The sequence below is a fragment of the Bradyrhizobium algeriense genome (assembly GCF_003062295.1).
Taxonomy (GTDB): Bacteria; Pseudomonadota; Alphaproteobacteria; order Rhizobiales; family Xanthobacteraceae; genus Bradyrhizobium; species Bradyrhizobium algeriense.
The window spans coordinates 228,599-320,002 of sequence record NZ_PYCN01000005.1; the positions used below are offsets into that span (position 1 = coordinate 228,599).

At 57.9% G+C, this 91,404-nt stretch carries 83 protein-coding genes and 4 pseudogenes (1 of these 87 running past the window's edge); 34 read left to right on the forward strand and 53 right to left on the reverse strand.

Annotated features, from left to right (window positions below):
• From C7G61_RS14000 to C7G61_RS14055, 12 genes are all read right to left on the reverse strand, one after another.
• Positions 1 to 690, reverse strand: the 5' portion of a protein-coding gene (locus tag C7G61_RS14000) for an acetyl-CoA C-acetyltransferase (protein WP_108515082.1). The gene continues 543 nt to the left of window position 1, outside the view; 690 of the gene's 1,233 nt are visible here — the first part of the coding sequence; the start codon lies at positions 688 to 690; the stop codon falls past the left edge of the window.
• Positions 691 to 855: 165 nt separating this feature from the next.
• Entirely contained in the window at positions 856 to 1,713 is an 858-nt protein-coding gene (locus C7G61_RS14005) for an HpcH/HpaI aldolase/citrate lyase family protein (protein ID WP_108514869.1), read from the reverse strand.
• A gap of 4 nt (positions 1,714 to 1,717) precedes the next feature.
• Positions 1,718 to 2,173 (reverse strand): MaoC family dehydratase, encoded by a 456-nt coding sequence (locus tag C7G61_RS14010; RefSeq protein WP_108514871.1) that lies wholly within the window; start codon positions 2,171 to 2,173, stop codon positions 1,718 to 1,720.
• The gene (locus C7G61_RS14015; protein WP_108514873.1) at positions 2,173 to 2,949 is read right to left on the reverse strand and encodes an enoyl-CoA hydratase/isomerase family protein; all 777 of its coding nucleotides are present in this window, start codon (positions 2,947 to 2,949) and stop codon (positions 2,173 to 2,175) included. Before C7G61_RS14015 ends, C7G61_RS14010 begins: the two co-directional genes overlap by 1 nt.
• Positions 2,950 to 3,294: 345 nt before the next feature.
• Positions 3,295 to 4,224, reverse strand: a complete 930-nt coding sequence (locus C7G61_RS14020) for a TAXI family TRAP transporter solute-binding subunit (protein WP_108514875.1) — start codon at positions 4,222 to 4,224, stop codon at positions 3,295 to 3,297.
• A gap of 172 nt (positions 4,225 to 4,396) precedes the next feature.
• Positions 4,397 to 4,603, reverse strand: a complete 207-nt coding sequence (locus C7G61_RS14025) for an enoyl-CoA hydratase/isomerase family protein (RefSeq protein WP_244608285.1) — start codon at positions 4,601 to 4,603, stop codon at positions 4,397 to 4,399.
• The gene (locus C7G61_RS14030) at positions 4,600 to 5,481 is read right to left on the reverse strand and encodes a CoA transferase (RefSeq protein WP_108514877.1); all 882 of its coding nucleotides are present in this window, start codon (positions 5,479 to 5,481) and stop codon (positions 4,600 to 4,602) included. The genes C7G61_RS14025 and C7G61_RS14030 overlap by 4 nt, the downstream gene beginning before the upstream one ends.
• A gap of 24 nt (positions 5,482 to 5,505) precedes the next feature.
• Positions 5,506 to 6,222: an ABC transporter ATP-binding protein gene (locus C7G61_RS14035; RefSeq protein ID WP_108514879.1), complete on the reverse strand. Its 717-nt coding sequence runs from the start codon at positions 6,220 to 6,222 to the stop codon at positions 5,506 to 5,508.
• Positions 6,219 to 6,977: an ABC transporter ATP-binding protein gene (locus tag C7G61_RS14040; protein WP_108514881.1), complete on the reverse strand. Its 759-nt coding sequence runs from the start codon at positions 6,975 to 6,977 to the stop codon at positions 6,219 to 6,221. Before C7G61_RS14040 ends, C7G61_RS14035 begins: the two co-directional genes overlap by 4 nt.
• A 2-nt stretch (positions 6,978 to 6,979) precedes the next feature.
• On the reverse strand, positions 6,980 to 7,999 hold the full coding sequence (locus C7G61_RS14045; protein WP_108514883.1) for a branched-chain amino acid ABC transporter permease: 1,020 nt from the start codon (positions 7,997 to 7,999) through the stop codon (positions 6,980 to 6,982).
• The gene (locus C7G61_RS14050; RefSeq protein WP_108515084.1) at positions 7,996 to 8,898 is read right to left on the reverse strand and encodes a branched-chain amino acid ABC transporter permease; all 903 of its coding nucleotides are present in this window, start codon (positions 8,896 to 8,898) and stop codon (positions 7,996 to 7,998) included. The genes C7G61_RS14045 and C7G61_RS14050 overlap by 4 nt, the downstream gene beginning before the upstream one ends.
• A 95-nt stretch (positions 8,899 to 8,993) precedes the next feature.
• Complete coding sequence (locus C7G61_RS14055) at positions 8,994 to 10,253, reverse strand: ABC transporter substrate-binding protein (protein WP_108514886.1); 1,260 nt, start codon at positions 10,251 to 10,253, stop codon at positions 8,994 to 8,996.
• A 169-nt stretch (positions 10,254 to 10,422) separates the two neighbouring features.
• Here C7G61_RS14055 and C7G61_RS14060 point away from each other — a divergent pair, with 169 nt between their 5' ends.
• From C7G61_RS14060 to C7G61_RS14080, 5 genes are all read left to right on the forward strand, one after another.
• A complete protein-coding gene (locus C7G61_RS14060; RefSeq protein ID WP_108514888.1) occupies positions 10,423 to 11,919 on the forward strand; it encodes an AMP-binding protein in 1,497 nt (498 codons plus the stop codon).
• Complete coding sequence (locus C7G61_RS14065; RefSeq protein ID WP_108514890.1) at positions 11,916 to 12,572, forward strand: TetR/AcrR family transcriptional regulator; 657 nt, start codon at positions 11,916 to 11,918, stop codon at positions 12,570 to 12,572. Before C7G61_RS14060 ends, C7G61_RS14065 begins: the two co-directional genes overlap by 4 nt.
• Positions 12,562 to 13,335 (forward strand): SDR family NAD(P)-dependent oxidoreductase, encoded by a 774-nt coding sequence (locus C7G61_RS14070; RefSeq protein WP_190241806.1) that lies wholly within the window; start codon positions 12,562 to 12,564, stop codon positions 13,333 to 13,335. The genes C7G61_RS14065 and C7G61_RS14070 overlap by 11 nt, the downstream gene beginning before the upstream one ends.
• A gap of 13 nt (positions 13,336 to 13,348) precedes the next feature.
• On the forward strand, positions 13,349 to 15,259 hold the full coding sequence (locus tag C7G61_RS14075; RefSeq protein ID WP_108515088.1) for a flavin-containing monooxygenase: 1,911 nt from the start codon (positions 13,349 to 13,351) through the stop codon (positions 15,257 to 15,259).
• 522 nt (positions 15,260 to 15,781) lie between these two features.
• Entirely contained in the window at positions 15,782 to 16,411 is a 630-nt protein-coding gene (locus tag C7G61_RS14080; RefSeq protein ID WP_108514894.1) for a 2-hydroxychromene-2-carboxylate isomerase, read from the forward strand.
• A 23-nt stretch (positions 16,412 to 16,434) separates the two neighbouring features.
• Here C7G61_RS14080 and C7G61_RS14085 read toward each other — a convergent pair whose 3' ends face one another.
• Positions 16,435 to 17,454 (reverse strand): glutathione S-transferase family protein, encoded by a 1,020-nt coding sequence (locus tag C7G61_RS14085; RefSeq protein WP_108514897.1) that lies wholly within the window; start codon positions 17,452 to 17,454, stop codon positions 16,435 to 16,437.
• Positions 17,455 to 17,665: 211 nt separating this feature from the next.
• On the opposite strand from C7G61_RS14085, the gene C7G61_RS14090 reads away from it, so the two are divergent.
• On the forward strand, positions 17,666 to 18,460 hold the full coding sequence (locus C7G61_RS14090) for a class II aldolase/adducin family protein (protein WP_108514899.1): 795 nt from the start codon (positions 17,666 to 17,668) through the stop codon (positions 18,458 to 18,460).
• A 125-nt stretch (positions 18,461 to 18,585) separates the two neighbouring features.
• Positions 18,586 to 19,527, forward strand: a complete 942-nt coding sequence (locus C7G61_RS14095) for a GAF domain-containing protein (RefSeq protein WP_108514901.1) — start codon at positions 18,586 to 18,588, stop codon at positions 19,525 to 19,527.
• A 16-nt stretch (positions 19,528 to 19,543) separates the two neighbouring features.
• Here C7G61_RS14095 and C7G61_RS14100 read toward each other — a convergent pair whose 3' ends face one another.
• From C7G61_RS14100 to C7G61_RS43890, 4 genes are all read right to left on the reverse strand, one after another.
• The gene (locus tag C7G61_RS14100; protein WP_108514903.1) at positions 19,544 to 20,701 is read right to left on the reverse strand and encodes an epoxide hydrolase family protein; all 1,158 of its coding nucleotides are present in this window, start codon (positions 20,699 to 20,701) and stop codon (positions 19,544 to 19,546) included.
• Between the two features lie 100 nt (positions 20,702 to 20,801).
• Positions 20,802 to 21,104 carry a CHAT domain-containing protein gene (locus C7G61_RS47380; RefSeq protein WP_108514906.1) on the reverse strand — a complete coding sequence of 101 codons (303 nt, stop codon included), beginning with the start codon at positions 21,102 to 21,104 and terminating at the stop codon, positions 20,802 to 20,804.
• A gap of 324 nt (positions 21,105 to 21,428) precedes the next feature.
• Positions 21,429 to 21,749 carry a hypothetical protein gene (locus C7G61_RS14110; protein ID WP_145963604.1) on the reverse strand — a complete coding sequence of 107 codons (321 nt, stop codon included), beginning with the start codon at positions 21,747 to 21,749 and terminating at the stop codon, positions 21,429 to 21,431.
• A gap of 1,134 nt (positions 21,750 to 22,883) precedes the next feature.
• The gene (locus C7G61_RS43890; protein ID WP_145963605.1) at positions 22,884 to 23,108 is read right to left on the reverse strand and encodes a hypothetical protein; all 225 of its coding nucleotides are present in this window, start codon (positions 23,106 to 23,108) and stop codon (positions 22,884 to 22,886) included.
• A 504-nt stretch (positions 23,109 to 23,612) separates the two neighbouring features.
• Between C7G61_RS43890 and C7G61_RS14120 the strand changes: the two genes are divergently transcribed.
• A complete protein-coding gene (locus C7G61_RS14120) occupies positions 23,613 to 26,219 on the forward strand; it encodes an NfrA family protein (RefSeq protein WP_108514913.1) in 2,607 nt (868 codons plus the stop codon).
• Positions 26,220 to 26,408: 189 nt separating this feature from the next.
• Here the strand turns inward: C7G61_RS14120 and C7G61_RS14125 are convergent, their stop codons facing one another.
• Positions 26,409 to 27,296: a PEP-CTERM sorting domain-containing protein gene (locus C7G61_RS14125; RefSeq protein WP_108514915.1), complete on the reverse strand. Its 888-nt coding sequence runs from the start codon at positions 27,294 to 27,296 to the stop codon at positions 26,409 to 26,411.
• Between the two features lie 389 nt (positions 27,297 to 27,685).
• The gene (locus C7G61_RS43895; protein ID WP_145963606.1) at positions 27,686 to 27,865 is read right to left on the reverse strand and encodes a hypothetical protein; all 180 of its coding nucleotides are present in this window, start codon (positions 27,863 to 27,865) and stop codon (positions 27,686 to 27,688) included.
• Here C7G61_RS43895 and C7G61_RS43900 point away from each other — a divergent pair.
• Positions 27,864 to 28,145 (forward strand): hypothetical protein, encoded by a 282-nt coding sequence (locus tag C7G61_RS43900; RefSeq protein WP_145963607.1) that lies wholly within the window; start codon positions 27,864 to 27,866, stop codon positions 28,143 to 28,145. The genes C7G61_RS43895 and C7G61_RS43900 overlap by 2 nt on opposite strands.
• Positions 28,146 to 28,724: 579 nt before the next feature.
• On the opposite strand, the gene C7G61_RS44615 is transcribed toward C7G61_RS43900, so the two are convergent.
• Together C7G61_RS44615 and C7G61_RS14140 are read right to left on the reverse strand one after the other, a co-directional pair.
• Positions 28,725 to 28,889 carry a hypothetical protein gene (locus tag C7G61_RS44615; protein ID WP_190241807.1) on the reverse strand — a complete coding sequence of 55 codons (165 nt, stop codon included), beginning with the start codon at positions 28,887 to 28,889 and terminating at the stop codon, positions 28,725 to 28,727.
• A 173-nt stretch (positions 28,890 to 29,062) separates the two neighbouring features.
• Positions 29,063 to 30,250: a glycosyltransferase family 2 protein gene (locus tag C7G61_RS14140; RefSeq protein ID WP_108514921.1), complete on the reverse strand. Its 1,188-nt coding sequence runs from the start codon at positions 30,248 to 30,250 to the stop codon at positions 29,063 to 29,065.
• 181 nt (positions 30,251 to 30,431) lie between these two features.
• Here C7G61_RS14140 and C7G61_RS14145 point away from each other — a divergent pair, with 181 nt between their 5' ends.
• Entirely contained in the window at positions 30,432 to 31,703 is a 1,272-nt protein-coding gene (locus C7G61_RS14145; RefSeq protein ID WP_108514923.1) for a glycosyltransferase, read from the forward strand.
• Positions 31,704 to 31,807: 104 nt separating this feature from the next.
• Positions 31,808 to 31,965, forward strand: a pseudogene (locus tag C7G61_RS46015) (GDP-mannose 4,6-dehydratase); the annotation flags it as partial.
• A 28-nt stretch (positions 31,966 to 31,993) separates the two neighbouring features.
• Here the strand turns inward: C7G61_RS46015 and C7G61_RS14155 are convergent.
• The 5 genes from C7G61_RS14155 to C7G61_RS14175 form a co-directional block, all read right to left on the reverse strand.
• Positions 31,994 to 32,650, reverse strand: a complete 657-nt coding sequence (locus tag C7G61_RS14155) for a PEPxxWA-CTERM sorting domain-containing protein (RefSeq protein WP_202975774.1) — start codon at positions 32,648 to 32,650, stop codon at positions 31,994 to 31,996.
• A gap of 68 nt (positions 32,651 to 32,718) precedes the next feature.
• A complete protein-coding gene (locus C7G61_RS14160; RefSeq protein WP_108514925.1) occupies positions 32,719 to 33,408 on the reverse strand; it encodes a metallophosphoesterase in 690 nt (229 codons plus the stop codon).
• 153 nt (positions 33,409 to 33,561) lie between these two features.
• On the reverse strand, positions 33,562 to 34,476 hold the full coding sequence (xrtV, locus tag C7G61_RS14165; protein WP_108514928.1) for an exosortase V: 915 nt from the start codon (positions 34,474 to 34,476) through the stop codon (positions 33,562 to 33,564).
• A gap of 61 nt (positions 34,477 to 34,537) precedes the next feature.
• Positions 34,538 to 34,762 carry an XrtV sorting system accessory protein gene (locus tag C7G61_RS14170; RefSeq protein WP_108514931.1) on the reverse strand — a complete coding sequence of 75 codons (225 nt, stop codon included), beginning with the start codon at positions 34,760 to 34,762 and terminating at the stop codon, positions 34,538 to 34,540.
• 65 nt (positions 34,763 to 34,827) lie between these two features.
• The gene (locus tag C7G61_RS14175; RefSeq protein ID WP_190241808.1) at positions 34,828 to 35,700 is read right to left on the reverse strand and encodes a SurA N-terminal domain-containing protein; all 873 of its coding nucleotides are present in this window, start codon (positions 35,698 to 35,700) and stop codon (positions 34,828 to 34,830) included.
• 247 nt (positions 35,701 to 35,947) lie between these two features.
• Between C7G61_RS14175 and epsI the strand changes: the two genes are divergently transcribed.
• Positions 35,948 to 36,643, forward strand: a complete 696-nt coding sequence (gene epsI / locus C7G61_RS14180) for an exosortase-associated protein EpsI, V-type (protein WP_108514933.1) — start codon at positions 35,948 to 35,950, stop codon at positions 36,641 to 36,643.
• Positions 36,644 to 36,715: 72 nt separating this feature from the next.
• Complete coding sequence (locus C7G61_RS14185; RefSeq protein ID WP_244608286.1) at positions 36,716 to 37,417, forward strand: S1 family peptidase; 702 nt, start codon at positions 36,716 to 36,718, stop codon at positions 37,415 to 37,417.
• Here the strand turns inward: C7G61_RS14185 and C7G61_RS14190 are convergent.
• Both C7G61_RS14190 and C7G61_RS14195 read right to left on the reverse strand, forming a co-directional pair.
• Positions 37,411 to 38,211 carry a CpsD/CapB family tyrosine-protein kinase gene (locus C7G61_RS14190; protein ID WP_108514935.1) on the reverse strand — a complete coding sequence of 267 codons (801 nt, stop codon included), beginning with the start codon at positions 38,209 to 38,211 and terminating at the stop codon, positions 37,411 to 37,413. The two genes, C7G61_RS14185 and C7G61_RS14190, sit on opposite strands and share 7 nt — an antisense overlap.
• Before the next feature lie 24 nt (positions 38,212 to 38,235).
• The gene (locus tag C7G61_RS14195; RefSeq protein WP_108514937.1) at positions 38,236 to 39,570 is read right to left on the reverse strand and encodes a GumC domain-containing protein; all 1,335 of its coding nucleotides are present in this window, start codon (positions 39,568 to 39,570) and stop codon (positions 38,236 to 38,238) included.
• 248 nt (positions 39,571 to 39,818) lie between these two features.
• On the opposite strand from C7G61_RS14195, the gene C7G61_RS14200 reads away from it, so the two are divergent.
• From C7G61_RS14200 to C7G61_RS43905, 3 genes are all read left to right on the forward strand, one after another.
• Positions 39,819 to 40,655, forward strand: a complete 837-nt coding sequence (locus C7G61_RS14200; RefSeq protein WP_108514940.1) for an ExeA family protein — start codon at positions 39,819 to 39,821, stop codon at positions 40,653 to 40,655.
• A 111-nt stretch (positions 40,656 to 40,766) separates the two neighbouring features.
• A complete protein-coding gene (locus C7G61_RS14205) occupies positions 40,767 to 41,351 on the forward strand; it encodes a polysaccharide biosynthesis/export family protein (RefSeq protein WP_108514942.1) in 585 nt (194 codons plus the stop codon).
• Positions 41,352 to 41,382: 31 nt separating this feature from the next.
• A complete protein-coding gene (locus C7G61_RS43905; protein ID WP_145963608.1) occupies positions 41,383 to 42,624 on the forward strand; it encodes a hypothetical protein in 1,242 nt (413 codons plus the stop codon).
• Positions 42,625 to 42,630: 6 nt separating this feature from the next.
• Here C7G61_RS43905 and C7G61_RS14210 read toward each other — a convergent pair whose 3' ends face one another.
• Both C7G61_RS14210 and C7G61_RS14215 read right to left on the reverse strand, forming a co-directional pair.
• Positions 42,631 to 45,018 carry a tetratricopeptide repeat protein gene (locus C7G61_RS14210; protein WP_108514944.1) on the reverse strand — a complete coding sequence of 796 codons (2,388 nt, stop codon included), beginning with the start codon at positions 45,016 to 45,018 and terminating at the stop codon, positions 42,631 to 42,633.
• A 42-nt stretch (positions 45,019 to 45,060) separates the two neighbouring features.
• Positions 45,061 to 46,227, reverse strand: a complete 1,167-nt coding sequence (locus tag C7G61_RS14215; RefSeq protein WP_145963609.1) for a WecB/TagA/CpsF family glycosyltransferase — start codon at positions 46,225 to 46,227, stop codon at positions 45,061 to 45,063.
• Positions 46,228 to 46,524: 297 nt separating this feature from the next.
• Between C7G61_RS14215 and C7G61_RS14220 the strand changes: the two genes are divergently transcribed.
• The 3 genes from C7G61_RS14220 (at position 46,525) to C7G61_RS14230 (ending at position 48,699) form a co-directional block, all read left to right on the forward strand.
• Positions 46,525 to 47,022, forward strand: coding sequence for a serine acetyltransferase (locus C7G61_RS14220; RefSeq protein ID WP_108514949.1), 498 nt, complete (start codon positions 46,525 to 46,527; stop codon positions 47,020 to 47,022).
• A 163-nt stretch (positions 47,023 to 47,185) separates the two neighbouring features.
• The gene (locus C7G61_RS14225) at positions 47,186 to 47,713 is read left to right on the forward strand and encodes a serine O-acetyltransferase (RefSeq protein WP_108514951.1); all 528 of its coding nucleotides are present in this window, start codon (positions 47,186 to 47,188) and stop codon (positions 47,711 to 47,713) included.
• Positions 47,713 to 48,699 (forward strand): glycosyltransferase family 2 protein, encoded by a 987-nt coding sequence (locus C7G61_RS14230; protein ID WP_108514953.1) that lies wholly within the window; start codon positions 47,713 to 47,715, stop codon positions 48,697 to 48,699. Before C7G61_RS14225 ends, C7G61_RS14230 begins: the two co-directional genes overlap by 1 nt.
• A gap of 311 nt (positions 48,700 to 49,010) precedes the next feature.
• On the opposite strand, the gene C7G61_RS14235 is transcribed toward C7G61_RS14230, so the two are convergent.
• Complete coding sequence (locus C7G61_RS14235) at positions 49,011 to 50,003, reverse strand: glycosyltransferase 61 family protein (RefSeq protein ID WP_190241809.1); 993 nt, start codon at positions 50,001 to 50,003, stop codon at positions 49,011 to 49,013.
• 315 nt (positions 50,004 to 50,318) lie between these two features.
• Here C7G61_RS14235 and C7G61_RS14240 point away from each other — a divergent pair, with 315 nt between their 5' ends.
• The 3 genes from C7G61_RS14240 (at position 50,319) to C7G61_RS14250 (ending at position 54,104) form a co-directional block, all read left to right on the forward strand.
• On the forward strand, positions 50,319 to 51,494 hold the full coding sequence (locus C7G61_RS14240) for a glycosyltransferase family 4 protein (RefSeq protein WP_108514957.1): 1,176 nt from the start codon (positions 50,319 to 50,321) through the stop codon (positions 51,492 to 51,494).
• A gap of 120 nt (positions 51,495 to 51,614) precedes the next feature.
• The gene (locus tag C7G61_RS14245; protein WP_145963611.1) at positions 51,615 to 52,259 is read left to right on the forward strand and encodes a hypothetical protein; all 645 of its coding nucleotides are present in this window, start codon (positions 51,615 to 51,617) and stop codon (positions 52,257 to 52,259) included.
• 342 nt (positions 52,260 to 52,601) lie between these two features.
• A complete protein-coding gene (locus tag C7G61_RS14250; protein WP_190241810.1) occupies positions 52,602 to 54,104 on the forward strand; it encodes a glycosyltransferase family 39 protein in 1,503 nt (500 codons plus the stop codon).
• A 53-nt stretch (positions 54,105 to 54,157) separates the two neighbouring features.
• Here the strand turns inward: C7G61_RS14250 and C7G61_RS14255 are convergent, their stop codons facing one another.
• Positions 54,158 to 55,633 carry a hypothetical protein gene (locus C7G61_RS14255; protein ID WP_108514963.1) on the reverse strand — a complete coding sequence of 492 codons (1,476 nt, stop codon included), beginning with the start codon at positions 55,631 to 55,633 and terminating at the stop codon, positions 54,158 to 54,160.
• A 6-nt stretch (positions 55,634 to 55,639) separates the two neighbouring features.
• Complete coding sequence (locus tag C7G61_RS14260) at positions 55,640 to 56,515, reverse strand: UbiA family prenyltransferase (RefSeq protein WP_108514966.1); 876 nt, start codon at positions 56,513 to 56,515, stop codon at positions 55,640 to 55,642.
• A 545-nt stretch (positions 56,516 to 57,060) separates the two neighbouring features.
• On the opposite strand from C7G61_RS14260, the gene C7G61_RS14265 reads away from it, so the two are divergent.
• A complete protein-coding gene (locus C7G61_RS14265; protein ID WP_190241811.1) occupies positions 57,061 to 58,155 on the forward strand; it encodes an acyltransferase family protein in 1,095 nt (364 codons plus the stop codon).
• A gap of 234 nt (positions 58,156 to 58,389) precedes the next feature.
• Here C7G61_RS14265 and C7G61_RS14270 read toward each other — a convergent pair whose 3' ends face one another.
• From C7G61_RS14270 to C7G61_RS14300, 7 genes are all read right to left on the reverse strand, one after another.
• Positions 58,390 to 59,370: an acyltransferase family protein gene (locus C7G61_RS14270; RefSeq protein ID WP_145963612.1), complete on the reverse strand. Its 981-nt coding sequence runs from the start codon at positions 59,368 to 59,370 to the stop codon at positions 58,390 to 58,392.
• Positions 59,371 to 59,611: 241 nt separating this feature from the next.
• The gene (locus tag C7G61_RS14275; RefSeq protein WP_210205913.1) at positions 59,612 to 61,639 is read right to left on the reverse strand and encodes a hypothetical protein; all 2,028 of its coding nucleotides are present in this window, start codon (positions 61,637 to 61,639) and stop codon (positions 59,612 to 59,614) included.
• Positions 61,640 to 61,886: 247 nt separating this feature from the next.
• Positions 61,887 to 63,299: a hypothetical protein gene (locus C7G61_RS14280; protein ID WP_108514975.1), complete on the reverse strand. Its 1,413-nt coding sequence runs from the start codon at positions 63,297 to 63,299 to the stop codon at positions 61,887 to 61,889.
• 87 nt (positions 63,300 to 63,386) lie between these two features.
• Entirely contained in the window at positions 63,387 to 64,610 is a 1,224-nt protein-coding gene (locus C7G61_RS14285; protein WP_108514978.1) for a glycosyltransferase, read from the reverse strand.
• A complete protein-coding gene (locus C7G61_RS14290; protein WP_108515098.1) occupies positions 64,607 to 65,935 on the reverse strand; it encodes a glycosyltransferase family 4 protein in 1,329 nt (442 codons plus the stop codon). Before C7G61_RS14290 ends, C7G61_RS14285 begins: the two co-directional genes overlap by 4 nt.
• A 61-nt stretch (positions 65,936 to 65,996) precedes the next feature.
• On the reverse strand, positions 65,997 to 67,382 hold the full coding sequence (locus C7G61_RS14295; RefSeq protein ID WP_108514981.1) for an oligosaccharide flippase family protein: 1,386 nt from the start codon (positions 67,380 to 67,382) through the stop codon (positions 65,997 to 65,999).
• 359 nt (positions 67,383 to 67,741) lie between these two features.
• On the reverse strand, positions 67,742 to 68,677 hold the full coding sequence (locus C7G61_RS14300; protein WP_145963613.1) for an O-fucosyltransferase family protein: 936 nt from the start codon (positions 68,675 to 68,677) through the stop codon (positions 67,742 to 67,744).
• 362 nt (positions 68,678 to 69,039) lie between these two features.
• Between C7G61_RS14300 and C7G61_RS14305 the strand changes: the two genes are divergently transcribed.
• Positions 69,040 to 69,732, forward strand: coding sequence for a PEPxxWA-CTERM sorting domain-containing protein (locus C7G61_RS14305; RefSeq protein WP_108514985.1), 693 nt, complete (start codon positions 69,040 to 69,042; stop codon positions 69,730 to 69,732).
• Between the two features lie 150 nt (positions 69,733 to 69,882).
• Here C7G61_RS14305 and gspG read toward each other — a convergent pair whose 3' ends face one another.
• Positions 69,883 to 70,311 (reverse strand): type II secretion system major pseudopilin GspG, encoded by a 429-nt coding sequence (gspG, locus tag C7G61_RS14310; RefSeq protein ID WP_202975775.1) that lies wholly within the window; start codon positions 70,309 to 70,311, stop codon positions 69,883 to 69,885.
• Positions 70,312 to 70,666: 355 nt separating this feature from the next.
• On the opposite strand from gspG, the gene C7G61_RS14315 reads away from it, so the two are divergent.
• From C7G61_RS14315 to C7G61_RS44620, 6 genes are all read left to right on the forward strand, one after another.
• Complete coding sequence (locus C7G61_RS14315) at positions 70,667 to 73,768, forward strand: efflux RND transporter permease subunit (RefSeq protein ID WP_108515103.1); 3,102 nt, start codon at positions 70,667 to 70,669, stop codon at positions 73,766 to 73,768.
• A gap of 299 nt (positions 73,769 to 74,067) precedes the next feature.
• Positions 74,068 to 74,478 carry a hypothetical protein gene (locus C7G61_RS14320; RefSeq protein ID WP_145963614.1) on the forward strand — a complete coding sequence of 137 codons (411 nt, stop codon included), beginning with the start codon at positions 74,068 to 74,070 and terminating at the stop codon, positions 74,476 to 74,478.
• A gap of 268 nt (positions 74,479 to 74,746) precedes the next feature.
• A complete protein-coding gene (locus C7G61_RS14325) occupies positions 74,747 to 75,730 on the forward strand; it encodes a glycosyltransferase family 2 protein (RefSeq protein WP_108514989.1) in 984 nt (327 codons plus the stop codon).
• 26 nt (positions 75,731 to 75,756) lie between these two features.
• Positions 75,757 to 76,251, forward strand: coding sequence for a hypothetical protein (locus C7G61_RS14330; RefSeq protein WP_108514991.1), 495 nt, complete (start codon positions 75,757 to 75,759; stop codon positions 76,249 to 76,251).
• A gap of 49 nt (positions 76,252 to 76,300) precedes the next feature.
• Positions 76,301 to 77,839, forward strand: coding sequence for a hypothetical protein (locus C7G61_RS14335; RefSeq protein WP_108514993.1), 1,539 nt, complete (start codon positions 76,301 to 76,303; stop codon positions 77,837 to 77,839).
• 282 nt (positions 77,840 to 78,121) lie between these two features.
• Positions 78,122 to 78,271 (forward strand): hypothetical protein, encoded by a 150-nt coding sequence (locus tag C7G61_RS44620; RefSeq protein ID WP_190241812.1) that lies wholly within the window; start codon positions 78,122 to 78,124, stop codon positions 78,269 to 78,271.
• 161 nt (positions 78,272 to 78,432) lie between these two features.
• Here the strand turns inward: C7G61_RS44620 and C7G61_RS14340 are convergent, their stop codons facing one another.
• Positions 78,433 to 78,738 (reverse strand): hypothetical protein, encoded by a 306-nt coding sequence (locus tag C7G61_RS14340; RefSeq protein ID WP_108514995.1) that lies wholly within the window; start codon positions 78,736 to 78,738, stop codon positions 78,433 to 78,435.
• Positions 78,739 to 78,799: 61 nt separating this feature from the next.
• A pseudogene (locus C7G61_RS47205) lies at positions 78,800 to 79,042 on the reverse strand (PilZ domain-containing protein); the annotation flags it as partial.
• 233 nt (positions 79,043 to 79,275) lie between these two features.
• Between C7G61_RS47205 and C7G61_RS14350 the strand changes: the two are divergent.
• Entirely contained in the window at positions 79,276 to 79,683 is a 408-nt protein-coding gene (locus C7G61_RS14350; protein WP_108514997.1) for a VanZ family protein, read from the forward strand.
• Positions 79,684 to 80,229: 546 nt separating this feature from the next.
• On the opposite strand, the gene C7G61_RS14355 is transcribed toward C7G61_RS14350, so the two are convergent.
• A complete protein-coding gene (locus C7G61_RS14355; RefSeq protein ID WP_108514999.1) occupies positions 80,230 to 80,556 on the reverse strand; it encodes an H-NS histone family protein in 327 nt (108 codons plus the stop codon).
• 886 nt (positions 80,557 to 81,442) lie between these two features.
• On the opposite strand from C7G61_RS14355, the pseudogene C7G61_RS47385 reads away from it, so the two are divergent.
• Positions 81,443 to 81,544 (forward strand): annotated as a pseudogene (locus C7G61_RS47385) (PEPxxWA-CTERM sorting domain-containing protein); the annotation flags it as partial.
• A gap of 59 nt (positions 81,545 to 81,603) precedes the next feature.
• Here C7G61_RS47385 and C7G61_RS14365 read toward each other — a convergent pair.
• The 9 genes from C7G61_RS14365 to C7G61_RS14405 all read right to left on the reverse strand — a co-directional run bounded on the left by C7G61_RS14365 (position 81,604) and on the right by C7G61_RS14405 (position 89,459).
• Positions 81,604 to 82,224 (reverse strand): prepilin peptidase, encoded by a 621-nt coding sequence (locus tag C7G61_RS14365; protein WP_108515003.1) that lies wholly within the window; start codon positions 82,222 to 82,224, stop codon positions 81,604 to 81,606.
• Positions 82,221 to 82,832 carry a hypothetical protein gene (locus C7G61_RS14370; RefSeq protein WP_108515005.1) on the reverse strand — a complete coding sequence of 204 codons (612 nt, stop codon included), beginning with the start codon at positions 82,830 to 82,832 and terminating at the stop codon, positions 82,221 to 82,223. Before C7G61_RS14370 ends, C7G61_RS14365 begins: the two co-directional genes overlap by 4 nt.
• Positions 82,829 to 83,440 (reverse strand): type II secretion system protein GspM, encoded by a 612-nt coding sequence (gene gspM, locus C7G61_RS14375; protein ID WP_108515007.1) that lies wholly within the window; start codon positions 83,438 to 83,440, stop codon positions 82,829 to 82,831. Before gspM ends, C7G61_RS14370 begins: the two co-directional genes overlap by 4 nt.
• Complete coding sequence (locus tag C7G61_RS14380; RefSeq protein WP_244608295.1) at positions 83,437 to 84,546, reverse strand: PilN domain-containing protein; 1,110 nt, start codon at positions 84,544 to 84,546, stop codon at positions 83,437 to 83,439. The genes gspM and C7G61_RS14380 overlap by 4 nt, the downstream gene beginning before the upstream one ends.
• Before the next feature lie 328 nt (positions 84,547 to 84,874).
• Positions 84,875 to 85,519, reverse strand: coding sequence for a prepilin-type N-terminal cleavage/methylation domain-containing protein (locus tag C7G61_RS14385; protein WP_108515011.1), 645 nt, complete (start codon positions 85,517 to 85,519; stop codon positions 84,875 to 84,877).
• The gene (locus C7G61_RS14390) at positions 85,516 to 85,938 is read right to left on the reverse strand and encodes a type II secretion system protein (RefSeq protein WP_190241814.1); all 423 of its coding nucleotides are present in this window, start codon (positions 85,936 to 85,938) and stop codon (positions 85,516 to 85,518) included. Before C7G61_RS14390 ends, C7G61_RS14385 begins: the two co-directional genes overlap by 4 nt.
• Before the next feature lie 20 nt (positions 85,939 to 85,958).
• On the reverse strand, positions 85,959 to 86,399 hold the full coding sequence (locus C7G61_RS14395; RefSeq protein WP_108515015.1) for a GspH/FimT family pseudopilin: 441 nt from the start codon (positions 86,397 to 86,399) through the stop codon (positions 85,959 to 85,961).
• On the reverse strand, positions 86,396 to 87,661 hold the full coding sequence (locus C7G61_RS14400; RefSeq protein ID WP_108515017.1) for a type II secretion system F family protein: 1,266 nt from the start codon (positions 87,659 to 87,661) through the stop codon (positions 86,396 to 86,398). The genes C7G61_RS14395 and C7G61_RS14400 overlap by 4 nt, the downstream gene beginning before the upstream one ends.
• 16 nt (positions 87,662 to 87,677) lie before the next feature.
• A complete protein-coding gene (locus C7G61_RS14405; protein WP_108515019.1) occupies positions 87,678 to 89,459 on the reverse strand; it encodes a GspE/PulE family protein in 1,782 nt (593 codons plus the stop codon).
• 260 nt (positions 89,460 to 89,719) lie between these two features.
• Here C7G61_RS14405 and C7G61_RS14410 point away from each other — a divergent pair, with 260 nt between their 5' ends.
• Positions 89,720 to 90,523 carry a type II secretion system protein GspK gene (locus C7G61_RS14410; RefSeq protein WP_145963615.1) on the forward strand — a complete coding sequence of 268 codons (804 nt, stop codon included), beginning with the start codon at positions 89,720 to 89,722 and terminating at the stop codon, positions 90,521 to 90,523.
• Between the two features lie 766 nt (positions 90,524 to 91,289).
• Positions 91,290 to 91,404 (forward strand): annotated as a pseudogene (locus C7G61_RS14420) (IS110 family transposase); the annotation flags it as partial.

Genomic DNA, 91,404 nt, shown 5'->3' on the forward strand with positions numbered 1-91,404 from the left:
AATCGCAGGAAACGCCGGCTTCAAGCCGGCCAGCCCTTCGAGCGTGGTCTGCGGCCGTGGGTATTCCTCGCGGTCGAGCGCGAGGCTGCCGTCTTCGCGGTAGACCGGCACGAGGCTCTTGTCGAAATGTCCGCCCTTGATAGCGGCCGCCGCCCGCTTCTGGCTTTCGAGGCCGAGTCCATCGACGTCCTGCCGCGTGATGCCTTCGAGCGTCGCCACCGCGTCGGCGCAGACGCCCTGATGCGATTGCGGGTGCCGGGCGCGCAGGCGAAGATTGCCATTGTCCATCATGAACGGTCCCTCGCCGCGGCGGCCTTCCATCGACATCATCTCGGTGCCCCCGGCGATCACGAGGTCCTCCGAGCCCGACATGATCGAGCTGGCCGCCATGTTGACGCTGGTAATGCCGGATCCGCAGAACCGGTCCAGCGTCACCGCGCTGGCGCGCACGTCGTAGCCGGCATCAAGCGCCGACATCCGGCCGAGATCGCCGCTCTGCTGGCCGCGTTGCGAGCTGGTACCCCAGATGATGTCATCGACATCAGCGGTATTGATGCCGGTGCGACCAGCCAGCGCGCGCAAAACCGTGGCGCCGAGCTGCTGCGGATGAATGCCCGACAGGGCGCCCTTGCCGGCCTTGCCGACGCCCCGCGGCGTCCTGCATGCGTCAATGATCAGCGCGTCAACCATGGTGTTTTCCTTCTTGTTGATTGGCTGCATTTGCTGCCGAGCGTACTACACTGTCAATCCGATCGCGGCCGATTTGTAGCCCGGATGGAGCGCAGCGAAATCCGGGGCCGGATATCGGATGGATCCCGAATTTCGTTGCACTCCACCACGGCTAAATGATTTCGTCTACCGCCCCCGCAGCGCCAGGATCTTCTCCGCAGCGCGCAGATGCGGCTTGTCGATCATCTTGCCGTCGATCTTCACGACGCCTGAAGTCGGATTGTCGTTGAACGCCTTCACGACCTTCTCCGACCAGGCGATTTCCTCGTCCGTCGGCATGAAGGCGGCATTGACGACGTCCACATGCTTGGGATGGATCACCGCCTTGGCAAGGAAACCATCCTGACGCGCAGCGATGGACTCTTCCCGAAGCGCGTCGAGGTCGTTGATGTCGGTCGCAATGGTGTCGATGGCAACTACGCCGGCGGCCGCCGCGCTGATCAGGCAGAGATCGCGCGCCAGCAGAAACGGCCCGTGGAAGCGTCCTGCTGTCTGGTTCCGCGACGCGCCGAGCGAGGCCGCAAGATCCTCGGCGCCCCACATCATGCCCCACAGCCGCGGGCTCATGTTCTCGAAGTCGAGCAGCTTGAGGACGGCCCTCGCCGTTTCCGTCGCCACCGTCACTATTCTCGTAGAGCCATGTTCGATCCCGGCGGCCGCCTCGAAGGCATCGAGATACAGCGACAGGCGGTTGACGTCGGCGGCGCCGGCGCATTTCGGCAGCACGATGCCGTCCGGCCGGCCCGGCATAACGGCCGCGAGGTCGCCAAGCGTCATGCCGGTATCGAGCGCGTTGACACGGATATAGTTTCTCTGGCTCGGGCTCCTTGCATCGAGCATCTCGCGCACCGTGCGCCGCGCACCGACCTTCTCCTCCGGAGCGATCGAATCCTCGAGGTCGAGGATCAGCGCATCGGCCGCGGTCTTCTTGGCGCTCTCGAACTTGCGCAGGCTGTCACCGGGAACAAACAGGAATGATCTCATCGGCTCAGGCCTTCGGCTTGCAGTGCATCAGGCCGGTCCGGCGGCAACTCGCGACCACCTCGCCGCGCTGATTGGTCATGGTATGCTCGAACTCGACGATGCCCTGCGTCGGCCGCGACTTGCTTTCGCGCTTCGAGATGATCTTGGTATGCGCCTTCAGCGTGTCGCCGTGAAATACCGGCTTTGGGAATTTGACGTCGGTCATGCCCAGATTGCCGATCGTCGTGCCTAACGTCGTATCGTAGACGCTCATGCCGATCATGATGCCGAGCGTATAGAGGCTGTTGAACAGCCGCTGGCCGAATTCAGTATTTGCGGAGAAATGCGCATCGATATGCAGTGGCTGCGGGTTCATCGTCAGCAGGCTGAACATCGTATTGTCCATCTCGGTCACGGTCCTGGAGAATTCATGGTGAAATTCCCGGCCGACCTCGAACTCCTCGAAATACAATCCCGCCATCAGCGTCCCCTGTAGTTTGGCGTCCGCTTTTCGACGAACGCATTCAAGCCTTCCTGACAATCTTCCGTCGTTGCGACAAGCGCAAAGCTCTCGGCGGCGTTCTCGACCGAGCGGCGGAAATCGGCGTCGACCGCCCGCATGAAGGCGTCGCGCCCGATCTTCATGACGATTGGAGATTTGGCAGCGAGCTTGCTTGCGACCTCCCGGGCGCGTTCAAGCGCGGTGCCTTTCGGCACCACCTCGCTCAGCAGTCCCATGCGAAAGGCTGTCGCGGCGTCAAAGGGTTCGCCGAGGAACAGCGGACCAAAAGCCTGGTGCTTGCCGACCAACCGCGGTAATTGCACGAAGTGAATGGCGGGGATCAGGCCTACATCGATCTCGGGATAGCCGAAGGTACAGGCGTCGCCGGCGATGATCATGTCGCAGGAGATCGCAATCGTCATGCCGCCGGCGCGCACCGCGCCGTCGACGGCGGCGATGGTCGGCTTGCTCATGCGATACTGGGTATCGTTGAGCGCGAAATACAGCCGTTCGAGGAATTTCTTGGTCTCGATTCCGGGCTTGCCACGGACGGTGTCCAGATCAAGCCCGGCGCAAAACACCTTGTGGGCGCTGCCGATGATGACGGCGCGCACCGCTTCGTCGTCCCTCGCCTTCGAAAGCCCCGCCAGCAGCGCATCGATCAGGTCCATGCTGAGCGCATTGACCGGCCCGCGATCGAGCATGATCTCGGCAATATTGCCCGAGATGGAATAACGAACGAGATCGGTGCTCATGCCGTACCTCCCTTGGCCTGGCGCACCGCGCCGGCCTTGACCAGACCGTCGATGGCGCCACGCTCGAAACCCGCTTCCAGCAGCACCCTCGTAACTGTTCTGGCCTATATCAGGCGCGGGGCACAAGTCATCCTCCGAGAGGCTCGCGATGCCCGGCGTCCGCGGTGAGTACACCGGCCCGACGCCCGGCGTCTGCTGGCAGACCGCTGCCCTGGTCGCCTCGATATGGGCGTTGTGCAGCCATTCGCCGGGATTGAAGATCCGCGCCGCAATGAGAAATGCGATTCAAATTGAGGGCGCTTCAATGGCATACCAGGTCCGCTGACCGAGGCGCAGACCAAAAAACTAGCGCACGATTTTGATATCCGGGCCCTTTGGCTTGGGCAGCGCGCGCTCCTGCATTGCCACCACACATTCATATTGCGGCCATTTCGGCAACTTCTCGTCGAGATTCACTTCGCGCCATTTCGGGTGTCCGTTGACATCCAACCAGGCCTTGTTCTCGCGGATAATTTTGGCCACCTTGGCCACATTCTGGCACTGTTCGCCAGCGTAGTTGAACGTCATCAGCACGGCTTTGACCGCTACCGTTCTCACCTCGGTTTCCTGCCATTTGTATGTGCCGGCCGGGATGACTGCCGTGAGATAGCTGTCGAGGGCTTTGTCGTCCAACCCGATGAGCTGGAATTTATCGTCGACTGTTGTGTTCTCCGAAAACAGCGTCGCCGGTGCGCCGGCCACATAGAACATGGCATCGATTTCGCCCTTGCGCAGCGAATCCAGCGCTTCCTTGCCGCCGAGAAATACCTCTTTCGAGGGCGTGATTCCCGTCTGGAAGAAAATCGTCTTTGCAGTCAGGTATGTGCCGCTTCTTTGAGGACCTATCGCAACACGTTTGCCTTGCAAGTCGTGCAGCGTTTTCAAGGAAAGATCACCGAGAACGTGGACCTCCTCCTTGTAAAGCGGATAAACGGCAGCAAGCTTGGTGGCGATAACTTTCAGTTCCTGGTCGTCAGAAATGTCGCGGATATATTCGAGCACGTCCGACTGCACGATACCGAGTTGCACACCGCGCTTCTTGCGAACGTCGAACACGTTCTGGATAGACCCGGCCGATTCAAGAACCTGCAAGTAGACGCCGCTCGGTTCGACGATCTTCCTGATGTCCTCGCCAATCTTGATGTAGGTGCCAGCCGCACCACCCGTGACGATTCCCATATGCGGCGGCGTCGAGACCGACATGGCAAGCATAATGACCGAAACAAGAATCTTCATTACTCATTACCTCGCGTTATAACTCAAATCCGTCGGCCGGATGCAGGGGCCTGCAGAGCGACGGCTGCGTTAAGGGAGTTACTGCGATTTGAGAGGTTATACTTAAGGTAGTCTGGTAAGACAATTACGGCAAGTCTGCGGCGCAAGAGCCGGAAATCTGACTTCCGGCGATCTAATGTTCGGCCTTGGCGCGGTCGATCTCGGCATCGTGTGCGCTTCCGATGACGACGGCGCGCACCGCTTCGTCGTCCCTCGCCTTCGAAAGCGCCGCCAGCAGCGCATCGATCAGGTCCATGCTGAGCGCATTGACTGGCTCGCGATCGAGCATGATCTCGGCAATATTGCCCGAGACGGAATAACGAACGAGATCGGTGCTCATACCGTGCCTCCCTTGGCCTGGCGCACCGCGCCGACTTTGACCAGATCGTCGATGGCGCCACGCTCGAAGCCCGCTTCCAGCAGCACCTCGTAACTGTCCCGGCCTATATCAGGCGCGGGGCGCAAGTCATCCTCCGAAAAGCTCGCAATGCCCGGCGTCCGCGGCGAGTACACCGGCCCGACGCCCGGCGTCTGCTGGCAGACCGCTGCCCTGATCGCCTCGACATGGGCGTTGCGCAGCCATTCTCCGGGATTGAGGATCCGTTCGGCGATGAGATCGGCAGCATGCAACCGCGACAGCCAGGCATCCGTCGGCTGGGTCAGAAACACCTCGCGCAACTGCGGGATCAGCGCATCCACAGCGTCCGCGCGCCGGGCGAAATCGGCGAAGCGCGGATCGCGGGCGAGGTCGTCACGGCCGATGGCCGCGCACAGTCGCTTGTATTGCGGCTCGTTCACCAGCGTGACCATCATCCAGCCGTCGGCAGTCTGATACGAGCCCGCCGGCACGTTAAGCGCACGTGGCGCGCCGCCCTCCAGAATATGTTCGGCGACCTTGTGACCAAGCAAGGCGGAAGTCGATTGGCAAAGATTGACGTCGATCCAGCGCCCGGTGCCGACGGTTGCGCGCGCGAACAGCGTCGTTGCGCTGCGCTTGCCGCGGTTATAGACCGCCGACAGCGTGGTGTGGCTTCCATAGGTCGTTCCGAGGAAACGCGACCAATCGCCCTCCGGCGGCTCAACCTTGATAACGTCGGCCCCGTAGACGCCGAGCAGCATCGCGCAATAGGGCGAGGCGATGCCCTGCCCAAAATCGAGCACCCGCAGGCCGGCATACGGCGCCTCATGCGTCGGCGATAGCTTGCGTTCGATGGCCATTTCTTCTCCCGGATAGGCCGAAAGCTACAGCGCGAGGTAGCGCTGACGAATGTTATCGTTGGCTTTCAGCTCTTCGATCCCGGATGTGTAGACGATCTGGCCCTTGTCGATAACCGTCGCGTGGCTTGCAAGGCCAAGGCAAAAATGCATGTTCTGCTCGGCGATCAGCACCGTGGCGCCGGTGCCGCGGAGCTGCCGCAGCAATTCGCCGATCCGTTGCACGATAATCGGCGCCAGCCCCTCGCTCGGCTCGTCCAGCAGCAACAGCGCCGGATTACCCATCAGCGTGCGCGCAATCGCCAGCATCTGCTGTTCGCCGCCCGACAGCCTTCCTGCGATCCGCTGCCGCAACGGCTCCAGCAGCGGAAACACGTCGTAAACGCGCCGGATCGGCCACTCGTCCTCGCCATCAGGCCCCTTCTTGGCGCCGATGACCAGATTGTCCTCGACCGTGTGCTCGGGAAAGATTTGGCGATCCTCCGGCACGAAGCCGAGACCGGCGCGCGCGATGTGGTGTGGCTTCAGCCCGGACACCACTTTGCCGCGCAAAGTGACTTTGCCGCGGCGTGCGGGAGCGAGCCCCATGATCGCCTTCATCGTGGTCGACTTGCCGGCGCCGTTGCGGCCGAGCAGCGCCATGGTCTCACCCTGTCGCACCGACAGGCCAACGCCAAACAATATCTGGCTGGTACCGTAATAGACGTCGAGATCCTCGACCTGCACGACCGGTTGCGCGCTCATACCGCTGCTCCGGCGTGATGTTCGGTGCCGAGATAGGCCTCGATCACAGCCTCGTTGCGGCGGATCGCATCCGGCGTGCCGGTCGCGAGAATGCGGCCATAGCAGAGCACGACGATCTCGGGCGCGATCTTGAACACGATATCCATATCGTGCTCGATGAACACCACCGTGATCTTCTGCGTCTCCCAGAGCTCCCTCACCTTGTCGATCATCCGCCAGCGCTCCTCGGTGCCCATGCCGGCGGTCGGCTCGTCGAGCAGCAGCACCTTGGGATCGAGCACCAGAGCGAGGGCGATATCGAGCAGCTTCTGGTCGCCATGCGACAGCGTCGCCGCGGTGCGATTGCGCTTGCCGGCAAGTCCGAGCAATTCCATCGCATGCTCAGCACGGTCGCGGGTTTCAGCCAACGGGAAGCGCCGGTGCAGCACGCTGGCGCGCCGTTGATCGGCGCAGACGGCGGCGAGCATGGTCTCCTGCACCGTCAGCGACGGAAAAATGCTGGCCACCTGAAACGCCCGCCCGATGCCGTGGCGCACGATCTCGGGCGGCGATCGCCCGGCCATGTCGACGCCATTGAGCAGGATCTGTCCGGAGTCGGGCCTCAGCGCGCCGGTGATCAGGTTGAAGAACGTGCTCTTGCCGGCGCCATTAGGGCCGATCACGGCGGTGAGCGAACCGTCGGCAAAATCGAGCGTCACATTGTCGGTCGCCTTGACGCCGCCGAACGATTTCGAAAGGGAGCGTATCTCCAGCATGGCTACTTCCCCGAACCTTCGCGGCGTCGCGCATACCACTCGACAACAAAATCCATCAAGCCTTTCCGCAGGCCGATGGCGAAGAACAGGATCACGATCCCGAGCACGATGCCGTGATAGTCGGTCCAACGAGTAACGGTATCGTTGAGGATCAGGAGCAGCACGGTGCCGACCATCGGCCCCAGAAATGTAGTCACGCCGCCGAGCATGTTGATGAAGATGCCCTCGCCCGAAATGGTCCAATAGGCGAATTCCGGATAGGCTCCGGAGACGAACAGCGCCATGATGACACCGCCGGTGGAGGCAAACATCGCCGCCAGCACGAAGATCGTGAGTTTTGCGCGCCAGACATCGATGCCGACGAAGCTGGCGCGGCTGGCGTTATCGCGGATCATCCGCAAGGTATAGCCGAACGGCGATTGCGCGATCTGACGCATCAGTAGAAGCCCGATCACCAGCAGTGCGCAGCTTGTGATGTACAAATGCACATGATTCGACAAATCGATACCGAAAAAGGCCGGACGCGGAATGCCACCGCGCAATCCCTGATCGCCGCCGGTCAGCGATACCCAAGACAGGATGGTCGAGTGGATCAGCATCTGGAACGCCAGCGTCACGAAGGCGAAATAGATTTCCTTCAGTCGCACGCAGATGGCGCCAATGACAAGGGCGACGACAAACGTGATCACCAACGTTGCGACGAAAGCCACAGGGATGGGAACACCGGTCTTCTGCATCATCAACCCGAAGCCGTAGGCGCCAAGGCCAAAGAACATGCCATGGCCGAACGATGTCAGGCCGGTGTAACCGACCAGAAGGTTGAGCGACGTGGCGAACAGCCCATAGGCCGCGCAGCGGATCACGAAGTCGAGCAGCAATTTACTGCTGAAGACCATCGGCAACAGCGCAAGCACGACAAAGACCGCAAGTGCAATCAGGGCATCCCGATTACGGCGCGGCTTTGCTTCGGTGTGGGGCACATCGAGTGCCGGCGCCCCCTGTTCGGCCTGCAGCTCGGTCATGCGACCTCCTTGCCGAACAGGCCGGTGGGCCGGGACACCAGCACGATCACCATGAACAGGTACATCAGGCCTTCCGTGAACAAGGGAAAGCCGAGCGATCCGAACGAGCGGATCATGCCGATCAGGATCGCGCCGATCAGCGCCCCCAGGATCGAGCCCATGCCGCCGATCACAGTGACGATGAAGGATTCGATCAGGACGGAAAATCCCATGCCCGGCGTCAGCGAACGCACCGGTGCGGCAAGCGCGCCAGCAAGGCCTGCCAGCATGCCGCCCAACGCAAACACCCCGCCATAAATCAGGCCGGTGTTGATGCCGAGCGCAGACACCATGCCCGGATTATGCGCGGCCGCCCGGATCACCTTGCCAATTCGCGTGCGGGCAAGGCCGAGCCCGAGGATCACGGCAGCGACCAGCGCAACGCCGATCAGGAGCAAATAATACGGCGGCACCACGCCGCCGGCGATGAACAGCGGCGCCACCTGGAACGCCGCCGGCATACCCATCGACTTGAATTCCGGCCCCCAGATCATCCGCACCACGTCATCGAAGATCAGCACAAAGGCGTAGCAGACGAGCAACTGCATCAGCACGTCGGAGCCGTAGACCCGGCTCATGAACACGCGCTCGAAGATCAGGCCAAGCAAGGCCGTGCCGGCCGCCCCGCACAGCATCGCCAGCGCAAAGCTGCCGGTGTATTGGTAGGCCGTCATCGCGAAATAGGCGCCGAACATATAGAAGGCACCGTGGCTGAAGTTCACCACCTTGAGCACGCCGAAGATCAGCGTCAGCCCGACGGCGACCAGGAACAGCAACATGCCGATGATGAAGCCGCTGGTGGTTTGCGTCACCAGGCAGGCAGAACTGGCGAGACAGCCGGTAAGCGCGTCGAGATCCAAGGGAAACATCCATTGCAGCGTGCCAACAGGGGCGCGCGAGAAACACTCGGCAGCAAGCAGAGGCGGCTACACCGCCTCCGCTCTTCGCCAGTCGATCAGGTGTAGCCCTTGGTCTTCTTCCACTCGGCTTCGAGTTCGAAGATCGTCTTCCAGTCGCCGGCCTGAACTTGCGGCACGTAAGGCTCCTGCGGGATCGTCGTTCCCCAGCCGATCGCATAGCCGACCAGCGTCTGGTCCTCGGCGCGCATCGTGACGGTGCCGTCGGCGCCGAACGGCGACTTGATCTTCAACCCGCGCAGCGCCTCCGCAATCTTCTTGCCGTCGGCGGAATTCGCCTTCTTCGAAGCCTCCGCTAACAGCATGATTGCAGTTGCATTTTCCCATGACCAGTTGGTGGGATATTCGTTGTACTTCGCCTTGTAAGCGTCACCCCAAGCGGCGTTCTCAGGGGTTGCGGGATAGGTCTTGATGTAGCGGTTGCCGGAGTGAATGCCCTTCGGCAGGTTCTTCACCACCGTCAGCGCGGTGTAGTCGGCCATGTTGACCGCGAACACCTCCATCTGGCTGAACAGCGCATAGATGTTGGCCTGATCGATGTAGGACGTGAGGTCGCCGCCCCAGAGGCAGGAATACAGCGCCTGCGGCTTGGCCTGCAGGATTTTCGTCACCACCTCAGTGTAGTCAGGCTGGAACAACTTGGGCCAGGACTCGCTGATGATCTCGACGTCGGGCGCGAAGCGCTTCAGGTATGTCACGTATTCGCCGGTGGTGTCGCGGCCATAGGCATAGTCGGGCGAACAGGTCGCCCATTTCTTCAGGCCCTTGGCCTTGGCGATCGCCGCTGCGTAGCTGCCGCCGACGATCGAGTCATGCACGCCCTGGCGCGCGGTGCGGAACGCGTTGGGAATGTGCTGCTTGGGATCGGCCGTCAGCGCCGAGGTTTCCGAGTTGGTGTGAAGGCAGAGCACGCCGAGATCGCGCGCCACTTCATGCACCGCGAATGCACCCGATGACGCTTCCGCGTCGATCAGCAATTCACATCCATCGGTATTGACGAGTTCGCGGGCGACGCGGGCGGCTTCCTGCGGCTGTCCCTTGGAATCACGGATCACCATTTCGACCTGACGTCCCGCCAGCCCGCCGGCCGCATTGACCTTTTCGACTTCCAGCATCACCCCGTTACGCGACGAGGTTCCGAGCTGCGCCACGCGTCCGGAGAGAATGGTCGGCATGCCGACCTTGATGGTCTTGGCCTGCGCGCGCGCCACCCAGGGTGTCGCAAATGTTACGGCCCCGGCGCCCATCATCGCCAATGTCGCACGGCGGCTTACGCCCGGTTTGCGGGTTCTCGTCATTGCTTCCTCCCTGTGGGGTTTGCGTTCCCAAATCCCTGCCGGAGATCGCGTCGCCTCCGTACTCACAAGGATTTCAGAGCAAGGGGGGTGACGTCAAGCCAAATATGAATTACGAGTCATAGTTCATCTAGGGAGAGACGGGGCCGGAAACCGGCTTTTTGGGCGGATAATGATCAATCTATCCAGCTTCATCGCGTTTCACGCCCGGCGGACGCCGGATCGCTGTGCGCTGAAATACCGCGGCGAGGATGTCTCCTATGCCGAGTTCGACGCCCGCATACGTCGGGTTGGCGGATGGCTCGCCGCACGCGGCGTCGGCCCCGGCGACGTCGTCGCGATGCTGATGAAGAACAGCACGGCGTTTCTCGAGCTCGTCTTTGCGACCAGCCATATCGGCGCGGTGTTTCTGCCCATCAACTACCGTCTGTCCGCCGACGAAGTCGGCTACATCGTCGGCAATTCCGGTGCGCGCATCCTGATCGCGGATGACGAACTCGCGGACATCGCTGCAGGCGGCGCTCCGGTGGTGCTGCTGGACGAGGCCGCGCAATCCAGCGCCACACGGCTGGCACCCGACATCGCCCCTGCCCCGATGCACGTCCGCCAACCGCGCGATCTGATGCGGCTGATGTACACGTCAGGCACGACGGATCGCCCCAAGGGCGTGATGCTCACTTACGAAAACCTCTACTGGAAGTCGGCCGACCAGACGCTCGTACTCGGGTTGAACGCCGACACGCGATTACTGGTGGTCGGTCCGCTCTATCATGTCGGCGCGCTCGATCTGCCGGGGATCGCGGTGCTCTGGCACGGCGGCATGCTTTCCATCCACCGTAACTTCGAGCCCGAGCAGGCGCTTGCCGCGATCGAGACGGAGAAACTCAACGCCGCCTGGTTCGCACCCGTGATGACGACCGCGATCCTCACCTGCCCGAGCCGCGACCGTTACGATGTATCGAGCCTGCGATGGACGATCGGTGGCGGCGAGAAGACGCCGGAAATGCGCATCCGCGCTTTCTCCGACTACTTCAAGAACGCCCGCTACATCGACGCCTACGGCCTGACCGAGACATGCGGCGGCGACACCTTCATGGAAGCCGGCCGCGAGATCGAGAAGATCGGCTCGACCGGCCGCGCCATCGCCCATGTCGAAATCGAAATCCGCGACGATGCCGGCAATCGACTGCCGGCCGGCGAGAACGGCGAAATCTGCCTGCGCGGACCGAAGATCACGCAGGGCTACTGGAAGGATCCCGAGAAAACCGCGGCGGCCTTCTTCGGCGACTGGTTTCGTACCGGAGACGTCGGCTATCTCGATGAGGACGGCTTTCTCTATTTGACCGACCGCAAGAAGGACATGATCATTTCCGGCGGCGAGAATATCGCCTCCTCCGAGGTGGAGCGTGTCATCTACGAACTACCGCAGGTGCGCGAAGTCGCCGTCATAGGCCTATCCGACGAGCGCTGGGGCGAAAAGCCGGTGGCGGTCGTGGTGCTAAGCGACGGCGCCACGCTGGAATTGCCGGATCTCGCCGATCACTGCCGCGCGCGCCTCGCAGGTTTCAAGGTGCCGAAGCAACTCATCATCCGCGAAAGCCTGCCGCGCAATCCTTCGGGCAAGGTGCTCAAGCGCGTGCTGCGCGCCGAACTGGAAACTCACGCATGACGCAATCATCGCAAGCCGCACCGGGCAAGGTGACAAAACTCAACCGGGCCGAGCGCAACGCCTGGACCAAGCGCAAGATCTTCGACGCCGCCACCAAGGTCGTCGGCAAAGTGGGTTACGCCGAGGCTTCGGTTGCCCGCATTACCGAGGAGGCCGGTGTCGCGCAGGGAACGTTCTACAATCATTTCGAGAACCGTCAGGAACTGCTCGATCAATTGCTGCCGAAGGTCGGCACCGATATGGTTCACTTCATCCGCGAGCGCACCGGAAGCGCACATGCGGCAAGGCAGGAAATCGAACGCTTCAGCGCCTTCTTCGATTTCATCCGCGAGGTGCCGGAGTTCCTGCGCATCCTCAACGAAGCCGAATATTTCGCGCCGATCGGCTATCAGAAGCATCTCGACAATATCGCCACCGCCTATGTCCGCATCCTCCGGCGCGCGCGTCAGGCCGGCGCGATCATCGATTATAGCGACGAGGAGTTCGAAGCCATCGTTCACATCTTGATGGGCGCGCGCGGCTATCTGAGCCGCCGCTACTCCTACGTTGGCGGCAGCGTCACGGCAGCGCCCGGGCATGTCATCTCCGCCTACCGAAAGCTGGTTACGCGCGGCCTGTTCACACCGGAAAAAGGCAACAACCATGACCGCTGAGTGTATCGTCCTCGTCACCGGCGGCAGCCGCGGCATCGGCGCCGCCACTGCGACGCTGCTGGCCGAACAGGGCCGGCACGTGGTGATATCGGACATCGCACCGGAACCATTGACTGGAACGCAAGTCGTCCTGTGGCCGGCGCCTTTCGACGTTGCCAACGAAAGCGCCGTCGTCAGCGGCATCGCCGACATCGAGGCCGCGCACGGACCAATTGCGGGACTGGTCAACGCCGCCGGCGTCTTCGGCAAGATGCACCCGATCGAGCGCGTGCGAATGGATCAATGGGACCGCGAGATCAATATCGATCTGCGCGGCACGTTTCTGGTCGCGCGCAGCGTCGGCGTGAAGATGGCCGCGCGAAGGCTCGGCGCGATCGTCAATGTCGCCTCCGTTGCCGGCATGACGTCAGGACCGATCCATGCCTACACGGCAGCGAAAGCCGGCGTCATTCAGATCACGCAGACGCTGGCCGCCGAATGGGGCCGCAGTGGCGTGCGCGTCAATGCTGTCTCGCCGGGCTTTACGCGCACCGCCATGCTGGAAGCCGGCATCGCCTCTGGGGCGCTGAACAGGAAATGGCTGGAAAGTCCGACCGCGATGAACCGGCTGGTCGAGCCGATCGAGGTCGCACAGGCCATCGCGTGGCTGCTCTCGCCGATGAGTAGCGGCGTCACCGGAATCAATCTGCCCGTAGACGCCGGATATATCGCAGGCAGCACCTGGGCCGCCTATGGCGGCCTGCGCGAAGCGCCGAACGCGTAATGAGGAAATGAGCATGAACATCGAAGTATCGCGCAAGAAGCTCGATCTGTCGTCGGCCATCGCGGAGGGTGACATCCGCGTGCTGCTGATGGTTCTGGTGCATATGACGGGAGATGAGCGCTGGCTGGAACCGCCCTACAAGCCGAAGCGCGACGTGCGGCTGATTCCGGATCCGCAAGCCGGCGTTCCGCCGGAAATCCAGGCCGAAATCCGCGCCGCCGTGCTGACGTTGTTCGAAAACGGCGAGCCGAACCCTGTCATCACCGACCCCGGCGACGAGCTGATGCTGAAGATGATGCGCGCGACACTCGGCGAGAACGTTACGCCGGAATATGCGCCATTGATGCGCGAAGAAATGGGTTTTATCCCCCGAGAGGCACGCTGGACCAAACCTCCTTCCGGCGACAAGCTGGCGCAGCAACATGTCTTGATCGTCGGCGCTGGCGTCTGTGCCATCGCGCTGGGCGTCGCCCTTGGCCGCCTCGGCATCCCCTACACCATCGTCGAGAAGAATGCCGAACTTGGCGGCACCTGGTATGTCAACCGTTACCCCGGTTGCGGCGTCGACACGCCGAACCATTCCTATTCCTTCTCGTTCGGCGCGCGCAACCCGTGGACGCGTTATTTCGCCCAGCGCCAGGAGTTGCTCGACTACCTCAAGAAGGTCGCGCTCGAATACGACATCCGCAAACATCTCCGCCTCAACACCGAGCTGAAATCGTCGCACTGGGACGAGAACAAGCGGCGCTGGATCTCCACGTTAAAGACCGCCGATGGCGAGGAGACCTTTGAGTCGACCACGCTGGTCAGCGCGATCGGCCAGCTCAACGACCCCGCGCCCGCGCACTTCAAGGGCGAGGAGGATTTCAAGGGTGAGATGCTGCATTCAGCCTTGTGGACCGACGACATCAAGCTCGACGGCAAACATATCGCCGTGATCGGCACCGGTGCAACCGCGATGCAACTGGTGCCCTCGATCGCCGACCGCGTCGCGTCGGTCACCGTCTACCAACGCACCGCGCAATGGGCGCGCCCCGTGGCAGGCTATTCCGATCCCATCGCCGAAGGCGCACGGTGGCTGCTCGCGCATTTGCCGTTTTACGTGCAGTGGTATCGCTTCAACATGTTCTGGCGCTACGGCGACGGCCTATTGCCGTTCCTGCGCAAGGACCCGGAATGGCCGCATCCCGACCGCGCCGTGAACAAGGGCAACGACCGGCATCGCGAGGAACTGACGGACTTCATTCTGTCCGAATTGAAGGACCGCCCTGATCTCATCGAGAAATGCGTGCCGACCTATCCGCCCTACGGCAAGCGCATCCTGCTCGACAATAACTGGTTCAAGACGCTGACGAAGCCGAATGTCGAACTGGTCACCGACAAGATCGACCATTTCGCAAAGGACGGCATCGTTGCTTCGAACGGCAAATTGCGGCCGGCCGACGTCATCGTGATTTCGACAGGATTCAAGGTCACGGAGATGGCGGCACGTCTCAACATCAGTGGGCGTGACGGCAGGAATCTCAGGACGGCGTGGGCCAACGACAACCCGACAGCCTATCTCGGTCTCACCGTGCCGGACTTTCCGAACTTCTTCGTGATGCTCGGTCCCAATTCAGGCCCCGCGCATGGCGGCAGTGTGATCTTCCAGTCGGAATGCCAGAGCCGCTACATCTCGACTTGCCTCGTCGAAATGATGGAGCGTGACATCGCCGCCATCGATGTTCGCCCGGAGGCGCACGATCAATACATCCAGAAAGTAGACGCCGAACATGAGCAATTGATCTGGACCCACCCAGGCATGACTACGTATTACCGCAACAGCCAAGGCCGGGTGTTTTCGGCGATGCCGTGGCGGTTTGTGGATTATTGGGCGATGACCCACGACCCCAACCTACAGGACTACCGCCAGACGAACCTCTGACCTTGTTCCCGGGAACCGCACTCGCAATGTGACTTTAGGATGCTTGACACCAGCCGGCATCTGCCGCAGCATTTCGATGCTGCACCTGTTGGAGTCAGGGAGCGGGTGGCTCCCCACTTCACAGGCATTGGCGCCCCGGTGAGATGATCGAGACGACACGCAGCGGAAGCGGACGAAAGTCCGTCGGCCACTCTTGAGGAGGAGCATGACGCCACCGGATCAGTCTGGTGACCTTGCTCATCGCAAGGTCCAGGTGCGGTCGAGGTCATAAGCAGCTGCCAGCCTCATTGCACCTTTCGACAACTCGAACATATCCGCTGGACTGGAGCGCAAAGGCCACGCGCTGCCGGATCCTGAGACAATACTGGTGCCTACCAGAAATCCTTCGCTAAAACGAAGATGCAGGGCCCCGCGATGCTTGAATGCACCGGGGCCCATTCGTTTTGCAGTGGCAACCCGCGTCGCATGGTTCCATGCTCTGTTTGGATCGGGGATACTGACCTGATCGAACAAGGACACGCCATGGATAGGCCGCGCGTACGAATCTACACCGACTACAAGAGCCCCTATGCGTTCGTCGCCAACAAGCGGCTGTTCGAACTCGAGGACGCTCAAGGCGTCGAACTCGAATGGCTGCCCTACACGCTGCGCATTCCAGAATTCATGGGCACGGTGGAAGAGCGCACGCCGCATTTCTGGCGCAAGGTGCGGTACTCCTATATGGACGCGCGCCGCTTTGCCAATGCGCAGGGCCTCACCATGAAGGGGCCGCGGCGCATTTACGACGCCTTCTATTCCAGCGCCGGCATGCTGTTCGCGCAGCGCCATGGCTTGTTCCGACCCTATCACGACACGGTATTCCGTCGCTTCTGGAGTCATGATCTCGAAATCGACGAGCTGTCGGACATTTCGGGCGTGATCGGATCGATCGGCGGCTCGGCCGAGGCGTTCGAGGCCTACGTCCACGGCCCGGCGCGGGCCGAGCACGACCGCATCATCGATGAAGCGGAAGCGCTCGGTGTGTTCGGCGTGCCGACGATGGTCTTCAACAGCGAATTGTTCTGGGGCGGCGATCGCATCGACATGCTGATCGAGCGCATCAGGAATCCGGGATCGATCGCAACGGCGCTGGGCAGCCGGCATCGCAAGTAAAAAATTTCCGAAATGCTGAACACCTAGCCGACGGCCAAATGCGGCCAGCACCCGGTGCGCTCCAGCACCGGCCGCAACGCAGCCCGGCTCTCAGCATCGAGGGCGGCGAACTTGTCACGAAGTTGTTGCAGGCACTTCACCTGATATTTGAATGGCGCCAGCGCATAAGGCATGCCCCAAACATTCATCTCCAGCCGCTCAAGGCCTTTGGTAAACGCTTCGGCGTTGGCGACCAGGAACGGCAGATAGACCTCGCCGGCAATTCGCAATAGCGCCTCGGCCATACCGCCGAACACCTGCTCGCGCGAATGCCAATCGCCCTCGACGCCGGAGGCATCGTCCAGCCGCCGCACCCAGTGATCGGTGAACGGCGCCTTCGTACGCATGATCTGCATCGGCGTCGGGTCGGTCGCCATCTCGCTGAGCTGGCCGAACCAGGCGAAGTCGGCGAGCGACGGCCGGCTTCCGAACAGATAATTGGACATACCAACATGCGGCTCGAATGCCGCCAGCATCCGCAAGTAACTCTCTTCCAGCAGCGGCTTGTTTTCCGCCGTCGCGCCGAGAATGGCCATGCGTGAAATCTGCCGCTGCCGGAATTGCTCGATTTGCTCTGCGCTGCCGGTCTCAGCCTCCGACACCGACCACTCCTCGCCGGCCCAGCGCGCGACATAGGCCTGATCTTCCGGATCCCACCAGCGATAGAGAAACAGCGGCTTCACCGCCCATTCGTCGGCGAGGTCTTCCAGGAGATCGCAGACAAACGCGACCGCCTTGTCATCGGGAATGACGGAGCGTTCCTTGTGACGGCTCTCCAGGTCGTAAGCCAGCGTCGTAGTCTCGCCGCGGTAGGTCCCGTCAGGATACTGTAGCACCGGAATCAGGTTGGGCCGCAAATGCTCGGTCGCCTTGCGCAGCGCCTTGGTCATGATGACCCAATCGAACGGAATTCTCCGGTAGCGCAATAGCGCGCGCAGCTTGATGGCGTAAGGCGACGCGGTCGAGCCGATCAGCCGGTAGCGTCCTTCGGTCATGGCATTCATTGTTCGTCTCGCGGCAAGTCAGGCGGGAATACTCCGCTATCATAGGGAAAGTACCCCATGAGATCGACGTCCCGCCCGCATTCGAATTTCACCCGCCAGACCTGCAATAACGCCTGCAGTGCTCGCCTTGCAGCGCAGCGAAATTTACCGTTATTCTGATCGCCAATGACCCGGCCCGCCCTGCCCAATAATTCAACCGTGGAGAAACGCCATGAACCCTCCCGTCAATTCGCCCGCCATCAAGGTCGTGAAATCGGTTCGCGAACAGGTGAGCGCGGAGGAGTGGCAGGCGCGGGTCGATCTTGCGGCCTGCTACCGTCTCACCGCGATGTACGGGATGACCGAGATGGTCGCCAACCACATCTCCTGCCGGGTGCCGGGGACAACCGACCAGTTCCTGATCAATGCTTACGGCATGCTCTATGAGGAAATCGACGCTTCCAGCCTGATCAAGATCGATGTCGATGGCAACACGCTGCTCAACGCCTCCGACTATGACGTCAACGTCGCCGGCTTCGTGATTCACAGCGCCATCCACATGGCCAAGCACGACATGGATTGCGTGGCGCATACGCACACGCCGGCCGGCATGGCGGTCTCGGCGATGGAATGCGGTTTGCTGCCGCTGGCACAGACCTCGATGCGGTTTCTGCACATCGCCTATCACGATTTTGAAGGCATCGCCGACAATGTCGACGAGCGCGAACGGCTGGTGCGGGACCTCGGCGACAACGAAGCCATGATCCTGCGCAACCACGGCCTGCTGGTCGTCGGCCGCACCGTGCCGGCAGCCTTCAATGTGCTGTTCCGCCTCGAGCGCGCCTGCCAGGTGCAGGTGATGGCGTTGTCCTGCAACACCAAGCTGATCTATCCGCCGCAGAACATCCTCGAGGACACCTATGAGCGGATGCAGCCGAAGCCCGGCCGCAGTACCCGTAACGGTAACCTTGCCTGGCCGGCCCTGCTGCGCAAGCTCGACCGCACCGATCCGTCTTATCGAGACTGACTGAGCCGCTGCTGGGTGCGCCGGAACTCCGCACGAACTTTGGGCGCAGCCTGCCTGTAATTTGATCGCACATATCGTCGCGAAATCGCCGATGCTGAGGTCAGGCGTAGCGACGGGTGCGTCCGATGAAGACATTCATTCGCGTGGTTGAACTATGGGTGCCCGACCGAACGCGCACGCGCCTGGAGTTCGGCGGCTGTCTTTGCAGCGAAGAGTACGCGGAATTCAAGGCCGTCAGCGAAAACGCGCTGTTCGCCTATGACGAAGGGCTTCCGGGCAAAGCCTGGGCCTCCGGCCATCCCGTCATCCTCACCGAATTCGCAAACTCCTACTTCAAGCGCACGGATGAGGCGATCGAAGCCGGATTGACCTGCGGCGTTGCGCTGCCGGTCTTTGCCGGCGAATTCCTGATGGCCGTGATGGTGCTGTTCTGCGGCGACGACGAAAAGCACGTCGGTGCCATCGAACTCTGGCACAACGATCCGGAGAAATCCCACGAGATGGGCCTGGTCGACGGCTATTATGGCACCGCCGACATGTTCGAATTCAATTCGCGGCACACCAAGTTCCCGCGCGGATTCGGCCTGCCCGGCCGCGCCTGGAAAGCCGGCATGCCGCTCATCATCAAGGATCTGCACAACGCCAAGAGTTTTCTGCGCTGGGAGGAAGCGAGCGAAATCGGGATCAATTGCGGCGTCGGCATTCCCTACGTGACGCCGCCGGATCAAACCTGGGTCATGACGTTCCTGTCTGCGCAGGCAACGCCGATCGCCAGACGCTTTGAGATCTGGGCGCCGAACCCGGCGCGAACGGAACTGGTGTTTCAGTCCGGCGATTGCAGCAAGAATGCCGACCTGACCTCGCTTTATGCCTCAAAGACGATCCGCAAGGGCGAAGGCAGCATCGGCGGCGCCTGGGCAACGGGCATGCCCGCCATCAACGAACATCTGAAGGTCGATGAATCGATCGCGGCGCAGCTTGCGCGCGCGGCCGGCATGAACCAGATCGTTGTGCTCCCAGTGATCGAAAACGCGCTGCTCAAGGCCGTGCTCGCCTGGTATCTCTGAACGGCCGTTCAACTGGTCAGGAAACAGGCGGCTCCCGCAGTGTCCTGAAATAGTTCCGCACCTCCTGCACGAACAGATCGGGCTGTTCGAATGCCGCGAAGTGACCGCCCTTCGGCATTTCACTCCAGTGCTGGATATTCGTGTAGCTCGCTTCCATCCACTTTCGCACCGGCGTGACAATCTCCTTGGGGAAGACGGCCACGCCCGTCGGTATCGTCACCTTGAACGGCGCGCGGCGCTTAGGCCCGAAACTCTCCCAGTACAGGCGAGCCGACGAGGCGGCGGTCGCCGTCACCCAATAGAGCATCACATTGTCGAGCAGCTCATCGCGGCCAAGGATGTTCTCCGGGTGGCCGTCGCAATCGGTCCAGGCCCAGAACTTTTCCAGAATCCACGCGGCCTGCCCGCTCGGCGAATCCGTCAAGGCGTAACCGAGTGTCTGTGGCCGGGTCGATTGCTGCTTCGAATATCCGGAATCCCAATCGACGTAATGCTGAATGCCGTTCAGCGCCCGCGCTTCCTCGGACGTCGGCTGCCCTTCCACGTTGGGCCGCGTCGACATCGCCAGCGTGACGTGAATGCCAGCGCAATGTTCGGTGTCCTGCGCGCCGATCGCGGTCGTGATCGCCGATCCCCAGTCGCCGCCCTGCGCGCCATAGCGCTGATATCCAAGGCGATCCATCAACACCGCCCAGCTTGACGCGATGCGACCGACGCCCCAGCCGGTTGTCTTCGGTTTCTCCGAGAAGCCAAAGCCCGGCAGCGACGGGCAAACGACGTGAAACGCGTCGGCGGCGTTGCCGCCATGCGCGGTCGGATCAGTCAAGGGCTCGATCACCTTGTGAAACTCGACCACCGAACCCGGCCAGCCATGCGTGATGACCAGTGGCATCGCTTCCGGGTGCGGCGAACGGACGTGCAGGAAATGAATGTCGAGCCCGTCGATTTCGGTGGTGAACTGCGCAAAGCGATTGAGCCGCGCCTCGCGCCCGCGCCAATCGTACTCTTCCGCCCAATAGCGGCAGATGTCCCTGATCCATTTCAGTGGCGCGCCCTGGCTCCAGTCCTCGACCAGTTCGGCTTCCGGCCAGCGCGTGTTGCGCAGCCGCGATTTGAGATCGTGAAGCACGTCTTCGGCGATCGAAATGCGATAGGGTTTGATTTCAGCGCGCATGAAAGACCCTTTTCAAAGCCCAGCCGGAGTTGCCGGGACGGATTTCACAGGCGGAAATCATCGTCGCACGCGAGGCCGATATCAAGGGAAGTGTGGCACGCTACGGGCTGCCATTTCCCACGAGCACAAATGGCGCCCATGCGCTCGGGTGCGTATAATCGCCACCCCTGGCGATCAAGGCCGAGAGCGAGCGGCGAAGCCCTTCAGCGCGGCCGATATCGGGATGAGACTTCATCGCATCGATTGCGCCGGTCGTGATGGCAACAGCGGCGTCTGAGCGAACAGGCCAGTGTGAGACCAACAGCGCACGTGCGCCTGCATAGAAGAACGCTCCCGCAAGGCCGGAGAATGCCTCCGAGTTCGATGAATCACCGCCGGCCGTGTTGCAGGCTGAAAGCACCATCGGCGTTGAGTTTGAACCCCGAAATCTCCGATGATGAGAGGTAGCCGTCGTCGAGGTGCAGCTTTTTGGAAAATGTCCTGCGGATCAATCGTACCGGTTTCACGCCGGTAGCGACCTCGCCAATATGCGACGAACGCGCTCGGACGAAAGCGCAAGAAAATCAACGAGACTTGGTTTCGAATTGGTCCGGCCCATCGCTGCGGACAGCAAAGCAGCGCGTCGATCTTGGACGCAACTTCACACGAGCGTTGAGTCTGCCAGAAGATGGCGCAAGCTATCAATCGCGCAGGCAATGCTCTCAATCGCGGGATCGAGCAGCCGCCCTCATCGCATCCTGTCTTTCAAATGCAGGAAAAACTTACAGCAGCAAAAAGCGCATATCAGCGCCGGCAGAAACATGACTGCGGCGAGCAGCAAAGGCGACATGCTCGATGAAGGGGCGATCCATCTTTCAAACGACCAGCCCAAAGCGAGATCAATGGAAACAACCAGCAACGCGAGGGCAAGCAGCGGCAAAAAAAGCCCTGTAAGCATTGAACGCCAGCTCGGTGCAGCTGCCGACCAATCGATGCCATCGAATTCCTGATCGGGATCGCTTGGCCCGACCTCGCGAGGACGCAGAGGCCACGGGGCTGCATCATTCATTTTAATAACCATGACAATTGAACAGCGTGATTATCTTTAAAACCAATACTGGCGGACCAATATCGGCAACCTCTCGCAAGTCTATAGCAGCGATTTGATACCGTTTGTAGGGCGAAACAGGCTTAATTTGGGTTCCACACAAATCTGCCTGTGGAGATATAATCGCGGCCTGGCGATTTAAGCCGCTTGCATTAATCGCTTGATGGTGACGCCCGGCTTAGCAGGTTCAACAAACGAAGCTCCGAGGCCGCGCTTCACGTGCCTCGACGATGATGAACGATTTCGAATCTGGTGCGTTGTGCCCGGCCAATCAGCGATCTGCAGCCGGTCGAGTGCGCGAGGATGGTTATTCGTATTCTGTTCGTTTCATGGGCCGTCTTCCTGCTGGCCTCGCAACTCATTTGCGGCTGCGCCACATTCCTGCATTGGCTTTCGGCAGGCTAACGGACCCACGCCGCAGCGATGTCCGGCAGATAAGATCAGTTACCAGGGCCACCAGCTGTAACGATACCGCGGATTACCGTAGTTGCCAGGTCCAGCGTACGGTCCATAGAAATTCTTGTCGCCATAGACCCACCTGGCGACGGGCCGTCGCACATTCGGTCGATAGCAGTTTCCCGCCTCGTCACAGATGACCTTCGCGGCCGTGATCAACGAATCCGGGGCAGGCTGGCTATGGCTCAGAAGCGGCGCCGCATCGGCATGGGTTGCAATCAAAAGGCCGGCCACCAGCACGGACGCAAAGATCGTTCGCATGTTTCTTCCCTCGCGCGAATTTACTAGCTGCTTCGAAAATACAGATACTCGAAAATACAAGACCGAAGGCTAACCGCCGGTGATGACCTCCGCCTCACCGGGTTGCGGCCGGCTCCTTGGGAACGACGTACCCAGCCCATGGATGGCCAAACCGGAGCCTGCCCAATCGAGCCTACCCCGCTTGACCGGACGCTGACTAGGGCCTTCCACGCGTATTTTTCCGCGATTATCTGGGGTTCGCGCGGCAAATTTGCGTTCGCGAGTTCAGCCGCCATGCCGTCAACAGCCGACAATCACATCGGGCTATCAGGCTTCCGGCAAGGCCGATCCCGCCGCTGAAAACAGAGCGCAAGTCAAACCCGTCGCCGGCCATTTCCACTAAACCGGATGCCGAATGCCCGCCTGAATTGACGTGTCGCGCAGCGACTGAAGCGTTCCTCGCGGAGAGCCGCACCGCCCACATTTCAGAATCGAACACGGGTCCGGCTGGGCCTCGATCGGCAACGCAACCGTCAGGCTGCCGCATTGTTCGCAAACCAGCTTGAAGGTTTGCCTGTCCATCAGGGTGACGTGCGCTTCAACACCCATATCGAATCCACCCATCGGAAATGCATCAATCTGAAATAATGCACGGTTAAAAATCAACAGGTCGAGAGCCGGCCCGTGCGCCGCCCAGAGCCCAACAAATCCAGATTCCCGCTGGGTTCTGCAACGGCTGAACGCATTTAACCCTAACAGGGGCGGGTGATGGCATAGCAGCTTGTCGAGCTGTCCGCGCGACTATGTGCCGCTGAAGCCAGGGCACGATCGCAGCTTCAAAATAGCCTGACGATGTCGGGGAATTGTGCGCCTAAAGCCTTATCGGCCTGGCGGCTAGAACGGTACTGTGCTGGCCCTGCCCAACTAGAAAAATGGTTAACCCGAGCAGCGTGATGCGTTGCTCGGACATTGCGCAGCAAAAACGTCACATCCCCTAAAAAAGTGAGAAAAATGAATGACATCAAGGCCTGTTGCACCAATAAAAACCTGAATCTCAGTTCCGCTGAATCACCGCCCGGGCTACAGTTTAGCGTCAAAATTTAACGGGATTGGCGTAGCGCTGGTTGCATGGGCAATTGGGGCGGAAAATACCTGAACCAGACGGCATTTCGGGCGGCGCTGGGGGCGCTTTTGCTCGCCGTGGTTTTGTGCGCGGGCGCCAGTGCCCAGGTCGCTGATAACGGTCCTCCGCTGGAGGGCGACGCCTATACGGCGGCGGAGAGCGCCTACAAGGCGTTCGGCCAGGGCGACTACAAGGCCTCAGCAACAAGCGCCGCAGAGGCTGTGGCGCTCCGTCCTGATCTCCTGCGGCTGCACCTTCTCCTGATCGATTCCCTGGTCGCTGCAGGCGACCTCACCCGGGCCGAGCAGGCAACAAAGACCGCATCGGCGGCGTTTGCGGGCAACCAGGAGCTCGAAGGGCGGCAAGCCAATATTCGCCAACGCCTCGCCCAGCGGCCGGCCGGTGAAGGCTACAAGGCGCTTGAGAAGGGCGATGCCAAGGCGGCGATCCGGGCGGCGCGCAGCGCGGTCGAATATGCCCCGGACTCGATGTCCTATCGCCTGTTGTTGCTGAGCGCCCAGCTCGCGGACAATGATTTGCCCGGCGCACTGACGACTGCCACCGAAGCCATAGCGCTCGATCGGGCAGACTATGTCCCCCTGGCGTGGCGCGGCCACATCAACCAGCGATTGGGAAAGCGCGCCGACGCCGTTTCTGACTTTAGCGCCGCTCTCGCGATCCCGGGCCTGACCGAGGCTCAGCAAAAGAATATCCGCCTGATCGCCGCGGATGCAGCTCTTGCATCGGGGGACTTCAACGCCGCGATAGAGTTGTTAGGCAGCTATTCGCGAACCGATCCCAAGGTCATCACCCGACTGACCGACGCCGAAGGCGCACGCCAACGCATCGGGGTGCTGCAGATCAACGGCAGTCGCGTGCCGGCGCCGATACAGAATTGTTTAGCCAATACCAGTGGCGTTCGCTGCGAGCTCGAGGCACCTCTGGTTTCGAGTATTCTGACTCCCGTTGCATCCGCTGAACAGAAAGCTGCAGCAGAACTCTATGAGGCGAAAGAACGCGCCTATCGGGCCGAACGAGACAAGGACTACAAGTTAGCCGTCGCTGAGGCGCACAAAGCCGTGGAGCTTGAGCCCGATGCCGTTGCGACCCGGCTTCTGCTTGTCAACATCCTGATGGTTGCTGGCCGCCCCGGAGAGGCCGAGACAGAGGCCACCAAGGCAATCAATGCGGGGCATGCGAGCGCTGAAATCTACGCGCAACGCGGATATGCGAGGAGCAAGCTCAAGAATTTCAACGGTGCGATGTCGGACTGGGAAACCGCCCTGAAGCAGGGCCTTCCTTCCGGTCAAGTTCGCAACATCAGGCTTTCGCTCGCCGATGCCGCCTTGACTGCCAAAGCGCCGCTCCGGGCGTTGCGCGCGCTGCAGACATTGGCCGTCAGCTACGATACGGCGATCCGGAAGGCCTATGCGCTACAGGCGCTCGGACGAAAGGAAGAAGCGCTTCCCGAGTTCAGGACAGCCGAACGGCTGGCAACCACCGCGGTCCAGAGAGACGGCGCGTTGCGGGCGCAGATCAACACGTTGGTCGAGCTGGATCGCAGACCAGAAGCACGTGTCCTGTTCGATCACGCGATGGCCCATGGCAAACTGACTTCCATCCGCGACGCTGACGTTGGCTACCTGGCGGTTGCGGTCGGCAATGATGAAGTCGCGCTGGCGCGCTTCGATCGCGCGCATGCCCATGGACAATTGCCGGCTCGGGCCACGATCGATGCGGGATATACCGCTATGCGTCGCTTCGAAAATCCAAAGGCCATCGCCTACCTGATGGAAGGGATCGACGCCAAGGCAGACGGACGGATCAATATTGACGATCAGAAGCTGTTCGAGACGCGACGGACGGTTTCAGACCTCGCCCGCGTATGGGGCATCAACAGTTCGGTTACATACGGCAAAGTTGGTTCGGCGCCCAATCCGTTCCTGACGATAACGGCGCCCAGCAGTTACACGTCGCAACTGGGAACCGAGTTCTATTATCGCCCGGAAGGGTTCGGATACAGGAATGGCGCGATATTCGAGCTGTTCGGTCGCCTTTTCGAAACCCTCTATGACCAGTCCGGTGGGCCGACGGGCGGGCGCACGACACAGGGCATGGTGGGCGCCCGCTGGAAGCCGTTCTCGCAAGCCAACCTGGTCTTTGAAGTCGACAAGCTGATTGCGCTTGGCGATGCGGCGCGCGATGACACGCTGTTGCGCGCGCTCTACTCCTACACGGTCGGCACGGATCTGCGTGTTTTGGATGCGAGCTGGCCGACCTGGTATGTCTACGCGGAGGTGGATCGCTTCCTCGAGAAGCGACAGCTGGTCGCGATCATGGAAGGCCGCTTCGGACGAAGCTTCCGGCTCGATCCCATCAGCAGCAAACTGGTATTCTTCCCGCACGCCGTGCTGGCCGCAAACTACGACGATTCATTCGCAAACCGTTCGGCCTACTCGGCCGGCGCGGGTGTCTCGTTACGCTACTGGTTCGGCGAGACGAAATACATGGCGCCGCCCTCGTACTGGGAGCTGACGCTGCAGTATCGCTGGCGCCTCGCGGGTGATCAGCGGGCTCAGGGTATTTTCGCGCAGACGTCGATCAATTATTGAACGGGCACATCTGCACTAGCTTGATGCTACCGCTTCGACCAATCAAAATGGTGGTGGCTGAGCGTCTCATTCCTCAGTGGATGTGAAACGCTCGGATGAGACCGAACAATTCAGCCAGCTCTGCTATCCAAAACAAAAGCCACCTCTCGGTGGCTTTCATCATTTGAGCATTGTTGCGCAGAGATCAAATCACGCTAGTGCTGGAACACGCTTGGCGTTACGCCGATACATGCCAAAACCAAGCCCCGCAAATCCAAGGATCATCATGACCCAGGTGGACGGCTCTGGTATGGCGGCGGTGAACTGCACTTCGCTCAGCAGTATCCAGGGCTGCAGATTGGGATCGTATGCACTGTTCTTGAAATCGTTGACGTTATCGAGGAAGCAACTGGCGGGGTCGGAGTTGTCGCAACCGTATCCGACGACATGATTGTTGTAGTAGTTGATGCCATCCAGCAGCAAAGGCCCCCTATTCAGGGTCAAGCTGAAAGTGTCACTGGAAAGGATGGGCGTAGAAAAAGCCAAGGTAATAACTTCAGTTCCGCTGTACTTGTCGCCCAGATAATCCGTAAATGTTGTCGTGTAGGTCGGCGTAAAAGTCGTATTGCCAAGTGTGGTGATCGATAACCCCACCGATGCCGGCTGACCAACAAGGCCCCCGAAACCGAGCGACCCCGCATACGAACTGGCGACGTACAACGTAACCGTGCTGACGCTCTTCCCCGCCTCTAGGTTAAAAATGATGGTGGGATCCTGATATTTCCAGCCGACGTAGTTTTGGGGCCCGAACGAATAATTCTGCGCCGGAATGACATTGTCGGTCAGTTTGCCGGTACCGCCTGTCAGTAAGGCTTCCTTGGGAGCCCCATTTGATGGCACGACCAATGAAGAGCCGTTGGTACTGGCTTTGGCTTGAACAGAATAGGTCGAATCGAAATAGTTGTAGTTGCCGTTTTGAATGAGCCCGTTGCCGTTGTTCATCTCGTAACTGGTGACGGTGACCAGGCCGGCCGATGCAGCCGTGGAACCCAGCAGGGTAGTTGATAGAGCAATGAGCAAACGAGACCGCAGCGACATATTAAATTCCTCAAGAGGTGATCAAATAAATCGAACACCATCGTTTATTGTTACCAACTTATTACCACGGGGAATAATTAGTGCAAAGCCGCATCTTCCGCGGCAGCGTTTATCGTTAACGGCCTGATCGCTCAGGTTGTTGCAAAAGACTGCCCGTATGCGCGCATCGGTAGTATTTAAGCCCGTTTAGACAAAATCTGGCTCTATTTGGTTTGGCTGACGCCATCCGGCGTGCCTTCTCGTAATTACGCAAAAAAGCCGCGATAACCATCGGGCAGGATTGATTCGGCCTTTAATCGCCCCCCCTTGAATAATTAATTCCATTTAATTTCCGCCCTTCCCCAGCTCTGTCGCCGGATCGCAAGCGATTGCCCGGCAACGGACTGGTTCTACCGCCGACCGTCCGGGCGGGACTTTGCCCCAGGACCACCGGGCTGGTTTGCCGGCAGGGCCGGATCGGGAACCCTTGTGAACTCGTTGGTCACGCCATCCGGAGCCGGCCCGCGAAAAACGAAGAAGCCGCGGTCGGTGACCACGATGTCCCCCTTCTGAAGCAGACTGTCGTTCATGGCCATTTCCGAGGCGATCCGCTCGGCCTCAGCCGCAGACGGTGGCGGCCGCCTGACGCGACCGCTCTCCTGTGCATACGCCGCTGCGCTCAACATCAAGGCGGCCGAGACGACGAAGGCTTTCCACATGGCTTTCGTACACACAGAAGCGGACGGCCATCTGTATAACAAGAAAAGCCGCTTCAGCGGCGGCTTTTTCCAGACCGTGGCCGAACGCTCAGAAATTCGCTCGAACCTTGGCCATTCCCGAGCATACCGTCGCGGCGAATCTGTTTTCTGAGCCCGTTCTCGGTTCGACGTCCGGCCGGCTATCAACCTTGTCCGACTGGCCGCGCAGGGCTCTTTCGAGCTGTCGCCAATCGCTCTCTTTGATCTCGGTCGATTCATTCAGCGCCGCAAGCAGCGCGCTCGTCAGCCTGTCCGGCATAGGCCCCATCCTCTCGTGCCATCCGGCAACCATCCCGGCGGTCACAAGCCCGAAGAAAAATGGCGACGCAACCCACCCCAAGGCGCTTATCGCTCCGACACTATCCAGAATGGGAACCCGAGCGCGCGGCGATTCGCAAGCCGGCTAGCCGGCCTGGCCGTATCTTTTCCAACTGGATGCCGAATAGTGCCCATAGCCGGGACTAGCCCTGGGGCCCGCCCCTGCTCGGGACCGCCGTGCACGGGACAGAGTATGGTCAGACTTGGTCCGGTCAGACTTGGCGCTGAACGCCGATGACGGAGATCCGGGAGCCAGCCAGCTAAGCCCCCAAAAGCCATCCCACGCCGGCAACTATCGCCCACAGCCAGCCAACCATGGCGATCCCGATTGCCGCCAGATAGAGCGGCGGAGCTAACCCCTGACGTAACTTCTTCACTGTGAACTTCGCAAAGCTTCCGCCTCGGACAAGCGCTCGCGAAGGCGTCGTAATTCCAGGTATCGCTCCGTAATGCTGACAACTATGGGCTTTTTCAAAGCCTTCTTCGGCTTCTTTGATTTCGGCAGATCATCCACCGTCGTGCGGCTGTGCGCTTTCATAGGTAGCCCCCTCCTACTGCCTGAGAAACTCAAGCAAACGATGTGCCAGTCAAACCAGGGTGATGCGACCGGAACACCAGACCAACCTTTGTCTGGAGCGTTCTTATTGAAGTTCGATAACGCTTGCGTGACCCATTTGGGGGAAGTCGCGGAAAAAACCCGCGGCGTGGCGGCTAGTTGGGGGTTGACCGGTCGGTCCGTATCCACTGGGATGCGGTGCCGCCTATCAACATCCGGCCGTAGAGCCGGATTTTTTTCAATGCAAAAGAGCCGAACGATAATGCCTCATGCGCAGGAAAAACCTGGCGCCCAAATCTAAACCAAGCCAGAACGACACATAAGAAAAATCCAACGAGATTGCCGCCCGCGATCACGGTGGGCAGCCACGGCCCTCCCAGCAGCGCAACAGACGAAGTCAGGACCATCGTTCCGACGATAAATAGCGCAAGGAGAGAGAGTGGCGGCACCAGAAGATCGAGCGCCAGCGCAAGGACGTTCAAGTCGCCGCGCACTAAACCGGTCACGAGAAGCCGCGGAACGAATTTTCCGATGGTGGCGAGATGACCCTGCACCCAGCGTTGACGCTGACTCTCAGTCCCCTTGGCGCTGGTCGGAAATACGCTGGTAACTTTCACGAACGGAAAGAAATACGGGGCTTGGCCGGTTTTCGCCAGATCGAGCCCTAGCTTCAAATCCTCCACCAGATGACTGCTCGCCAGTGGAACGGAGTTGATCGCATTCCAGGGAAACATCATTCCTGTCCCCATCAATTGAACAGGGCAATGAAGGTTTCTTAGTCCAAGCGGTCGAATCCAGTTTCTGAGAATCCAGGCGAACTCTGCGAAGCTGTGATTGACGGGCGAATTGTCAGCGCTTTGCATCATGAACAGCGCTTGTACCGGCCGCTGAACGCCGTGACAGACCCGCTTCAGCCCTTCGATCAGGTCGGCCTGGAGCCGGCAGTCGGCATCGACGAAGAGGACAAAATCGGGCGGGTCCTGGCTAAGATGGGTTATGCCCCACCCCATCGCGAATCCCTTGCCAATTCTTATGGGGTCGTTGCGGACTATGACCTCGGCGCCCGCTTCGGTCGCAACCACCGCGGTGTCGTCGGTGCAATTATCGGCAACGACGATAAGGCGGTCTCCAGCGCCAAGCTGCGCCTTGATATCCTGCAGCGTTGGAACAAGTCCCAAGCCCTCATTATGCGCAGGAACAATTACCGCGACCCGCTTCTTAATATTTAATTCTTTGACCTCGAAAGGCTCCAGCCTTGGCGCCTTGAGAGCTGCAATGACTTCAACCAGCAGGACAGCGACGGGAACGCTGAGCAATCCAGCCATAGCGGCCAAGATCAACATTTCACAAATACCGATCTCGAAACGTTTGACTTAACGCTTTTTCAAAAAAAGTGAGTATGAGGTCAGGAATAAATATCCTGTTTCCCCCTCAATTACTACTATATTTCTCAAATAGATAATAGGACGAGGGACCCGTATTTTATCGGGCCTATTTTCGGATAAGTCGGGCAGAGCACATTTTATGAAGATCGCCTATCTGGTTAACCATTATCCGGCGATCAGCCACAGTTTCATTCGGCGCGAAATACTGGCGCTCGAACGCCTCGGCCACGAGGTCCTGCGAATATCGATCCGGGGTTGGGCCGACGCGCAGCACGGCGCCGAAGATCAGCTGGAGCAGGCCCGCACGCGTTACGTCCTGCGCGGCGGCGCCGCGCCGCTACTCCTTTCATTCTTGCGCATTCTGGCCACCAACCCCGTCGGCCTGTTTAGCGCGCTCGTTCTGACATTAAAGGTCGGTTTGCGGGCGGAGCGTCCCCTCCCCGTTCATCTGATTTATCTGTTCGAAGCGTGTCAGGTGGCCCTGTGGCTGCGCAGCGAAAAGGCGCAGCACCTGCACGTTCATTTCGGAACCAATTCTGCCGAAGTAGCGATGCTGGTCCGCGAACTGGGAGGGCCGCCCTGGAGCTTTACCGCCCACGGCCCCGAAGAATTCGACAAGCCGAAGTTCATCTCGCTGCCTGAGAAAATCCGGCGGGCTCGTTTTGTCGTCGCGGTCAGTTCATTCGGACGGAGCCAGCTCTTTCGCAATGTCCCCCATTCTTATTGGCCCAAGATAAAGGTGGTCCATTGCGGGCTTGAACCAGCCTTCTATCAAACCGATGCCACCACGGCGGCGAGCGGCGAACGACGATTGGTTTGCGTCGGCCGCCTGTGTGAACAGAAGGGGCAGTTGCTCCTGATCGAGGCGGCGCGGCTATTGGCGGAGCGCGGGACCAGGTTCGAATTGGTGCTCGCCGGCGATGGTGAAATGCGCGGCGAGATCGAGGCGCTCCTCGCAAAGTACGAGCTGACGGGCATCGTGCGAATAACGGGCTGGATCAGCAGCGACGAAGTTCGCTCCGAAATTCTCGCAGCCCGGGCGCTGGTGTTGCCGAGCTTCGCCGAGGGCCTGCCGGTCGTCATCATGGAAGCCATGGCGTTGCGCAGACCGGTCATTAGTACGTTCGTCGCTGGAATCCCGGAGCTGGTCGAAACGGGGCAGCACGGCTGGCTTGTAGCTGCAGGGGATGTCGAGGCGCTGGCGCGCGCAATGGACGCCTGCCTCAATGCCCCCGTGGAAACGATGATCAGAATGGGAGACGCCGCGCGCGCGAAAGTCCTTCAACAGCATGATGTGGACAAAGAAGCGAGCAAATTAATCGATCTGGTCTCGCAGTCGTTGAGAGTATCTGATGGCGAGCCAAGTCCCTCAGAATTAATTCCGGAAGCAAGGCACCGCGTGAAAAGTTGACGTTGGCTTGGCCTTAAGCCGTAGCTTGCTCGCATATCATCGCATGAGCAGCAGCTCCGGCTGGTTCCGCGCAAGTGCTGAGGGGATCGGAGGTGTAGCGGCTCATGATCCAAAGCGGCGCGCACGCCGCAGGCGTCGCCGATCAGGACGGCGCCTATTTAGCCAAATACCCTGCTCCGCCTGGGCTACATCATAAACGATATCAAGCGGCGGTCGTCCTCGTTCAACACCGCGCATCGATCATCATTATCATGATCCGCATTCGGTGCGAAAGAAAGACACCGCCTCGCCTACGAGCCTGCTTGATCGAGCTGCAATGAGTCGCGCCGACGTCTTATCAGAGCAACACCCGCCAAACCAAGAAATCCTGCAATCATCATCGCCCACGTTGACGGCTCCGGGATCGCATTCACCTGGACTTGCGATGCAGTGGCCGCTTGTTCCGTGCTGTACTCTGCAATTTGCCCATCAGCACCGGTATTGGCGGGATCAGCTTGCCCGAGCAACGGCGACACAAAAAAACCGAAGAAACCATCCCCTGCCGCCAGTATCGTGCTGTAAGATCCATCGTATCCGTTAACCGCTTGAGGAACGAACTTCCTCGATCCAAGATCAAACCCGAAGTAGACATAGGCGTCGAGGTTGCCAACCCACGAATCCACAAAGGACAGGTCGTAAAACTTCCCGAACAGATTGATCGAAAAGGCACTCAAATCCGAATAGCCAATAGTCCCGGTAGCCGTTGAGTCGTAGCTAAAGGAGCCGCTTGCAATCACCGCGTTCGAACTATCGGAAAAGGTGAAGCCTTCGGTAACTGTCGCGGCATTTGCCGGGGCCAAATTAAACGCCAACCATAAGCCTGCAACCAAGCCAAAATTAAATCTCATTGCCAGCCCCATGACTTTAAGTCTGCCAGCAGCATTGAATAAGAAAGTGATTCGCGTCAACAAATTGCTCGGGCCAGACGCCAGCACACGTGAGTCAGTCCGGTCAGCATCGAACTTCCCTGAGTTTCTCAGTCCGACTTCGCTAAAGCTGCCGGAGGCCCAAAAACTTCCAAAAATTCAACGGCACCACCGTTCTGGTCGTCTACAAACACGCCAATCACCAGCCGGCCGGTGGTCCAGGCCATTCCGTCAAGGTTGGTCTTACCCTGGGTTACCACCGGTGCCTTCGGATCAGCGTGATGGCCGTGAACGACATGGCGCCGACCGTGACCGCCCGCAAAGCCCCTTGGATATCGTTTCCACAAGAGCGTCTGCTCATTTTGCTTTGAGAGCGGAATCCTGGGGTCGACGGCTGCATGAACAAAGACCCTCTGATGATCCACGTAAATCAGTGGAAGATCAGCTATCCAGTTCAGGTGCGCCGATGGAATGACCTTTAGATCGTCGACGGCGCCATAGGAGGCGAGCGTTTTGTCACCACCGTTCTCCAGCCACCAACTCAACTCGGCGAGATTGCGGCTCGTCGTCCACATCATCGCTTCGTGATTACCCTTGAGGCACAGCAGGTCCAGCGCGGAGGATTTCAACCCCATCAACCGCTCTATGACCTGCCGACTCTCCGGGCCACGATCAACGTAGTCTCCCAAAGTCACAATCTTGAACTTTTGACCACTTGAATGTCGCGTGATGAGATCGAGCGCGCCTTCCAGCAGATCGAGACGACCGTGAAGATCGGGTATCGCATAAGTAAGCGCCATGGCCCACCGACTCTTTCCCTATCGCAGTGGTCCATCAGGTAGTGCGGAACGAAACAATCGACAACCCAGGCCTGTCCAACGCTTTCGCAGAAAGGAATCGCCTCCCGGAACTGTCCAGCGGCGTATCACGGATCTGTTTGTGGGCGTTCTGACTTAGACGGCAACCTGCTGTTGGCGAGGACGCACATGAAGTCGGCGATAGGCCGCGATGCAAAGACCCAATGCGGCGTCGAGCAAGAAGAGCAGGAAAAGCGCAACGACGAACAAACTGATACCAGTCAAGTCGTGAACAATCCCGTCGAGCAAATCGGGACCACCGTAGTAGGCGATCAACACGAGCGCCAGAACACGGATAAAATTTGCAGCAATCGTAATTGGAATGATGGACATCAGAAGAATGACACTCCGGACTTTTTCCGACCACCGGAACGCATATGCGTAAAACACCCCGATCGCCGACAAAGCAAAAATCGAATTCATTCCAGAGCATGCGTCCTTTACCAGGAGCTGGTACGTACCGATCATGATCATGACGCCATTTTGTGCGACAGGATAACCCGCGGCATACAGGATGCCCGTCACCATATTGGAAATGAGCACTTTGAGCGGGACGGTCGCCGCGTCGATTATCCAGTCAGGCATCGGAACCGCGAAAAAAAGAAAAGCGATTGGAAATGCGAGGACACGGAGCGCTGGCCAACCAAGCAGGATCAGAATGCAACCAACGATCACCGGGATGATCGAAAACATTTCAAAGGTTACGAGCCCCTGCTGGAGTCGCGCCAGGAACATCAACACCAGACCAAACAAGAGCGCCATCCAGCCGACAATCGGAGCCGGCGAGGTTTTGACCAGCTTCAAGTTGGAGCGCGATTGCCAGACGAACCAAAGTGAAGCCGCAATGATGAGCGGGCCGTGGCCTTCTTGCTCGGTCTGCCAAGGTCCATCAATCAAATTCGAAACAGTCGGCGCGTAGGCAATAAGGACGCAAGCCACGAGCAGTCCCGACCAAAGCAAACCCGCTGAAGTATCCGATTTCGTGGGCTGGAACACTTGGGAGTAAGTCATCGGTGTTTCCAATTAAACGCTTCAAATAACTAACATTTTGCAGAAAGCTCAACAACCGGTTTTATTTCCGCAGCACAATCAGAGCCGGATAGATCACGCCCGCAACAACCAGCAGCAAAGCAAGGACGGTTGAACCGGAATTGCCAACCTGGTTTGCGACCGCAAATACGATACCCGCCAGCATAAAATGCATCAACGTACGGGTTTCGCGGTCCGTAAATTGAAGGAAAGCGATGACCAGTCCGACAAAGCAAGTTACGGTCACTACATCAAAGAGCGTTGCCATATCCTAGGCCTGCCAAAATTGAAAAACAGAAGGGGCGGGCGAAATCACTGTACACCAATCAGGCGTCAATTTTTTCCGTCCCCACCCGGCTTCATTATTTTGGCATATTCACCTTGATACCTTGCTTCGAGATTAGCCGAGTAAGCGGCCAAGCTGGTTTCCCCTTTTAGCGCCTCCGCTCTCATCATCTGCCGCGCGACATTGGCTGCGGCCTCCCCCTCAAGCGGACGCGCTTCTTCACCTTTCACCTTGAAGAAAATGCCGTTGGGACCAGAGCGCAGGAAGAAGACGTCCTCTGCCTTCTTAGCCTCGATTGTGCTATTGAAGTCTTGTGGAATATCGCCGCTGTTCAATACGCTCGTCTGGCGAGCGTGCGGTATACCCGCCGACGTCAGGTGCTGATCAACTTCGTCCAGCGTTTTGGCGTTCTTGTTGGCATCGACCACCGCCTGACCATTCGGTCCGAACGGAAAACCAATCTGTTCAACGCTTAGGATTTTTCTATTGGCAAATTTTCCCGGATTATTCGCGATGTACCTATCGACCTCCGCCTTGCCAGGGGCTTTGGAAGTTACTGAACGAAGCAGAATTGCGTTTTCCAGGACCTGCTCTCGCGCGCGCAACAAGTCCAGCAATACGCTCGGCTCGCGATCAAGCTTAGCAGCGAGCGCCCGTTGCAGCAGATACTTGCGAGCAACCAGATCTCCCACCACCTTCCTTACAACCGCGGGATCCTTCTGTTTGTCAGGCGGAATGCTGGTAATGCGCAGTTCGTTTTCGAACTCCTGCGTTGTCACAACTTCGTCGCCGACATGCGCAATGACCTGACCACGATAGGCCGCGGCTTCATCGGATTTCTTGCTGCATCCTCCGAGCACGGCTGCGCAAACGCCCAGAACTGCTGCAATATGAAAGAGCCGGACCGATAAGCCCTTCATCTCAAAACTCCGTGATACGACATGGCTTTGGCAGGCGGAAATCCTCTGCCCACTGGCAATAGCTGCTTACGCATTTACTCGTCGTGCGTCGAGACCAATGGCCATGGCGCTAAAAATTTCAAGGGTTTATGTTAATATTGACGCGGCACAAACCTACGTCGTTTTAATTGGAAATCACAGCCGTTCATGTATATTATTCTTTCCAAATACAATGATTTGGAATGCCGAATCCACATCGAGTTAACCAATGAAAATTAGTCGCATTCAGGTGATTTTGGCGAGCATCGCGCTTCTCGGTTCTGCGGCGCTTGCGGAACTGCTCCAGCCTCGCCAGTTGATGGCGAGAACAGCTGCATCGCCCAGTCTTGAAAGCATCGTGCCGCGACAATTTGGCACCTGGACGCTCGTCCCTGAAATTAGCCCGGTTAAGCCAACTGAGGAGTCTGCTGAGCCGGACCTGCTATCAGCCAGGAACTACAGCCAGGAAGTGGCACGCGGCTACACCGATGGCCATGGCAACATTGTCATGCTCATGGTCGCCTATGGTCCGGTGCAAAATTACAGGCTCAAAGCCCATCGACCGGAAATCTGCTATACGGCAAATGGATTCCGTGTCTTCGACAAGACCGATACGGCAGTCAGCTATAAGGATGGAAGTGCGCCTATCAAAACCATGCGGCTCATCGCCGAACGGGAATCTCGGTTTGAGCCTTTGACCTACTGGATGAGAGTGGGCAACGATATCTCAAACACCGTAGTCGAACATCAGCTCAGCCGTCTAAAGTATGGTTTGCGCGGCATGATCCCGGATGGTGCCCTAATCAGAGTTTCAACGATCGGTCTGCCCCGCGAAGCTTCATTCAAACTACAAGACCAGTTCATTAAAGACTTGCTTGCTGCCGTTCCCTCGAAGGAACTCAAGTTCTTTATCGGCGCGTCTTAACTTGTCGTCCGAATCGGCTAATGGTCGTTCCGTACATCGCCAGGATCCGCGGAGCTCGGATGTGAGTGTGCAGTGAACAAACTGTTCGCCCAATCTGTTTGGCCCAGGCTTTTCGTCATTCTGTTCACTTCGACCATTTACATGACGCCCTGCTGGGCGGAAGATTTCAGCGATTCGTTGCTTGCATACGCGGTCAACATCCACAGAACGCCAGTCCAATCATGGCCGGGCAATGGAATATATATTGGCCGCGGCTTGTTCCTTACGGCCGCACACGTGGTTGGCCGTGCGTGGATGACGAGGCCCAAGGTCGTGGTTGCCGGTCAGGGATATCCAACGCGCGTCATCAAGGAAGGCAGTCTTGAAGGAACCGATCTGACGCTCCTGGCAGTCAACGAGGATTTGCTTCCCTCCCGATTGAGCCTGCGTCGGATGACGTTGTGCAAACAGGCTCCCGTCCCGGGTCAACGCGTGGTGACCATCGTACCAGGACAGGTGGCGCATTCTCAAATCTTATCACCCGAACGGCTCCCGATTGAGACCCGACGTTTCAGTACTGTGATAGCTGACGTGGCTCGAACAGGAAATTCAGGATCAGGGGTTTTCGACACCGATCGTCGATGCCTGCTCGGCATCGTCAGCCGCAAAATCTCGAAATCGCAAAGCGGTCCATACTCGGGACGCACGAAGACGCAAGATATTGCCAAGTACTTTGTGCCAGCCGCCGAGATCGCCACTTTCCTGCCGGCGGGCATTCTCAATGAAGGTCAATAATATCCGTAGTAGGAGTCGGGGGTTTCCTGCGCCTTGTTCACCACAACGCGAATGACAGGGCTTCTTTGCAGATGTTTCTGACACTCTTTGACATCAGCAACTGTCGTGGCGCCAACGCCGGCAACGAGCAAGGTGGCATCCATTCGCGGCAGAATCGAAATCACATCATCGCCAAGCAGCATAGGCGGCAGATCAAAGATTACGATACGTGAACGAAACTCCCGTTTGATGGTCTGCAACAAGGTACCCATTGTTTGCGAAGCCATCCATTCGGAAGAACTCGATGATGATACTGTTCCGGGAAGAACCAGAAAGTTCGTGGGGCCGACGTTCACCTGCATGACTGCAGAGGAGAGCGGTGCACGCCCTTCCAGTACACTCATCACCCCCCCAGTGCCCTGAACGCCCAAATAATTTGCGACCGTTGGCCTGCGAAGATCCAGATCCACAAGCAGGACCGATCGCTCCGCCAAGCGGGCTATGCTTATCGCCAGATTGCAAGCTGTCACTGTCTTGCCACAGCCTGCCGTGGGCGAGGTGATCGCCAGGAACTGCCAGCTCTTCTTGTCCATTTCCTGCAAGATCTGCGTTCGCAGCATGTCATAGTAACGCCCCTGCGGCGTCGCAGAGTCCTGCGCCACGATCCGGGATCGTTCGAGATGCGCTGGACTCAATTGCGCGCCTCTGATCGCGGGATCGACTGATCCGCGACGAACCACTTCCGGTGCGATTGCGCTTTGACCGGGAGCATCCGCGGCCCTCGCAAGCTCAACAGCTTGTTTGATCGAATCCATTGTTCGAACTCCCGCCCCTTCAGCTCAACGGAACAAACCGACTCTCGCCTTCGCCATGACCAAATCAAGCGGAGGTAGAAAGAAGTAGACGCCAACGAGCGCGGCCGCCAAGAGTACGAGAGAGCAACTTACCAACGTGATCAGGCGTCGCCGTCGAAGCCGCGTTTCGGCCCCGGTGACAATGTATGGAATCGAGATAATCAGCTTGCTGTCTACGATACTATAAAGATCGCCAGCCCTGCGAATGGCCTTGTCTGAAATTTCTACTAGCAAGGCCAGGCCGGCGCCTGCGATCAAGGCTGCAACGATCGCCAGGGCCGCTATCTTGGTTCGATTCGGCTTAATTGGCTGTTGCGGAACTGCCGGCTGCTCGATGACCTCCAGCTTTTCGGACTGTTGATCCTTTTCCAGGTTTTCGCCAAGTCGTGCTGCCGCAAGCTTCGCCGAGGCGGCGTCAAGATTTTTCTGAAGCCCTTCCTGCTGTGCGGTAAGCGCATCGAGGCTCGCTGCGGCATTTGGATCATTGCCAACGACGGCAGGCGCTGTCTTCTCAAGCGCTTCGATTTGGCGCTTCAACGATTGAATACCGGGATGTCGATCCGAGTATAGCGCGCTCTTCTGCGTCAACTCGGCTCTTAGTTGGTCGAGTGTCGAGGGTTGATCGCTCTTTAACGGCTTACCTTGCGAGACTCTCAATTGAGCAATCTTGTTATCAAGCGCAACACCTTCAGCCTGTAATCTCTGAACCTCGCGCGCCAAAAATTTTGTTGTATCTGTCGCCCGGCTTGTCCTGTCGCGCAAATCTTCATTTAGAATGCGCGTCATCAGTTCGTTGGCCACACGCGACGCAGTATCTGGTTGCGGGTACTCAAAGCCCACCGAGAAAACGATCGTCGGGTTATCCGCGCGCGAGCGCTGCTTGAAATCCAGCTGAAGATCGACCGGCGCAAACTTTGTATTCTTCTTCATCAGGTCTACGAGTTCGGTTACTGACATCAGCGACCGCTTTTCCGGGAACAACTGGAATTTGTCGGCGATGGCAATCAGATTGTCGCGCGTCATGGTACGCTGCTGAATGACCTGAATGCGCTCCTGCGCTGCGCTCGTCACCGTTGGTCGGACCAGCTCCGAGGGAATCTGCTGCGACTGAACCAGGATCTTGCCTTCGGACATGTACGTCGGAGGCCACAAATACGCCCCCGCGATACCCGTGGAAGCAATGACGACAAAGGGCAAAATGAAATAGGGCCACCGGCGCTTGAAAAGCTCCCAGTAAAATGCCGGCCGCAGTAGATAACTGCGGTCCTCCTGCAATTCCTGATAGTCGTCCTCGAAATCAACTTTCTGAAGCATGGTCATCCAACATCAGTCTATCAAGAGACGGCAAGGTTCGCATCTGAATGCTCGCGGTTCAACATATCATCAATCGACATTAATTTTAGTTAATAGTTACGAATCAATCGGATTTGCCGGCTCATCGTTAATGTGCAGGTCACAACCAGTTCCACTGGCACGATTTACGCAGTTTGAAGAAACCGCGGCTGCGGCGCGAAGTATTCGTTAAATTGAGCTATAAGCCAACCGCAGTGCCGGTCTAAGGAACATCAATGTACGAGGCATTCTATCAGCTACGGGAGAAGCCATTTTCGATCCTTCCCGACCCAGACATGATCTACTGGGGCAAGATGCACTCGATGGCTTTCACGATGCTCGAGTTTGGCGTCATGAACAACGCTGGCTTCACGGTGATCACAGGTGAAATAGGTTCCGGCAAGACGACACTCGTGAGGCATCTTCTCAAGAAAATTAGCCCCGCTATTACGGTTGGCTTGATTTCGAATTCGCCGCAGGGGCGCGAGGAACTGTTACAATGGATCCTGATGTCGCTCGGGCAGCCCTTCGATGGAAACTATCCAAATCTTTTCAAGCACTTGCAAGATTTTCTGTACGGCCAATACGCGAATGGGCGAAGGACCATTCTCATCATTGATGAGGCGCAAAATCTTGAACCGGAAGCGCTCGAACACCTTCGGATGCTGTCAAATATCAACGCCGACAAATTCCAGATCCTGCAATTGATCTTGGTGGGGCAACCCCAACTCAGAGACCTCCTGCTAGCCCCATCGCTGCACCAGTTCGCGCAGCGGATCTCTTCCGATTTCCACCTTAGGCCGCTGGATGAGCGAGACGCCACAAACTACATCGCTTTTCGCGTGCAAGCGGCAGGATCACCCCGACCACTTTTCACCCAGGAGGCTTGCGCGCTCATTGCCGGCGCTTCTGGCGGAATCCCGCGCATGATCAATGTTCTTTGTGATACCGCCCTGGTGTACGGCTTCGCCAACGATCGAAAAATCATTTCAGATCAACTGGTTAGAGACGTCATTGCAGACAAGCAACAGTACAGCATTTTTCCAGTGAAGAAGGTTTCCAGGGTTCCTTAAGTATTTGAAATCTATTATTTTCTAATCCATTATTTTCTAAGTCGGCTACGTCGGAAAAGTTAACGCTGCTCCCGCAAGCCTGCCTAGCCGATGCTGATGAGGGGATGAGCAATGCGGGTTTTTTTGGTCATATTTTGCCTGTTTTTCTGTGTTTCTGCAGCTGGTGCTCAGACCCTGAAGTCGGGTGACACACTAACGATTACGGTCTTGCAGGATCCGAAACTCGACCGCACCGTGGTAGTCGATCCGGCAGGCGAAATTGCCTTCCCGCTTGCCGGCCATGTCCGCGCGCGAGGCCTGACGGCGCAAGCCGTCGAAAATATCCTGAAGGCCAGGCTGAAGAACAACTACAAAGAAGAAAATCTCGATATCACAGTCGCAGTCGCGGCTGCGCCTAAGGAAATTCCCGAGGAAGATCTCAAGCCCAAGGTTTTCATCACTGGCGAGGTCGTCCGACCGGGATCCTATGTGGTTCGGCAGCCGACCACGCTGATGCAGGTGATCGCTCTAGCCGGCGGCGTTGGCCCGTTTGCAGCAAAAAGCCGCATCCAGGTGCGCCGGCGTGGGTCGGGAGGCGACGAGACGATCTTCATGTTCAATTATAAAGCCTACGAAGCCGGCAACGACCTCGAGGGCAATATCAAGTTGCGCGCGGGCGATGTAATAATGGTTCCAGAGCGGGGATTCTTCGACTAACGATTCATCCCCTTCCAAAAGGCGCCCCGCCGTGAAGCGAACAGCCATACTCGTATCCGTATGCTGCGTCACGGCGGCATCGAGGGCTTTGGCTTTCGATTGGTCAATTAAAACGACTCAGAGTGAAACGGTCGAATTAAACAGCAATCAATTCTTGCGCACGTCACCGGCCGCTTCTCTCGGCTCTTACTCGACGCTTACCGCAAACGCTGAAGCTCGAACACCTACTTCGCGCTTCAACATTGACGGTGATGGATCGTTTAGAAAGTACTGGGGGCCAGGTGTCGAAGGTGCGCCTTCGGAGTCCCTCACCTACGGGTTTCGCGCGCGTTACGAGCAAAGAGAGAAAACGCGGTCCGATCGCGAGTTCGTAGAGGCTGAGTGGCGGCAGTCGAGTGCAGCCTTTGCTCTTTTGAACGAACTCGGCGTCGTAAGCAACGTTGGCGGATTTATTGACCGATTGACGGGCACGGGCGGTATCGATCGCTCAATTACTTCCAGGGACAGCTTATCCCTGTTAGCCACGTCCACACGAACCAGCTATGAACCCTCCACGGCTGGAACGCCATTCACCGACACCTCGGCGCGAGGAGTCTGGAGGCACTCTCTAAACCCGATAACCTCCATCAACCTTTCGTCGGAGTTTGAGCTCCTTGACTATGGCAACACGTTCAACACGAGCATTCAGATCTACCGTAACCAGATAGGAATAGATGCAACGTTATCGGCCGTACTCTCATTTAGAGCAAATGTCGGTGCTGTCTATATTGCGACCGAAAACGGTGCATCAACTTCTGTAATCGCTGGCGTCCCATCCACAACGCCCGTCTCGGGCTCGGTCGCCGATTGGATTGGCAATGCCGTCCTGACCTACCGTATGCTTAAGAATACGACCCTGGCGATCAATGCAGTCCAGTCGGTCGGGCCAAGCGTCGTTGGCTCATTGTTCAAGCGAGACTCGATTTCAGCCAATATCACACAGGTTCTCAATTCAAGATCAAGCCTGACTTTGTCGACGGGCATAAATCGCCAAATATCGACTACAAGCACGGATTTCGCTTCGGCGTCAGCGAGCTATAATTACAGTCTGACGCGAGAATGGCTGGCGCAACTGAGCTATAGATACCTTCATCGATTTGCCAGCAGCGGCGCCAGCACAAATATCGACCCACTAACTGGAACGCCAACTGTTTCAGGTACCGGGCCTGCGGACTCCCATAGCTTGATGGTGGTCCTCACACATAGCTATACGCTGCTGCCTGCAGGAAACTAGCGCCGCTCATTTCAGAGCTGCACGAATGCTCTCCTTCAGAGCTGTGCCATCCGGCTCAAGGGAAAGCGCCATCTTGAGCTGTTCGGCGGATTTCTCCGGCATTCCAGCTGCAGCATAGCTCATGCCAAGGTGATAGTGAGCAGCGGCCAGGTCTGGTAACTTCTCGGCGGCAGCTTCCAAAGTTGAGACGGCGCCCTTGAAGTCGCCGCGTCTATATTGGGCCCAGCCGACCGTATCCATGAATTGTGGCACACTCGAATTCTTCAGCATCTCCGCCAGGGAAAAGGCCCGGTCAAGGCTGGCGGTGTCCGACCGATAATCGAGAAGTAGACTGACCAGATTGTTAATCGCCAGCAAAGAGTTCGGCTGATCCTTTAGAATAGACTCATATTGCGCGATGGCAGCATCGTTAGTGCCCCTGCTAATCTGCAGTGACGCAGAAGCCAGACGAAGGTTCAGATCGTTTGGTAACTCCTTCAAGCCCGCCTGAAGGATATCTCCGGCGGCATCGAAGTTCTTTTGGCGGACGTAAATCTCGCTCAATGCACCGTAGCTGACGGATTCCCTCGGCTGCTGAGCGATCGCCTCCTTATAAGCCTTGATTGCTTCATCATCGTTCTTCTGTGATGTCCACACCCGACCAAGCAACACAAGGATCTCTGCGTTTGCAGGAAGTCTTTTATTCATTTCCTGCAAGAGGGCGACGGCCTTATCCGCCTTGCCCTGCCTGACATAAGCCGAGACCAGCGATACCACGGGCTGAACAGCGTCCGGCGCGGTACGACGAGCGCTCTCCAACGCAGCAATGCTATCGTCGATCTTGTTCTGTCCAGCGAAGGCTGAGGCGCGAATCTGATCCGCCAGCGCGGGACCGTCCTTGATCTTCTCGATCCTATCGGCAACATTCAGTGCACCGGACCAGTTCTGTCGACTTAATCTGACCTGAGCTAACGACGAGAAAAGCTGCAGATTGTTGGGGTACCGATTTACGGCTTCAGCCAGCATGTCTTCCGCCCGGGCGGGATCTCCTCGGCGCTGCAGAAATCCTATGTACCGAAGCATGATCTGGGGATCTTGGTTAGCAGCCTTCAGTGCATCGGCGTACTGGCGATCCGCTAATTCGTTCTTTCCGGCGCGTTCATATGCCGAAGCCAGCAGGATCAACAAGTCCGGTGACTTCGGTTGATCATTTAGCGCTTCGCGGAGATCCGATATCGCGTTGTCAAATTGGCCACGATCAATATTGATGGCCGCGCGAAGTCGCAAGGCACCCGCATTGCGACGATCTTTGCCGAGGACTTCCGAAATGATCGGCTGAGCCGCCGCAACTTCTCCCCTGCCGACGTGGATTTCCGCGAGCTTGACCTGTGCTATCGTCTTCTTTTCCGGTGAAGGCGCTGACTGGGTAAGGGACCGCAGCGCTTCAGTCGCTTCCTTGATTTTGCCTTGGGCGATGTCCAGTGCGACGAGCGCGAGCTGATAGTCGAAGGTGTCTCCCCCAGCCTTTATCCGGCTATCAAGTTCTTTGCGTACTGCATCCGGGCCCTTCGTGAGGCTGAGGAAGCGAACCAATTCGAGACCGGCTTTAGCATCGTTCGAATTAGCGTCTGCTCTGGTACGAAACTCCACCTCGGCTTCATCGAACCGTCGTTGCGAGACCAGCAATTGAATGAGCTGGGCCTGATAGCTCTGCTCTTTGGGATTGAGTGAGATTACTTTGCGCAAAAGGCGCTCCGCTTGGACCATATCACCCTTTCGGGCATAGGCCTGTATTTTCAGCAGCGAAGTGCCCGTTGCGTCCTTTTGCTCCAGATTGAGCGGATCGAGCATCTTCAGCGCGGCATCAGCATCACCCTCCGAGAGTTTCCTGGCAGCAAGCAGAGTGACAGCGTCTACGTTTTTCGGGTCAATTTCGAGCGCGCGCTGCGCCTCGCGGGTCGCGCCCGAGCTATCGTTCGCTCGCGACAATACCATTGCCCTCAACGCGTGGAGCTGCGCGCTCGGACTATCCTCTTTTGCTCCATCGAGGACACGAGCTGCCGCATCGGCAGCGCCGCCGGCCAACATTATTCTGGCAAGGCGCAGTCTTGCGTCGAGGTCGTTCGGGTCAAGTTCGACTATCCGGCGCAAGTCAAGAAGGAGGGATGTCGCCTTGGTGCGCTCATCAACGCCGGCCAGCGCCTTCCAAACTTCAACCTTGTCGCTCTTGTATTTGACAGCCTTGAGAAGTTCGATACGCGCGCCGAGATCATCGCCCTTCTCAATCAGGGCCATCCCGCTTTCATAATAGCGCTGCGCGTTCTGCTCCGGAGATCCGCAGCCGGCAAGTAGCAAGAGAGCCAGCGCTGCTGATAACCGGTAGCTGCGAATATTTCGAACCCGCGGTAGCTTCATTTCGTATCTTTCATTTAGGACACAGAGCATCTTGGGCAACGGTCAGGGTGAGAGCAGGTAGTCAAACCTGTTCAAACTGAACATCCGCCTTACTTCAGGGGACATACCCGCGAAGACCAGTTTCTTGCCCCGGCTTGCAAGACATTTACGAACCATCAGAAGCAATCCGAAGAACCGCGGATCGATGCCATCCGTATGAGCCAGATCAACGATAATTTGCTTGCTGGTCGCAAGAGCAGCCCGAAACTGGTCAATTGCCTGGTCAATGTGGTCGATCGTAGCAGATCCCGACAATCGCAGTGTGACGAAGGACGGATCGGCGGCGGCCTCAATGGTGAGGAAATTGGCGTTGGCTCGGCGGGCAGTAATCGCGAGGGGCAGCACGCAGGTGACAAGCAGCCTTAAAAGAGCTTTCCCGTCGTTCCAGTAACGACGCCAAAGATAAGGTTCTTCCTTGATACGCCAAAGCCATTCGAATCCGGTACTCCTGAGAAGCTGTGGCGCTCGTTTTACGGTTCCAGCCTCGAAGTTAATGGTGGCGCCAAACTGAGCACGAATCGGCGGTTGCAGTCGGTGATGATTGTAGATCAACCATTGCTGGGCTTTCTCGGCACCAAAGAACAAGGCCAGCAGATCGGCGCCGCTCGCGTTGATTGCGTCGATGATGCCCCGGGAACTCATTTGTTCGAGCGTTCCAAACCCTGGATTGAGCGCTCCAACACACTCCAAGCCGCATTTTTCCGAATTGAGTTTGGTACGCACCCTTTCAGCCGCACCTTCTGCACCCCCAAGCAGAAAAATCTTAAGCGGGCGCCCTGCCCGAACCGTCGATTTCAGTTTCACAAAAAGGTCAGCCCCTGCTACGCGCTCATGTACCGGAACGCGAAGCAGCTTCGCTATCCAGATAAGCGGCATGCCGTCAGCCAAACATAAGTCGCTTGCCAATATGGATTCTCGGAAGTCGACGTTAGTCTGGCTTTTGACAAGGAAATTGACGTTTGGCGTAGAAACAAGAAAGGGCGCAGACGCGTCCTTTGCGGCATCCATTGATTGGAGCAAATTTGCGAAATTGATCGCATCAATCGGCAGACCCAGCAGGCCATAGACATCTCGGTCCAGATCGTCGGAATTCCATCGCTCCCTGAGGCTCTCCTCGACGTTCTCTCCGGGCGCTGAACCGCCGTCGGAAACCCGCAAAACCTTTAACATCACAAACACTTTCTTACGAAATACCCATCAACGGACGGCGAAATCCGAATGCAATGCACGAGCCGCGGCGACGATTTACTACCAAATCCTTAACCGGTAAAATCGTTTTAGTTTATGTGATTAATTACTGTGGCGCCTATTAAGTCGGCGTGGGGAATTTAACTAATATTATGAAAACCTTACCACCCATCTCAATTCTGTATCGCAGGGACCGGGGAATCTCCATATAAATCAGGATTGTCACCCAACGAGTCGGCTAACCTCCCAGCACGGCTACCTCAGAGATTAAACGAGCCAATGAACCAGATCAGCGCCGATATTCCAGATTGGACGCGCGAGGTTCCAAGGCAATTCTGGGATCCTGGGCGGAAGCTCCTTCTGTCCGTCCGACGCTATCAATTTTGGCGCGCTCGCGGCGGCCTCCTCGGTCATTTTTTCTGCAAAATTCTTGTCCTGCGCCACCGCTTTTGGAGCGTCGTCACCGGCGCAGATATCCCGCTAACCTGTCAGATCGGCGGCGGCCTCCTCATCCCACATCCTAACGGCATTGTTATTCATCCCGACGCGAAAATTGGCGTCAACTGCCTGATCTTCCATCAGGTGACTTTGGGCCACCGCGAGCAGGGCGGGGTTCCCGAGATCGGAGGTCACGTTGACATCGGGGCGGGCGCAAAGATCCTGGGTCCTGTCCGGATCGGTCCTCATGCTCGAATTGGCGCAAATGCGGTAGTCATTACCGATATCGACAGCCACGCGGTGGCAGTGGGATTCGGCAAGATTTACCACCCCGGATAACAGCTTTCCCGGATTGGGTTTGATCAGATCACGATGCTTGGGTCATCATATATTCATGGATTCTTTGAGCGCACGAATACTCGCGACACTATAGGCTGGATTTGTAACTTGACGGAGCGCGCAACTTGCAAAGCTCTGCGCACCTTCCGGATCGGCGACGTTAATGTTCGATAACATCCGCAGTGATTTTCGTGCTCACGGTCGAGATTGGGGCGCCCAAGGATTTTGGGTAATGATCGTATATCGGTTTGGCCAATGGCGCTATACGGTGCGGCCGAAACCGCTCCGAAGACTTTGCTCGCTGACATACAAAATCCTCTTCAAGTTGGTGCAGATCGTAACGGGCATCGAGCTACCGTGCGAAGCGATCGTGGGACGCAACTTCGTCATCGACCATTTCGGCGGTATCATCGTCAGCGGCTATGCGCGCTTTGGAGATAACTGCAGAATCCGCAACGGCGTCGTGGTAGGCCTCCGCCGGATCGAGGAGCCCAGCGCGCCGGTCATCGGCAACAATGTCGATATCGGCGCGGGAGCAAAGCTGCTTGGCCCAATCAAGATTGGAGATAATTCGATCATCGGAGCGAATGCTGTCGTGCTCGTGGATGTCCCCGAAAATTCCATCGCGACCGGAGTTCCGGCGATCATCAAACCGCGCCGGTCATCGTCTTTGGACCTACACGATCACTGATGCGGACGTCCGCCTCATCCCATTTTGGTGTAGTCGCGATTGGGCGCAACGAAGGCGAGCGCCTTAAGCGGTGCCTCGCTTCGGCTTCGGAGGCCGAGTTGATCGTCTATGTCGATTCTGGCTCGACCGATGGATCCGTTCAGTGGGCGCGTAGTCGGGGGGTGACGGTGGTTGCGCTCGATATGAGCAGAGCATTTACCGCCGCCAGGGCACGCAACGCCGGCTTTGCGCGCTTGAAGCAATTAGCGCCCCATCTGAACTACGTGCAGTTCGTGGACGGGGATTGCGAGCTAGTGAAGGAATGGCCGCATCGGGCGGTCGAATTCCTGCAAGCGCACGACGAGGTCTGCGCGGTATTCGGGCGCCGACGCGAACGCTATCCGGATCGATCCATATACAACCGTATCTGTGATGATGAATGGAACGTTCCGGTCGGCATTGCCCGCGCCTGCGGTGGTGACGTGATGATGCGCAGACAGGCGCTCGAAAAGGTGGGCGGATATCGCGAAGATTTTATTGCGGGCGAGGAGCCTGAGCTTTGTGTTCGGCTGCGCTCGGTCGGATGGAAGATCTGGCGCATCGACCACGAAATGACATTGCACGACGCCGCCATCACCAGGTTTGGGCAGTGGTGGCTTCGTATGGTTCGCAGCGGCTATGCGTTCGCCCTTGGACGTCAGGTGCACGGATCACCACCGGAACGGCTTTGGGTGTGGGAAAGCCGGCGCGCTTGGATATGGGGAATGGGGATTCCCGCTGTCTGTGCGTTGGCGGTGGCTCTGTTCGGATTGCAAGGTCTTGCGCTTCTCCTCGTCTATCCGCTGCAACTCTTGCGCCGGGTCCTCCGACTTTCGGGAGCTTTGAAGAGCCGATTTCAGTTTGCTATCCTTGAGCAGCTTGCGCGACTAGCAGAAAGCATCGGACAGATCAGATTCCTGCGCGATCGCCTCACCGGTCAACACAGCAAGATATTGGAATACAAGTGATGATCGTATGCTCGGCTTAAGCTACGCACCACCGTCGCCCATTTTCTTCCGCCAGTGTTTTTCGCCCTGAACAAGCGGAACCCGAATGACTTTTGTGCCCTGATCCATCGAGCCCAACTATTCAGGCGGCTGAGCCGCGTAGTTCACTCGATTGGGAATCGCCCCAATTTCGGAAAGCCCAAAGGAGAGAGAGAGAGAGAGAGAGAGAGAGAGAGAGAGAGAGAGCGCTACTCGTCCTCGTGCTGGGTAGGCCGACAGCGCTTTTTTACAATGTACTCAGGTAAAAAACCTATCCAAACAGGTACTGACGATCATCGTGACAGGGACGTCTCCAAACAGTCCAGGGTCTTAAGCAACCGATCGGGTTGCAAGCTAAAGCCGCCAACAGCGGGGTCTCCAACCACGTAGCCAAAACGAATAGCGTTGAAACTCGTCAGTACCCTGTGGAAGGCATTAAAGCGGTCAGGTGGCTCGATGACGAGGATCCCTGAACCTTCCGGAACAGTATAATGTGCATGGTTAATTGCAGATCCCTCTACGGTGATGACAATCCTTGCCGAGCCCAATGCATCTACGATTTCTTGTGGCGACAGGAGTTCGGGCTCGATGACGACGAACCCACGAGCCACGAGCAAATCAGAGATGGCCTGAGCATTGAGCAGTTCACGGGGAGACCCCCGTTTACCGCGCGCCAGAAACACATGAGTCGGACCGCGAGACTTCACTGCTGTTCGGACCCGCGTACGGAGTTCTTGGAATCGTTTGACCCAGCCAGCGTTAAGTCCACGATCGTCAATCACCCATAAGCGCCCTACCCGGGCAAAGGAAGTCTGCGTCACCTGTCGGCTCATCATCTTTCGATAGCCCGGCTCGTGCATCCACGGCGCTTTCTTAAAGCTCAATGGCGTGAGCCCACGGTGCTCCGCAAGTAACTCCAATGTTAGCGCTTCTCTCAACCAGTTCCCAAAATAGATACTGGAGGAGGCATAAGTGCAAAGCTGCGCTTCCGAGAACTCATCATACGGTCCGGTCAACACAACCCGCTTTCCACCGGGCCGAAAGGTTTCGTAAGCTCCAGACGAATACAGTGTATGATCTGCCAGAATGGCGTCACCGATGCGATAAGCGACCGTCGCCCCATGACTGAAAGCAGTATCTTCGGTATAACTACGTTGCTGGGTAAGAGTTGAACTTGGCTCGACCTTTACCACACGGTCAAACTCGCCAGGAAGCGCAACTGCAGGTGGGGCCCGACTTTGATCGGCAGGATGCAACTCAATTCGCTCAGCGGCGATGTCCTTCATTCGCTGGGCAAGGTCAGCCCTCCCGCGAATTCGCGCCGTTAACGGCAAAAGACTATACCTCGACAACATCACGCCCCTGCTTCGCGCGCTCGAAACATCACTTTAAATTCCCAAACTTCGCTAACACTTCCCCGAAACTGAGTTCGCAGGGAAAGTTATTGTACTACCAAGCGAGGCGGGGTTACGATATCAATCGAGTTTTCCCCATCGAGTGATACCAATGAATGAGGACTTCATCGCCGCAAGCGTCTTTACCTTCTCCGCTAGTTGCCGCCGGCGGCCCCGTATATTGAACCAATTTGCTGAACGTGTGAAATGAGTTTACGAATCCTTTTTGCCGCAGGGCCAGGGAACGTCATCGAGGCTCATAGAAACTGGCGTGCCGGCAAAGCCGAGCCGAGCCAAATGTCGGTAACCTTCTCGAGCGAATTCGAGTCGCTGTGCGTCGAGCTCGGCGCTTCGGCATACATCGTATCTTCCAACGGAACTCCCGGTCTTCTGAAAGACGGCCAATTTATCATTGAACACCGGCCCAAACTACAATCCCCCCGACTGAACTATCATCTTTCTGAACTAATGTATGCTGTTGGGCTGCTGAGGACGGCGCGTCAATTTCGCGCTGACTATGCCGTTCTCCAATCCGGCACAACCCATTACTTTGCCATGTCGATCTTTCGACTGTTTGGTATCAAGGTTATCCCTGTACTCCACAATACTCTATGGCCCTCGGGATTTCCGCCAACCTCTCTAGTTCGTCGTCTCTTGCTTATCCTGGATTCGATTTTTTTCAGATGGCTGGCGACCGCGACTCTGGGCGTTTCACCAGCGTGCCTGCGTCAGGTCGATCAAATTACGCGCAGCAAGTCGGGTCCTTTGTATCCATTCACGATACAATTTCAGCCCGAACTCTACCACCCCGCGGAGCCGCCGAGCTTTGACTCTCCGCTACGCCTCCTCTTCGCTGGGCGGGTTACCGCTGACAAGGGCGTTTTCGACCTGCTGCACATCATGCAGAAGGTCGACGCCAGACTTCCTGGCGGCGTGAAGCTGGACATTTGCGGCTCGGGTAGCGCTCTGGATGAACTGAGAACGCGATGCAGCGAGCTTGGGCTCGACAAAGTGGTTGCCATTCGTGGCTGGACAGAGCCCGAACAATTGCGACAGTATATTCGATCGAGCCATGCCTCGATTGTACCAACGCGCAGCGGCTTCGCGGAGGGAATGGCAATGACTGTGGTCGAACCCATTCTTTTGGGACGACCGGTCATCACCAATCCAGTCGTGCCGGCATTGGAGGTGCTTAAGCTCGCCTGCATCGAGGCGAAAACTGATGATATCGGGAGCTATGCGAACGAGATCGTGAAATTAGCCGAATCACCTTCGCTATACGACCAACTTGCAGCCGCCTGCCGACCACTTCGCCAACAGTTCTTCGACCGTTCGCGGTCGTTTCAAGCCGCGCTCGGAGCTGCTATCCGCAATTCACGCTGAGGGCCCGTTCGGATGTGCGGCCTCCAGCTCATTTTTGTATTTATGAAAACAGAAGGCGGTCTACCGACCCAAGTTGCTTGTCCGAACAGACTAGAGGAGAGCAACGTGAGGTGGCAGCCAATGAACAAAGTCACTTATCTCGCGAAGGCATTTGTTTTCGTTGCCAGAAAACATATTACGGGGCTTGACGTCGAACCTACTCCGCACTTCGAGCCGGAGGGATTGGCATTCTTCAACTCGATCATCCAGGATACCAGGATTTATCTGGAATATGGCAGCGGCGGATCGACCGTCCAAGCAGCCAAACACGTAAAGACCCTCGTGAGCGTAGAAAGCGACCCTGTCTTCATGCAAGCCGTAGAGCGGAAGATTGCGAAGGAAAGCAAGGCCGAAATCCACCTACTTAATCCTCATATTGGGATGACCGCACACTGGGGAACGCCGGTCTTTAGCCGGGCTACCCCGTCACGAATCCAACGCTGGAAGCGGTACCCTCAGGCTCCCTGGCAGGTCCTCAATGAGGTCCCGGATACCATTCTGGTCGATGGACGCATGCGCGTTGCGTGCGCGCTGGAAAGCTTGTTACATGTTACGCGCGACACCCGAATGATCGTCGATGACTACGTCGGACGGGAGTATGAGGTGATCGAGGATTTCGCTGACCTTGTTGCTACCCACGGCATCATGGCCGAGTTCAGAAAGAAGGATTTCGACCCAGCCTTATGCCGCGAGCGGCTCCAACGATACTATGCGGTGTTGAGATGAGCGCCGGAAAAACGGACAGAATGGCCTGAGCGATGGAATGGATTGGGAGGGCATTTATCGCGGCATGGCTGCTGGTGTTTCTTTACGTCATGTTCAGCGGCAAGGGTCTGAGCCCGGATAGAAAGCGCAAGGCTTCGCCGAGGAAATTGCCGTGAGCGGCTCGACACTGACAACGGTTTTTTATCCTCATAAGCTCGATAGACGTCTTGATCACTGCTCACTCGTGCGCTGCTGCGACTTCCGCGATGACTCCTTAGATTTTTTCTATCATGGACAAACAAGGCTGCGAGAGGCGGGGCGCATTTCAGTCGCCCTCTCTTGCTGTGCAATACAGGTGTTGCCGTGATCACCAAAACGACCGCCTCTGCCCTTACCGTGGTGGTCGCCAGCTGCGGCGCTTACTACTGCTCCTTGTCACCGTCGCCTGACCAGTCGTTGTATGACTACATCGCGTGGCAGGGACTTCATGGTGTTCAGTGGTATGCGGGCAGCTTTGATGTGACGTGGCCAGGCAACCTCGTGATCCATGAGCTGGGGATACGCTTGTTTGGCGTGCACAGGTGGACGGCTCGACTTACTGACATGCTGCTACTAATGCCCGCGCTAGCAGCCCTTTATTTCTTCCTTCGATCAGCGAGCCTTAGATATGCAGCAATCGCTGCAACCATGGCCTATCCTATTTTATACGTAACATCAGGAACGTGGATGGCGGGACATCGCGACATTGTCGCAATGCACCTCTTGATTGGCTCTTGCGCCGTGCTCGCAGCGCTTCGTGTAGCTGAGCCGAAGAAGCTCATCTTGGCAGGCTTACCTCTGGGATACGCGGTGATGCTTCGGCCTACGTATTTGGCCTTTCTTCCTTTTCTTCTATTAAGTTGGCGCGCGGCCACCGACTCGCCAAGCACGAAGAGGCTGTTCTCTGCGGCACTCTGCCTTACGATCGGAACGACAATCTTCCCGTTCATTTTTTTGGCAGCCGGATTGGCTACAAACACTTTGGAGAATTGGTTTACCGATGGGATTCTTTTTGTGCTTGGTGTCTATCAGGCTTCTGCTCCAAAGAACGGTCCTTTGATATTTTTCGAGCGCGTTAAAGAGCATTTTTTCTGGCTCTTTATTCTTGGATCGGCCGCTTCGTTGTTCTGGACGTCACGAGCGGTTCGGTTTCACGCAATCGCTTTGTTGGGCATGGCGATCACGAGCATTGTTTCCTTTTTTGTTCAGGGCAAAGGATTTGGCTATCATCTCGGAGGCCTGATACCAATCTTATTCCTTAGTGCCTTGGGAGGAATTGAGTTGGCATTCTTTCGGCGCGGCACGCCTAGTATGGCGCCCGTTTCTCGCGCCCTGGCGTGTCTCTTCGTCTTGATTCTTTGCCTAGGTCTGGGACGAAGAATTCAGAACAATCTTGTTCCCTATTATCGCGATCCAGAAATTGCAACGCCGAGAGATCAAACTATTGCAGAGATCGTTTCACTGGTGGAAGCGGAGAGCGGGCAGCGAGATCGTTTTTTCCAGTGGGGCTGGAACTATGATGCCGCTTTCCTCTCGGAGAGACTTTCAGCCACTCGATTTGTTGACACTCCACTCTTCTCTCTCGTGAGAACTGACAATCCGAGATTTGGCTCTTGGCTAAGGGAGTTCGATCGCGAACTTGAAAGCAATAGACCGAAATTTATTTTGCTGGATCTAACAACTTTGCCAGAAGGTTGGAAAGTAGAGACCCTAGGGCTCAATGAAAGAGGACCTGAGGCTTTGAAAATCCTCTTGTCGCAAATTGTACGGAACTATGAAGTCAAGAAGTCTTGGGAAGATAAAGTTCTTTTCAAGAGGAAAGCGTGAGATCAAACAATCTCCCAGCCGAGCGAAATATCGACGCTCGCGTCAAGCAGCCGCTATTCGCTTCTAAGTTCGTCTCGAAGATCGTAGACTTTGAGCCCTCGGCCTCGGTCCAACAGCGCCTCGATCTTTGCCGGAACGTCGCGGATCAACGTCAGCCTTCGGCCATTCAGCTCAAATTGGATCGTATGTGGAGCGACTACTGATCCATGGATCCCGTCAGCCTCCAACGATAGCTGAAGATCGCGCCATCCTGCCCCACCTGGGTTGAAGAAGTTCTCGTTTCCTGCAACGACTATGTCAGGACCGTTCACCTCACGAAGTTCACCAAGGACCTTTTGCGCGAACTCCTGATGTGGAGTTAGTTCAGTTCCCTGCCCCACAGCGAACATTTGCCAAAAATAGCCGCCGTAAGAACGAGTGCCATCGTGCGTACCAACCTGACGCGAGGCGCGCGTCTCCAGCATGAGGTACGGGGCTCGTCCGTAAAAGCTCGCCGAAAAAAAAAGCAAACCCGCTGTCGCCGCGCCTGAAATGAATAATGGCCATTTCCGGAAGCGAGCAGACACAGCGCGCTCCGCGGATGACAAGCATTCCACCAGGATGGCGGGAAAGAACATCAGCAATGGCACGGCATACTTTACGCTAAGCAAATTTGGCAACGGCAAGCAAACGGGTGCAATTGCCACGACCCAGACGAGAGAGACAATTTTTCTTTCCTGATAACATCGTAGCGCGGCAATAGGCCCTCCGAGCAGCAAGATCACCCATCCCAGAGGGCTGAACATTACAGACAATACCCCAAGCTTCGTTCTGAGATCCCAGCCAAGGCTCTGCGCTTTGTCCGCCATTTCCCTGGTAGAGGCGGCAAAAATATCCAGAATCTCGTAGGGATTAAATAGTCCTGCAAAGTATGAAGCGCCAATCGTTACGAAGACCGCGCAGTTGAATAGCAGCACCTCGCGTAGAGAGCGGCTCTGCTTCCAGGCCAACAAGGAAAAGACGCCGACAGCTAGCCCAAGGTCCAAGCGCATTAATGTTGCGATGCCCAAGAGCAAACCAGACAAGAATGACGCGGGCCCTGCCCTCCATCGCAAGAGCAGCATAGAGGCGCACGCAAAGGGCAAGCCGAGAACGGTGGAATTGAAGTAGAGGCCCGAAAACCAAAGCTCCGGTATGGCGAGAAGCGCAACAAGAGCCTTTCCAAGCCCCCACCATGAGCGCTTGTCGCCCCAAGCTGTAAGGAGCAGCAACGTCAGGGAGATGGCGCCCGCGATTGGCGCGAGTAGAAATATGGCCGATGGCGTTCGAGTGATCCAAAATACGGCCGCGCCGACCTCATAGGCGAGTGGCTGCCAACCATATCGATAGATCAGCAATTCGCCGCGCTTTGCCTGGTCGAGATGAAGCATTGGAAGGATAGAGTTTAGATCGTCTCCTTCGTAACCATTTCGATCGGCGAGTGCAGTCAGTGCCGCCACGCTGACCAAAAAGAAAATCGACGCGATCAGATGCGTTCTTTTTGCCAGCATTGCAGGCTACATCACGGTCGCAGCAATGAGTGCAATGCCAGATGTCATGGCGACGCCCCAGCTTTGCTTGTCGGTCACCGCAAATACGAGCGGATCCTCATGTAACTCCCCTCGATGAGCTTTAAGCCAGATGCGTGTCATCCAGTAAAGAAAAGGGGGCAACAGCAACCACAATGGCCATCGACTTGAATAGAGGTCGACCATATCGGGGCTATTGATATACAACGCGAGGACCAGAACGGCGCTATAGGCGGCCGCAGAGCCGAGACTCAACAGAACCACAGAGTCCTGGACAAAATAACCTCTTCCTGCCGCGCCTTCCTTTTGCAGGTCGCGCATCAACATCAATTCAGAATATCGCTTCACGAGCGCCAGGCTCAAGAACACAAACACGGAAAAGGCCAAGAGCCAAAACGACGGAAGGATCGCTGTCGCAGCGCTCCCGGCCAGCACCCGCATGGTGTACAGCCCGGCCAGCAGCATGACGTCGACTATCACCTGGTTCTTCAGCCAAAACGAGTAAGAGCAAGTCAGCAGGAAATACAGCATAAGAACGCCAAGAAACGGCCAGGACAGATAAGCCGCCATCAAAATGGAGATGACCAGAAAAATCGGAGCGACTATGACACCTTGCTTTACCGGTATTGCGCCAGAGGCAAACGGCCTTTTGCACTTGCGCGGGTGGGCGCGATCCGACTTCAGGTCTACGATGTCATTGATCAGATAGACTGCAGAGGCGCAAAGGCAGAAACTTGCAAAACCTAATAGTGCGCACCGGATCGTGTATAAATCTGTGAACTTGTGGCCGGCCAAAACCGGCAAGAAGAGAAGCAGATTTTTCAGCCACTGATGAACGCGTATAGCCCGGAGCCAAATCGACATGTCATGTAAACTTCGCAGAACGCTTCAGGGCTAAAGTTATTTTCATTCTCGCCGATGTTCGTTTAATGAGCCGGCTAAGCTGTTACTGAATAACCCGAAGCTGTGTTGAAATAACCATAGAACGTCGGCGCCACGATTCCCCATTCGTATAGACATCCAACGTACGCGAAAAATACCTTTAAAGACTAACCCATGCAATCAATACGCTGCCTTGCGCGAGCCCGCAGGGCTCGAATAGGCAGTTAGTGTTAATATCCAGGCTCTTGGAAAGAACCCTGGAGGTAGGGCTAGCGCCAAATACTGCCGTTAGATAACGTGTGGGTCGTTACCCGGAAATAGCTCGCCGGTGATTAAACGCGCGTATCAGGACGATGAAATTGGTCAATCTGTTCGCCATACTATTCGATAAATCAGTATTTCAGCACCTCAAAGTATAGCCAATGCGCCCAACCCCATACATTGTTCACCAATCTGACCCGTCGACTGCGCAAGGTCCAGTCAAGCGCGCAGGTTTTACACATACCGAATATCTGGGCCGGACAAGGATGCCGCTGCTCGACGGGATCCGCGCCATCTCCATTTTGCTGACGATCACGGTTCATGCCCATATTGGGCAGTGGTCGTGGCTCGCCGGCGAACGCGGCGTCACGATGTTTTTTATCCTGAGCGGCTACCTGATAACCTTCCTTGCGTTGCGCGAGGAGCGCGAAAACGGTCGCCTTAACCTCTCGGCCTTTTACGTCAGGCGAACCTTTAGAATTTTTCCGCTCTACTACATCACGGTAGCGGTTTACGCTGTCCTGATTTACGGCCTGCAGATCCGGTCCGACAAAGCCGCGAATTTCTCCGGAGCTCTTCCGTACCTATTGACCTATCTCCAGGAGATTCCGTTCTTTTTTGGGGTTAATGGAGCGACGTCCAATATCCCCCTATTTCACTCATGGTCGCTGGGTATTGAGGAAAAGTTCTATCTGGTCTGGCCGGTTCTCATCTTTGTTTGTCTCCGGAGACTTCGCGCGTGGCGGCTACCGGCTTGCATGGCCATGATCGCCATATTCGCCTGGTCTCCCCACTTCGGAAGATATGGAATGCTGCTTTTTCCCTATTTTCATATCTTGGTGGGGTGCGCCGTTGCAATCGTCTTGAATGAAGCTCGATATTTCGCAATTGCTCGGACTCTCTCGAGCCGGCTATGGCTTTGCGCGATCCTATTGATATTCGCAGCGGTTCAGTTCATTTCACCGCTCTACACCTATTGGCCGTTTCAACAGCCAATCGATATTCTTTACAGCCTCGTTGGCGGCCTGTTGCTGGCGGCGCTTCTAACTTTAGAGTCGGCGCGCGTTAGGATTCTAGCTCATCCAGCACTGGTGTTCATTGGCAGGCTGTCCTACGGAATCTATCTTGTCCACGTCCTCTGCTTGAACGTCTCCGAGGTCGCTCTAGGCAAGCTGGCAGGGTCAGTTTCAGTGCTCGTGTTGGCGCCGCTCAACCTGGTTATTGCGTTCGCCCTGGCAACTGCCGTCGCCTTGGCGTTTGCGATTGCAATCGAACGTCCGCTGATAAGAATGGGTCATCGCATATCGGGCGAAATACTTGCTGGCCGGCCTCGCCCCTCCATAGTCACGGAAAAGACGTGAGAGGAAACTGAAGCAAGACCTGGAGGACTTAATCCTCTGATCGGCCGATCTGAGCAGCTTCCGGTTTTGATGGACACCGAGATTGGGTGTTTCATGCATGGCGCTGCGCTGAGGTGGCCAGACTTTCCATGCCTAGCCGAATCGGTCTCGAGGTACCGGATCTCGCGCAGCGATGAGGAACTCAGCGGCAAGGTCGAGAAGGATGCTATCCGGATCGCAATAAGCCCTGCAGCGTTAGGACGGCGCTCCAGCCATGCTAAAATTGCTTCGTCTGCCAAAAAGCCACTTTTTCAAACGCACATCTATTAGTTCAAACGCGAGGGCCGATGTTGCCATCGCCGCTGCAACTAGAAGCCAACCGTTGGTAACGCCGAAAAGCGCATAACAGACGATGAACGTTGGAATGTGGATCAGATATAATGGATACGATAGATCGCCCAGATAGTCCAAGATTGCTGATTTGCTTTGCCAAACACGGGCAATCAAAAGCAAAATATAAGCCGCGGCAAACGTTACGACGGATAGTGGCTCTGAAGTAATTGGCGAGAGATAGACCAAAACCAAGCCAAGCGCCAGGAAGAGCGCAGCCACGATATGCGATCTGTGAGAGTACAAGACCAGACCAATCCCGTAAGCCCAAAAATAGGTTATGAACTTGGCCTTGAGCAGGATGGTGTAGAAGATACTCGAACTCCAGCCATACGGTAACAGATAGAAGACTGCTGAGATTAAGATAAGTGCGACGGTGAGGCCGACGTGCATTCGGCAAAGATAAGGCGAGATCAGGTAGTAACCGCATTCCAAAGCGAGCGACCAGACGACCCCATCGTAAGCAATGCTCTTAACAAGCGTCATCTGCAGCATCAGGAGGTTACCGATCGATGTTAGCGGCCCACTCGCCTCCAGTTCATAGTGCGGTAGCTTGAAATTGCCGAGCCAGACCTGAAGAATGATCGCTAGAGCGACGCAGAAAAAGTATAGCGGATAGATGCGCTTGAAGCGCCGGAAATAAAATCCCTGACTGTCTTTATCGAGAGAGGCAGCTATCGAAAAGCCGGAAACCATAAAGAAGCCGATGACCGCCGCCTTGCCACTAAGTGGCACGCAAATCTGCGATAGTATGCTGTCGTCGAACCATACTAAATGTCCGCATGCTACGATCAACGCTAAGGCCATGCGCAGGGAAGCCAAAAGGCTCCAATTGGTTTCAGGCAAAAGCTCCTCCGATACGGGCAATCAATAAAATCCAGTCCCGAAACCTCTTCGTTTCCGTCTGACCATTCCGTTTTTTGCTAGACGGTAAGGAAAATCGAAACAATTCGGCGACAAATATAACATAATCTAGATTAAGATCAGCCCTTTATTTGCGATATTTTAGCCCTTTCGTTTCGCGTTTCATTTTCCGTCGGCTTAAGTATGAAACTGGGCAAAATCATTGCTCGGGTGCAATGGCTTATTAGTTATTGGCCGCCTGTTTATTAAAGGCCACAAGGGCGTCCCAGGACTTGTACTTCGGCGCGTAAGTGTCTCCCGAACTCAAGCCCCACTGATTATTGCCAGGGACTAAGAGCCATGCCGGCGTCTGCGAATGTGGTTGAGCCATAAATTGGGAAATCTGGTCCCGCACAAGGGCAGCGAATGCGTCTGACTGCTTATACGCCTCAAGGAGCTTGGCAATTTTACCCTCCGGACCACCGTAGGCGATCGAGATCCCCATCGCGGTGCAGGTCGTAGTCGAAGGGTACCAGCTTTCGTGGCCCCCCTCGTAACAGACGACCGACTTGTTGAAGGTTTTCGCAATCTCTTCCCAGACCGGATAAATGCCTACGCCACGCATTCCGGTGTTTAGTGACAGTAGAGTTTCACCTCCCGCGGCTCCGGTGCCCGTTTTTCCCGCGCGAATATCATTATCGAGAAAGGCCAAAGCGGAAGCCATTTTGGATGGCACCGCGGTCGCGTAATCGTCAGCGGCAGTGAGCAATCCGGCGATACCAGCAGCGCCGCGGTTCAGGTAGTTGCCATCGAAATTGGTACACTGCGCACCCGAATAGTAGGTTGCATACGAAAGCACGTCAAAATAGTCGATGGGCCTATTTGGCGCCTCATTGTAGTTAGGGAATCCTTTGGCTGCATATTTCGGGTAGAGAGCTCCGTTTAAGTCGCGCCCCTGCAGCTTGTAGTAGCTCGTTGCCGGTCCCCCTCCAAAGGCCTGGAATGCCATCACGCGCTTGAGCTGCGCGGATTGTCGGGGGGCCCAATTTGAGGTCACTAAACCCATGATTTGGCGGGACCGCAATGCATGCCAACCGAAGAACTGGCGCCCATTGTCAGACGGAAATCCCAAGGCTACGCCTTTGGCGTTTGACCAAACGGTCATAGGGAAACTCCAATTCCAAACTTCGTTCCCGTACTCGAAGTATGCATTTAAGCTGCTGTTCAGCTTGTCCCGTACCAGCTTTGCTATCGACGTGATCGACGCATCGTCCATATATGCACTGAAGTTGCACCAGTAGTCGGCGTTTACGCGATTGGCGAAAGCTACCTGCAATTCATAGGGAATACAGGTTGTTTGGCCGTCCGACTGCCACAGGAATGAACCCAGGATCGAATCGTAGGTAAGCGTTGCAAGGCTGTTGGCCTTGATTTGACCGATGTTCAAAGGCTGGCATGTTCCGCCGCCGGCCCCTCCGAGGACCGGCACAGCACCCCGTCCTCCCGAGTTGACCGTGATTGCCTTTGACGTATTTGCGTTGCCGAACTGGAGTTGGATCATTTCCCCATCGACATAAGCTTTCGTTGCGTCCCTTTGCGCTGCACAGATGTAATCGTTGGTTCCCGACGTGGTGCCGGCCCACGCACCGGGAGCCCAACGCTGGGCAATGAGGTTAATGGCTGTGCGCCATGGCGCAAGGTATCTCGCCTGCGAGACATTCCCACCATTCGGATTTGTCCATCCCATCGCGCGGACGATTTTCGGATTGAGCGTTCGGTAAGCCGCAACGTAATCGTCATCAAACATTTCCTCGGGTGTTGTCGCCCGGCCTATCGCAGCCTCATCGGAAAGCTTGCACAGCACTACATTCGAAAGGCCCGAAAACTGTCCCCCAGCGAGGAAGCAGAATAGAATTTTACCAGGAGTCGCTCCGGCAAAAGTGAATTCGATTCTCGCGTTAGTCCCGACGACAGTGAGGTTAAATGCGGTCGCGCCGGAGACATAGTTCGCACCGGAAGTGACAACGAATCCCGGAGAGCCTCTCATGATCTGGATCGACGCCGTGCCCGACCATTTTAGTACCATCGGAGTCGAAGGTGCCAAATTGCTGGGTAGCTTTATTGTTCCAGCGATGGTGGCCGAGGGAGTGGCCGTCGGGTAATTGTTTTCGTCCAGAATCGCCGGATAGGCATAACCCTGACTTGATTTGTAATCCGTCACGGAAAGGGCCAGGTTCTTGAAGATACCCGACTCAAGCGCCATGCCGATCAATGCTCGGCCCGTTGTGGATGCCGGTTTAGTGCTTGCACTTCGTGGTGGAGGGGCAGCTGCCCTCAGCACGCTCGGGCTTCCCAAGATTACCGCAGTCGTGGATACAGCGCTTAAAAAATTTCGGCGTGAGATTTCCATCATTGGCCTCCCAAAGTGCATCGGCTTGCTGTCAAATCAAGTAATCTGAACTTCCTAAATTTGGCCCCTGCGGGCGCGCCACTTTCTATTAAGTAAATAAACTACCTGTTCACCCCTTCAGCGGCGCAGGCGGGAAGATGTCAGGGCGTCCAAACCTGTCAGCCTCAGAAGCACTGGGTTTTCGTGTGGCTACTAACTGTAAGGCTTCCGCACGTCCCAATAGCGCTCCCGAGAAAAGCCAGGTCACGGGCAACAGGCTGGCATTGGGCAATAGGTCTAAAACATTGGTCGCCACAATCAGCGCGAGAGCGGTTAACAATACCCTTTCCTTAAATGACCGGGCTTTTCGTGACGCTGCAGCAGCCTTTATGACGCACAGCGCGAGAAGTCCAAATTCTGCGACAAAGCCGAGTATCCCGAATTGACCGATCGTGATTACCCAATGACCGTCGGTGACGGCCAGGTCCCTGCCTTCCGAATCGTAGACTCGGCTCCTCCCGAATCTACCCCAACCGAACACGGGACGCTGCAAAGCTCTGTCCAGCAACAGTGTTTCGTTCTCGAACCGTGCTCCAAGCGACGCCGCGCGATCAGCGCTTACGGTTGCTGCAAGATCAACCATCAGCCGAGTCGGGACCATGTCAGCAACTCGCAACATTGGATAGAACAGAGCAAGCAGGACAAAGATTGCGGCTACGCGCCCCTGAAGCTTAGGTTTAGCGAGGTAGACCAGCGGGACGACAACAAGAGCGAAAACGGTCGCACCCGCACTTCTACAGAGGACTAAGACGGCGGCCAGATAAGCCGCTTTGCCACCGCTAGATCGGCTAAGATGCGGAGGATCACTCCGTCGCAACGCCACCGCAGCAACGACGGTCATAAAAAAGAAAGTTGCTGCGGTAAGCCCATGTCCCATAAACACCATGGGACGGTAACCGCCATCACGAACCTGCTGGATAAAATCAGTTGGGCTATAACCATATACCCAAACATGAAACTGCGGACTAAATCGCATCTCGAATAGCATGGGGATCGAATATAGCAATCCAGCAACCAGCAGGACTTTCATAATGCTTTCGTTCGCCTGCTCCGTTCGAAACAATCCACGCCCGACAAGAAAAGGCAGCAGAATAATTAGTCCGAATTCAACAGCCGATACGGCATCATAGATACCAACGCCCGGGATGACACGGTTGCCTGCGAAGACCGGATCACCATTCAGCATAGATGTTACAATCGGTCCGAATAGGAACATAGCGAGAAGCACTTCTGCTAACCCGAACCTCAGATGCCATGGCCGGCGGACAGCGATCAGATAACCGAAAAAAATACAAAAACTTGGAATCGTCGCCTTGTCGAACGGTGGAATCATTTCAAATTTGATTCCACTTCCCACTGGAAGAAGCAGTTGCGCCCCGACAATGGTCCACAGCGTCGCCTGAACCGCCGGCCGAGTCGCAAAAAGCGCGACGGATACTATCGGCCACAGCAGCAGAGCCACAGTCGCGACCGTGCTATTCATCTAGTCCCTGTTGTTTTGACCAAGGCATCCATTGCTCATCAATACTCTTTCAGTCACGAACCGTTCGTTGACCCAAGTGCCTGGACTTCACGTCGCCAAGCGCTCCTTGCGAGACCCAGCCAGACGCTGACCAATTATCGCATCACGCAACGAAATAGCGCTTGCTGCCACGTCGAACCGATGGGACGCGGTCTGTCGCGCAGCAGCGCCAATTCTTTGGCGGACAGAAATATCTGCAGCCAGAACCATAACCTTATCAAATATGCCGTCCTCGTCCCGCTGGGCGACAAGAAAACCATCAACACCCGAACGAATCATCTCAGGTGTCGCACCGATTATACTCGAAATGACGGGAAGACCGGCCCCCATGGCCTCCATTACGGACACCGGCCAAGCCTCGCCCATGCCCACGCTCGTCAAAAGAAACGCATCGGCATCGGAAAGCAACCCGAACACCTCGTTCTCAGAGACCGTTCCAGTCAGTTTGACGGAATTCTCCAAGCCATATTCGCTTATTTTCGCGACGATGGCCTCCCTGAACGTCCCCTCGCCTGCGATGGTGTAGGTGACGTTCATGCCCTCGTCACGCGCCCGCCGGATCGCAGCGAGCGCATGGAAATGCCCCTTGTTTGGATGGAGGCGGGCAATCGTCACGAGCCGCAATGAGCCAGGCTGGCTTGTCCGCTCCAGGCCCAGTCCGGCGAGCCTGGACGTTTCGATACCCATGAACGTCGGGAGGACTTTCCACTCCGGTAAGCCAATCCTTTCGATGATCTGGTCGCACAAATGTTTGCCGACAGCAGAGACGAATTCGGCCTCAGCAAACTTGGCGCGATGGTCGCGACCGTAAACGTCCAGATCGCCGTGAAGCGTCAGACTAAACGGAGGGCCGCCCATTCGCTTTGAGAGCGCGAGTATGTGGGCGGAATCCGCACATGAATGGCCGTGGATGTGATCGATGCGATTTTTCCGGGCCCACTCAAGCAGATCAAGTGCGCAAATCAGGTAGGCAATCTGGCGCACTTTGTCCTTGGGTGAGGTGTCGAGCTGCCTCAGATAAGCAAACGCCGAACCCGTTCCGGTGAGGCCCCTGCGCACCCAGCCAGTCAGAGCGCCAACCTTGGGCGGCAACAAGTAATGGGTATTCGCCACGGCCTCTTTCGCGAAGTAGTGCCTGCATGCATCCGGCGAAGGCTTCCGTGTTGACAGGATGAATACCTCATCACCAAGCCGCCGAAGCGCTTCAATCTCTCTCCAGAAAAAGATATGAGTTTGCGAAGGAAACTCCGGAACTAGATAACCCAATCTCATTGCGGCCCGATCCCGAGACCGAGCGCGCGCAGATCGTGCGTGCCGGATCTCACTGCATCATAGATGCGCAGCATTTGCTGCGCCTTGGCTTCCCAGGTCAGACTCTGCAGCACTTTCTCGCGCGCCGCGCTTCCGAGCTTGTTCAGCAATTCGGGTGTCCGAATAACGCTTCCGATCGCCGACCTAAAGCCCTCGATCAGGCTCGCTTCGTCGCTAAATTTCACGCGGATTCCGGTGTTGTCATCGACGAGGTCGGCAGGCCCGCCATAGTCTGCGACGATCGGAGTAACGCCGAGCGCCATCGCCTCCACGACCACGCCGCCGCCGAACTCTCTGATGCTTGGCAATCCGAGGAAATCGCAGGCATGTAGTTTCGTCTGAATGTCGGCATGCGGAACCCAGCCATGAAAAATGACGCTTTCCTGCAGGCCAAGCGCTTCGACCCTCTGCTGCAAAAGCGGCTTCTGAGGCCCGTTACCGAGAATGTGCAGCTTCAGAGAGCCAGCTTCCAGGAATGGTCTGGCAGCTTCGATCAAGATGTCGGCCCCCTTGTACGGCACCAGTCGCCCGACGAAAGCCGCCTGCAAGGGGAGCGATGAATTTTCCTTTCTGGAATTGCTGAATAGATCGACGTCTACGCCGTTCTCTGGAATGAAGATGCTCTTCTGGCGTACCCAATCGGGCAGTTCACTTTGCGTAAATCTCGATCCCGAGATGATTGCTGCGCTGTTTTTCCGAGTAGATCGGTACGCCGGCATTAACCGGTGCAGCGGCCTGATGTGCGAAAGAAACTCTTTCTCGGCATACTGACGGTGGCGGAAGCCCTTTGGCCAAGGCACGCCACCATTCAACGGTCCAAGCACGAACGGAATGTTATGCCTGGCGAGTTTCGCGGCGAGCAAGCTCTGGGTGGTGGGGCTCAGCGGCGTGATACGATGGACCACGTCGAACTCGCCGGCGATTAACTGGCGGCGAAAATGCTTCCACACCTGCAGCTCGAACGAGTAATACGCAAAAGCTGTAAATGCCATGACCGTCGTCCAGGCCTGATTGTGGCCACCTCGCAAACGGGAAGCCATGGAATGCATGGGCTCGACGATTCGTTCATTGTCAATCGAGGTAAAGGCTTCCCCTTCGACCCAGCCTTTTCGAAGCAGGGCCGCCTTATTGCGGACTTGCGTAACGAGGTGCACGTCGGCAACCTTTGACAGTGCGTTAGTCAAGCTCCAACCGATAAGAGGCACACTGGTCCATTCCGGATTAGCGGCTTCGGCAAGAATCAGAACACGCAACCTCCTGGCGACGGCCTCCTCCCTTCCGTTCATGTCACTGCGTACTCCGTACTCTCGCGCCATCGCTCTCAGCATGTCCTCAAACTGGATCCGATCAGCAGCAGGCAAATGTGACCTTTGATAATCCGATGCCGATCAGCCAGCCAATCACCCAGGTGAACAGCACGCCAAGCTCAAGGCGAAGACTGTTCAACCCATGCTTTCGATTCAGATAAAACGTGCAAAGCGTCGTCGGCAGCATGTGGAAGGCGACTCCCAGCACGGCGCCTTGCACACCAAACGCGTAGAAAAGCACAGTTGCAAACGAGAAAAGCGAGATCAGCTTGGTAACGCTTAATATCGTGACATACTCTGGCCGGCCCAGAGCCAGATAGGCAGACTGAGATATGCCGTACCGTGCGAAAAGCAGTCCGAAGGACAGATATTCAAGCATCCAGCCGGCGGCCGCATAGCGCGGATCATATAACAAGTGGACGATCGCCGAGCCAGCCGAGAAAAGAAATCCGGCGATGAACAAAAGCGCGGCGTCCGTGAGCCAGCGCATTCGAAAGTATATCTCAGGAACGCGATGCGGCTGTTGGCGGGCCGCCTCGCTAAGCGCGGGAAAAGAAACGCCTCCGAACACCCGGCCGACAAGCCCGTCGGGCACCGAGGCCAGATTGTACGCGACAGAGTAAAAGCCCAGCATTTGCGCGTTGAGCCACCCGCCAAGCAACAGACGATCCCCATTGGCCGCAAAAGCGCTCAGCATCGAAGACAGGAAAGTCCATCTGCCAAATCGAAACAGTTCCCTGGTCGCGAGCCGGTCCCAGCCCAGCCGATCGGAGGAGCCGTTCAGCATGCAATGCGTGAGCAATGCTGTGATCGCAGCCGAAAGCAGCATGCCAAAAATGTAGGACCACAGAGACCGCGTAACCCAACCTAGCAGAATGACGAAGATCAGACTGGCGAACTGCGCGACGATCTCAATGACAAACAGCCGCTCCATTTGCAGATTGCGGCCAGCGGTGGTGGCCTTCATGGACTGCAGGCCCAATAGCACAGCCGAGAACGATGCAACCACAAGATAGGCTGGGATCTGGGGATCAGCATATACGGACTGAGACGGCAGCAGATGGTGCGTCATTGCGATCGCTAACCCTGCTGCGAAGATGGCGCTCAACCCCCAGATAAAGAAGCCTCTCAGTATCTGCAGGGTAAAAGCAGTGTTCAAAAACTCCCGCTTCTCGCCGTTCGGGCTTTGGATCACAGCCTGCCTCAGCCCGATATCGGTCAGCAACGTGACAACAACCTGGACCGACATCACGACAGCCAGGATTCCAAAAGCCTCAGGAGCGAATATCCTGGTGAGAATGATGGTGCCAACGAATCGAAGCGCCAGGCTCGAAAAATGTCCCATCAATGCCCAACTGCCGGCCCGAAACGCGCGAGAGCGCAGTGACGCCGGTGCAGGTGGCTGCTGTGCTTCTACTGAACTCATCCCTCACCAGACCAAAGACCAGCCATGACGATCGCGCCTTTCAGCTATACGCGGCCTGCGGCCGGTTAGCGTTTCTCTACATGATCGCCAATGCTTGCTGTCCAGCGCAGCCATTGCAAGATCATGGCCGTCGCCCCCAAAACTAATCTCGCCGATCGAAATTGGCCGTGGAGATCGCACAACCTGATTTGAATATAGCGGCTCGCCGCTCGCACCGTCTAAATAGCGTGAAACTTCATCATTTGGCGGCCCCAACTGCGGTATCGATACGAAATCTGTGGAATTGATTAACGCGCCGCGCCAACCGCGAGTTAATTGATTTAAAGCTCAATATCTTCGTTCCTGCATGCGAGTCGTCGCTAACCGCAATATTTGTGGACGATCATCCTGCGCATCAGCCCGAAATGTACCTTGGCGCTTTTCCATGCGGTCCATCTTGCGGCTGCAGCCTTGAGGCGCCCGGCTTCGATCGCGGAGATCGGACCGAAGTCACTTCGATGTGCGAAGATGTCTGAATAGCGGTTATGCCAGGCGCCAGCGCTAACGTTGTGAAATCGATAACGAGGATCGCCGAGTGGAAGAAGATCCACGTCAGGCCGCGCACGCGGGTCCAACAAGCCGGCCAGCGGCACGTGGATGGCTTCCGCATTCGAAAGCAGGGCGGCAAGCCACGAAAAGCTGCTTACGGAAATCGCGAGGTGGCGGGCCCTGCGCATGGTTTGAAAATCGTCGAATACGGACGCGCCGCCGACGAACTCAGCCTCGGGAAACTTGCTTGCCAAAGCTTCAATGTAGGGCGAAGGGCTAATTTCGCCTATAAACACCGGCCGCAACTTCGTTTCTGAGACGAGGTATTCATAATAGCTGATCGGGATCGGTCCGTAGCTATCGTGAGAGGGCGCAGAAACATCGCCGGCCCGGATATGCGTCAGAATGCAATCATCTCCGATTGGAACGCCCTCGCCCTGCCTCAACGGAAATATGTTACGGTATTGGTCGATATTGCCGTAATTACCTACTCTCTGAACGACGCCATCCAGCTCGAGCGTGACCGGCCGATAGCGGTCGATCATCGCGGAAAGATAGCTGACCCGGGTCAAACTTGATCCGATCGACAAATTTGATCTCGGCCCTGCCCCATCCGGGCCGGCATCCAATCCCCACTCCGGCATGTGATAACCGCGCACGACCACGTCTGTCCCGCACGACGCCTGGATCTCGCGGGCCAACATGAATTGAGCCATCTGGTTGGCCAATCGTCCGGCCGGATGTACCCGAATAAGCGATTGATTCAATTCAGAAACCTGACGACCTTTGGATTGCAGCGGGTACCGGTGTCGAAGTAACCTCCATTGACCCTCCCTGCAATCCGAACGTTTCGCATGCGACCGCAAATCTGTCATGAGTATTTCTTCAACCTCCCATTTGTCAGGTCGAGATTTCTCGCTTCTTTCACCCGGCTCACAGGGAATTCGGCATTACTCTCAATTAAATAGCTCGAATTAAATATTGAGGGTCGGGAATTTAAAATATTTATTTTGTTAATTCCGACATTGCGCCGCAAAATTAGCGTTGACTCAAACCATTTTCTTTAATATCCGATTAATGGTTGCGTGCCTCACCTGTGGCTTGCGGAATTCGGAATTGGAGGATTGCTATGAAGAAATTGATTACCTCGGCACTGGCCGGCGCGGTGTTATTTGGACTTTCAAGCATCCCGGCGTCGGCGGCTTTTCTGACCGGAGTGTTCGACGTCACCGTATGGAACGGCACTCCTAACCTTGTTGATTCGAACAATGTTGCAAATGCGGTTCCGTCGGGGACCGCCGATGCTCACTTCACCTATACTGGACCGCTTAATTGGGTGGACAATTCGCCGCAAAACACTACCCCGGCCGGCAATCTTGCTTCGAACTTCCTGACTTTGGCGAATATCTCCGGCTACTCCTCACCCAATTCGTCGATCGCGACGGTGGCAGACTTCGGCAACACGAGTCTGAGCATCGCGGGTGACGGCTATGTCACGTTCTTCAAGATCACGGGCATCTATTACGGTCCTGGTGGAACGATCACCCATGATGACGGCGCGACACTGTTCATCAACGGCAGCCTTCGGGTCAGCAGCCCCGCGGAAACACAGGCGATTACCCAAGGCTTCACAAATCCGCTTGGCGAAGCTCCGGCTCCTTTCGAACTCTGGTATGTGTCAGCCAATGGCGCTCCGTCGGTCCTCCAGGTTACCGCGGTGCCTGAGCCGGCTACTTGGGCCATGATGATCTTGGGCTTCTTCGGCGTAGGCTTCGTGGCGTATCGCAACAAGCAGAACCGGGAAGCCGTGCGCTTGGCCTGATTTTCCAAGCCACTGCTCTTCGAACTTCAGAGCCTAACAAGCCCCGTCAATTTTATTGACGGGGCTTTTTTGCAGCACTGTGTAAATCTTCCAAGCGCGAAGCTGCTCGGCTGCCGAAAGCCCTGATCGATGCTTGAAATGGTCTACAGGCTAGCTTCCAGAACTACGGAATGACGATGACTGGACCGCCGACACGGAGGTTGCCTTGCCGGTCGCGCCTAGCGAATAAACCTCATATTGGCCATCGGAGATGGCGTACTGATACGGCCGCCCCCAGGGGTCGAGCAGGTTCTTCGCCTTCTTCAGATAAGGCCCGTTCCAGCGCGGCGCCTCCGGCGGCGCCTCGACCAGGGCTTTCAACCCAGCGCCGGCGCTCGGATAGCCACCGTTCTCCATATAATAGAGCTCAAGCGCGGTCCCGATATTCTCGATCTGCAGCTGCACCGATTGGGTCTTGGCCTTGCCGAAATAACCCATCAGCTGCGGCGTCGCGACCGCTGTCAGAACCGCCAGAATACCCATCACGACAAGCAATTCGAGCAGCGTATAGCCCGCATTTTTACGGTCTCGGGACCGCAAGGCCCCACCCCCGAACAGCTTTCCGGCACGATGTCTCGCCCTGTCCAGTATCTTGACCAACATCCTGATCGCCCCTGAATTCATCTTCGTGAATTTCCGCAAGCGATACTGTCGTCCGCCGGTGTCCAAAGGGTTTACGAATGGAACTCGCTCGAGAAACGGTCAACGTCAGGTAACGGATATCGGGAAAGCTCGGTATAATTGCTGAAGGGCTTATTGAGGGCCCGCCGCCATCTGGTAAATGCCAACTTAAACTGACGCCCCGGGGGCTATCATTTAATCCAGTGGTCCGGCAGGTTCGACTGGAGCATTGCATTTCGGCGCCCGCGCAGTCGGCGCCATGGACAAGATTCGCATGGCCTCGATTTCCGAGCCGTTCATCCGCCGGCCGGTCGGCACCACGCTGCTGGCGGTCGGGCTCTTTCTGGTTGGCATGGTCGCCTATGTGTTCCTGCCGGTCTCGGCGGTGCCCAATGTCGACTTCCCGATGATCCGGGTGTTCGCCAACCGCCCCGGTGCGGATCCCGCCGTGATGGCGGCAACGGTCGCAGCACCTTTGGAGCGCCGGCTCGGCCAGATCGCGGGCATCGAGCAGATCACCTCGACCAGTTCGCTCGGCACCACCAGCATTCAGTTGCAATTTGCGATCGGGCGCAACATCGACCGCGCCGCACGCGACGTGCAAGCCGCGATCAATGCGTCGCTGGCGGACCTGCCGAGCGACCTGCCGTCGCTGCCACGATTCCGCAAGACCAATCCCTCGGCGACGCCGATGTTCGCGCTGGCGCTGACGTCGAAGACGCTGACGACCAGTGCGATGTACGACGTCGCCGACACCGTGATCGCGCAGCGCATCTCGCAGGTGCCGGGCGTCGGCGAAGTTTCCGTCTCGGGCGCCGACCAGCCGGCGGTGCGGATCGCGCTGAATCCTGTAGCGCTGTCGAATGCGGGGATCGCCACCGACGACGTGCGGCTCGCCATCATCAACGCCAATCCGCTGGGACCGGTCGGTATCTTCGACGGCGGCCGCCAGAGCGAGACGATTTCGACCAACAAGCAGATGCGCACTGCGGCCGAATTCCGCGACATCATCATCAAGAGCTCCGCCGGCAATTTCGTCCGCCTGGACGACGTCGCCGAGATCGAGGATTCCGTCCGCAACCACCGCTCGATCGCCTGGTTCAACAAGCAACCGGCGGTGCTGATCCAGATCACCAAGCAGGGCGACGCCAACGTGATCGAGACCGTCGATCGCGTGAAGGCCTTGCTGCCGGAACTCAAACGATGGCTGCCCGCCGGCCTCGAAATTTCAACACTGGTCGACCGCACCAACACCATCCGCGCCAGCGTGCTCGACATGCAGTACACGCTGCTGGCGACCGCCTTCCTGGTCATGATGGTGGTGTTTTTCTTCCTGCGGCGGCTGACGCCAACCATTGCTGCCGGCGTTTCGGTGCCGCTGGCGCTGGCCGGCACCTGCGCCGGCATGTGGCTCGCCGGCTTCTCGATCGACAATCTGTCGCTGATGGCGCTTGCGATCTCGGTCGGATTCGTGGTCGACGACGCCATCGTCATGATCGAGAACATGCACCGCAACCTCGAACACGGCATGGCGCCCTATCCGGCGGCACTCGAAGGCGCCAAACAGATCGGCTTTACCGTGCTGTCGATCAGCCTGTCGCTGATCGCGGCCTTCACGCCGCTGATCTTCATGGACGGGATCGTCGGCCGGCTGTTGCGCGAATTCTCGCTCACGCTGACCTTTGCCGTCGTGGCGTCGACCGTGGTCTCGCTCACGGTCACGCCGATGATCTGCGCGCACTACATCAAGGAGGCGACCTCCGACCGCGCGACCCGGTTCGATCGCCTGGTCGAGGGGACGCTCTCGCGCATCGTCGGCTTCTACGCCTGGACGCTGCGTGCGGTGCTCGGGTTCCCGTTCCTGGCCCTGATCGTATTCTTTGCAACCGTCGCGCTGACGGTGGTGCTCTATATCAAGATCCCGAAAGGCTATTTTCCGATCGACGACAGCGGCCTCATCGTCGGTGCTTCGCAAAGTTCATCGGACACTTCGTTCCAGTCCATGACCAGATTTCAGCAACAGCTCGAGGACGCCATTGAATCGGACGACGCCGTCGCTGGGGTCGGATCGATCCTTGGCAGCATGACGGCAAACCGGGGGCTCTTCTTCATCAGCCTCAAGCCGCCGCAAGAGAGAGCCGGACTGACCACCCAGCTCGTAATCGACCGCTTGCGTAAGAAGCTCGAAACAATGCCGGGCGTACGGCTCTACATGTTTGCTGCCCAGGATGTTCGTGCCGGCGGGCGTCAAAGTAACTCCGTTTACCAATACACGGTTTCCAGTGTCGACGTCGACCTGCTCAAGAAATGGGCCCCCGTGGTCGCCAAGCGCATGGAAACGGTCGAGGGCATCACCGACATTTCCACCGACCGCGATGCCGCCGGGCTGCAGCTCACGCTGATGATCGACCGCAAGGCCGCCGCCACGCTTGGCGTCCGCGTCAAGGACATCGACGACGCCTTGAACAACGCGTTCGCGCAACGGCAAATCTCGATCGTCTATACCCAGCGCAACCAATATATGGTGGTGCTCGAGATCGACCCGAAATTCCAGAGCGACCCCTCCAACCTCGAGCGCATCTTCGTGGTCGGCGCCAACGACGCGCAGGTGCCGCTATCGGCCGTGGTGCGCTATGACCGCGGTTTGGCATCGCTGGCGATCAATCACACCCAGTCGATCCCATCGGCGACGGTGTCGTTCAACCTCGTTCCCAATGTGCCGCTGGAGGCCGCGATCTCGAATATCCAGCGCGCCGTCGAGGAACTGCATATGCCGGAAGGCATCCGCGGCAGTTTCGATGGCAATGCCGGCGATTTCAACAAGACCAGCGGACGGCAGCCGCTGCTGATCCTGGGCGCGCTGGTGGCGATGTATATCGTGCTCGGCGTGCTCTATGAGAGTCTCGCACACCCGATCACGATCATCTCGACGCTGCCGTCGGCAGGGCTCGGCGCGCTGCTGGCGCTGCAGGTGACCAATACGCCGCTGACGGTGATCGCCTTCGTCGGCATCATCCTCCTGATCGGCATCGTCAAGAAGAACGGCATCATGATGGTCGATTTCGCGCTCGATGCCGAGCGCCACCGCGGGCTATCGTCGGCGGACGCGATTTTCGAGGCGTGCCGTGCCCGCTTCCGGCCGATCCTGATGACGACAATGGCCGCCTTGTTTGCCGGCATTCCGCTGGTCATTGCCACCGGCCCCGGCACCGAGCTGCGCCGGCCGCTCGGCATCACCATCATCGGCGGATTGTTCGTGTCGCAGATCCTGACGCTGTACACCACGCCGGTGATCTATCTCCTGATCGACCGCTTAAGGCGACGGCTGGAGGAAGGTCGGCATAGCCGACGTACTTTCGAAGGCAGTCCATCGTGAGAGCAGCTATCTAGCTCTCTTGGAGCAATCCGGTGTTCGAAACTAGTATGGTTTCAATGGGGGTTCTCAATCGGTCGCTCCTGTCCCTGGGGCGCGGGCCCCCGGGTTCATGACGATCCTTAGCTTCGCCTGCGCTGGCTTTTGGCCTATCGTTGTTGTCGCAATACGTTTACCGTGGCCTGATTATCAGGCTCGTCAGAGAGACGCGGCGGTCTTTTGTTTGGTGGCTTGGTATAAGGTCGCGCAACAAGCCGATTGCGCGCGTGCAATCCCGGCAGATCCCGAAGCACGAGGCGACCATGATTTACCGACCGATATCCGTTCTGCTTGCGGTAGCGATTATCGCTCTATCTGGAACTGCTTCCAAGGCCGATGCGCCCAAGGAAGTAAGAACTGAAAAGAACAAAACCGTCGTACTCGGGAATTTGCTAAGCGCGCCCAACAATTGCGGCACAAATCCTGGACCGGTTCCCGTGCCAAAACTTCGCGAGAAGCCATCACATGGCGCCGTTGGCCTGCAAATTGTGACGGCCGACGTTGCGGCGATCAACGCTTGCCCAGCCCGGAAGATGCCGTCTATTGCCCTATTCTACACACCTGACAAAGATTTCGTAGGCAAGGATTCTGTCCAAGTCGAATTCGAAACAAGCGATACCAAGACACCCGGCCTGAGCTTTTTGATTACCGTCCGAGCAGCCGACGAAAAGTAGCGACGAAATATCGTTCCACGACCTGGCAGTCCAGCGACGTCCCGCAACTTTGGTCATTTAACGCTACTTGGTCCCCCTGATTCGCTCGGAGTGTGCCAGGTTGCGCGTACAAGCCTCGCTGGCAGCACAGTATCTGCAAAGCAAATGCAACGGCCGGCCCTCCGTTAGCCTAACGCGTTAAACAAGGGTGAAGATCGCAGATGCCTTTTCTTTTCTAATCTGCAAGACTAATGATCGCCAATTGCCTTGAACCAACTGGTCTCCCATCGTGAAATTGCTCGTTGTTATCGTTAATTACCGCGTCACCCATCTAGCGATTGATTGCCTGCACTCGGTCGCTAAGGAAATCGCCAGCGTCCCCGATACCCATGTCGCGATCTGCGAAAACGGGTCGGGAGATGATTCCGCCAAGATCATCCAACGGGCGATCGACGACAATGGCTGGTCATCCTGGTGCACCCTCACGGCGCTCGACGTAAACCTCGGATTTACCGGCGGCAACAATGCGATCCTGCGCCCCGCGCTGCAATCGCCGAACAAGCCGCAATATTTTCTGTTGCTCAATTCCGATACGATCGTCCGGCCAAACGCATTTAAGGCGCTCGTCGACTTCATGGATAACAATCCGAAAGTCGGCATTGCCGGCAGCCGCCTCGAAGACCCAGATGGCACGCCACAACGGTCCGCGTTCCGCTTTCAGTCACCGCTCGGGGAACTTGAAGGCAGTTTGAAAATTGGACCGGTCAGCAAATTGCTAAGCCGCTGGATCGTGGCTCCTCCTGTGGTCGATCATGCGTTCGAAACTGATTGGGTTGCGGGCGCCAGCATGATCATCCGGCGCGAGACGGTGGAAGCGACGGGATTGCTCGACGAAGGCTATTTCACCTATTTCGACGACATCGACTATTGCTTCAACGCCAAAAAGCGGGGATGGCCGAGCTGGTACGTTCCGGCAAGCCGCGTGGTCCACCTCGTCGGTCAGTCGACCGGCGTGAACAGTAAGCCGAAGCGGTTGCCATCCTATCTCCTGGAAGCGCGCAGGCGACACTTCCTGAAGAACTATGGCGCGTTCTACGCCGCCATGGTCGACATTTGCAGAATCGTGGGCCTCTCGCTTTGGCGATTGCGGGTTCTTCTCACCGGAAAGGAAGACACCACACCTCCGCAGCACCTTTCCGATTCAGTTCGGCACAGCGTATTTTTGAAGGGCTTCAAGGTGACCGACGTCAAGAATCCGGCCTTGACCTCCTGATTTTCAAACCCGCTCCGGTATCATTTATGTCCACCGATGAAGAGATTGATCGAAGCCTGGTAGAATTTGCTCAGAAGATTGCGGCGATACCGAAAAGAATTGCTGAAGAGGGCCCTTCTGCCGGATCGTCTGCAGTTGCCGCCCCCGCGGTTTCGTCCGCCGCATCCGGGACCGGCAGCGACAGCCTGCCTCCCCCGCTTCCAGCCGGCAAGCAGCCCGATCCGGACATTCAGCCAGCCCTGACTACCGGTACGGGCAGCAAACAGGTCCGTAAACCGGATGAAATCGCAGGCCTCATCATGAAGTCGCTACGCCTCATCGAGGGTTGCCCCCATAGCGGATTTGTCGTTACGGTCTACGGGTCAAATCCGTGGAACGCCATGCTGACAATACGGCCGGAAGCCGGTCCCCGCATTGATCGGGAGCTCTGGTGTTCCCGGGTGCATGACATCGGCGTGCGGCTCCGAAACGACTTCGATGTGGCTGATCGATCAACCATCTCGACAAACGGTTCGACATAGTCGCTCTGTTCTAAGGGAGGTCTGCGGAGAGCACGTCGGTATCCAGGATATGGCAATCAACTCAGCCAACAATACCTCGCCTTCCGGACTTGATCCGTTAGCCCAGCCATTCCGCCTGCTGGGAATCGATCCTGGCGCAACGGCCTCGGAGATGGATGCCGCGATCGCGCGCGCACAAGAGAGGCGGATCGCGCCGGAGACGAGCCTGGCGGAGGCCTGTGCAAATCTCCTGGACCCGGTCCGGCGCCTGCCGAGCGAGCTCTCCTATCCCCTCGACGGCACGCCCGATCGCGTCGAACTCTTTTTCACCGAGCTATCTGCCGACGCTTCCGACGAAGACATACTGCAAGCGTCGGCTCAGCTTGCACCGATCTCGAAGGCCAATTTCATTGCACGTTACGCAGCTCGCCGCGGCGCGTCGAGCGAACTGCTCCTGGCCTTGATTGACGCGCACAATTCCATCGACGTCATGGAAATCTATCAGGCCCTGCAGGCGCTTCGGCAACGAGCCGGTTGGCCCCCGCCCTCTTTGGCGAACGTAAGGGACGGCTTGAACGATCTGCTTAACGCCCATTGCGTGGCCGTGATCGAGGCCTACGATCCGGTTGGAAGCGCCGCAGAGCCGCTGCTGGAATCCACTCACCAGATCCTCGCAACGCGTGACCGGCCGCTCATCCAAACGCATTCTCTCCTGCTGGCAGTCTACCGGCGCGCCATTGGGGAGGTGCGCTCCAAAGCTGAACAGCAAGTCGAAGATGCCTGCCAATCGCTGAAACAACGACCGGACGATCCATCCTCGATTGAGGGATTAGCCGACGCGCTGCACCGCTGGGCCTTCCTCTGCGAGCCCCTGCTAGTGCTGGACGCGCAGGACGGGGTCAGCGATCCGGCGATGAACGTCACCTCCGATCGCATATTTGGCCTGCTCGGCGATCTGAGCAACCAGCACCATTACCTCAGGGCGCAGCAGGTCCTGGATCACGCGCTCGACGCTTTCGGATCAATTCCGGATACGGCGGCGCGGCTCGCCGAAGTCGGAGAAATACTGCGCGATATGCAGCGCGCCGCGTCGAAGGCTATCGAACCAGACCGGGATCTCACGGTACCCGAAGGAAGCAGCCGCTTCCGTCACGTCAAAAAGGGCATGCTCGCGGCTGCCGCGCTGCTGGCCATGCTTGGCCTTCTGGGTGCGTATTGGACCTTCGACTTTGGAGCGGCGTCCTCCGTCGCCTCGACACCTAATCCACCTCAGCCGAAAACGGAGCCGGAGCCGGAGCTGCTTCCTCCGGTCGGCAACGGCCAACGCTTTTCGCGAGAATATGTTCGTTACTGTCATTTTCAGGGAGAGCGGCTGCGCGTGGTCAAGCAACAGGTCCGGGGGCCCGAAGACATCCGCGCCTTTAACACACTTGCAAATGACTACAATTCACGCTGCTCCGATTTCTTCTATCAGGACGAAGACCTCCGGCTTGTGAAGGAAGAAGTTATCGCCAAGCGAAAGCTTCTCGAAGCCGACGCCGAGCGCATCCTTTCGACCTGGCCATGGCACAAGAGCGCCGGCGGGGCACCGGCGGCATCGTCCAGATAAGCAGTTTGGAATGAGCCGCGCGTTAGGGTTGATCGTTCAGCATCTGTTCAGCGATCCTACTGCCTTCTGCGAGACGGCGGCGACGGTTCAGCCATCTAGGATTGGCAGAGCATCACGCAAGCGCCAGAACGAAGTTCCTGATTTAACGTTTTGCGCGGGTATCAAGCTTAACGCGCGAGTTGCGTTGCGAACGACGCGCAGGAAACTATGGTTGTTTTTGAGTTACCGTATTCGGCCAAATTGATTGTATGAACTGTGGGGTATTACGTGAAACGCCAGCGCTTGAACAAACCAAAAAATATCAGGGAATTGCCGACCGAGAAATCACTGAGCCACCGTTACGCGGAAGTGGTGAGGCTGCGCCAGGCCGTATTCCGGACCCAGGCCGCGCTACGGGCGCCGGCCGCTGTCAACCGGCTCGTCTCGAAGTAACATCATGCGTTCACGCGTTACCAGGTTCACCTATCTGTTTGCCATTGCCGCAGCCATGGTCGGCTGGTCGTGGCTGCTTCTGCATAGCCTCGCCTGGGCGTTTGACTTCTAGTCTGGGCGCCCGCAGACGGGCGGCATCGCCGCCCGATCACATCCTGCGCTCAATCGCAGATCCTGACCGCTCTTTGCCGCCAACCCCTGCCGGTCCATACCCTACGCAGCGCATAGCAGGCGGCATCGCGGCGGTAAGCCCATGGACCGTACTCGGCATACTCGCCATAGCCGAACGGAAAATCATAGCCATCGTCAAATGGATGACCGTAGAGGCGCGCGTAGCCATACCCGCCCGCATAGGCAAACCCGCGAAATCCCGGAGCAACGACAAACGCGCCGCCTGCCGCTGCGATCTCAGGGGCGATCACAAGCGCCAGGGAAAGCGCCAACAGCGCTGAATGTGCCTTACGCATATTCCGGTGTCCTCGCACTACCCCGCGGACTGGAATGTTGTGACGGAGCCGCGGCCAGATGGTCGATGAACTCGGCGTCGAACTCGCATCCGATGCGCCATACCAGCCGGCACAGGCGCGGGCGCCCGCCTGCACGAATCAGCGTGAACTCCTCAGGCGCATCGAGATTTTCAGCGATAATCCGCACACCGCCATCAGATATGTCCGTGATCGTGTATTCGCGCGGCAGAGAGCCGGCCCCAAACTGAATCTTGGCCGCCCCGTGACAGGAGCGACGTTCGCTCTTTCGCCGATCCGCAAACACCCGACCCACCCATCCCTTTTTGCCTGGTTGATTTTGTCTTTCGGCAATCTTATCAAAAATCCGTTGGACTTCGCCTAAGCGATCGGCCCGCAATCGATAGTTTCCCTTATTGGAAAGTTTACTCCCGACGCTTGCGGGAAATGCCCAACAAGTCCCCCGCCATGTCGGGTCTGAGGTAAGGTTAAGGATCCTATTGCCTCGAAAGAAGTTCTGGACCAGTGCAAAACCCCAAGATGAAGAGACGTATCACCCATCTTGCCATTGCTGCGGCATGGATCGCGGTCATCTCGATCGCCTATGCCACGCTGACGCATGTCGGCTTTATTTATTCGATCTATTTCAAGCTCTCGCCGTTTCTGATGCAGCCAGCCATGCGGACCTACGCTCATTTTGAACACGTTATCGCGTTTGCGATCCTCGGTGCCCTCTTTGGCTTCGCCTATCCTCGACGCCTGATACTTGTTTGCTGCATCGTGTTCGGTGCCGCGACGCTACTGGAGATCTTGCAGACCGTGACGCCGGACCGGCATGGCACATTGATCGATGCGCTGGAGAAGATAGCCGGTGGAGCCGCTGGAATCATGTCCGCCAGGACAATCCAGTACTTCAGAGAGAGAAGAAGAAGAATCAGCGCTGACTAATTCTCGCAAAAGTGACGCCAGTCGATGTCTTCGCCCGCGGATACTTCGTCGCGTCCTACCTGTACCGTAATCCGCAATTTTGCTCACGACACTCTCTCAGCCTGTCATCGCATGCTTGAATGCATGTCCCCGCGCCGTTGCAGGCGAGGCGACAAGCCGTGGCATTATCAGAACAAATTCGGCAATAGCTCTGCGCAAGAATAACCCGGCCATTGTCGATCTTAAATCGACTGGAGTTGTTATCGGCCAACGTGACTCCGTCCATCGACACTAGGGCGAGCGCCGCAATCATGAATCTCATTTCAGCCTCGTAGGATCGTAGAGAAGATATCGGCCCGTTAGGCTAACAAATCCGCTAAAACTTCGAAACGTGAGAATCTCTGACGGCCACGATGATCTTGGGCTTCGCTGGCGTCGGCTTCTTGGCTTACCGTCGGAAAGCAGGCGGGGCCTGTCCAGCGCATGGCCCAAGTTTTCAGACATCCGACACCAAAGGCCGTCTCCCGGGCCGCCCTTGGTTAGTGGACAGGTGGCCCTGCGACGAAGCTATTCCGCGGCCATCTCAATCCTAAAATCGTCCACCTTCTTCCCCGACCTTAGTTGCTCCGCAAGCCACCGTGGCTGCCTGCCGCGTCCAGCCCACGTTTCCGAAGGATCATCGGGATTGCGATATTTCGGGAAGACGGGCGGGTACCCCCGGCGCTCCGACTTGGCAATTCGTCTTTCAAGAGTCGGCTTGGCTTTGAGCCGCTTCAAACGCCCTTCAAGAACATCTTTCTCTGCCGCCATTTTTACGGCCAACGCCTCGCCAACCGCCAGATGCAGCTTCCACAGATCGTCGACGGACATTCGCTCAAGTTCGCCCAGCTTCATGACGGCCCCCAATCATAACCCGATTCTAGCTGCCATCTTCGTTTGACGAACAGTGATTTAAAAGCGCGAGTGTTCCGTATTTCAATATGCTGCACTGCAAAGCAGTAGCGTTATTCGGCAAATTGTTAGGGAATATGAGCTCGCTCGATGCCGCACGCCCGTCGGATTCGGCGTACTCGATCTAATTTCAAAGTCCTCCAAATGAGCGCTGGGGTGGCTCATCGGGTTCACGTGTAACGCGCAGTTATCCCCAACCGAAGATTGACTCGAATTAAAGGAACGTGTTTAAGGAAAATACAACCAATAATAAACGGGGGGAATTATGCGGTTTTCATCGCTTGGTTTAATCGGTCTGGGCACCGCGCTCGCGTTGACCTCTTTTGTTAGCAGCGCCTCGGCCGTCGTCACGTTTGATCAGAATCTGGCGTCTGGCTGGCACCAGGGGACCGGCACCAGCAACGGCCATTTCGCGGTCGACACCGAGGCTGACGGGGTCGAACTCGGATTGCGTGCCTCTATTCGAGGGCCCGGGGGCGGACCGATCACGCCGACAGGAAATCTTTATATTGCGCCGGTAGGCAGCACCCCGCCCGGCAGGGCATTATGGAATTTCGAGTTTTCGGTAAATCCGGGTTCGCTTGTGGATACCCACTCGTTGCTGACGATTACCGGTCCCGGAGGAACATTTGCGGTCGATCCGACGACATATTTTGGAGACAATAAGCCGGATGGCGGATCGTTCTATCAAAACAGCGAAAATTTGGGCTTTTCCATTTTCCCAGGCCTGAATTTCAATCCGAATGCTTCCGGCATCTACACCATCGATCTCAAGCTCTTCGGCGAAAACGATCAGCTGCTGGGCGACGTGTCGATCCAGGTCAACGCCGTGCCCGAGCCGTCGACCTGGGCAATGTTGATTCTTGGCTTCGCCGGCATCGGCTTCATGGCCTATCGCCAGAAATCACGCCTAGCCGTGCTGGCCGCCTGACCTCATCTTCGTCGATAAAGCGAAAGGCCGCCTTCAGGCGGCTTTTCTGTTGCCCGGCTTTAAATCGGCTGCGGTCCCAAAACCCAGATCCACCAAAGCCCAACGGCAAGGTGAGGTCCAAATGAGATGGCCTGCTTGCCGTGCAGGTCATGTCCTTGCGCTCTCAGAATCAGCAGACTGACCAGGGCGGAGACCACCGCGATCAACAGCAGGCCGGGAATTCCTTCCGCGCCGATCCAAAGGGTGCCCGCCGCGACGAACTTGACGTCGCCGAAACCCAGGCCGTCATAGCCCCGCAGCCAGCGATAGCCGGCGCGGAACAGGGACGCGGCGGCAAAGACCAGGGCAGCCTCAAATCCACGCCACCAGAAGTCCGCCGGGCCCCACAGATAGGCCTGTAACGCGCCGCCGGCGGCCAGCGCCAGGACCATGCTGTCCGGAATAATCCCGTAGCGGCCGTCAATGGCGCAAATAGCGGCCAACAGGACGACGAGGTAGCAGCCTGCGATGGCGGGCAGTGCCCAGCCGGGATCGCCTGCAAGGCCGATGGCGAACCAGACCGCGCCGGCTATCAAGGCCCACGCCACAACAACGTATGGCTGCCCTGGCGAGCGCCATGCCAGCGCTTCGCCAAAAAAACGGCTGGTACGGTCACCGGTCTTGCGGAGCGAGCGCATCATCTCCCGCTCGAGTGAAGAGGCACGGTCAGCTTCTCGCTCTGCCCCTCCAGCACGACGTGCTCGGGGGTAACCGCGGCGACGCGCCAGCCATCGATTTGCCCGCTGACCTGAACCCACACGCCGAGCGGACTTTGCGTCGTGACCAGGAACGCCTTCGCCACGCCGTCACTCATGAACACCCCTTTGAGGGTAATCCCTGCGTCCAAGGTCGCTATCGGTTGGGGTGGCGCGGCGACCGGCTCGGCCGCAACAAAACCCTGCCGGTTTCGTGAGAACAGCGGGCGCTGCACGATATTCTCAAAGCCTGCGGCTGCGCGCGCCTCGGAGGCCTTGGCGACCGGCCCACTTCTGCCAAACCAGGTCGGGGCCGTGACCGCCGAAAGCTCAAGCGAGATCGCCGCGCTGAGTGTCATCGCGCCAACCAGTCCGATCCAGGCCGCAAAGCCCAGGATGAGAACGCGCGTCGCAGGCCGCAGCGCCGTCAATTCGCTCCGGCTGGGCAGGTCGGTCCGCCCGAGCATGGCAGCAAGCCTGGCGGCTACGAACTGCCGCGGTGAACCGGCCATGCCCGACAGCCGAAGCTGGACCATTTGCGCCAACGACGTCATGGCATCCGCTCCGCCGGGGCCGATCCAGGGCCGGCTTGCCCGCCGCCCATGACCGCCTCCCTTCCGGAAGGCTGCAGACCGTTGCGGATAGCTCCCTGAACCCTGAGCTCCGCTCTGATCGGACCGTCCTCCCCGTCCGCCAGGCTGCGGAACGAGGCCGAGGGGACGAACAATAGCGGCGTCTGGTTCTCGATCGTGAAGATCATGTCCCTGATGGCCTTCAGCGACCCTTCGAGCTCTACGCTGACGGCAATCATGTGCAATGGCAGGGAGCGCCCGCCCTGCAGCCCGCGGATGGCGAGCAGGTTGACGCCGGCATTCGCCGCCATCGACTTCAGGCTGGCCTGCAGGTCGGCGCTGGCGACGCGCTCTTCACTGCCGGGAAGGAAAGGATCGCCGGACCGCCCGACGCTGCCAGCCGACTTCTTTGCCGCGCGCGTCACGTTCTGGAAATGCGCAAGCTGCGCTGCGTTATCCGAAATGTCTTCGCCCCTCGCGGCAAAGTGCGCCGTGATCGGAGCAAGCAGGAAGATGACGACAAAGAGTATCGCGGCAGCATTGAAAGCCAGGAACGGTGTTCCGCGCGCCAATTTCAGATTCTGAATCATGGCGCGGCCCGGGATCTTGCGGTCGTTGCACGCGCGCCACGCAGCTTGAACACGATGCTGAAGCGATCCTTGCGCTCGTTCGCGTCAGGCGTAATCGCCGAAGTCAGGGTCGCGCCTGAAAACAGCGCAGACTGATCGATGACGCGAACCAGGCGCGCGGCATCCGCAGAAAACCCCGATACCGTCACCGTGCCGTCGGCGATGCGGGTCTCTGTCAGAAAAGTATGTTCGGGCAGAATACGCGACAGCTCATCCCACACGGCAAGGATGCCTGTGTCGGCCTTCATCGCGAACAAGCGCGCCGCGGGATCCAGGCCGTCCCGACCGCTTTGAGCTGATAGCCGGGCCTCAGCAACTGCCGTCTCCAGCGCCGCGGCAACGCTGGCCTGGCGCCATTCGAACACGACCAGGCCAAGCAGGACGGCGCCGAGCGCGGCGGCTGCCAGCAGCCGAACCGCCCGTAACGCCCACGCCGGATCTTCGTCACTGGCGGCGCGGAACGTGATGACAGGAACGGCCTCACCGCCGGCGTCTGCCACCGCCAGACAGTCGACATCCCGCGACACCAGACCGAGCTCCGATAAAGCCGCCTCGGCGCGATCACGCCTGACGATCCAGTGACACATCGGCACGACGCCGTCCGATTCCTGGCCCATAGCGGTAGCGGCATGCCAGATATCCGAAAGCTGGAAGGGCGTTCGCCGCAATATGTCCTGGTCAAGGATCTTGGGCAGGGCACCAAAGGCCGCCTTGGGCACGCTCAACTCGCGCAGAAAGAAAAGCTCACGCGAAATCACCGGTGCCACGGTCGTCGCTTCCCGCGTCACGCCCTGCTCAGTGAGCCACTGTTCGAGTGCGGCCGCGTTGAAAAGCGGTAGTGGAATCCGGACTTCTGCCGGGCCCGTGGCAGACAACAGGCGGCATGTAACGCTGTCGCCATCCCGCCAAAGCGTGACCTGCGGCCTCGCCTCGCCCTCGGCCCATTCGCGCCAGCGCGCGGGAACCGCCTCGCGCAGGCCCGACATCCACCATTGTGCAAAGCCCCTGCCCCACGCCGTGAGGACGTGGAGGCCACCGGCGCGGGCTGGAAGATCGGCGACAGGCATGATCGTCACTTGCGGATCGAGGCATTCGATTCGAACGAGGGAAAGCCTATTTACTAATTCTTTAACAAGAGTAACGAGCCGCCGTTCACCAGCTGCGTGAAATGCCCGGCGTCCCTCAGTCCGTGCTTTAATTGGGTTTGATCACTCGTTTACCGTCTTGTTTGGACGCGACTATTCGAAACTTCGGCGGTACACGGCAGGTCCCAGATACAAAATCGCGAAAACAACCCCATGCAAAGTAGAATGGTCCCCGGCTCGCAGCACCGGGGCCGCTTGCACCCGGGGCCGAGATGGTCTGTCGTCACGGCCCAACTGATCTCATCATGCGCTAGCCTTGGCGGAGCGCCACCACGGTGGCGGGCTCGTTACGCCGCTCGTCCTCAAATTCGATCCGGATCGAGACCAGATCCGGCAGCCGCTCGGCGCGAACCCAATCGGCGCGCCAGGCCGGCTTGACCTTGGCATCGACGGTGCCGAAATACCCAATACGGATTTTACGTACGCCGCTAAGCACCACGACCCGGGTTACGGCTGGTTCGGGATTCTCCTTCGAGCGCGCCCCGTTGAGCGGCACGAAATCAGCGACGATATCGCCACCACTCCGCCGCAAGACGATTCTGTGCGGCCCGCCTCGCAGCGACCGCCCCTCGCTCAACCCCACAAAAGAGATCGCCTCGCCGCGACCGTCGAATCCAGTGGCGTCTTTTGGGCCCGCCCCGTCAAATCGGACCGGGAGCGCCGACCCCACCAGCGCAGCGACGGTCTGGATCGCGGCACTGGTCTCACTCCCGATCTCGCTCGCGCGATCGGCGCCAAATGCCCGCCGTGCCATCGAGAGCCCGCCCGCCAGAAACCCCGTCAGGATCGCCAGGATGGCGAGCGAGAGCAGCAGTTCGATCAGCGTCAGCCCCTGCTCGCCGCGCCGGCGCGCAGCGGTTCGAGCGATCCGCAGGTTGCGTAGTGCCGGTGTCATTGTCGCGCCTCAGGCGCAAGCTTCAACGCCGCGAGCTTGGTCGCGGTGCCGTCCGGCGTCTCAACCGCGATTTCAACCCAGAAGGACCTCAATGCGCCATTTGCCGGCGCCGGTCGGGCGCCTTGCGGCTGGCGTGTGTCGTTGGCGAGACGAAGTTCCGTGACGGTCTGCCGCCATCGGAATTTGTTCGCAACCAGACCTTCCCGGTAGCCCGGCACAAGCGCCTCGGAAATGCCGGCGGCTTCGAGACGCGACTGCGCGACCCTGAGCGCGGTGCGATTGGCCTGCGTGCGCGCATCGGAACGCATCGCCACCACCACGCCGGTCGATATCGCGCCGAGCCCCAGCGCCAGGATGACGAAGGCAACGAGGATTTCGAGCAGCGCAAAACCGCGCTCGCCGTCGCGCCTGATAGTCACTCGCCTGGATCGCGCGCCCATCATTGGATCAGCCGTGGTTCGCCGGTCAGCCAGTTGACGGCGATGCGCGCCGACCGCCCCTCCAGCGTCAGCGCGATCTCGCCGCCGGAGGACTGACCGTCCGGATAGAATCGAATTCCGCCCAAATCGCCGGCTTGCTCGGTCTCGGCAATCACCACCGCAGCCGTCATTCCACGCGGCAGCGCGTGCATGGAATTCGGCAAGCCGAACCGGCCTTTCTCGACGTCGATCCGGAACAGCGTTTCGGCATTGCTCGACATCGCCTGCGCGCGCGCCAGTTGGAGCGTCGCCGTGACGGAACGGGCCGTGACGGCGACACGCGTGGCCACCGCCTTCGGCTTGGCGGACAGCGTGCCGGCAAGGACAAGCCCGATGATCCCGATGACCACCAGCAGTTCAGCCAGCGTGAACCCGGCTGACGATCGTGCGGGGCGTTTCATTGGAACGCGAGATTGTTAATCGACAGCACCGCGCTCATCACATGCATGATGAGCCCCCCGATGCTTCCGCCGATGACCAGCGTCAAAGCCGGCGTCAGCAGGCCGACCATGCGCTCGATGCGCCGCTGCAGATCGGCCTCGATCACGCTGGCCACCTGAATGAGCATGGGGCCGAGCTGACCGGATTCCTCTCCAACGGCGACGAGACGAAGCGATGCCGGCGGCAACAGGCCGTCCCCTTCAAAGGCGCGGTGTAGCGGCGTGCCTTCGGGAACACGCTTGATGGCGCCCTCATAGAGCGCATTCAAGTGCCGGTTGGTGACGAGCGCCCGCGCGGTCTGCATCGCGGACATCAACGGCACCCTTGCGACGAGCAGCGTGCCGAGTGCCCGCGCAAAGCCGCCGGCTTCGCGGCTCCGAATGAGCCCGCCAATCACCGGCGCCGAGCATTTCAAACGATCGGCACCAAGCATGACTTCTGGATTTTGCTTCGCCTTGCCCCACAACAGGAAAACCGCTGCGCCGCAAAGAGCGACCCCCAACAGGACCATCAGCCAATTGTCCTGAACCTCCTCGAAGAAATTCAGGATGCCCGGAAGCGGAAGGCCGGCATCGACGAAGATCGGCGAGATGCTGGGTATCAGCACGAACACAATGACCACGACCGATACCAGCGACATCAGGATCAGGATCATGGGATAGACGAGCGCCGACGCGATCTTGTTGCGGATCTCGAGCCGGCGCGCCAGCAATTCGGCGATCTGCTTGAGGACCTGCCCGGTAACGCCTCCGGCTTCGCCGGCAGCCAGAATGGCCCGGTAGTCCGATGGAAACACGTCCGGTCGTTGCGCCATCGCTTCCGAAAGCTGCAGTCCGGCAAGCACGTCCTTGAGAAGGCCGTTGGCGAGACGCGCGGTTTTCGGCGCGGCGCCCGGCCCTGCGATGATCCGGAACGCGGCATCGAGCGTCAGCCCCGAATTGGTCAGCGAAGCCAGCTCAACCGTGAAGGCCGTCAGTTCCTTCAGGCTGAAGCGATTCGATTGAACGAGCTCGCGTTTCCAGACCGACATTTCCGCTTCGCGCGCCGGAGCGGATGGCTGGCCCGAACGTCCCGCCGTCCGGTCGGCCACACCGTAGGTTTCGAACGGCGTCAGCCCCGAGCCGTAGAGCGCGTCGACGGCCGCGTCGAGACCTTCGGCAACGATCGTCCCTACGGTGACCGCGCCTCGTTCCGTGTATGCCTTGTAGTGAAAAATTGCCAAGGGCTCGGTGCTCCCTTTAGGACGCGCGGGTGACGCGAAGGACTTCTTCGAGTGAAGTCTCGCCGGCCCCGACTTTCATCAGGCCATCCTCGTAGAGCGTGTGAAAGCCTGCTTCGCGCGCAAGCTGCTCGACCGTGCGCTGGTCCTGGCTTCTTCGTCCGATTGCCTCGCGGACGCTGTCATCGATGACCAGCAGTTCCGATATCGTCGTGCGGCCGCTATAGCCGGTGTTGCCGCACGCCTCGCAGCCAACCGGCTCCCGGCTGTGCGACCAATCCATTCGCGGATTGCCCGCGATCGCCATCTTCAGCTTGCCATGCGCCCGCTCACCGTCGCTGTGCGGTCGCGCGCAGGCGGGGCAAAGCTTTCTGACCAGACGCTGCGCCATCACGCCCGCGATCGTCGAGGCGAGAAGGTAGCGTTCCAGCCCGATGTCGATCAGGCGCGTGATCGCGGCAATCGCGCTGTTGGTGTGCAAGGTCGAGAACACCAGATGGCCGGTCAGCGCCGCCTGGATGGCGATGCGCGCGGTTTCGAGATCGCGGATTTCGCCGATCATGACGATGTCCGGATCCTGGCGCAGGATCGAGCGAAGCGCCGTAGGGAAATCGAGACCGATCTGCGGCTGGACCTGGATCTGGTTGATCCCGGAAAGCTGATACTCGATCGGATCTTCCACGGTGAACAGCTTCAGTTCGGGCCGATTGAGATCCTTCAAAGCAGTGTAGAGCGTCGTCGTCTTTCCGCTGCCGGTCGGGCCGGTGACCAGAATGATGCCGTTCGGAAGCGCCATCAGGCGCTGGAGGCATGCTTGCGTTTTGCCGTCGAGCCCAAGCTTGGTGAAGTCCAGCTCCACCCGGGTCCGGTCGAGGATTCTCATCACGACGCTTTCGCCGAACACCGTCGGCAAGGTCGAGACACGGATGTCGATCTCGACGCCGCGCACCACGGTCTTGATGCGGCCATCCTGCGGCAATCGCCGCTCGGCGATGTCGAGCTTGGCCATGATCTTCACGCGCGTCGTCAGCGCGGGCCGCAGCGTCGCGGGCACGAGGCGCTCCTGCTGCAAAAATCCGTCGACACGGAATCGAACGGCGACGGCATCGCGTCCGGGCTCGATGTGCACGTCGGACGCGCCACGTTCGACGGCCCTCGCAATGATCTGGTTCACCAGCCGGATGACCGGCGCTTCGTTGGCGATATCGCGCAGGCGCTCGACGTCGAATTCGCTGCCGTCATTGCCCGATATCGCGAGGTCGTCGGTTTCCTCAGGCTGCGTCTCGGACGCCGCGTCCTGATACAGCGTCCGCAAGGCGCGCTCGATTTCCGCCGGAGCGATCACGGCGAGATCGACGCGTACGTCGAGCATGTAGCTGATGGCTTTTGCGGACTCGTCGACAAAGGGATCCGCGGTTGCGATCAACAGGCGCCTGCCGTCGAACGAGATCGGCAGGATCCGATTGGTCTTGAGGAAAGAGAACTGCAACCGATCCGCCAGAACGGGCCGGGCCGGGAGATCCACAGGTTCGATCAGCGGCAGACCGCAATAGGTCGCGTAGGCCAGACAGAGGTCGGCCTCGGAAATCAGACCGAGCTTGACCAGCACGAGATCGAAACGCTCGGAAGCCGCTTCGGCGGCCCGCCGGGCCCGGCCGACGGCGGCGGGATCGACCAGGTCCTTGCCGATCAGAAGGTCGGAAAACGCCTGCGCGAAGCCGGCGTCCCTTGGCCTCGGCAATTCCGTTCCCCGGCCTGGCGGCACGGCCGGGCGCAACAATTGCTGGATATCGAATGACATTCGCGCGCTCGGCGGTGGGGTCTGCGTCGGCGCGATTCTAGGGGGTTTTGATTAACACAAGCTGTTTGACGCTTTGTTTGCCATTCCTGCGTAAATATCGGGGGAGACGCGAGATCAGGCCGCCTGGTCGGCCCAGCAAGGCTCCTGACGTGGCAAACCGGCCAAAGGCTCGATCGAACCGATTTCCCGTCCCCCACCGGCCGGACTGCCCTTCTTTGCCCCGCTCCAGCGCCAGACAATCGGGCTTCGCATTGGTCGCCGTGATCTGGACTTTGGGCCTGATTACGCTGCTTGGAATGGCTGTCATCGTCGGCGCGCGTTACCGCACCAAGACATCCTCGAACTACGCCTCGGTGACCGCCGCCGAGATGGCGGCAGAGAGCGCCGTCAACCTGGCGATCGCCACGGCACTGACTGCTGCGCCCGAACAAACCGTTAATTTTCCGTTACGGTGCCGATTGCCGGGCGGCGAGCGCGCCACGATCACGGTCGAGGAAGAGACCGGAAAAATCGACCTCAACACGGCAAGCCCAATCGCGTTGACGCGCTTCTTCATCGCGCTCACCGGCGATCAGTCGAAAGGCACGCGCGTCGCCGCGCAGATCATCGAGTTCCGCAAACCGAAGGCACCGAGCACACCGGCCGCAGGGCCTGCCGAGGCACGCTTCACCACCGTGATGCAACTGGATCAGCTCGACGGCATGTCGCCGCGGTTGTTTCGGACAGCCCTTCGCCATGTCACGGTTCGCTCCGGACGGCCGGAGCCCGACATGGAAGCCGCCTCTCCCGCCATGCTTAGACTGCTCAATATCGCGCCGAGGCAGACGGCCGCCAAGCGAGGGCTTCCCACGGGCGGCAGCATGACCATCCGTGCAGATATCAGCGCCTCGGACGGCACGCGCTTCATCCGCGAGGCGCTGGTCTCGCTGGAAGCCGGAAACGGGCGTCCTTTCGTGATCCGGGAATGGCGCCGCGGAGACATCGATTCATCGAGCGCGCGGCAGGAAAGCCCCCAAGGCGCGGCGCGCGCGTGCCTGCGCGTTCGCGACGCGGCGGCAAGCTGACCTTCCTTCTCAAAGCTGCGGCTAGGGTGCGTACTCATCAAGTCGGTTGCTGCGAGTCGGCCACCTGATGTCTGCTTCTCCCCCAACAGCGGCGCGGGAGCGGACATCGCGGCACTTCGCCTTCGTGCCAAAACCGGAAATCAACAGGACGATGCCAAGGTCATGGCAGCTTGTCGGCGGCCATAGCCTGATGCACTTTTTCGCTTTGCGTTGATTGCGGCGCTTCAAACCCGATTCACTGTCCCGGCCAAAGCGCCAAAAAACGATCCGCCGGAGAAACACATAATAAGCATTATTAGATTCATCGTTACGGAGACAACAAGCTTGTCTTGAACAAAATGAAGTACGATCCACCCCAGCAGCATGCAAATTAGCCCGCAGCCTGCCGGCCAAAACGCACGCCGCCGAACTGCGAGCCACTGCGCCGGGCCAAGCAGCTTAGAGTTCCGTGATAGAGTCCAGGATCGGCGAAACGATACCTCGAAACTCAAGGCTACCACGATCAGACACGCAGTGACGAAGTAACCGGACATTACCCTTGGCCCCAACCGTTACCATCTCGAAGGACACCGGCGAGACAGAAGGACACCGGCGAGACAATAGCGTAGATTGATTGCCTCAACCTTAAGGAGATAGCGAACAATTAGCTGTATCGGACCACTATTCCAAACTCATCAGCGAAGTCCGCTAATGGAATGGTCCGGCCGTGCTCCGGCCCTGCCAGTACGAGAAACTGGCAAGGGGCGCTCAAGACGAGGAGCACGCCATGTCTCAGAAACTCAACGCAGCGATCGCCGTGATCGGCATCGATATCGGCAAGAACTCGTTCCACCTCGTGGGTCATGATGACCGCGGCGCCATCGTGCTGCGGCAGAGGTGGT

Excerpts from the sequence above, each read along its gene's own strand:
- C7G61_RS14245 (WP_145963611.1), top strand. The coding sequence starts at position 51,615 with ATGAACAAAGTCACTTATCTCGCGAAGGCATTTGTTTTCGTTGCCAGA.
- C7G61_RS14225 (WP_108514951.1), top strand. The coding sequence starts at position 47,186 with ATGTTCGATAACATCCGCAGTGATTTTCGTGCTCACGGTCGAGATTGG.
- C7G61_RS14200 (WP_108514940.1), top strand. The coding sequence starts at position 39,819 with ATGTACGAGGCATTCTATCAGCTACGGGAGAAGCCATTTTCGATCCTT.
- C7G61_RS14355 (WP_108514999.1), bottom strand. The coding sequence starts at position 80,556 with ATGAAGCTGGGCGAACTTGAGCGAATGTCCGTCGACGATCTGTGGAAG.
- C7G61_RS14160 (WP_108514925.1), bottom strand. The coding sequence starts at position 33,408 with ATGGCGCTTACTTATGCGATACCCGATCTTCACGGTCGTCTCGATCTG.
- C7G61_RS14260 (WP_108514966.1), bottom strand. The coding sequence starts at position 56,515 with ATGTCGATTTGGCTCCGGGCTATACGCGTTCATCAGTGGCTGAAAAAT.
- C7G61_RS14145 (WP_108514923.1), top strand. The coding sequence starts at position 30,432 with ATGAAGATCGCCTATCTGGTTAACCATTATCCGGCGATCAGCCACAGT.
- C7G61_RS14365 (WP_108515003.1), bottom strand. The coding sequence starts at position 82,224 with ATGATGCGCTCGCTCCGCAAGACCGGTGACCGTACCAGCCGTTTTTTT.
- epsI (WP_108514933.1), top strand. The coding sequence starts at position 35,948 with ATGAAAATTAGTCGCATTCAGGTGATTTTGGCGAGCATCGCGCTTCTC.
- C7G61_RS14120 (WP_108514913.1), top strand. The coding sequence starts at position 23,613 with ATGGGCAATTGGGGCGGAAAATACCTGAACCAGACGGCATTTCGGGCG.
- xrtV (WP_108514928.1), bottom strand. The coding sequence starts at position 34,476 with ATGACTTACTCCCAAGTGTTCCAGCCCACGAAATCGGATACTTCAGCG.
- C7G61_RS14125 (WP_108514915.1), bottom strand. The coding sequence starts at position 27,296 with ATGTCGCTGCGGTCTCGTTTGCTCATTGCTCTATCAACTACCCTGCTG.
- C7G61_RS14220 (WP_108514949.1), top strand. The coding sequence starts at position 46,525 with ATGAACCAGATCAGCGCCGATATTCCAGATTGGACGCGCGAGGTTCCA.
- C7G61_RS14080 (WP_108514894.1), top strand. The coding sequence starts at position 15,782 with ATGGATAGGCCGCGCGTACGAATCTACACCGACTACAAGAGCCCCTAT.
- C7G61_RS14195 (WP_108514937.1), bottom strand. The coding sequence starts at position 39,570 with ATGACCATGCTTCAGAAAGTTGATTTCGAGGACGACTATCAGGAATTG.
- C7G61_RS43900 (WP_145963607.1), top strand. The coding sequence starts at position 27,864 with ATGGCCATTTCCGAGGCGATCCGCTCGGCCTCAGCCGCAGACGGTGGC.
- C7G61_RS14315 (WP_108515103.1), top strand. The coding sequence starts at position 70,667 with ATGGCCTCGATTTCCGAGCCGTTCATCCGCCGGCCGGTCGGCACCACG.
- C7G61_RS14280 (WP_108514975.1), bottom strand. The coding sequence starts at position 63,299 with ATGAATAGCACGGTCGCGACTGTGGCTCTGCTGCTGTGGCCGATAGTA.
- C7G61_RS43895 (WP_145963606.1), bottom strand. The coding sequence starts at position 27,865 with ATGAACGACAGTCTGCTTCAGAAGGGGGACATCGTGGTCACCGACCGC.
- C7G61_RS14240 (WP_108514957.1), top strand. The coding sequence starts at position 50,319 with ATGAGTTTACGAATCCTTTTTGCCGCAGGGCCAGGGAACGTCATCGAG.
- C7G61_RS14100 (WP_108514903.1), bottom strand. The coding sequence starts at position 20,701 with ATGCGCGCTGAAATCAAACCCTATCGCATTTCGATCGCCGAAGACGTG.
- C7G61_RS14255 (WP_108514963.1), bottom strand. The coding sequence starts at position 55,633 with ATGCTGGCAAAAAGAACGCATCTGATCGCGTCGATTTTCTTTTTGGTC.
- C7G61_RS14020 (WP_108514875.1), bottom strand. The coding sequence starts at position 4,224 with ATGAAGATTCTTGTTTCGGTCATTATGCTTGCCATGTCGGTCTCGACG.
- C7G61_RS14395 (WP_108515015.1), bottom strand. The coding sequence starts at position 86,399 with ATGAAACGCCCCGCACGATCGTCAGCCGGGTTCACGCTGGCTGAACTG.
- C7G61_RS14320 (WP_145963614.1), top strand. The coding sequence starts at position 74,068 with ATGATTTACCGACCGATATCCGTTCTGCTTGCGGTAGCGATTATCGCT.
- C7G61_RS14110 (WP_145963604.1), bottom strand. The coding sequence starts at position 21,749 with ATGAATGATGCAGCCCCGTGGCCTCTGCGTCCTCGCGAGGTCGGGCCA.
- C7G61_RS14340 (WP_108514995.1), bottom strand. The coding sequence starts at position 78,738 with ATGCGTAAGGCACATTCAGCGCTGTTGGCGCTTTCCCTGGCGCTTGTG.
- C7G61_RS14385 (WP_108515011.1), bottom strand. The coding sequence starts at position 85,519 with ATGACACCGGCACTACGCAACCTGCGGATCGCTCGAACCGCTGCGCGC.
- C7G61_RS14010 (WP_108514871.1), bottom strand. The coding sequence starts at position 2,173 with ATGGCGGGATTGTATTTCGAGGAGTTCGAGGTCGGCCGGGAATTTCAC.
- C7G61_RS14305 (WP_108514985.1), top strand. The coding sequence starts at position 69,040 with ATGAAGAAATTGATTACCTCGGCACTGGCCGGCGCGGTGTTATTTGGA.
- C7G61_RS14140 (WP_108514921.1), bottom strand. The coding sequence starts at position 30,250 with ATGTTGATCTTGGCCGCTATGGCTGGATTGCTCAGCGTTCCCGTCGCT.
- C7G61_RS14235 (WP_190241809.1), bottom strand. The coding sequence starts at position 50,003 with ATGAAGGACATCGCCGCTGAGCGAATTGAGTTGCATCCTGCCGATCAA.
- C7G61_RS14170 (WP_108514931.1), bottom strand. The coding sequence starts at position 34,762 with ATGGCAACGCTCTTTGATGTAGTGACCGTAACTTGCTTTGTCGGACTG.
- C7G61_RS14215 (WP_145963609.1), bottom strand. The coding sequence starts at position 46,227 with ATGTTAAAGGTTTTGCGGGTTTCCGACGGCGGTTCAGCGCCCGGAGAG.
- C7G61_RS14005 (WP_108514869.1), bottom strand. The coding sequence starts at position 1,713 with ATGAGATCATTCCTGTTTGTTCCCGGTGACAGCCTGCGCAAGTTCGAG.
- C7G61_RS14025 (WP_244608285.1), bottom strand. The coding sequence starts at position 4,603 with ATGAGCACCGATCTCGTTCGTTATTCCGTCTCGGGCAATATTGCCGAG.
- C7G61_RS14090 (WP_108514899.1), top strand. The coding sequence starts at position 17,666 with ATGAACCCTCCCGTCAATTCGCCCGCCATCAAGGTCGTGAAATCGGTT.
- C7G61_RS14045 (WP_108514883.1), bottom strand. The coding sequence starts at position 7,999 with ATGACCGAGCTGCAGGCCGAACAGGGGGCGCCGGCACTCGATGTGCCC.
- C7G61_RS14230 (WP_108514953.1), top strand. The coding sequence starts at position 47,713 with ATGCGGACGTCCGCCTCATCCCATTTTGGTGTAGTCGCGATTGGGCGC.
- C7G61_RS14065 (WP_108514890.1), top strand. The coding sequence starts at position 11,916 with ATGACGCAATCATCGCAAGCCGCACCGGGCAAGGTGACAAAACTCAAC.
- C7G61_RS14035 (WP_108514879.1), bottom strand. The coding sequence starts at position 6,222 with ATGAGCGCGCAACCGGTCGTGCAGGTCGAGGATCTCGACGTCTATTAC.
- C7G61_RS14370 (WP_108515005.1), bottom strand. The coding sequence starts at position 82,832 with ATGACGTCGTTGGCGCAAATGGTCCAGCTTCGGCTGTCGGGCATGGCC.
- C7G61_RS14330 (WP_108514991.1), top strand. The coding sequence starts at position 75,757 with ATGTCCACCGATGAAGAGATTGATCGAAGCCTGGTAGAATTTGCTCAG.
- C7G61_RS44615 (WP_190241807.1), bottom strand. The coding sequence starts at position 28,889 with ATGAAAGCGCACAGCCGCACGACGGTGGATGATCTGCCGAAATCAAAG.
- C7G61_RS47380 (WP_108514906.1), bottom strand. The coding sequence starts at position 21,104 with ATGGTGCTTTCAGCCTGCAACACGGCCGGCGGTGATTCATCGAACTCG.
- C7G61_RS14405 (WP_108515019.1), bottom strand. The coding sequence starts at position 89,459 with ATGTCATTCGATATCCAGCAATTGTTGCGCCCGGCCGTGCCGCCAGGC.
- gspM (WP_108515007.1), bottom strand. The coding sequence starts at position 83,440 with ATGATTCAGAATCTGAAATTGGCGCGCGGAACACCGTTCCTGGCTTTC.
- C7G61_RS14040 (WP_108514881.1), bottom strand. The coding sequence starts at position 6,977 with ATGCTGGAGATACGCTCCCTTTCGAAATCGTTCGGCGGCGTCAAGGCG.
- C7G61_RS14060 (WP_108514888.1), top strand. The coding sequence starts at position 10,423 with ATGATCAATCTATCCAGCTTCATCGCGTTTCACGCCCGGCGGACGCCG.
- C7G61_RS14380 (WP_244608295.1), bottom strand. The coding sequence starts at position 84,546 with ATGCCTGTCGCCGATCTTCCAGCCCGCGCCGGTGGCCTCCACGTCCTC.
- C7G61_RS14085 (WP_108514897.1), bottom strand. The coding sequence starts at position 17,454 with ATGAATGCCATGACCGAAGGACGCTACCGGCTGATCGGCTCGACCGCG.
- C7G61_RS14295 (WP_108514981.1), bottom strand. The coding sequence starts at position 67,382 with ATGAGTTCAGTAGAAGCACAGCAGCCACCTGCACCGGCGTCACTGCGC.
- C7G61_RS14290 (WP_108515098.1), bottom strand. The coding sequence starts at position 65,935 with ATGAACGGAAGGGAGGAGGCCGTCGCCAGGAGGTTGCGTGTTCTGATT.
- C7G61_RS14075 (WP_108515088.1), top strand. The coding sequence starts at position 13,349 with ATGAACATCGAAGTATCGCGCAAGAAGCTCGATCTGTCGTCGGCCATC.
- C7G61_RS14335 (WP_108514993.1), top strand. The coding sequence starts at position 76,301 with ATGGCAATCAACTCAGCCAACAATACCTCGCCTTCCGGACTTGATCCG.
- C7G61_RS14285 (WP_108514978.1), bottom strand. The coding sequence starts at position 64,610 with ATGAGATTGGGTTATCTAGTTCCGGAGTTTCCTTCGCAAACTCATATC.
- C7G61_RS14095 (WP_108514901.1), top strand. The coding sequence starts at position 18,586 with ATGAAGACATTCATTCGCGTGGTTGAACTATGGGTGCCCGACCGAACG.
- C7G61_RS14030 (WP_108514877.1), bottom strand. The coding sequence starts at position 5,481 with ATGGCCATCGAACGCAAGCTATCGCCGACGCATGAGGCGCCGTATGCC.
- C7G61_RS14070 (WP_190241806.1), top strand. The coding sequence starts at position 12,562 with ATGACCGCTGAGTGTATCGTCCTCGTCACCGGCGGCAGCCGCGGCATC.
- C7G61_RS14210 (WP_108514944.1), bottom strand. The coding sequence starts at position 45,018 with ATGAAGCTACCGCGGGTTCGAAATATTCGCAGCTACCGGTTATCAGCA.
- C7G61_RS14205 (WP_108514942.1), top strand. The coding sequence starts at position 40,767 with ATGCGGGTTTTTTTGGTCATATTTTGCCTGTTTTTCTGTGTTTCTGCA.
- C7G61_RS14265 (WP_190241811.1), top strand. The coding sequence starts at position 57,061 with ATGCCGCTGCTCGACGGGATCCGCGCCATCTCCATTTTGCTGACGATC.
- C7G61_RS14055 (WP_108514886.1), bottom strand. The coding sequence starts at position 10,253 with ATGACGAGAACCCGCAAACCGGGCGTAAGCCGCCGTGCGACATTGGCG.
- C7G61_RS43890 (WP_145963605.1), bottom strand. The coding sequence starts at position 23,108 with ATGGGTGGATTCGATATGGGTGTTGAAGCGCACGTCACCCTGATGGAC.
- C7G61_RS14190 (WP_108514935.1), bottom strand. The coding sequence starts at position 38,211 with ATGGATTCGATCAAACAAGCTGTTGAGCTTGCGAGGGCCGCGGATGCT.
- C7G61_RS14350 (WP_108514997.1), top strand. The coding sequence starts at position 79,276 with ATGAAGAGACGTATCACCCATCTTGCCATTGCTGCGGCATGGATCGCG.
- C7G61_RS14015 (WP_108514873.1), bottom strand. The coding sequence starts at position 2,949 with ATGAGCACCGATCTCGTTCGTTATTCCATCTCGGGCAATATTGCCGAG.
- C7G61_RS14175 (WP_190241808.1), bottom strand. The coding sequence starts at position 35,700 with ATGAAGGGCTTATCGGTCCGGCTCTTTCATATTGCAGCAGTTCTGGGC.